This window comes from Sphingobacterium corticis (assembly GCF_042684745.1).
GTDB lineage: Bacteria > Bacteroidota > Bacteroidia > Sphingobacteriales > Sphingobacteriaceae > Sphingobacterium > Sphingobacterium corticis.
Genome location: NZ_JBHUMA010000006.1, coordinates 288,358 through 403,700 on the forward strand (window position 1 = coordinate 288,358; position 115,343 = coordinate 403,700).

The 115,343-nt window shown below is 40.9% G+C and carries 102 protein-coding genes (2 of these 102 only partly in view); 59 read left to right on the forward strand and 43 right to left on the reverse strand.

Translation table 11 applies throughout. From position 1 onward, the window contains the following. On the forward strand, positions 1 to 1,051 hold the 3' portion of the coding sequence (locus ACFSQ3_RS07320; protein WP_380868883.1) for a phytoene desaturase family protein. 374 nt of this gene lie to the left of the window's left edge; the window shows 1,051 of its 1,425 coding nt (coding positions 375-1,425); the start codon falls outside the window, past its left edge; its stop codon occupies positions 1,049 to 1,051. Between the two features lie 86 nt (positions 1,052 to 1,137). Here the strand turns inward: ACFSQ3_RS07320 and ACFSQ3_RS07325 are convergent, their stop codons facing one another. The 3 genes from ACFSQ3_RS07325 to ACFSQ3_RS07335 form a co-directional block, all read right to left on the reverse strand. Next, positions 1,138 to 2,004: a mechanosensitive ion channel family protein gene (locus ACFSQ3_RS07325; RefSeq protein WP_380868884.1), complete on the reverse strand. Its 867-nt coding sequence runs from the start codon at positions 2,002 to 2,004 to the stop codon at positions 1,138 to 1,140. A gap of 114 nt (positions 2,005 to 2,118) precedes the next feature. Further along, positions 2,119 to 3,351 carry a Na+/H+ antiporter NhaA gene (gene nhaA / locus ACFSQ3_RS07330; RefSeq protein WP_380868885.1) on the reverse strand — a complete coding sequence of 411 codons (1,233 nt, stop codon included), beginning with the start codon at positions 3,349 to 3,351 and terminating at the stop codon, positions 2,119 to 2,121. Positions 3,352 to 3,484: 133 nt separating this feature from the next. Beyond that, entirely contained in the window at positions 3,485 to 3,850 is a 366-nt protein-coding gene (locus tag ACFSQ3_RS07335) for a bleomycin resistance protein (protein WP_380868886.1), read from the reverse strand. Between the two features lie 186 nt (positions 3,851 to 4,036). On the opposite strand from ACFSQ3_RS07335, the gene ACFSQ3_RS07340 reads away from it, so the two are divergent. From ACFSQ3_RS07340 to ACFSQ3_RS07350, 3 genes are all read left to right on the forward strand, one after another. Further along, positions 4,037 to 5,098 carry a hypothetical protein gene (locus ACFSQ3_RS07340; protein WP_380868887.1) on the forward strand — a complete coding sequence of 354 codons (1,062 nt, stop codon included), beginning with the start codon at positions 4,037 to 4,039 and terminating at the stop codon, positions 5,096 to 5,098. 9 nt (positions 5,099 to 5,107) lie between these two features. Then, positions 5,108 to 5,668, forward strand: a complete 561-nt coding sequence (locus ACFSQ3_RS07345) for a LemA family protein (protein ID WP_380868888.1) — start codon at positions 5,108 to 5,110, stop codon at positions 5,666 to 5,668. A gap of 65 nt (positions 5,669 to 5,733) precedes the next feature. Continuing rightward, entirely contained in the window at positions 5,734 to 6,042 is a 309-nt protein-coding gene (locus tag ACFSQ3_RS07350) for a hypothetical protein (RefSeq protein ID WP_380868889.1), read from the forward strand. 153 nt (positions 6,043 to 6,195) lie between these two features. Here ACFSQ3_RS07350 and ACFSQ3_RS07355 read toward each other — a convergent pair whose 3' ends face one another. From ACFSQ3_RS07355 to ACFSQ3_RS07390, 8 genes are all read right to left on the reverse strand, one after another. Further along, positions 6,196 to 6,963 carry a DUF3050 domain-containing protein gene (locus tag ACFSQ3_RS07355; protein ID WP_380868890.1) on the reverse strand — a complete coding sequence of 256 codons (768 nt, stop codon included), beginning with the start codon at positions 6,961 to 6,963 and terminating at the stop codon, positions 6,196 to 6,198. A gap of 160 nt (positions 6,964 to 7,123) precedes the next feature. Then, entirely contained in the window at positions 7,124 to 7,939 is an 816-nt protein-coding gene (locus tag ACFSQ3_RS07360) for a DUF4394 domain-containing protein (RefSeq protein WP_380868891.1), read from the reverse strand. 93 nt (positions 7,940 to 8,032) lie between these two features. Continuing rightward, the gene (locus ACFSQ3_RS07365) at positions 8,033 to 8,419 is read right to left on the reverse strand and encodes a response regulator (RefSeq protein ID WP_380868892.1); all 387 of its coding nucleotides are present in this window, start codon (positions 8,417 to 8,419) and stop codon (positions 8,033 to 8,035) included. Next, a complete protein-coding gene (locus ACFSQ3_RS07370) occupies positions 8,409 to 9,971 on the reverse strand; it encodes a PAS domain-containing protein (RefSeq protein ID WP_380868893.1) in 1,563 nt (520 codons plus the stop codon). Before ACFSQ3_RS07370 ends, ACFSQ3_RS07365 begins: the two co-directional genes overlap by 11 nt. A 24-nt stretch (positions 9,972 to 9,995) precedes the next feature. Next, positions 9,996 to 10,211: a DUF1896 family protein gene (locus tag ACFSQ3_RS07375; RefSeq protein WP_380868894.1), complete on the reverse strand. Its 216-nt coding sequence runs from the start codon at positions 10,209 to 10,211 to the stop codon at positions 9,996 to 9,998. A gap of 115 nt (positions 10,212 to 10,326) precedes the next feature. Next, complete coding sequence (locus tag ACFSQ3_RS07380) at positions 10,327 to 11,070, reverse strand: metallophosphoesterase family protein (protein WP_380868895.1); 744 nt, start codon at positions 11,068 to 11,070, stop codon at positions 10,327 to 10,329. A gap of 11 nt (positions 11,071 to 11,081) precedes the next feature. Next, complete coding sequence (locus ACFSQ3_RS07385) at positions 11,082 to 11,825, reverse strand: nucleotidyltransferase (RefSeq protein WP_380868896.1); 744 nt, start codon at positions 11,823 to 11,825, stop codon at positions 11,082 to 11,084. A 27-nt stretch (positions 11,826 to 11,852) separates the two neighbouring features. Then, positions 11,853 to 12,017 (reverse strand): hypothetical protein, encoded by a 165-nt coding sequence (locus tag ACFSQ3_RS07390; RefSeq protein ID WP_380868897.1) that lies wholly within the window; start codon positions 12,015 to 12,017, stop codon positions 11,853 to 11,855. 155 nt (positions 12,018 to 12,172) lie between these two features. Between ACFSQ3_RS07390 and ACFSQ3_RS07395 the strand changes: the two genes are divergently transcribed. From ACFSQ3_RS07395 to ACFSQ3_RS07405, 3 genes are all read left to right on the forward strand, one after another. Then, positions 12,173 to 14,431: a mechanosensitive ion channel domain-containing protein gene (locus ACFSQ3_RS07395; protein WP_380868898.1), complete on the forward strand. Its 2,259-nt coding sequence runs from the start codon at positions 12,173 to 12,175 to the stop codon at positions 14,429 to 14,431. Between the two features lie 18 nt (positions 14,432 to 14,449). Beyond that, the gene (locus ACFSQ3_RS07400) at positions 14,450 to 15,454 is read left to right on the forward strand and encodes a histidine kinase dimerization/phospho-acceptor domain-containing protein (RefSeq protein ID WP_380868899.1); all 1,005 of its coding nucleotides are present in this window, start codon (positions 14,450 to 14,452) and stop codon (positions 15,452 to 15,454) included. Between the two features lie 129 nt (positions 15,455 to 15,583). Beyond that, a complete protein-coding gene (locus ACFSQ3_RS07405) occupies positions 15,584 to 15,955 on the forward strand; it encodes a response regulator (protein WP_380868900.1) in 372 nt (123 codons plus the stop codon). Between the two features lie 80 nt (positions 15,956 to 16,035). Here ACFSQ3_RS07405 and ACFSQ3_RS07410 read toward each other — a convergent pair whose 3' ends face one another. Further along, positions 16,036 to 16,863 carry an alpha/beta fold hydrolase gene (locus ACFSQ3_RS07410; protein ID WP_380868901.1) on the reverse strand — a complete coding sequence of 276 codons (828 nt, stop codon included), beginning with the start codon at positions 16,861 to 16,863 and terminating at the stop codon, positions 16,036 to 16,038. Positions 16,864 to 16,907: 44 nt separating this feature from the next. Beyond that, entirely contained in the window at positions 16,908 to 17,285 is a 378-nt protein-coding gene (locus ACFSQ3_RS07415) for a DoxX family protein (protein WP_380868902.1), read from the reverse strand. 389 nt (positions 17,286 to 17,674) lie between these two features. Between ACFSQ3_RS07415 and ACFSQ3_RS07420 the strand changes: the two genes are divergently transcribed. After that, complete coding sequence (locus tag ACFSQ3_RS07420) at positions 17,675 to 18,574, forward strand: SDR family oxidoreductase (protein ID WP_380868903.1); 900 nt, start codon at positions 17,675 to 17,677, stop codon at positions 18,572 to 18,574. Between the two features lie 96 nt (positions 18,575 to 18,670). Then, positions 18,671 to 18,952 carry a hypothetical protein gene (locus tag ACFSQ3_RS07425; protein ID WP_380868904.1) on the forward strand — a complete coding sequence of 94 codons (282 nt, stop codon included), beginning with the start codon at positions 18,671 to 18,673 and terminating at the stop codon, positions 18,950 to 18,952. Positions 18,953 to 19,138: 186 nt separating this feature from the next. On the opposite strand, the gene treY is transcribed toward ACFSQ3_RS07425, so the two are convergent. Genes treY through glgX form a run of 3 tightly spaced genes read right to left on the reverse strand, consistent with a single transcriptional unit; the run spans position 19,139 to position 27,300 of the window. After that, entirely contained in the window at positions 19,139 to 23,326 is a 4,188-nt protein-coding gene (gene treY / locus ACFSQ3_RS07430; protein WP_380868905.1) for a malto-oligosyltrehalose synthase, read from the reverse strand. A 15-nt stretch (positions 23,327 to 23,341) separates the two neighbouring features. Then, positions 23,342 to 25,162 carry a malto-oligosyltrehalose trehalohydrolase gene (gene treZ / locus ACFSQ3_RS07435; RefSeq protein ID WP_380868906.1) on the reverse strand — a complete coding sequence of 607 codons (1,821 nt, stop codon included), beginning with the start codon at positions 25,160 to 25,162 and terminating at the stop codon, positions 23,342 to 23,344. A gap of 11 nt (positions 25,163 to 25,173) precedes the next feature. After that, positions 25,174 to 27,300 (reverse strand): glycogen debranching protein GlgX, encoded by a 2,127-nt coding sequence (gene glgX, locus ACFSQ3_RS07440; protein ID WP_380868907.1) that lies wholly within the window; start codon positions 27,298 to 27,300, stop codon positions 25,174 to 25,176. A gap of 494 nt (positions 27,301 to 27,794) precedes the next feature. Here glgX and ACFSQ3_RS07445 point away from each other — a divergent pair, with 494 nt between their 5' ends. The 3 genes from ACFSQ3_RS07445 (at position 27,795) to ACFSQ3_RS07455 (ending at position 31,731) form a co-directional block, all read left to right on the forward strand. Continuing rightward, positions 27,795 to 28,283, forward strand: a complete 489-nt coding sequence (locus tag ACFSQ3_RS07445) for an adenylyltransferase/cytidyltransferase family protein (RefSeq protein ID WP_380868908.1) — start codon at positions 27,795 to 27,797, stop codon at positions 28,281 to 28,283. A gap of 18 nt (positions 28,284 to 28,301) precedes the next feature. Then, positions 28,302 to 28,730, forward strand: coding sequence for an adenylyltransferase/cytidyltransferase family protein (locus ACFSQ3_RS07450; RefSeq protein ID WP_380868909.1), 429 nt, complete (start codon positions 28,302 to 28,304; stop codon positions 28,728 to 28,730). A gap of 139 nt (positions 28,731 to 28,869) precedes the next feature. Beyond that, a complete protein-coding gene (locus ACFSQ3_RS07455; protein ID WP_380868910.1) occupies positions 28,870 to 31,731 on the forward strand; it encodes a M16 family metallopeptidase in 2,862 nt (953 codons plus the stop codon). Between the two features lie 61 nt (positions 31,732 to 31,792). Here the strand turns inward: ACFSQ3_RS07455 and ACFSQ3_RS07460 are convergent, their stop codons facing one another. Both ACFSQ3_RS07460 and ACFSQ3_RS07465 read right to left on the reverse strand, forming a co-directional pair. Further along, positions 31,793 to 31,972, reverse strand: a complete 180-nt coding sequence (locus tag ACFSQ3_RS07460) for a hypothetical protein (RefSeq protein ID WP_380868911.1) — start codon at positions 31,970 to 31,972, stop codon at positions 31,793 to 31,795. A 68-nt stretch (positions 31,973 to 32,040) separates the two neighbouring features. Next, positions 32,041 to 33,747, reverse strand: coding sequence for a M3 family oligoendopeptidase (locus ACFSQ3_RS07465; RefSeq protein WP_380868912.1), 1,707 nt, complete (start codon positions 33,745 to 33,747; stop codon positions 32,041 to 32,043). A 127-nt stretch (positions 33,748 to 33,874) separates the two neighbouring features. Between ACFSQ3_RS07465 and lepA the strand changes: the two genes are divergently transcribed. From lepA to ACFSQ3_RS07505, 8 genes are all read left to right on the forward strand, one after another. After that, entirely contained in the window at positions 33,875 to 35,665 is a 1,791-nt protein-coding gene (lepA, locus tag ACFSQ3_RS07470) for a translation elongation factor 4 (RefSeq protein ID WP_380868913.1), read from the forward strand. Positions 35,666 to 35,696: 31 nt separating this feature from the next. Continuing rightward, positions 35,697 to 36,581 (forward strand): bifunctional 5,10-methylenetetrahydrofolate dehydrogenase/5,10-methenyltetrahydrofolate cyclohydrolase, encoded by an 885-nt coding sequence (locus tag ACFSQ3_RS07475; RefSeq protein ID WP_380868914.1) that lies wholly within the window; start codon positions 35,697 to 35,699, stop codon positions 36,579 to 36,581. Positions 36,582 to 36,632: 51 nt separating this feature from the next. After that, a complete protein-coding gene (locus tag ACFSQ3_RS07480; protein ID WP_380868915.1) occupies positions 36,633 to 37,133 on the forward strand; it encodes a hypothetical protein in 501 nt (166 codons plus the stop codon). Positions 37,134 to 37,149: 16 nt separating this feature from the next. Continuing rightward, positions 37,150 to 37,569 (forward strand): SH3 domain-containing protein, encoded by a 420-nt coding sequence (locus ACFSQ3_RS07485; RefSeq protein WP_380868916.1) that lies wholly within the window; start codon positions 37,150 to 37,152, stop codon positions 37,567 to 37,569. A gap of 81 nt (positions 37,570 to 37,650) precedes the next feature. Next, the gene (locus ACFSQ3_RS07490; protein ID WP_380868917.1) at positions 37,651 to 38,010 is read left to right on the forward strand and encodes a hypothetical protein; all 360 of its coding nucleotides are present in this window, start codon (positions 37,651 to 37,653) and stop codon (positions 38,008 to 38,010) included. Positions 38,011 to 38,182: 172 nt separating this feature from the next. After that, complete coding sequence (locus tag ACFSQ3_RS07495) at positions 38,183 to 38,710, forward strand: ferritin (protein ID WP_380868918.1); 528 nt, start codon at positions 38,183 to 38,185, stop codon at positions 38,708 to 38,710. Between the two features lie 152 nt (positions 38,711 to 38,862). Beyond that, positions 38,863 to 41,601 carry a TonB-dependent receptor gene (locus tag ACFSQ3_RS07500; protein WP_380868919.1) on the forward strand — a complete coding sequence of 913 codons (2,739 nt, stop codon included), beginning with the start codon at positions 38,863 to 38,865 and terminating at the stop codon, positions 41,599 to 41,601. Between the two features lie 133 nt (positions 41,602 to 41,734). Further along, positions 41,735 to 43,312, forward strand: a complete 1,578-nt coding sequence (locus tag ACFSQ3_RS07505) for a calcineurin-like phosphoesterase C-terminal domain-containing protein (RefSeq protein ID WP_380868920.1) — start codon at positions 41,735 to 41,737, stop codon at positions 43,310 to 43,312. A gap of 37 nt (positions 43,313 to 43,349) precedes the next feature. On the opposite strand, the gene ACFSQ3_RS07510 is transcribed toward ACFSQ3_RS07505, so the two are convergent. Beyond that, complete coding sequence (locus ACFSQ3_RS07510) at positions 43,350 to 43,667, reverse strand: hypothetical protein (protein WP_380868921.1); 318 nt, start codon at positions 43,665 to 43,667, stop codon at positions 43,350 to 43,352. A 121-nt stretch (positions 43,668 to 43,788) separates the two neighbouring features. Between ACFSQ3_RS07510 and ACFSQ3_RS07515 the strand changes: the two genes are divergently transcribed. The 5 genes from ACFSQ3_RS07515 (at position 43,789) to ACFSQ3_RS07535 (ending at position 51,998) form a co-directional block, all read left to right on the forward strand. Continuing rightward, positions 43,789 to 44,562 carry an XRE family transcriptional regulator gene (locus ACFSQ3_RS07515; protein WP_380868922.1) on the forward strand — a complete coding sequence of 258 codons (774 nt, stop codon included), beginning with the start codon at positions 43,789 to 43,791 and terminating at the stop codon, positions 44,560 to 44,562. 295 nt (positions 44,563 to 44,857) lie between these two features. Further along, on the forward strand, positions 44,858 to 47,293 hold the full coding sequence (locus tag ACFSQ3_RS07520; RefSeq protein ID WP_380868923.1) for a glycoside hydrolase family 31 protein: 2,436 nt from the start codon (positions 44,858 to 44,860) through the stop codon (positions 47,291 to 47,293). A 98-nt stretch (positions 47,294 to 47,391) separates the two neighbouring features. Further along, on the forward strand, positions 47,392 to 49,311 hold the full coding sequence (gene glgB, locus ACFSQ3_RS07525) for a 1,4-alpha-glucan branching protein GlgB (protein WP_380868924.1): 1,920 nt from the start codon (positions 47,392 to 47,394) through the stop codon (positions 49,309 to 49,311). Between the two features lies 1 nt (position 49,312). After that, positions 49,313 to 50,740, forward strand: coding sequence for a glycogen synthase (locus ACFSQ3_RS07530; RefSeq protein WP_380868925.1), 1,428 nt, complete (start codon positions 49,313 to 49,315; stop codon positions 50,738 to 50,740). Continuing rightward, complete coding sequence (locus ACFSQ3_RS07535; RefSeq protein WP_380868926.1) at positions 50,730 to 51,998, forward strand: glucose-1-phosphate adenylyltransferase; 1,269 nt, start codon at positions 50,730 to 50,732, stop codon at positions 51,996 to 51,998. The genes ACFSQ3_RS07530 and ACFSQ3_RS07535 overlap by 11 nt, the downstream gene beginning before the upstream one ends. Here ACFSQ3_RS07535 and ACFSQ3_RS07540 read toward each other — a convergent pair. Next, a complete protein-coding gene (locus tag ACFSQ3_RS07540) occupies positions 51,985 to 52,785 on the reverse strand; it encodes a Cof-type HAD-IIB family hydrolase (protein ID WP_380868927.1) in 801 nt (266 codons plus the stop codon). The two genes, ACFSQ3_RS07535 and ACFSQ3_RS07540, sit on opposite strands and share 14 nt — an antisense overlap. Positions 52,786 to 52,865: 80 nt before the next feature. Between ACFSQ3_RS07540 and ACFSQ3_RS07545 the strand changes: the two genes are divergently transcribed. Continuing rightward, positions 52,866 to 54,074, forward strand: a complete 1,209-nt coding sequence (locus tag ACFSQ3_RS07545) for a class I SAM-dependent methyltransferase (RefSeq protein WP_380868928.1) — start codon at positions 52,866 to 52,868, stop codon at positions 54,072 to 54,074. Here the strand turns inward: ACFSQ3_RS07545 and ACFSQ3_RS07550 are convergent. The 3 genes from ACFSQ3_RS07550 to ACFSQ3_RS07560 all read right to left on the reverse strand — a co-directional run bounded on the left by ACFSQ3_RS07550 (position 54,071) and on the right by ACFSQ3_RS07560 (position 58,407). Further along, entirely contained in the window at positions 54,071 to 56,167 is a 2,097-nt protein-coding gene (locus tag ACFSQ3_RS07550) for a TonB-dependent receptor (RefSeq protein WP_380868929.1), read from the reverse strand. The genes ACFSQ3_RS07545 and ACFSQ3_RS07550 overlap by 4 nt on opposite strands. A 38-nt stretch (positions 56,168 to 56,205) precedes the next feature. Next, the gene (locus ACFSQ3_RS07555; RefSeq protein WP_380868930.1) at positions 56,206 to 57,453 is read right to left on the reverse strand and encodes a BamA/TamA family outer membrane protein; all 1,248 of its coding nucleotides are present in this window, start codon (positions 57,451 to 57,453) and stop codon (positions 56,206 to 56,208) included. Between the two features lie 69 nt (positions 57,454 to 57,522). Then, positions 57,523 to 58,407 carry a 1-aminocyclopropane-1-carboxylate deaminase/D-cysteine desulfhydrase gene (locus tag ACFSQ3_RS07560; protein WP_380868931.1) on the reverse strand — a complete coding sequence of 295 codons (885 nt, stop codon included), beginning with the start codon at positions 58,405 to 58,407 and terminating at the stop codon, positions 57,523 to 57,525. 63 nt (positions 58,408 to 58,470) lie between these two features. On the opposite strand from ACFSQ3_RS07560, the gene ACFSQ3_RS07565 reads away from it, so the two are divergent. The 5 genes from ACFSQ3_RS07565 to ACFSQ3_RS07585 all read left to right on the forward strand — a co-directional run bounded on the left by ACFSQ3_RS07565 (position 58,471) and on the right by ACFSQ3_RS07585 (position 63,046). Then, entirely contained in the window at positions 58,471 to 59,499 is a 1,029-nt protein-coding gene (locus ACFSQ3_RS07565) for an RluA family pseudouridine synthase (RefSeq protein WP_380868932.1), read from the forward strand. A gap of 21 nt (positions 59,500 to 59,520) precedes the next feature. After that, positions 59,521 to 60,375 carry an aminotransferase class IV gene (locus tag ACFSQ3_RS07570; RefSeq protein WP_380868933.1) on the forward strand — a complete coding sequence of 285 codons (855 nt, stop codon included), beginning with the start codon at positions 59,521 to 59,523 and terminating at the stop codon, positions 60,373 to 60,375. Positions 60,376 to 60,485: 110 nt separating this feature from the next. After that, complete coding sequence (locus tag ACFSQ3_RS07575) at positions 60,486 to 61,472, forward strand: glycosyltransferase family protein (protein ID WP_380868934.1); 987 nt, start codon at positions 60,486 to 60,488, stop codon at positions 61,470 to 61,472. A gap of 3 nt (positions 61,473 to 61,475) precedes the next feature. After that, positions 61,476 to 62,138: an FKBP-type peptidyl-prolyl cis-trans isomerase gene (locus ACFSQ3_RS07580; protein ID WP_380868935.1), complete on the forward strand. Its 663-nt coding sequence runs from the start codon at positions 61,476 to 61,478 to the stop codon at positions 62,136 to 62,138. A 2-nt stretch (positions 62,139 to 62,140) separates the two neighbouring features. Then, positions 62,141 to 63,046, forward strand: coding sequence for an aldo/keto reductase (locus ACFSQ3_RS07585; protein WP_380868936.1), 906 nt, complete (start codon positions 62,141 to 62,143; stop codon positions 63,044 to 63,046). A 28-nt stretch (positions 63,047 to 63,074) separates the two neighbouring features. On the opposite strand, the gene ACFSQ3_RS07590 is transcribed toward ACFSQ3_RS07585, so the two are convergent. The 7 genes from ACFSQ3_RS07590 to ACFSQ3_RS07620 form a co-directional block, all read right to left on the reverse strand. Beyond that, a complete protein-coding gene (locus ACFSQ3_RS07590) occupies positions 63,075 to 63,689 on the reverse strand; it encodes a deoxynucleoside kinase (protein WP_380868937.1) in 615 nt (204 codons plus the stop codon). A gap of 2 nt (positions 63,690 to 63,691) precedes the next feature. Then, a complete protein-coding gene (gene trpS, locus ACFSQ3_RS07595) occupies positions 63,692 to 64,687 on the reverse strand; it encodes a tryptophan--tRNA ligase (RefSeq protein WP_380868938.1) in 996 nt (331 codons plus the stop codon). Positions 64,688 to 64,727: 40 nt separating this feature from the next. Continuing rightward, positions 64,728 to 67,295: a DUF5686 family protein gene (locus ACFSQ3_RS07600; RefSeq protein ID WP_380868939.1), complete on the reverse strand. Its 2,568-nt coding sequence runs from the start codon at positions 67,293 to 67,295 to the stop codon at positions 64,728 to 64,730. Between the two features lie 373 nt (positions 67,296 to 67,668). Beyond that, positions 67,669 to 68,352, reverse strand: a complete 684-nt coding sequence (locus ACFSQ3_RS07605; RefSeq protein WP_380868940.1) for a hypothetical protein — start codon at positions 68,350 to 68,352, stop codon at positions 67,669 to 67,671. A gap of 124 nt (positions 68,353 to 68,476) precedes the next feature. Then, on the reverse strand, positions 68,477 to 68,803 hold the full coding sequence (locus tag ACFSQ3_RS07610) for a hypothetical protein (RefSeq protein ID WP_380868941.1): 327 nt from the start codon (positions 68,801 to 68,803) through the stop codon (positions 68,477 to 68,479). A gap of 291 nt (positions 68,804 to 69,094) precedes the next feature. Then, positions 69,095 to 69,571: a DUF6438 domain-containing protein gene (locus tag ACFSQ3_RS07615; RefSeq protein ID WP_380868942.1), complete on the reverse strand. Its 477-nt coding sequence runs from the start codon at positions 69,569 to 69,571 to the stop codon at positions 69,095 to 69,097. 185 nt (positions 69,572 to 69,756) lie between these two features. Then, complete coding sequence (locus ACFSQ3_RS07620) at positions 69,757 to 70,233, reverse strand: DUF6438 domain-containing protein (RefSeq protein ID WP_380868943.1); 477 nt, start codon at positions 70,231 to 70,233, stop codon at positions 69,757 to 69,759. A gap of 239 nt (positions 70,234 to 70,472) precedes the next feature. Between ACFSQ3_RS07620 and ACFSQ3_RS07625 the strand changes: the two genes are divergently transcribed. The 9 genes from ACFSQ3_RS07625 (at position 70,473) to ACFSQ3_RS07665 (ending at position 80,460) form a co-directional block, all read left to right on the forward strand. Beyond that, on the forward strand, positions 70,473 to 71,651 hold the full coding sequence (locus tag ACFSQ3_RS07625) for a porin (RefSeq protein WP_380868944.1): 1,179 nt from the start codon (positions 70,473 to 70,475) through the stop codon (positions 71,649 to 71,651). A gap of 89 nt (positions 71,652 to 71,740) precedes the next feature. Further along, on the forward strand, positions 71,741 to 72,172 hold the full coding sequence (locus tag ACFSQ3_RS07630; protein ID WP_380868945.1) for a hypothetical protein: 432 nt from the start codon (positions 71,741 to 71,743) through the stop codon (positions 72,170 to 72,172). A 289-nt stretch (positions 72,173 to 72,461) separates the two neighbouring features. Next, a complete protein-coding gene (locus tag ACFSQ3_RS07635; protein WP_380868946.1) occupies positions 72,462 to 73,943 on the forward strand; it encodes an ATP-binding response regulator in 1,482 nt (493 codons plus the stop codon). After that, positions 73,936 to 77,538 carry a response regulator gene (locus ACFSQ3_RS07640; protein ID WP_380868947.1) on the forward strand — a complete coding sequence of 1,201 codons (3,603 nt, stop codon included), beginning with the start codon at positions 73,936 to 73,938 and terminating at the stop codon, positions 77,536 to 77,538. Before ACFSQ3_RS07635 ends, ACFSQ3_RS07640 begins: the two co-directional genes overlap by 8 nt. Before the next feature lie 22 nt (positions 77,539 to 77,560). After that, the gene (locus ACFSQ3_RS07645) at positions 77,561 to 77,932 is read left to right on the forward strand and encodes a response regulator (protein WP_380868948.1); all 372 of its coding nucleotides are present in this window, start codon (positions 77,561 to 77,563) and stop codon (positions 77,930 to 77,932) included. After that, positions 77,933 to 78,757 (forward strand): CheR family methyltransferase, encoded by an 825-nt coding sequence (locus ACFSQ3_RS07650; protein WP_380868949.1) that lies wholly within the window; start codon positions 77,933 to 77,935, stop codon positions 78,755 to 78,757. Positions 78,758 to 78,772: 15 nt separating this feature from the next. After that, positions 78,773 to 79,366 (forward strand): chemotaxis protein CheB, encoded by a 594-nt coding sequence (locus ACFSQ3_RS07655; RefSeq protein ID WP_380868950.1) that lies wholly within the window; start codon positions 78,773 to 78,775, stop codon positions 79,364 to 79,366. 9 nt (positions 79,367 to 79,375) lie between these two features. Continuing rightward, positions 79,376 to 79,744, forward strand: a complete 369-nt coding sequence (locus ACFSQ3_RS07660; RefSeq protein ID WP_380868951.1) for a response regulator — start codon at positions 79,376 to 79,378, stop codon at positions 79,742 to 79,744. 65 nt (positions 79,745 to 79,809) lie between these two features. Beyond that, the gene (locus tag ACFSQ3_RS07665; RefSeq protein WP_380868952.1) at positions 79,810 to 80,460 is read left to right on the forward strand and encodes a response regulator; all 651 of its coding nucleotides are present in this window, start codon (positions 79,810 to 79,812) and stop codon (positions 80,458 to 80,460) included. A gap of 14 nt (positions 80,461 to 80,474) precedes the next feature. Here ACFSQ3_RS07665 and ACFSQ3_RS07670 read toward each other — a convergent pair whose 3' ends face one another. Beyond that, entirely contained in the window at positions 80,475 to 80,876 is a 402-nt protein-coding gene (locus ACFSQ3_RS07670; RefSeq protein ID WP_380868953.1) for a hypothetical protein, read from the reverse strand. A gap of 404 nt (positions 80,877 to 81,280) precedes the next feature. Between ACFSQ3_RS07670 and prpB the strand changes: the two genes are divergently transcribed. The 3 genes from prpB to ACFSQ3_RS07685 are packed head-to-tail and all read left to right on the forward strand — an operon-like array spanning position 81,281 to position 84,791. After that, a complete protein-coding gene (prpB, locus tag ACFSQ3_RS07675) occupies positions 81,281 to 82,165 on the forward strand; it encodes a methylisocitrate lyase (protein WP_380868954.1) in 885 nt (294 codons plus the stop codon). Continuing rightward, positions 82,152 to 83,303: a bifunctional 2-methylcitrate synthase/citrate synthase gene (gene prpC, locus ACFSQ3_RS07680; RefSeq protein ID WP_380868955.1), complete on the forward strand. Its 1,152-nt coding sequence runs from the start codon at positions 82,152 to 82,154 to the stop codon at positions 83,301 to 83,303. The genes prpB and prpC overlap by 14 nt, the downstream gene beginning before the upstream one ends. A gap of 24 nt (positions 83,304 to 83,327) precedes the next feature. Further along, positions 83,328 to 84,791: a bifunctional 2-methylcitrate dehydratase/aconitate hydratase gene (locus tag ACFSQ3_RS07685; protein ID WP_380868956.1), complete on the forward strand. Its 1,464-nt coding sequence runs from the start codon at positions 83,328 to 83,330 to the stop codon at positions 84,789 to 84,791. A gap of 7 nt (positions 84,792 to 84,798) precedes the next feature. On the opposite strand, the gene ACFSQ3_RS07690 is transcribed toward ACFSQ3_RS07685, so the two are convergent. Both ACFSQ3_RS07690 and ACFSQ3_RS07695 read right to left on the reverse strand, forming a co-directional pair. After that, a complete protein-coding gene (locus ACFSQ3_RS07690) occupies positions 84,799 to 86,925 on the reverse strand; it encodes a 3-hydroxyacyl-CoA dehydrogenase NAD-binding domain-containing protein (protein WP_380868957.1) in 2,127 nt (708 codons plus the stop codon). A gap of 15 nt (positions 86,926 to 86,940) precedes the next feature. After that, complete coding sequence (locus tag ACFSQ3_RS07695) at positions 86,941 to 88,116, reverse strand: acyl-CoA dehydrogenase family protein (protein WP_380868958.1); 1,176 nt, start codon at positions 88,114 to 88,116, stop codon at positions 86,941 to 86,943. A gap of 242 nt (positions 88,117 to 88,358) precedes the next feature. Here ACFSQ3_RS07695 and ACFSQ3_RS07700 point away from each other — a divergent pair, with 242 nt between their 5' ends. Further along, positions 88,359 to 89,807, forward strand: a complete 1,449-nt coding sequence (locus ACFSQ3_RS07700; RefSeq protein ID WP_380868959.1) for an exonuclease domain-containing protein — start codon at positions 88,359 to 88,361, stop codon at positions 89,805 to 89,807. 192 nt (positions 89,808 to 89,999) lie between these two features. Continuing rightward, the gene (locus ACFSQ3_RS07705) at positions 90,000 to 92,477 is read left to right on the forward strand and encodes a S9 family peptidase (RefSeq protein WP_380868960.1); all 2,478 of its coding nucleotides are present in this window, start codon (positions 90,000 to 90,002) and stop codon (positions 92,475 to 92,477) included. Between the two features lie 99 nt (positions 92,478 to 92,576). On the opposite strand, the gene ACFSQ3_RS07710 is transcribed toward ACFSQ3_RS07705, so the two are convergent. Beyond that, positions 92,577 to 92,975, reverse strand: a complete 399-nt coding sequence (locus ACFSQ3_RS07710) for a Fur family transcriptional regulator (RefSeq protein ID WP_380868961.1) — start codon at positions 92,973 to 92,975, stop codon at positions 92,577 to 92,579. A 146-nt stretch (positions 92,976 to 93,121) separates the two neighbouring features. On the opposite strand from ACFSQ3_RS07710, the gene ACFSQ3_RS07715 reads away from it, so the two are divergent. From ACFSQ3_RS07715 to ACFSQ3_RS07725, 3 genes are all read left to right on the forward strand, one after another. Then, on the forward strand, positions 93,122 to 93,601 hold the full coding sequence (locus tag ACFSQ3_RS07715) for a RidA family protein (protein ID WP_380868962.1): 480 nt from the start codon (positions 93,122 to 93,124) through the stop codon (positions 93,599 to 93,601). A gap of 160 nt (positions 93,602 to 93,761) precedes the next feature. Further along, positions 93,762 to 94,676, forward strand: a complete 915-nt coding sequence (locus ACFSQ3_RS07720; protein ID WP_380868963.1) for an NAD(P)/FAD-dependent oxidoreductase — start codon at positions 93,762 to 93,764, stop codon at positions 94,674 to 94,676. 133 nt (positions 94,677 to 94,809) lie between these two features. Next, entirely contained in the window at positions 94,810 to 95,448 is a 639-nt protein-coding gene (locus tag ACFSQ3_RS07725; protein WP_380868964.1) for a hypothetical protein, read from the forward strand. Between the two features lie 55 nt (positions 95,449 to 95,503). Here the strand turns inward: ACFSQ3_RS07725 and ACFSQ3_RS07730 are convergent, their stop codons facing one another. Then, complete coding sequence (locus tag ACFSQ3_RS07730) at positions 95,504 to 96,127, reverse strand: hypothetical protein (RefSeq protein ID WP_380868965.1); 624 nt, start codon at positions 96,125 to 96,127, stop codon at positions 95,504 to 95,506. Positions 96,128 to 96,282: 155 nt separating this feature from the next. Between ACFSQ3_RS07730 and ACFSQ3_RS07735 the strand changes: the two genes are divergently transcribed. Both ACFSQ3_RS07735 and ACFSQ3_RS07740 read left to right on the forward strand, forming a co-directional pair. Then, the gene (locus tag ACFSQ3_RS07735) at positions 96,283 to 96,927 is read left to right on the forward strand and encodes a hypothetical protein (RefSeq protein ID WP_380868966.1); all 645 of its coding nucleotides are present in this window, start codon (positions 96,283 to 96,285) and stop codon (positions 96,925 to 96,927) included. After that, a complete protein-coding gene (locus ACFSQ3_RS07740) occupies positions 96,924 to 97,472 on the forward strand; it encodes a DUF1697 domain-containing protein (protein ID WP_380868967.1) in 549 nt (182 codons plus the stop codon). The genes ACFSQ3_RS07735 and ACFSQ3_RS07740 overlap by 4 nt, the downstream gene beginning before the upstream one ends. A 205-nt stretch (positions 97,473 to 97,677) precedes the next feature. Here ACFSQ3_RS07740 and ACFSQ3_RS07745 read toward each other — a convergent pair whose 3' ends face one another. Continuing rightward, positions 97,678 to 97,884 carry a hypothetical protein gene (locus ACFSQ3_RS07745; protein WP_380868968.1) on the reverse strand — a complete coding sequence of 69 codons (207 nt, stop codon included), beginning with the start codon at positions 97,882 to 97,884 and terminating at the stop codon, positions 97,678 to 97,680. A gap of 162 nt (positions 97,885 to 98,046) precedes the next feature. Between ACFSQ3_RS07745 and ACFSQ3_RS07750 the strand changes: the two genes are divergently transcribed. Then, entirely contained in the window at positions 98,047 to 98,808 is a 762-nt protein-coding gene (locus ACFSQ3_RS07750) for a copper homeostasis protein CutC (protein WP_380868969.1), read from the forward strand. 13 nt (positions 98,809 to 98,821) lie between these two features. Here ACFSQ3_RS07750 and ACFSQ3_RS07755 read toward each other — a convergent pair whose 3' ends face one another. From ACFSQ3_RS07755 to rpsF, 4 genes are all read right to left on the reverse strand, one after another. Then, complete coding sequence (locus ACFSQ3_RS07755) at positions 98,822 to 99,124, reverse strand: LPXTG cell wall anchor domain-containing protein (protein WP_380868970.1); 303 nt, start codon at positions 99,122 to 99,124, stop codon at positions 98,822 to 98,824. Positions 99,125 to 99,212: 88 nt separating this feature from the next. Continuing rightward, positions 99,213 to 99,656: a 50S ribosomal protein L9 gene (gene rplI / locus ACFSQ3_RS07760; protein ID WP_380868971.1), complete on the reverse strand. Its 444-nt coding sequence runs from the start codon at positions 99,654 to 99,656 to the stop codon at positions 99,213 to 99,215. A 14-nt stretch (positions 99,657 to 99,670) separates the two neighbouring features. Further along, positions 99,671 to 99,934 (reverse strand): 30S ribosomal protein S18, encoded by a 264-nt coding sequence (rpsR, locus tag ACFSQ3_RS07765; protein WP_380868972.1) that lies wholly within the window; start codon positions 99,932 to 99,934, stop codon positions 99,671 to 99,673. Continuing rightward, the gene (rpsF, locus tag ACFSQ3_RS07770) at positions 99,934 to 100,302 is read right to left on the reverse strand and encodes a 30S ribosomal protein S6 (protein WP_380868973.1); all 369 of its coding nucleotides are present in this window, start codon (positions 100,300 to 100,302) and stop codon (positions 99,934 to 99,936) included. Before rpsF ends, rpsR begins: the two co-directional genes overlap by 1 nt. Positions 100,303 to 100,517: 215 nt before the next feature. Here rpsF and ACFSQ3_RS07775 point away from each other — a divergent pair, with 215 nt between their 5' ends. Both ACFSQ3_RS07775 and ACFSQ3_RS07780 read left to right on the forward strand, forming a co-directional pair. Continuing rightward, a complete protein-coding gene (locus tag ACFSQ3_RS07775) occupies positions 100,518 to 102,674 on the forward strand; it encodes a glycoside hydrolase family 97 protein (protein ID WP_380868974.1) in 2,157 nt (718 codons plus the stop codon). 90 nt (positions 102,675 to 102,764) lie between these two features. After that, on the forward strand, positions 102,765 to 103,235 hold the full coding sequence (locus ACFSQ3_RS07780; protein ID WP_380868975.1) for a hypothetical protein: 471 nt from the start codon (positions 102,765 to 102,767) through the stop codon (positions 103,233 to 103,235). A 2-nt stretch (positions 103,236 to 103,237) separates the two neighbouring features. On the opposite strand, the gene ACFSQ3_RS07785 is transcribed toward ACFSQ3_RS07780, so the two are convergent. After that, positions 103,238 to 103,666, reverse strand: a complete 429-nt coding sequence (locus ACFSQ3_RS07785; protein ID WP_380868976.1) for an EamA family transporter — start codon at positions 103,664 to 103,666, stop codon at positions 103,238 to 103,240. Between the two features lie 53 nt (positions 103,667 to 103,719). Beyond that, entirely contained in the window at positions 103,720 to 105,138 is a 1,419-nt protein-coding gene (locus ACFSQ3_RS07790; RefSeq protein WP_380868977.1) for an SDR family oxidoreductase, read from the reverse strand. 393 nt (positions 105,139 to 105,531) lie between these two features. Between ACFSQ3_RS07790 and ACFSQ3_RS07795 the strand changes: the two genes are divergently transcribed. Further along, positions 105,532 to 106,269, forward strand: coding sequence for a porin family protein (locus ACFSQ3_RS07795; RefSeq protein WP_380868978.1), 738 nt, complete (start codon positions 105,532 to 105,534; stop codon positions 106,267 to 106,269). Between the two features lie 46 nt (positions 106,270 to 106,315). After that, positions 106,316 to 107,503, forward strand: a complete 1,188-nt coding sequence (locus ACFSQ3_RS07800) for a S41 family peptidase (RefSeq protein ID WP_380868979.1) — start codon at positions 106,316 to 106,318, stop codon at positions 107,501 to 107,503. Between the two features lie 84 nt (positions 107,504 to 107,587). Here the strand turns inward: ACFSQ3_RS07800 and clpB are convergent, their stop codons facing one another. After that, on the reverse strand, positions 107,588 to 110,197 hold the full coding sequence (gene clpB, locus ACFSQ3_RS07805) for an ATP-dependent chaperone ClpB (protein WP_380868980.1): 2,610 nt from the start codon (positions 110,195 to 110,197) through the stop codon (positions 107,588 to 107,590). 246 nt (positions 110,198 to 110,443) lie between these two features. Here clpB and ACFSQ3_RS07810 point away from each other — a divergent pair, with 246 nt between their 5' ends. The 4 genes in view from ACFSQ3_RS07810 to ACFSQ3_RS07825 are tightly spaced (at most 24 nt apart) and all read left to right on the forward strand, a layout consistent with a single transcriptional unit that may run on beyond the window. Next, positions 110,444 to 111,082 (forward strand): TetR/AcrR family transcriptional regulator, encoded by a 639-nt coding sequence (locus ACFSQ3_RS07810; RefSeq protein WP_380868981.1) that lies wholly within the window; start codon positions 110,444 to 110,446, stop codon positions 111,080 to 111,082. A gap of 12 nt (positions 111,083 to 111,094) precedes the next feature. Then, positions 111,095 to 112,444 (forward strand): TolC family protein, encoded by a 1,350-nt coding sequence (locus ACFSQ3_RS07815; RefSeq protein WP_380868982.1) that lies wholly within the window; start codon positions 111,095 to 111,097, stop codon positions 112,442 to 112,444. 9 nt (positions 112,445 to 112,453) lie between these two features. Further along, positions 112,454 to 113,515 (forward strand): efflux RND transporter periplasmic adaptor subunit, encoded by a 1,062-nt coding sequence (locus tag ACFSQ3_RS07820; protein WP_380868983.1) that lies wholly within the window; start codon positions 112,454 to 112,456, stop codon positions 113,513 to 113,515. Positions 113,516 to 113,539: 24 nt separating this feature from the next. Further along, positions 113,540 to 115,343, forward strand: the 5' portion of a protein-coding gene (locus ACFSQ3_RS07825; protein WP_380868984.1) for an efflux RND transporter permease subunit. Its footprint extends 1,247 nt past the window's final position; only the first 1,804 of its 3,051 coding nucleotides appear in the window; the start codon lies at positions 113,540 to 113,542; its stop codon lies beyond the right edge, outside the window.

Here is a 115,343-nt window from a genome sequence, read left to right on the forward strand (position 1 = left end):
GGTTTTGAAAGATTGGGATGCGTTGGCAGATGCGATTATGGGACCATTGCGATTTCCAAAGAAACCAATTGATTTGGCTGCTTTCGGTTTGCGTGCATTACAACCGGCGACATGGATCGCAGAACGATTTCAAACACCGCAAGCGGCAGCGCTATGGGCTGGTATGGCTGCCCACGGCATTCAACCGCTGAGCAACTGGAGCACTTCGGCAATCGCATTAGTGCTTTCCGCGGTAGGAAATTCCTTTGGTTGGCCGGTGCCAGTAGGCGGATCTCAATCCATTGCGAATGGCCTATCAAGTTATTACCAATCGATAGGAGGAAAGATACAAGTAAGTACTTGGGTAGAAGACATAGCCAGTTTGCCTCATCACAAAGTTTTGATCTTGGATTTAACGCCCAAGCAGTTGCTCGCTTTAAAAGGTTTGCAATTTGCAGAAGGATATAAGCGCCAGCTCCAAAATTTTAGACAAGGCATGGGGGTGTTTAAAATTGACTGGGCATTATCGGAGAAAACCCCCTTTCTCGATCTTCGATGTCAGGAAGCTTCCACCGTTCACTTGGGAAACACATACGCCGAGATCGCTGCGGCGGAGAAGGCAAGTCACCTACGCAAAAAAGTAGAGAAGCCGTTTGTTCTTTTTGCTCAACAGAGCGCTTTTGACGAAAGTCGAGCGCCAGCTGGGCAGCATACTGGTTGGGCGTATTGTCATGTTCCAAATGGCTCAATAGATGATTATACGGAACAAATAGAAAATCAGGTGGAACGTTTTGCACCCGGATTTCGAGATACCATATTGGCCAAACATACATACAACACCGCGGAATTGGAGCATTATAACCCGAACTACGTTGGAGGCGATATAAATGGTGGTATTATGGATATATGGCAGCTTTACACGCGACCAGTTCGTTCACTTACTCCTTACAGAACATCCATAAAGGATGTTTACATTTGTTCATCCTCGACACCACCGGGTGGAGGTGTGCACGGTATGTCTGGATATCACGCAGCAAAAACTGTTTTAGCCGATCATTTTGGGTTTAAATAGAAAATATCAGCAAGGAGAGCCAAGCATGTAGGTGCGGCTCTCCGTGTTATGCAACGATTTAAATCGTTACTTTTCCCACCTCTTATCTAAGAAGAAATATTTCCGTTTCGAACGCGGATCTCGCTTTGCGGAAATGGAATCTCTATACCATTTTTCTCCAGCGCCACTTTACATTCGATAATCAATTCTTCTTGCATCGCCCAAAAATCCTTGTTGTTTGTAGTTACGCGAACAGAAAGATTTACCGCGCTATCGCCTAATTCGGTAACGACGACTTGTGGAGCTGGCTCGCTAAAAGCATGTTGATTTTTGGAAATAACATCCATCAAAACATGTTTTGCCAAGCGCAAATCGGTATCGTAACTAACGCCAATATCGAACCAAGTGCGGCGTGTACCCGTAACAGTAAAATTGGTGATCTGCGAGTTCGATAATGTTCCGTTAGGAACCACAACTAGCTGATTTTGCGGGCTCAATAGTTTTGTGTTGAAAATATCTATAAGTTGAACGGTCCCCGAAATGCCTGCACTCGACGAAATATAGTCGCCTACGCGAAATGGTTTTAAAACCAAAATCAATATACCGCCAGCAAAATTGGATAATGATCCTTGAAGTGCTAAACCGATGGCTAAACCTGCCGCACCAATCATCGCAACGAAAGCTGATGTCTGAACGCCCAACTGCGTAATAACGATGATGAAAAGTAGAATATTAAGCGACCAAGAAATCAAATTAATCAGGAAATTTTGCAAAGAAATTTCCATTCGCCGTTTGATAAATGCTTTTGATGCGATACGTTTAATTAGTCGAATAAGCCAAATACCAACTAGATAAATCAATATAGCAGAAATGATTGCTGTGAAGATCCTTGGAGCCATAGCTACCGCGGCATCCATCAATTTATCCACGTATTTCTCGAGTTGTGAAATGTTTTCTATTTCGATATTGTCCATAGATGCTAAAATAAATATTTTGCGCAAAAAAAAATCTCTCTAAAATTGGAACCGGGACTGTTCTTACGGCATCACGAAGATCGATACGTAATTTGATTGAAACTAAACCACAAATTACTTCTCATTTTGCAGTGACTCGCCGATGGTTATTGTATCCTCATTTAGGTTCCGGCTTTCATGGGTGTCTTTATATTTCGTGTTTCTTAACAATAGATAGCCAAGAATTCCTGCCAAAACAGAGGTGGATAGGATGGATAGTTTAGCTTCTGCTATATGTAATGGATCGGAAAAGGAAAGCAGGGCAATGAAAATCGACATAGTAAAGCCTATACCTGCAAGTAATCCTACGCCAATCATGTGTATCCAACTACTTTGCGCAGGCAAGAGTCCGATCTTGATTTTTACACAAAGAAATGTTGTTAGAAATATGCCAATCGGCTTTCCAAATAACAAACCGAAGGTAATGCCCAACCCTAATGGCGCAGTTAGGCCATGCACCATTTCCGATTGCCAAGTGATGTTTGTGTTGGCGAAAGCAAATAGCGGAATAATGAGAAAATTAACGGGTCGTACAAGTGCGTGTTCCAATTTTTCCAATGGAGATTCTACGTCGGTATTATTCGTTGGAATGGTCATAGCAACCAGCACACCGGCTATTGTTGCATGAATACCAGAATGATGCACAAAATACCAAATAAACACACCAGGAATTAGGTACAAATAAGGATTTAAGATATTTATTCTATTCATGCCGATAAGCACTAATAATCCAATTCCGGCATACATCAGATACGTAACCTCAATACCCGACGAATAGAAGAATGCGATGACTAAAATAGCGATGAGATCGTCGACGATTGCCAAAGCAGCTAAGAAAATTTTTAAGCTGGCGGGGATACGATTTCCTAGTAAATTGATAACGGCAAGTGCAAAGGCAATATCGGTTGCCATCGGAATTCCCCAGCCTTCAGAAGAGGGTAATCCGCTGTTAAAGGACAAATAGATTATCGCAGGAACCACTGCACCACCGACGGCGCATAGTATTGGAAGTGATGCTTTTTGGGGCGATGAAAGTTCTCCTTCTACGATTTCACGTTTTATTTCGAGCCCAACCAATAGAAAGAAGACGGCCATTAAACCATCATTTATCCAAAGTAATAATGGATATTTAAGATGTATGGTTTCATTCTGCAATCCAAACGAGAAATCTAAAGCATTTTGCAAGCTGTCTTTCCACGGACTATTTGCGATTACAAGTGACACAATCACACATAATAACAACAAAATACCACCGGCGTTGGCGGATTTGAAAAAATTCTTAAATACAGTTAGGTTTATTTTTTGCATTTTTTTGAAATGAATCGACGGCAAGTTTGTATTCTGGAAAATAGATCCATTCTGATCTATTTTCTACTTCAGTAAAATACAAAATTACAGTTTTTTGAAGCAAAATGTAGGTTGATACGTAATATGTGAACGATTACTCCATCTTCGAATCTTGTCCGAATGTCAACAAATTATGATCGGGATCCAATAGCGAAAATTCGCTTTGTCCCCAAGGTTTGTGCTGTAGCGGTGCATTTGGATGGATGGCAATTCCCCGTTTTTCAAGCGAACGGTACCATTCCTCAATATTCTCAACACGAATATACACTTGCCCATCATTTTCCAAAGGATTCAGTTCTCGGAAAAGGAAAAAATGAATTTCAATTTGGTCTTTTTTTAGCATCAAATAATCGTGAAAATCGGTATTCCCCAATTCTGTAAATCCTAAACCATCGACGTAGTAGTTACGCGTTATCGATTTATCCCGCATAGGTAACTTTGGGTGAATGTGTGTCAACATATCGTGTTGTTAGCTATTTTGATCTTGATGAATCTACAAATAATAATAACGTTTGCGAACTAATATTTTTATATTGAATTGTTTTTACTCTGAAGGCGAACCGAAAATTATATCTCAACATTCAAAAAATTAATGCAGGAATTTCTTAACCATATAAGAGAATCTAATTTGCCCCCCATTTCGATTGTGGTATTCTTAGTAGTTTCATTATTGCTTGGATTCGGACATCGGATGTTATTGGAAAGTATTTTTGCCAAGTTCCAATTTCGTAGGCTATCATTGATTTATTTTGCTTTGGTACTTGGTGGATACGTGATCGAACAGCATTACGCTTTGTTGATAACCATTCTTCTTTTTCTTTCTACGTTTCTGCTCGCCATTATTGCTATAGTCATTACACCTTTTGTTAGGCGTGCGCAAAGAAATCGTTTCAGAGAAGAGATGGATAAAAAGCGTCCAAAGCAATCTTTGGATGACAAACCGAAGAAGCCTTTCTTGCATCGGTTCGTAAATTACGCTTTTCACGTTGTGCTATTCTTGTTTCTTTTTGCTCATCTGCATATTATTGGTGTAATAATATATTTTGTCGGTCGCGGCATTTTTGCGAAATGGAAAAATGGACCAAGCTTATTCAAATTACAAAGATCTTTACCGACGTCGAAAATTCGTTCGGTAGCAAGTGGATTAGTGGAAATAGAAGGAAAAGTTGTGATTGATAACTTCATCGCAAGTAGGATTGATGATCTACCTTGTGCAGGTTACAGTTATTTTGTCGAAGAGATTTCGAGAGATTACGATGGGAGGGAAAGTTTCCATACCGTTTACAGCGATTCCCAGTTTTTACCTTTTTATTTGGAGGATGAAACAGGGCGGATAAAAGTCATTCCTGATCAGCTGGAATTGCTCCAATTTAGAGAGCGTTCTTATCGCTCCGCCGGCAAGCGATATGTCGAATATATCATTGAAGAAAACCCGATGAGAACGTATTTGATGATTGGGCAAGCGGCGCGAAAAGACAACGAAATGGTTATCCGATACGACGAATCTCATCGGATTTTATCTATGACGCCAAGCGAAGAAGTGGAAAATCATGAGGAAACGATGAAGTTTCTGAATCATCTAAAACCATACTTTATTGTATTCCTGCTTTGGATGTCGTTAGTGCTTTCTTCGGATATCAAAGTTACGAATGACGGAATTTCGATTACATTTCACCAATATATCAATCAAGTACTTACTGTTTTTTAAACTGAATTTATGGGAAATGCTTTAGCTCTGCTTATTATTGTCGCTTTGTTGGTTGGATTGGTTAGCGCCGCAATCCGCATCTATAACCGACTTGTTTTCTTGAATAACAATGTGGATAAGGCTTTTGCAAATATCGATGTTTCTTTGAAGCAACGTGCGGAAGAAATTCCCAACTTAATCGCGATAGTAAAGGAATACATGGCATATGAGGATAGTATGTTGGAGAAATTAACCAAGTTGCGTACGCAATTTTTAGCTGCTCCGACGGTCGACGAAAAAGTAACGGTTTGTAATGAAATTACACAATCGTTGCGTTCCATTTTTGCTGTTTCAGAGAATTATCCGGTGCTCAAAGCCAACGATTCATTTATCAGTTTGCAGAATAGAGTTTCCGGATTGGAAGATAATATTGCAGATCGTCGGGAATACTACAACGAATCGGTAACATTATACAATACAGGCATACAAGAATTTCCCGTTTTGCTATTTGCAGGCGTACTCCGTTTTTCTAAACGCCATTTGTTGCAAATTCCGGATACCGAAAAAGCGTTCGGCGGTATTAAATTTTAGGATATGATACTGGACTTTCTTTCGTATATCGACAAAAATGGAGGTGCTGTTTTCGCAATGATCGCATGAGTATTATTCCAATTGGAATAATACTGATGCTATTCGATTGGATTTTAAAACAAATAGGAGCAATAGATTTTTCAAAGTTACTGATCAACCTTTTTAGTGTACCTCTTGCAATAACGTGGCTTCTAGGTTTCATGCTATCCGGACTACTCACGTTTAGCGAAGTTAGCGGGTTGAAAATTTTATTGATCGTGGTAGGGATATTTTTTATAGCAACAGCTTACTCCGCTTTGAATTATGCTAAAATGAAAGCATTTGTCGAATCGGAAGACGGTGTTAGAAAGTTTAAAAAAAGATTCTCGAAATAAGGCTTTTCGTCGCGTCTGATTAATAATTCTAAAATGATCTATTATCGGAAAAATTCCCAAAATCCGAACACATTATTTAGTAAGTCTAATTTTCGTCGCGCACGATCTATGAAAAGAACTCTATTTCAACTTGAACCAAGGAAGCAGTATCTCCTAAGCGATATGATCAGAAATAGCATCCCAAAGTGCAGCACGTTTTACCAATGCTTCGCGCGCTACGTCCTGCATCTCCATCCATTTGACTTCGTCGTCACCAGCAAGCTCTTCAATCATTTGCATCGCTAATGGGCCATGCTCATCACCATCTAGCTCGATATGGCGTTCGAAATAGTAGATAAACTTCGACATGTCAACCGCTGGAGATTTAGTTTGTAATGCTCTCAATATCGAAGTGAACATATCTGGAATGAGATCTTCTCGTCCGAAAGTAAATGCAGAAGCGATTTGATGTGATTTTTCACTTGCGATTACCGTAAAGGTAAAGATTAAGAAATCTTTGATTCGTTGATCTAAATCGAAGTTGTTGATTACATCGATGATATCCGAAGAACATTTTGCTACATCGATAAAATTAGCAATCTTCTGCGTATTGGCGCCCATACTTTGCATGGCGTCCAAATACATTTCAAAATGGCTTAAGCGAGTTCCGTCAATGTATTCATCAGATTCTTCTGCCAAAACAATTTCATTGATAAGATATCGGGTATTGGGCATCGAACTAGCAAACCAAGGCGTACTGGTGCATGTCAATTGAATCTGCAATGCTTTGAGCAATGACATGAAATCCCAAACAGCGTACACATGGCCTTCCGTAAAAGCGCGCAAATCTTGAACAGTTTGTATCCGCGCATAAAGTGGGTGGTTTAGTAAAAGAGCGCGTTCTTCCGCGATAGCATTTTGTAGTTCTTCAATTTTAGACATGGCCACAAAGATAGGACAAAGTTTATTTGTTGGTAGTGTACGGTAGTAATTTTGGGTGTTTATCACATTGAAATGACAGCAGCCAACGTATGAATAATAAAAACAAAAAACCACACCTTATATAGCGTGGTTTTCTGTTTCGATAATTTATAATTGCAAACTATCTTGTTGGTATAGCCATACCAAAAATTGGCTTGCTAAAATTGTTTGTAGTCTTTGTAGCACGACCTGTTTCCAAGTTGATGCTATAAACAGCATGTTTTCCGTCAACTTCCAATGTCGCTAAGATATGCGTTCCATCAGCACTGATATCAAATCCGCCTGCAGCGGTAATATCCAATCCCAAGTCGCCAACTAAAGCTAAGACACCATCGTTTGGCGGGTCTTGTTTGTATAGCCTGTTGGTTGTAACATCAATAACGTATAATGTCGTTGTCGTTGCATCAGCTGTATTGTTTGTATAGGCTGCTGCGGTAACCTTAGCGTCTGCTACGCCATTCAGTTCACCATCTGTAAATGCAACTGTTCCTAAATCTGGGTGAATACGTAAATTTTGTCCTTGAGCGGTAACAACTCGAATTCTGTCCACGGTTGGATTAAAGTCGAAACCAACCATATCAGCGTTCAAACCTGGCGTAAAAGCGGTAGCTCCAACTGCGGTAGCTGCACCAGTTTGGGTATTCAATACATAGATTCTATTGCTACTTCCTATTGCATACAATTCTCCATTCTCTGGACGGAAATCAATACCTAAGATTTTTTCATTGCTCTCTGTACCTGTAATAGTATGCTCAGCCACTGCCTTGTTTACGTTTTGCGCATTGTATCGAAGTAAGTGGTTCTCGCCATCGATGGCATAAAATTCAACGTTTGGACCAACAATGTCGTTACCCATATCATCATCGGAGCAAGAGCTTGAACCAAAGGAAACTGCAAGCGCAGCTAACGCAACAAATAGTGTAGATTTCTTTTTCATAGTAGTGTTTTAGTGTTTTGTTTAATAGTAAAAATGAATGTTGTCACAATCATATACGAGACAAATGACTTTATGGATTGTTTGCCTTCGAAATTAAATTTGTTGATCTTCTTCATGGAGGTAGTGATCGAGTTTAGCCAGTATCTCATCCATATCAAATGGTTTAGCTAAAAACAAATCGGCGCCCGCATCGAGTGCTATTTGTTCACCATCGGGACTTGCTGAAATGGCTATAATTGGCAAATAAGCCAACTCGCGGGTTTCGCGAACCCGCTTAATAACCTGATCACCAGAAACTACCGGCATCCATAAATCTACCAGCAGCAAATCGGGTTTCTCCGTGAGTAATTTTTCGTGTATATGTAGGCTATCGGTATCGCTTTCTACGGAGTAATCTCCGGCAAATTCCAATAGCATTTCCAACATGTTGACTATTCCGGCGTCGTCATCGCAAATCATAATTTTTTTCTTAAATGCCATGATTTTCGTGCTCTGTACCTAATGGTAATGTAAAACTAAATGTGGAACCCACGTCTTCTTCACTGTCCACCCAAAGTGTTCCTTCGTGTTGCTTAATGATTTGTTCGCAGATAAATAATCCAATTCCCATGCCCGGAAATTGTTGCTGTATGTTACGGACGCGATAAAAGCGTTCAAAAATCTTTTTCTGATCGTTTATGCTGATCCCCATGCCAAAATCTTTTACCGAAAACTTGACATAATTACTTACCGTAGAAATGTCAACCTTTATTTTATTTGCTTTCGGAGAATATTTTATGGCGTTGGCAATGAGGTTGTTTACAACTTGTGCCAACTGTGCCTCGTCTCCAAAAAGCTTAGTTTCGATCTTTCCTGAAACCTCTATTTCGTGACTTTCGGTTGCTTGTCTCAGCTCGTCAACGGCTTGGTGAACCATCTTGTTAAAATCAAATTCATCACGATGCAATTCAAATTTTCCGGATTGAATCTTTGAGACATCCAACAATTCAGCAATAAGCCGACCTAGACGATCCAATTGGATGTTAGCCTTATCCATGATGTCGATCAACTTATCTTCAGAATCTTTTGGTAACAAACGTTGCGCAAATTGAACGTAACCTTTAATAGTAGTTAATGGTGTTTTCAGTTCGTGACTTGCCACGGCTAAAAAATCATCCTTCCGAACCTCAATAGCTCGATGATCCGTAATATCTTCAATGGCTAAAAGAATACGATCTTTATACGAGCCTTCTAACTCAATGCGGTGTGCATTTAAAAGCATTAACTTTTGGCCAATATGCGGGAAGTTATGTTCCACCTCGAAGTCTAAAACCGGATTGTTTGTTGGTAGAATCTTTTCTAGTAAATCGCTTAATTGCGGAATGTCCCATTGTCGATTTCCTAATTCATAAAGCTTTTGGCCTATGGTCTCAGAACGATTTACTTTGAAAGTCCGCATAAACTCTTCGTTAGCGGTAAGCACCTTTAGATCCGGATCTAAAACCAATAAACTTTCACGAACGGTTTCGATAATGCTTTCTAAATATTCTTGACTTAAGCGAAGGCTTTCTGTGCGTTCGATGACTTTTTCTTCCATCTTTTCGCGTTCAAACCGAAGCTCTTGCTCTATTTTCTTACGATCGGAAACGTCATTTTGCACACCGATGAAGTGCGTTACCTTTCCGTCGTTATCCTTGATAGGCGAGATAAATAGTTCATTCCAAAACAATGTACCTTCTTTGGTATAGTTGCGAACCTCCACGTTAACGCTTTCTCCATTCTTCACCGCTTCGCGCAACTGCTCACGAGCTTCTTGACCTCGATCTTCTCGTTGTAAGAATCGGCAGTTATGGCCAATGATCTCTTCGCGGTTATAACCACTTATCCGTTCAAATGATTTGTTGCAATAAATAATCGGATTATCAGGTAAACTATTGTCCGTAATGATTATACCAGATACACTAGCATTCAACGCTGCTTGAAAAAGCGGACTTATATTTTCCGTGTTCATAGCAGGCACGTTCTGTTTCGTAGTATCTTTATCTTCTTTCATATGTTTGATTATGGTAGCTAAATGCTATAACCCATCTAGCAATATATTGGTCGCAATTTGCTCGCAATAGTTTTCTGGATTTCCAGCAGTGCGTGCGCCCAGGTATGCATTAGTGGCCCATCTAGACCGCTTTATAATTACTTCGTTGTTGATAAGTTTTTTTAGCACTTTCTCTTTTAACGTCCCTCTCAATTTCGCTTCATATCGCGAAACATGCTCGTCGAAAACGGTATCTTCCATTTATTTTTTATGTGTTCAACGCATCCTTTACAACTTTAAGGCCAATACTACTTGGTAAATGTCTATGCTTTGTATTTAGGTATTTTGCACGAAACTGCGTGTAATACGCAATGCCTTAAACATCCATTAAATAGTAACAGCAGTCGATTTTCGATTTCTTTAAAACCGGTAACGCCACGTTGAACACTGGAATTCCTTCGGTAGTAGCACCTTCCAACGTTCCGGCATGTGCGTGACCATGAAATGCAGCGACGACTTTCCCCCGGTTTAGCGGTTCTGCCAGTCGCGACGATCCTAAAAATGGGAAAAGCACTTCTGGCTCGCCGGCAACAGTTTCTTTGATAGGAGCATAGTGGAGCAAGGCTATTTTAGGAATTTCGGGATGTTCTTGATCTAGGCGCGTTAATGCGCGTTCCAATTGCAATGATTCGTTGACGACTTCGTGTACAAAGGATTTCATCATGTCTTCTCCAAACACAGACAACATGTATTGGTCGAACCCGCCACCAAATCCTTTCACACCTGCAAAGCCAATGTCGGCAACTACTTTTGCCTCGCCATCCAAAATGGTCATGTTATTCTCTGTGAGGATTTGCTTAATCATCTTTTGGCGACCTTTCTCGTAATCGTGATTTCCCAGCACGCCCAGGACCGGAATCTGCAAATAGCGCAGATCATCCGCCAATATCTTCGCTTCGTCTTCATCGCCAGTGTCAGTCAAGTCGCCGCAGATCACCAACACATCCGCATGATCAGAAACCTCTTCAAAGATTTCCCTCATCTTGCCACGGTCGCCCATTTTGATGTGAATGTCGGCCATGGCCGCTACTACTTTCTTCTTGCTACGTTTTGCGTTCATACTTTATCGTTCTATATCGTCGTAATCGTATAACTCTTATAATTCCATTCTTTAATATCGACTTGATATTGCGTTTGATCAATCATTGGGCCTCGACAAACTTTTTCCACCGGCGCAGGAAGATCATATTGTTCATGCGCTCTGTTCATTAAGTCGTCGAATAACCATTGTGGTAGTATCTCGCGATAATCAGCAGGGTAGACGAACTGAAAAATCAACAATTGCGCCAGCAAGATGTGCCAATGTGGATCCATTCGGTATAGTAAATGCTTCCAATCTACATCCTTGCCATAGCGAAGAATAATGTGGTTCACGTCCGCACTATCATTTCGCTCGCGATTTTGTACATACAGTTTGCACCATATTAGTTCTTCCACAGGGATAAACTTGACATCGATACCCGCAAACTTGCCGATAGTCGCTCGCTCATACCAATAATCGTCGACTGTACAGATGTTATTTACCGTGTCGAAAATGATATCGATAAAATATTCTCCATGGAAAACTTTGGCTAACCAACGTACATCCGTAAGTTCGGTACGATAACCTTTTTCGGCGAACGCCTTTAATATTTTAGGGTATTCGCTGCTTTTACAAAAGATATCTAAATCTTTGGTATCCCTAAAAATGCCCGTGTACTGAAACATGGCAAAGGCTCCGCCCAGCATGTAATGGCAACCACTTTCGTTTAACAACTCTAGTGCTTGCTTATAGAATGCTTCCGATTCTAATTTCTGTTGCGCTGTTTCAATCATATTAATCTAATAGTTCTGTTTAATTATTTAATCGCCAATCTCTTCTCCGGGAAATCCGCGATCCGGTATCGGTGGCAATATGGTTGGCTCGCCGTTTTCTTCTAAAGGAGTTGGATGGTCGCGTTCTTCTGGATCAGGCACATCCTCGTGATCTGGAATTGATGAGTTGGATAAGTATGTGGTGTTAATCATGTTTGTTTTTTTAATCCGTTGATAGTACATTTCTTATTGATAACAGCATTCTACTAAAATGGTTCTCTGCCGAAATACGCGATTGGATACGCATAAATACGATCTGCCCGAATTATTGAAAACATGTTTTAGTAGGAATTGTTATATGGGGAGTTATGACAAAAAAACTCCAAATAGCCGTACAAATGTGGTTTGTGGGCATTTTTATCTCGTTAGCAATACCGACTTTCGGACAGCAGGACAGTAGCCTTTCCGATAATGACGTTGATAGCGTAATTTCTACTAACAATAATTTACAGCAACAAGATAGTGGTTCCGATCAATCATCTAGGACAAAACCTGTCGACACTAAACTTACCAACCTTCAGTTACGAGTTGGCAATCTAACCCAGCAAATTGATAGCTTGCAGGGAGACCGTAACGGCATTAAACAGGTGGGAAACTCCGATACACTTACGCCGATTCCTGAGGAGGTTCTTAATCGCCGTGTGCAAGATATTACGCTATTAAAGCGAGATATCCGACAATACAGACAAGAAATTGATCGTCAAAAGAAGGAAAATAATTTGCCGGATTCCGATTCGTCTGAAGGTGGGCAAATTATGCAAGAAGTGAGGGCATTACAGGCAGGTGTCGAAGATTCTTTGTTGCAACTAGATAAACGTTTAGATAATTTACTGGATCGCGTAGTAAGTAATGGAACCTTGTCAGATGATTCTCTAACCAATGATAGTTTAAGAAACGCAAATGCTTCGGAAGACTTGATGCAGCCGCCCACTACTAAACGTGTCATCACGTCCATTCGCCGAAATTTGGATAGTGATAAACCTATAAACGAATTTTTCGACTATCCAGCATGGAGCGGTAGAATATTATTGATTTTATTGACAATAGGCTATTTGTACTGGATGTTTTTATTGGGGAGAAAAGAAGATAACAGTCGCCATCGATGGGTTTTATTTAAGCATTTTCCAATTTGGATTCCAATACTCAAATCATTTGTTTTCTTTTTGATCTTGCTGCCACTCACGTCGTATATCATTCCAATAGTTGTAATTCAGCTGAGTTACTTGGTTATATTTATTTTCTTATATATTCTGCTGTACACGCAATTTTCGGTGGAACAAAAGCGCATATTTCAAGTGCTCTTTATTCTCTATTTATTGCTAATTGCGGGCAATCTGATCATTTCGGAAGCGATTTGGAGTAGAGCTATAGTTGGGCTATTGAATGTTGCTGCATTGTGGTTAACTTGGCGATTAGGTAAGCAAAACTTAGAACGAGAACCCGTTAGCTATATCCGTCCATTTGCCAAATGGATTATCTTATTGGGTTTCGCACTTGCTATTATAAATAATGCACTTGGATACATGCACGCTGCTCGGGTATGTAGCATAGCGGCTAGCGTCGGATTAATTCAGGCATTGGCGTTGCGTGCATTTTGCGAGATGATCTTACGCGATGTCGAGCAACAGTATCAATCCGTTACACCAGACAATCTCCTCCGTAGGTTCGATTTACTGCGTATGTTGGGAAGTTTTAGAAGGTTACTATCCTTTCTGACGACCATCATAGCAGCTATAGTGTTAATTAATAATTTAGCCATCACCGAACAAACTTCTACATTCATCAAAAGCGTCATGCTGAAAGATCGCCCGCTAGGTGGAATAACATTTAACTATGCGAATTTATTGATCGCAATTTTTGTTATTTGGGGCGCAAACTGGATTCAAAAGAATTTGAAACATTTACTCAATGATCCCTCTTCTGATGAGTTACAAGTGAAAAGGATGTCATTATTTCCGCTTTTTCGCCTTATACTTGTAATTGTAAGTTTTTTCATCGCGATAAGTATATTGGGCCTCGGTCTCGATAAATTAACGGTTATCGTGGGAGCATTAACGGTGGGGATAGGTTTCGGGTTGCAAAATATCATCAATAATTTGGTGTCGGGTGTCATTTTGATTTTCGAAAAACCTTTCAAAATTGGCGACTACATTGAGTTGGCAGATAAAAAAGGACAAGTTTTGGAGATTGGGATACGGTCAAGTGTTTTGCAAACGGATCAGGGTGCCAAAGTCATCATTCCAAATGCGGACCTGTTTTCTGGAAGGTTGGTAAATTGGACTTTTTCAAATACAGACATTCGCGTGAATATGGACTTGTCTATTACCGGGTCGTCAGACATCGAAAATGTGAAAGATCGTTTGAAAACGCGTTTGAAAAACGATCGATATGTAGATAAAACGATACCTATGAAGGTATATACCAAGGACATTCAAGCTGATGCTTATAAGGTATCTATCCAAGTTGGTGTTAAAAATGTGAGACAAATCGAAAGATTTAGAAGTCAGTTTTTAGAAGGCATAAAGCAAGAACTGAGTTCTGTTGACGTCGGTGTGTCATCTGTGTAAATGAATCTAAAAAATAGCATGAGTAATAATGAGTTAGTGCTTTTAAACATATTGCATCGTTCTAATCATCCGGCGATGCTATATATATCTAGAGATTTGGAGGTCGGATTTGCCAATGAGGGGATGGCAGAAATTTTGGGAAACCAGACCATATTAGTGGGGAAGCGATTCGTAGACATCGTTACAGATACGCTTAATGTAGGGCTAAATACGTTGTTACAAGAAGTCTGGGATCGCAAACGAAACTACCGCGTAAATGCTTACCCTATTTATCTAGAACTCGATGGAGATGTGGTCACGAAATACCTCGATTGGTATTTGCAGCCTGTCTTAAACGATGCAGGCGACACAGAAGCCATGTTTCACTACGTTGAAGAGGTGGTGGAAAGCAAAAGCAGTACTTCCTTGGATCAGAAAATGAGATCGCAAAATCGAGCGTTATCACACGATTTACGAAATCCACTTTCAGTGATAAAGCTCGGCATGCAGTATATACAATCTAGACCCAACATGACGGCTGACGATCAAAAAAAATGGGTAAGCATGGTTGCAGATGCCGTACAAAGTATGGAAAAGCTCATTGCCGATAAGCTAGGTAACAATAGTACTGTCAACAAGGGCAATTCATCTGCAGAAGCGAGCAAGCAGCAAAGTGCGATTCAGAAGATTTACGAATATAATACGTCTTGCAAGGAAATCAAACCAAGCCAACTTCGTGTCGGAAAGATTGCGCCATTGAAGATCTCGGAAGCATTTTTCAAAAAAATATTTTCACTCTCCATACAATCTGCGTTAAACATTGGTACGTTATACGCTACGAATGATACGGAGATCGTTGTCAATAGCTCAACAAAGAACGACTTTATCGTTTACGATATTATGACGAATGCGAGAATACCTGGGGACGATCAGCCTATCGCACTTAAAACGTTGAATAGGTTGATGCAAGAATACGGTGGAGAAGCCAAATTTTTGAACACTTCAAGCAACACTTCCAGTATCTTCCTTTTGTTTAAAAATTAATTGGGAAAATTTTTAAAAATCTTTTCTGGTATGACAATTGGTACATACATTTGTATACCTAAATCATCGTTAGCGTATGAAGCTGAGTAGATATTTAGATGTGTAAACAAATATATCGGTTAGGAAAATATGGCAAAGAAGAGAGTTTTTATTTGTGACGACGACAAAGGAATCACAGATATGCTGGAGATGGTTTTGGAGCTGGAAGATGTAGATACTTTTACGGAAACGGACAGTGTTCACGCATACGACCGCCTATTGCAGTTTAAACCCGACATTTTGATTGTCGATCTTTGGATGCCAATCGTAACTGGTGATCAGCTAATCAAACGAATCCGAGCAAATCAGGAACTTAAAAACCTGTATATCATTTGTATTTCCGCCAGTAGGGATGGATTACAAGTAGCCGATGAAGCGGGCGCCGATCAATTTATGGCGAAGCCATTTGATGTAGAAGAATTTTTGAATATGATTGAGCAGGCTATTGGAAGTGCTGCATAAAGACGTTAGCATATGTTGCGAAAAATAATAGCCGAGCAATTCTTCATTTGCTCGGCTATTATTTTATTCACCTATTTTATTTATTTACCTAAAAATGCAATCAAATCGCTGTTCAATTTTTCTGCATGGGTGACATTCAATCCGTGGGGAGCATCTTCGTAAACCTTTAGCTCACTATTGGAAATTAGTTTGGCAGCCTGTTCAGCGGATGTAGTGATCGGTACAGTTTGATCTGCTTTTCCATGAACAATTAATGTAGGCAATGTGATGGCTTCTGATTCTGCTCGAAAATCAGTATCCATCCAAGCTTTCGCAGCTTCAACAGTAGCCGTAGCATCGGCGGCGGATGATACGGCTAGATCCGTGCTAAGTTGCGCTTCCGAAACTGCATCAGGATTTTTATCAGCGTTGTAGAACTGTTTGTGAAAATCTTTTAAGAACGCAATACGATCTGATTTCACCGCTTCTAGAATTTCATCCAAATCTTCTTGAGGTACGCCATCGGGATTATCAGATTTTTGTTTCACTAAAGGGACGATGGATGCTACCAATGCAAGTTTTGAAACGCGATCTGTTCCGTGATTGGTCACATAGCGAATGACTTCACCACCTCCCATCGAGAATCCCACTAAAGTAACATCGTGCAGATCCAACTCGCTCAACAAAGCGTCTAAATCTGAAGCTAACGTATCATAGTCATAACTATCTCCAGTTGTAGAATCGCCAAAACCGCGACGATCATAAGCAACTACGCGGTATCCAGCGTCCACCAGCGCTGGAATTTGATTTTCCCACGAGGTATGACTCAATGGCCATCCGTGAATCAATACAACTGGTTTTCCAGATCCCTGATCAGAATAATGTATATCTGTTGTTTTTCCTGCCCTGTTTAAACTTAATTGTGCCATATTATTTTTTTTGATTTATGTGAATTTGAATTAATATTATATTTTTAAACTAGTTCCTTATGCTTAGTTGCATGCATACTCCAAAGTGATAACGCAATCAAAATAGGCTGGAAAAATAAACGAGCAAATCTTGCTTGATCAGAATTTAATCCAAATGCGTCGCGACGATAAATATATTGCGCTATGTTTCCTGGAAAAACAGCAACGAAAAATGCTGCTAATGCTTTCCCGACTCGCGGGTCGCGATGACCTCTGAATAAAACGAGTAAACCCAATAATATTTCTACGTAACCTGACCAGACAACCACACGATCTGTGGAGATCGGTAGGTTAGGAGGAACTTGTGCACGAAAGGATTTTCTTTTAAAAGTTAAATGCGCTATGCCTGCGTACAACATAAATGCCCCAAGTTTTATTCTCATAAGATGTTTTACCCAGTTCGACCGTTTTTTTCCTACCACCATTTTTCCTGTTTTTTATGTTCCTAAACACATGTCATCTCACGATCCGCCACTTATTTCGTCCCATAGTATATCGAGACTACAAAGCGTACTGTTTGATAACCCGTAATTGAATAACAATTGATCAGGTGCTTGGTTTACTTACAAAAAGAATGCTTTGTAAAACCAGATTATTCACGTTAAAAGAAAAGTATTTGGCTATAGTACGAACGTACAAACCGCAATAGATATGTTGAGGATTCGTGTTGTCACATTCTTTTAAACATATCTGTTCGTAATTCGTATTAGATATATCAACGCGAATGTTGGTATTCGACAAATACACAACTAAAGAACAAAACACACATAATATGGCAAATGACAATCAAAAAACACTAGAAAATCCACTTACTCGATTTCCTCAACCTCCTTATGAGAAACAGCAGCAACCATTTCCTGGTTTAGCCTCCAAAATGAATCCTATTCCAGATCATGGAGAGACATCGTATGTGGGATCAGGTAAACTAAAAGGAAGAAAAGCACTCATCACAGGTGGAGATTCGGGAATAGGACGAGCTGCCGCTATTGCATATGCGAGGGAAGGCGCGGATGTAGTTATCAATTATCTGCCACATGAAGAGGAAGATGCGCAAGAAGTGATTCGCCACATCGCGGAGTCTGGGCAGAAAGGTTATGCAATTCCCGGGGATATCACTGATGAAAATTTTTGTATCGAATTGGTGGAGAGCGCTGTAAAGAAACTGGGTGGTTTAGATATTTTGGTAAACAACGCAGCGAAGCAAAAAAGCCATGAGTCGATCGCCGACATTAGTTCGGAGGATTTTGATCTAACTATGAAAACAAATATCTACGCACCATATTGGATTACCAAAGCCGCTTTGGAGCATCTACAACCAGGCTCGGCCATCATTGCCACGTCATCCGTTCAAGCGTATGACCCAAGCGCTAATCTATTTGATTATGCACAAACTAAAGCTGCAAATGTAGCTTATGTAAAATCGTTATCTAAACAGCTTGGCCCTAAAGGGATTCGCGTAAATGGCGTGTCGCCTGGTCCGATTTGGACGCCATTGCAAGTTTGTGGTGGACAGCCCGCAGACGCTATCCCAGAATTTGGAAAAACAGCGCCTTTAGAAAGAGCGGGACAACCAGTTGAATTGGCCGCAGTTTTTGTATTGTTGGCGGACACAACATCTAGTTACTCACATGGTCAAATCGTTGGCGTAGCTGGCGGATATGGTCATCCATAAATTCGTTCGGAAATAAACGAAAACGTATTCAAGTAGTCGAAAGGATGTGAGTCATGCTATCGACTACTTTTTTGTACCATCCAAGCCATTTTTTCTATGAACACCAAACAAACAATTTTAGATAAGGCCATAGCAAAAGCGCGTCAATTTGTCGAAGAAAAAGAAGGGGAAAACACCTTGCAAAGCGACTGCGTTCGCGTAAGCATTTATGTCCATCGACCACAACCACCTAAAGCGCCGCTAGGAATTAACTACATCATCACTTTTCAGAAAGATGACGATGGGACATGGCAATATAAAAACCATGATAGCCATATTCCTTCCATCGATTATGCGAAGCTAGTTAACGTCGATCCTATATTGCACTATTGCAAATAATGATCGGGAGAACATCGGATAACTAATAGGAGTAGACGAAGGAACAACTTTATGCCCTCTAAAATCAACTTACCCAACGGATCGTATTAGCGCTTTACACCTTTACAAATTCACAGATTGGCTTCATTTCCGTCTATTCGATCGCAATTATCAACGTTATCAACTTTATAAATCAAATCAACTACATTAATCTCGACCGAAAACATCGGTCAACATCCTTAAAAATTGGATTCTTTCATCTGTAAAGGCATCCGACTTCATCATCCAAAGCCAATTTCCTTCTGTTGTGGCCGGTTTATTCATGCGTGAAGAGCTTTTGAGATTTAGTACATCTTGCATTGGAATAATGACCATTTTTCCTTTCGATCCGTATGCCAACTTGATAAGTGAATCGCTGATCGCATGTTCATCCAATGTTGTGTAGGTTGATAATCGGTCTCTACTTGCTTTATCTAACTCGTTTTTGAACCAGCCACGCGTCGTGTCGTTATCGTGCGTGCCTGTATACACGATAAAGTTTTCTGTATGCTGATGTGGGATATGAGGTGAGGTCGCAATATCCTCTCCAAAAGCAAATTGCAAAACCTTCATTCCCGCCATGTTGTAACTATCACGCAAAGCGTAAACTTGATCATCGATATCACCTAGATCTTCCGCTATGAACGGCAATTCTCCGAGTATTTTTTTTGCGCGACGAAACAGCAATTTGCCGGGCGCAGGTTGCCACTTTCCATCTCGCGCTGTTTTAGCTTTAGCGGGCACTTCCCAATACGAACTAAAGGCACGAAAATGATCTAAGCGAACGCTATCGAACCAAGCTATATTTTTTTGCAAACGAGCAATCCACCAGTTAAAACCGCTTTTTATGTGCGTTTCCCAACGAAAAACAGGCATGCCCCAAAGCTGTCCATCTTCATTGAAATAATCTGGCGGAACGCCGGCAATATATTGCATAGATCCATCTGTATTTAGGGCAAATAGTTTTTGGTTTGCCCATACATCCGCTGAATCATAACTCACGTAGATCGGCACATCTCCTAAAAAATAAATGCCATGAGCGTGTGCATAATTTCTTAATTTTTGCCACTGCTGGTTAAAGATATATTGTAACCATCGCTGGTAATCAATATCTTCAGCATACTTGACGGTTATCTCCGAGAGTGCTTCCATATCGCGCTCCCTGTATTTCGATTCCCATTTGTACCATGGTCGATTTTTTTGCTTTTCCCGAATGACTACAAAAAGAGCGTAATCATCCAACCAGTGTTGCTCTTTTTTGCAGAATTTTTGGAAAGATCGATCCAATTTCACGTTGAAGTCTTTATAAGCGCGACGAAGAATTGGTTCTTTCAATTGGTGAGCAAAATCGAAGTTTGCCTTTTTGAATTTTCGAGTTTGTTCGTTAATGACTTGTTCGCTTCCAGTGAACTGATCAGTATCAATAAGCAACGGATTTCCTGCGAATGCACTCCATGTGCTGTAGGGCGAATAATGCTGATCTTTAACTGTTGGACCTAAAGGTAAGATTTGCCACCAACGTTGTCCAGCTTTGGACAACTGCTGAACAAATTGGTAAGCGGAAAATCCTAAGTCGCCGCAACCTTTTTCGGAAGGAAGTGACGTAATATGCATGACGATACCGGCGCTGCGTTCGTTGTGCTCGCTTTCTGCGGTTAGGATAGCGAATGGCGCTTCGGCGAAGATATCGCTAACAAGCAATGTTGATCCAACACCTTTTTCTGCTGATATCGAGTTTTTCCAATGTAATTGCTTCGCGTCCGGGAAATGAATTTTAGTGTCCTGCCAATCAAAAGCTTGAGAGGTAGGCTCAGCAGACGCTGAAAAGCCAGCGGTGTGCAACGGTACGGCGACAATTAACCAATCATCTTTATAGCGCCGTGCAAATGCGAAAATGCGATCTGCAAGAACTCCAGTCACTCGCAAGGGTACATAGCTGCCAGATTGAAAGAGTTCCGTTCGCTCGTTTCTAAGCTGCAATAAACGATGTGTAAGCGCTAATTTTATTTTGCCAGAGTAGCGATTCTCCCAAAGATCCGACCATTGATTTTCGAAAGAATTTGACGTGATGTCTCGCATGTATTTTTTTCTCAAATCGTAATCGACGGGCCTTCGGTTGTCTGGATCGACAAAGCCCAATTCCCATAGTTCGGTGCCCTGATAGGTATCTGGAATTCCAGGACATGTGAACTTTAATATTAATTGCGATAACCCGTTTATAATTCCCGAATCCGCATAGTTGGCTATAAAATCTTTTAGGCTATTTAGAAATGCCGGAGCATTTTTAAGTAAATCGGAGGCAAAGGAACAAAATGCTTCCTCATACTCTTCATTCGGAGTGGCCCAGTCAGATCTTTCCTTTCCTTCACGAAGATATTTTTCCAAATAGGCGCGCAGACGATCTTCGTATGTGTCATCCGTATTTCCAGGCATTTGGTAGGATCCAAATAAGGTTTGATACAGAAAATAACGATCGTTGGGATGCGGAAGTGACTTTTTGAACTCTCGCTCGACGATTTGTTCCCAGGACTTTACTTGTTCTATCCAAATTTCCGGAATAGCTGCGATTACTTGCAAGCGGGCACGCTGATCTTCGCCACGTTTCGTATCGTGCGTTGCGCTTCCATTCATAGCGTTTGGCCATTTTTCTGCACGCTCCTTCATAGCGATATGGAATGCATCTGCCGACAATCCAAAGTTTTCCGGGTGATCGCCTACTTCATGTCTGCCGATTAAGCGGTGGTAGGTGTACATCAACGTATCTTCCACACCTTTCGCCATAACAGGACCCGTAAATTGCATACAGCGTGTGAAAAATTTAGTAGCCCGCTCGCGAAATAATTCGTCGCTATCCTTTTGTGCTTTCTTCACGATGTCCCATAAAGCTTTTACCGCCTTTTTCGGAGCATATTTATCAATAAGTATTTTATCAAATACTTCCTTTACGGTTCGATAGGAAGATTTTTTCCGCGGAAAACTTTCGTCGTATTGTCGGTAAGTCGGAAAATATACCAATAACGCAGCAATAGCTGCTTTCAGATTAGTGCTTTCGACGTCAACATCGTTTGGTAACAATTCTAAACGGATCAGATAACGATAGAGATTATCCAGTTCGCCTTGCATGTGATTGGTAAGAATATCTGATTTTTTCTGCAGTACCAAATTTGATGCATCAGTGATATTGCCCGTAAATTCATTGTAAAAATCCGTTAAAGCACATTCACTGTTTTGGTTGGTAAATAGGTTATTGCACCATGCTAAAAAGTCATAACCCGTTGTGCCATCGATCGGCCAATCGGTAGGTAGATCTTCTCTGGTTTCTAAAATTTTTTCGGCGACGATGTAGGTTTGTTCGCCAGATAATTTCCTGAGATCACGTAGGTATTTCGAAGGATTATACAACCCATCAATATGATCAATTCGTAAACCGTCAAAAATGCGTTTATCCACCAATTCTTTAATCAATTGGTGTGCATCTGCAAAAACCTCCGGCCGATCAATCTGCATACAGATCAAACCGTTTACGGTAAAAAAGCGGCGATAATTCATTTGCTTATCGGTTTCCTGCCAATGGCAAAGGCGATAACTCTGCCGTTCAAGAAAGCTTTCTAACGCGGTTTGATCATTATTAATGGAATTCAAATGCCGGAGCAATATGCTATTCAAAGGCGCTAATCGAATCGTAGCATGAATGTGATTTTGAATCGCCTTCCAGTCATCTACCTTTACATAATGATCATTTGCGGAGTCGATTAAAGGCACGATATCTTGGATCAATTTCTGTATAGTTGCTTTGTTTTCAGAATCATCGAGCAATGGGTACAGCAGTTCGGCGTATGCGTTTATAGAAACCGGGAACTGTTGATCGAAATAGATGACAAAGAATCTTCCTTTTGCATAACCAATTTGTACTTCTTTGGCTTCACAAACCTGACGTAAGGACTGGCCAAGTATCGGAACCATTAACTTATCGCTCATGAAATCGCTTCCAAATGAGGTGTCGAAATGCTTCGCGTAGACGGATGAATTTCCTTTCTCCAAAACATCCATCAACCAGCTGTTTTTCGGATGAAATGCCATGTGATTCGGCACAATATCTTGTAACCATCCCATTCCGAGTTGGTCCAATTTTCGCTTCAGCTTAATGAGTTGAGCCTTACTTCCAATTTCCGGATTGATTCGTTGCGTATCAATTCCATCGTAGCCATGCGTGCTGCCCGGCGTTGCAGCTAATAACGGTGAAGCATAAATAGTTTGAACACCCAATTGGTTTAAATATTCTACAATTTCTTCTAAAGCATCTAAATTGAAATCCTTATGAAATTGCAAGCGGTATGTGCTGGTTGGTTTGGCCATAAATCAAGAACGTAACTATTGTAACTGTTGGTAAAATGCTCCAGATTCCGCTGGAAGTTTCAGCGTTTTGGTAAATAAATCGGGTAGGAGTGTGCTGCCACCCCAAGTTGGTGAGCAGGTTTCCCAAATCTTTTCCCAACTATGCTCACTATACAAATCAATATTTTGCGAATGTTTTGAAAAGTTCATAACGCCAATCATTGTAACTTCTTCAAAGCTATAATATAGGATAATGAGTTTCTTTTGCTCATCGTGCTCAACACGCAGAGCGGATCGATCTACTTGGCGCAAAATGCTATTGGATTTCCGGAAGGCAATGAGCGATTCGTAGTAATTAAGCATGTTTTCGTGCTTTGTTTCCTTTTGCTCTTCCCATTTCAAAACACAATCTGCGAAAGTATCTACAGCTTGTGGATCCGGCGCTTCTTCGTCACTCTGAAATGACTTAAATTCTTCCTTTCTACCGCGGCGAACTGCATCAATCAACTCCTCATCGCTGTGATCGATAAAATATTGAAATGGGGTAGAAGCTGCCCATTCTTCGCCCATAAAAAGCATCGGAACGAATGGTGATGCCATTACCGCGAGCGCCATCAAGCGTTGCATATCTTCACTAAATAACATGCTGCTCCGTTCACCCAGCATACGATTCCCCGTCTGATCATGGTTTTGAGAAAATACCACGAAGTGCTTACCGGATAGATCAGTGCTGTCGCTACCGAAAAACTTTTCACGATGTTTGGAATACTGCCCGGTATACACGTATGCGTCTTGAAAGGATTTCGCCAAATCTTTCACCCCGTGAAAATCTGCGTAATAACCTTGTGGTTTTTCACCAGCCGCTATACGCAGTGCGTGATGAAATTCATCCACCCATTGAGCATCCATGCCGAAGCCGTGCTTTTCCGTTGAATCCAAATAACGTCGATCGTTTAGGTCGCACTCGATAATGAGATAATGCTTTTTGTTTTGTTGTTTGATCCAGGTGTCCGTTTCTTCTCGAATTTCCTGCAAGATGTGAGTACTACCTAAATCTTTTAACGCATGTGCAGCATCAATGCGTAACGCATCGACATGATAATCTTCGAACCACATGCGTACATTGGCCAACACGAAATCTCGAACGCCGTTACAATGAGCATCGTCGAAATTCACTGCAGATCCCCAAGGTGTACCGTATTTGTCGGTAAGATAAGGTCCAAATTGTTGTGCATAATTTCCCTCGGGTCCGAAATGGTTGTAAACTACATCTACGATTACTGCAATGCCATGTTGATGTGCTGCATCTACCAGCTGTTGAAATCCTTTCGGACCGCCATAAGATGATTGCACCGCGAAAGGAAAAACACCATCGTACCCCCAATTCCTTTCTCCAGGAAACTGCCCCAACGGCATGATTTCTATTGCGTTAACTCCGAGTTTTTTGAGATAAGGAAATTTCGCGATAACACCGTTAAAATCATAGGAATGAGAGAAGGTACCTACATGTAGTTCGTAAATGATAAAGTCTTTTAACGATGGCGATACGTATTGCTCATCGCTCCAGGCGAAATCAAGATCGACCAACTCCGATGCTTCATGCACCCCGTTCGGTTGTGAATAGGAAACAGGGTCGGGGTAGCTTTTGCCATCCAAAACAATCATGTACCTTTCGCCCGCTTTGATGTCTGTCGAGTGGGCTTCCCAATACCCGTAATCCGAAGGCGCAAGTGGCAATTGCTTGTTTGATTCGATTGTTTGCAAAACCACTGATTTTGCTTGCGGTGCCCAAACAGTGGAATGTAATCCATCTTTTGACAATCTAGCGCCGAGGTACTTTCTCTTTGGTGTGTTCACAATTGAATTTTTTAGTGTGTGTTGGAAGCCTTCAACACGATAATTGACCGGCCTTGAACCGCAATTTCTTCCTCCGGTTGAAACGTGTCATGCTCTTCGATGGTTTCAAACTCCGTATTGATGACTTTAGTCCAACTACTTCCGTAAGAGGCAGCTGGGATTTTATAATGAATGGTTTCGAAGTGAGCATTGAATAAAATGTAGAAATGATCGTCTATAATTTTTTCTCCTTCATCATTCAAAGATCGAATACCATTGCCATTTAGGAAGACCGCCAATGAGCGAGCGAAATCATTTTGCCAATGTTCGTCCGACATTTCGCTACCGTCTGGCAAAAACCAAGCGATATCCTCTAGTCCAATACCTTTGATTGGCATTCCTTGAAACCATTTGCGACGACAAAAAGATGGATGCGATTTGCGGAATTCAATCAACTGTTTGGTGAAATTTTGTAATCCCTCGTCCATGTTCTCCCAGTCTAACCAAGAAATTTCATTGTCTTGGCAGTATGCGTTATTATTTCCTTGTTGCGTACGCGCGAATTCATCTCCAGCTACGATCATTGGAACGCCCTGCGAAAGCAACATGGTAGTTAACATATTACGCATTTGTTTACGACGTAGGTCAATGATGTTCTGATCATCCGTCGGACCTTCTGCGCCACAATTCCAGGAGCGATTGTGGCTTTCTCCGTCTTGATTATTTTCGCCGTTTGCATCGTTGTGTTTCTCGTTGTACGAAACCAAGTCATGCAAGGTAAATCCATCATGCGCTGTAATAAAATTTATACTAGCTGTAGGCTTGCGATAATCATCTTGATATAAATCCGAAGATCCCATAAATCGTTCGGCAAACTCCCCTAACATACTTTCTGCTCCAATCCAGTAATCGCGCATACAATCGCGGTATTTGCCGTTCCATTCTGCCCATCCCGGAGGGAATTTTCCTACCTGATATCCACCTTCGCCGATATCCCATGGTTCGGCGATTAGTTTTACCTGAGAAATAATCGGATCCTGATGGATAACATCAAAAAATGAACTCAATTTATTCACTTCGTGTAATTCACGCGCTAAGGTGGAAGCTAAGTCGAATCGGAAACCATCCACATGCATTTCTTGAATCCAGTAACGTAAACTATCCATAATCAGTCGAAGCACGCTAGGCATCATCGCATTTAACGTATTACCGGTTCCCGTATAATCCATATAGAAGCGCGCATCTTCTGTCAGTCGATAATAGCCCGCGTTGTCAATTCCTCGGAATGAAAGCGTTGGTCCCATTTGGTTACCTTCGCCCGTATGGTTATAAACGACATCCAAAATCACCTCGATGCCGGCTTGGTGCAACGCTTTGACCATTTCTTTAAACTCGCGTACCTGTTCACCTTGCATACCTTTGGCTGCATAGCGCACATCAGGAGCGAAAAAACCGACGGTGTTGTATCCCCAATAATTGGTTAAATCTTGATCCTTCAAATGCCTATCGGTGATGAAATGATGCAACGGCATAAACTCTACAGCGGTAACTCCCAAATTCTTCAGATAATCGATGGTCACAGGATGTGCCATCGCCAAATAAGTGCCCCGAATATCTTCTGGAATCCCGGGATGAAGTTGCGTAAAACCTTTTACATGCGTTTCGTAAATGATGCTTTTATGTAAAGGAATCTTCAACGCTTTATCGCCTTCCCAATCAAAAGATTCGTCCACAACGACGCATTTCGGGATGTGCGGCGCACTATCGATTGTACTAAAACTTAAATCTTGATCTTCGTGCCCTACTTCGTATCCGAATAAAGAATCATCCCATTGCAAAGTTCCTGCAATTGCTTTGGCATAAGGATCAATCAATAATTTATGGGGATTAAAACGATGACCATTCTGCGGCTCATAAGGTCCGTGTACGCGATAACCATACAGTTGTCCGGGGTGTAAATCCGGTACATACGCATGCCATACCTGATGGGTTCTTTCTTTAATTCGAATTTTTACGGATTCCGTCGGATCATTCGTGCTGTTGAATAAGCATAAATCTATGCCTTCTGCGTTTTCAGCATAAATTGAAAAGTTTACGCCCTTTCCATCGTAAGTTGCTCCCAGTGGATACGGCGAGCCCGTGAGTATTTTTGTCTCCATGTAGTGTTATTTATTAGTGGTTGAATGACAAATTTCGCACGCGCTTTATCGGTTTGGTTTGTCGGATATAAAACAGCGTTTACCTGCAATTGTTCGTAAATCGAATATTTATTTTTAGCATATTTTACTCAAATAAATCGGCTATAATCGTCGCGTAAATGCGTTATGGGATGCGTGTAATACGTTAAATACGTGGGTTTATACCTGATTGATAATGGGCCAATAGCTAAATTCTAACAACTCCATAAGCTTGCATTTGCAATCAATCCCGCTCGATAGCCTTTTAAGGCGTTAAATTGTCTTTTTGTAGACAGAAATTTGGCCGTCGATTCCATTTTTCTTGATAATGTCAAGTAAACTTTGTGGCCTACATATTGTTTACTAATTGCGACGGTCGCGATTACTTATGATTGATTTGTTTGGCAACTAGCATCAACGGTGATTCACACCGACGAATTACACACTGATACATGAATTTATAACTTAGTTTTATTATGCGAATTGGAATTACATTCTCTGCTTTCGACTTACTGCATGCTGGTCACGTCAAGATGCTTGAAGATGCTAAAGATCAATGTGATTATTTAATATGCGGTCTTCAAACAGATCCGACATTAGATCGTGCTGAAAAGAACAAACCCACTCAAACTGTAGTTGAACGCTACATCCAACTGAAAGGATGTAAACATGTCGACAAAGTCATCCCGTACGCGACCGAGCAGGATCTGCTGGATATTCTTCAATCCTTTAAAATAGATGTACGCATTTTAGGAGATGAATATGCTCACAAGAATTTTACAGGTAGAGCATATTGTGAGCAAAAAGGGATCGAATTGTATTTTAACAGAAGAGAAAATCGCTTTTCAAGCTCTGCTTTGCGTCAAGTGGTCTTCGAGAAACAACGTGATGAAGAAGCGACGATTGTTCCTATTAAAGAACCTCTGATGATTTCTTCTCCCGCTAAACAAAAGTTGGTATTGTAATTATTGTAAAGGATAAAGATGAGAATAGGAATTACTTTTGGCGCATTTGATATGCTCCACGCCGGACAAATTACTTTTTTAGCACAAGCTAAACGAGATTGCGATTATTTGATTGTGGGGCTATGTACCAATGGACAAACGGAGCAGCATAGATCCAATAAGCCAGTTCAGTCGCTGGTAGAGCGCTATATACAGCTTGAAGGAAATCCACATGTAGACGAAATAATCCCTTACGAAAATGACGAAGATCTTGTAGATATATTACAGACTATAGGAGCGGATGTTCGATTTTTGGGATCTGAATACGAAGAACAAACTTTTCCCGGAAAGACAGTTTGTACAGAATTAGATATTGAAATGAAATTTATACCTCGATCGCATAGATTTTCAGCTACATCTTTGAGAAAAATTGTTGCAGAAAAGCAAGCTGCCAAATTATTTTGCTAACTGGATTTAGCTAGCGGTAAAATTTCTTTATAAGGTTAAAAATGGGATGTTCAAAAATGGATATCCCATTTTCTTTTATTGCAACTTTATTGTTTTTTTGATAATTTGCAGTGATTAACGAATTCCATACCAAACTGACATGACAATTTTCAAACCTTTAGTATTGGCCTTTCTACTGCCAACACTTGGAGTTCAAGCAGAGCATACCAAACAATCCGTAACCGGACTTACTCCCCAAGCGAAAACGATCTTAACGCAAGATACCACGTCTTGGAAAATGCCTTTACCTTTTGATCAAGGTGTAAAGCTGGGTAAGCTGGAAAACGGTTTTCAATATTACATCAGAAAAAATACTGAGCCAGAGAATCGTGTAACCATGTATTTAGCGGTCAAAGTCGGTTCTATTCTAGAAACGGATGAGGAGCAAGGGTTAGCGCATTTTTTGGAGCACATGAATTTCAATGGATTAAAGCATTTCCCAAAAAATGAATTAGTGGATTATTTGCAAAAAGCGGGTGTTCGTTTTGGTAGTGATTTGAATGCGTATACAAGTTTCGACGAAACCGTTTATCAATTGCCTATCGCGTCCGACGATCCTCAATTGTTAAAAAATGGCTTGCAAGTAATGCGCGATTGGGCGCAGGATGCTATGCTGGATACCGAAGAAATTGATAAGGAACGTGGCGTAATCATGGAAGAATTGCGTGGTTCGCGCGGAGCGCAACAGCGGATGCGTGACCAATATTTTCCAGTCTTATTAAATGGTTCGCGCTATGCTAATCGTTTGCCAATCGGTTTGGAAGAGGTAATTACTAAGTTCGACCCGGAGGTCATTCGCAATTTTCACAAGAAATGGTATCGTCCAGATTTGCAAAGTTTAATAGTTGTCGGTGATATCGATCCGGAAGCGATTGAAAGTGAAATCAAGCGTCTTTTCAGCGATATGCGTGTGGAAAAGAATCCGGTTGATCGCAAAAAATATGCTGTTGAGCTGCTTAATAAAAATCAATTTATTGCGGTAACCGATCCGGAGATGCAATACACGGTAGGTCAAATTCTCATTAAACATCCGGAAGAAAAGGTAAAAAACGTGGGTGATTACCGCCGTAGCTTATTGAAAGATCTGTACAACGGCATGCTCAATGCCCGTTTAGGTGAATTGTCTCAATCTGCGAACCCACCATTCTTGCAAGCTGGAATTGGTATAAGTGGATTCATTGGAGGATTAGATAATCTTTCCGCGTTTTTTGTAGCTAAGCCTGGTGCGCTGGACGAAAGTATGAAGGCGGTGGTTCGAGAATTGGAGCGCGTTCGTGAGTTTGGCTTTACAGATACTGAATTCTCGCGGACGATTATTTCCATGCAGAAGGACTTGGAACGTGGCTACGCTGAACGCGACAAGCGGAAATCAGATGGATTCGTGTCGGCATATCTAGAACATTTTCTTAAAGAAAGTCCCGTTTTGAGTTCAGAAGACCATTATCGGATTACCAAGGAATTACTTGGCACGCTAACCCTGAACGAAGTTGAGGCGATTGGCAAAGAGTATTATGTCGACAAAAATCGCGATGTATTGATTATGGCACCGGAGAAGGAAAAAGCAAACTTACCGGATGAAACAAAAGTGACAGCGTGGTTAGCGGAAGTAAGCAAAGAAAAACTTGTCGCTTATGAAGATAAGGTTTCTGATTTGCCGATGCTTGCCGCGGAACCGGCAAAGGGTTCTATCACAGGTCGTACAGAATTGCAAGATATTGAAGGAAAGCAGATAGTATTGAGTAATGGGGTAAAGGTAGTACTGAAACCCACCAACTTTAAGAATGATGAGATCATCATTCAAGCATTTGGACCGGGAGGGACTTCTCTGTACAGCGATTCGGATTATTATAGCGCATCGAATGCAGCATCTTTGGTCAATAGCAGTGGCTTAGGACAATTAAATACCATAGAACTGCAGAAATATCTATCGGATAAGAAAGCGAATATCAGTCCGTATATCAGCGAACGAACGCAAGGTTTGAGCGGCAATTCGGATAAGGAAGGATTGAAAACAGCTTTCGAAATGATTTACGGGTATTTTACTGAACCACGTATCGAAGATGATATTTTCCAAAGTACGATTAGCCGTTCGTTGTCTTCATTGGAAAATAGAGAGAATAATCCTTCTTTCGTATTCAGCGAAGCGGTACAAAAAAGTTTGTACGGAGATAATATCCGCAGAAATCCGCCTACAGCTGAAGGTATTAAATCCATTGATAAAGATCGCGCTTTAGCAATTTACAAAGAGCGCTTTGCCGATGCGTCCGATTTTACATTCACTATAGTGGGCTCTTTCACTAATGAAGAGATCGAACCCTTGCTGGAACAGTATGTTGCTTCCTTGCCGACGATAGATCGCGATAATGCTGCGAAAGATTTAAAAATTTTAGAACCGAAAAAAGGTTTTGAGAAAATCGTACACAAAGGGCAGGAGCAAAAAGCGCAAGTACGCCTATCTTTTTTTGGCGATTATGATTTCGATGAGGTAGAAAACCTCAATATGCAAGCTTTAGAATCGGCGCTATCCAATAAGTTGCTAGAACGTCTTCGCGAAGAGGAAAGTGGTGTTTATGGTACGGGAGCAAGTGTCCAATATAGCAAGAAGCCAACAGGACGTTATTCTTTACATATTGGGTTTGGAACGAGCGTCGATAAATACCAAAGTTTGATTAGTTCTGCCTTAGACGAAATCCGTAAGATCAAAGAAAGCGGACCTACGCAAAGCGATTTGGATAAATTTTTCATCGAACAAAAACGTCAACATGAAGTGAATCTGAGAGAAAACGGTTTTTGGTTACGTTCTATCAATAGCACGTTGAACAACGAAGAGGAGCTAGCATCTATCAAACGTTTGCCAAGCGATTTGGAGAAGGTAAATGTCGAATCGGTAAAAGCTGTTGCAAATAAATATTTGAAGGAGCAGGAATTGTTCAAATTTATTCTTTTGCCGGATCAAAAGTAAGCAGCCGGAAAAGTCTATTACGAGAAAACGGTCTTCAACTGAAGACCGTTTTCTCATTTATTTAATCATTAAACTTTCTTTTCTGTCGGCGGTAAAGCATAATAATAACTACCACTAATATGCCTATGCCAATTAATACATAGCTGGTCGGGGAGTGTTCCGCTTCATTCTCATTCATCGTTTGTGCCACCGAACCGAAAACTGACCCGAATAGGATCAATCCACACAACCATTTTCTCATAATTTATTTGATTTGATAACTAACTTGAAATTAACTAAATTAAGCTAGAAAAGCAATAGGTATGCCAATTAAAATTTATTTGCTTCTTCTTTCGTAAATTGAGCTAAACCTGCTACATAATCTGCCGAAAAATCAAATGAAATACCTGCTGCTTTATATATTTCCCCAATTGTCTTTGTGTACCCAAGCTTAAGTGCAGATAAATAGGCTGAAAGTGCTCGATCTGGAGATTTTTTAAAGTTTTTCCAAACAGAAATGGCTCCCAATTGAGCAAATCCGTATTCTATATAATAAAATGGAACCTCATAGATGTGAATTTGCTTGTGCCAGATGTATTTTTCAGCTTCTGTATGATCTGACCAATCAGCGAATCCACTGCCAAACTCACGGAAAATTGCTACCCAAGCTTCTGATCTTTCTTCGATACTATGCATTGGATTTGTATAAAGCCAATGTTGAAACTTGTCGATGGTAGCAATCCAAGGCAATGCGCCGAGCGCCTGTTCCAATTGTTCTTTTTTTGCTCGCGCTAAATCTTTCGGATCACTTAGAAAATGATGCCATTGATCCATCGAAATCAATTCCATAGACATAGAGGCTAATTCAGCTACTTCGGAAGGTACATCCTTGAATTCATTTAACATCAAATCCGAACTCAAAAAGGTATGCACCGCATGCCCTGCTTCGTGCACCATCGTCGTTACATCGCGCATCGTTCCTGTAGCGTTCATGAAAATAAATGGCGCTCCGCTTTCATAAAGCGGATAATTGTATCCACCAGGTGCTTTTCCTTTTCTACTCCCCACATCGAAAAGATTGTTTTTCCTCATAGTGCTGATGCAATGTCCCAAATACGGGTTCAGATTGCTTAGTGCCATTTCGGTGCTATCTATAAGTTGGTTGTCGTTTTCGAAAGGTTTCAACGGAGGCAAGCCCTTTGGGTTAACCTGCATGTCCCAAGGCTGTAGCTTTCGGATATTCAAGTCGGCCCTTCGCTCGTTCGTCCATTCTTTCAGGATTGGAACGACATGTTCTGCGACGGCCTGATGAAATGCTTCGCAGTCCGAAACGTTATAGTCAAATCGTCCCATTGCAGCAAACATATAATCACGGAAGTTGTCAAAACCAGCATTCAATGCTACTTGATGGCGCAACGGTAAAAGTTCACTGAAAATTTGTTCAAAAATATCCTTTTGTTCCAAACGTGCTGACGCTATCGCATGCCAAGCTGTTTCCCGCACCGATCTATCCGGCTCTAACAGACGTGCCGTGGCTTGTTGTACAGTATATTCCTTCCCGTTTATGTGAACCATTAGATTCCCAATAGCCGTTTGATAAGCTTGTTGTTTGAGTTCAATTTCCGTGAACAGCGGAATATTTTCTTCACGGAAAAGCGTCAACGCGTTGCGCACTTTCCGCAAATAGATAAAGTACGTTTCCTCATCCAGCTGTTTGGTAAGCTCGTGTTCAATCAACTTTTTGTCCAATTCATTATTGATAGGTGCTATTTTAGGATCAATCTCGGTGGCGAAATATTGAAAGGACGAAACGTATTCTTCATTGTTTGTGTGACACGTCATATGGATGTATCGCCAAGCTTTGTCTTCTTGAAGTACCGCTTCCAGCTCGTTTCGATCTTTCATCCACTTTTCAAGCGCGCTGATATTCTTTATTTCACGCTCCAAAAGTTCCTTGAATAGGGGTTTCAAATTATCCCAGGAAATGACCATGTTTTCTGGTACGTATGTTCTTGGTTTCGCTAAAGCGGTCTTCATATATGGGTATGTCTATAATTTAAAATGAGTTCGATAACTTGTTGTCCTAATTACTATGCCAAGAATACGAAAACCTCATTGAAATGAACTATATTTGCCGATTATATTTGAGACGGTAGAACCTTTTATGGAGCATATACGTAATTTTTGCATCATCGCGCACATTGACCATGGTAAAAGTACTTTGGCGGATAGATTGTTGGAGTTTACCAATACCATTACGCAGCGTGAAGCGCAAGCGCAGTTATTGGATAACATGGATTTGGAACGAGAACGCGGAATCACGATCAAAAGCCATGCAATCCAAATGGATTTCATTCGCGACGGGCAAAAATATACGCTAAACCTGATCGATACGCCGGGGCACGTCGATTTCTCGTACGAAGTTTCGCGTTCTATCGCAGCTTGTGAAGGTGCATTATTAATCGTCGATGCATCGCAAGGGATTCAAGCGCAAACCATTTCCAACTTGTATTTGGCTTTGGAGCATGATTTGGAAATCATTCCGATTCTGAATAAAATGGATTTGCCAGGCGCGATGCCGGAAGAAGTGAAGGATCAAATTGTTGATTTAATTGGCGGTAAGCGCGAAGACATCATTCCTGCTTCTGGAAAAACAGGTATGGGTGTTCCTGATATTTTGAACGCTATTATCGATCGAATTCCTGCACCGGTGGGAGATCCGAAAGGAGAGCTACAAGCGTTGATTTTTGACTCCGTATTTAATTCCTTCCGAGGAATCATGGCCTATTTTAAAGTAGAAAACGGAGAAATTCGTAAAGGCGACAAAGTGAAGTTCGTCGCAACGGGTCGTGAATATTTTGCAGACGAAATAGGTACGCTGAAGCTGAATCAGGTTGCCAAAGATGTCATCAAAACCGGTGACGTAGGTTATATCATTTCCGGAATTAAGGAAGCACGTGAAGTGAAGGTAGGAGACACCATTACGCACAAAGATCGGCCGTGCGCTTCAGCGATTCAAGGATTTGAAGAGGTAAAACCAATGGTTTTCGCCGGTATTTATCCGGTAGATACAGAAGATTACGAAGAATTGCGCGAATCGATGCACCGCTTGCAGCTAAATGATGCTTCTTTGGTGTTTGAGCCGGAATCATCGGCAGCTTTAGGCTTCGGATTTCGTTGTGGTTTTTTGGGAATGCTTCACATGGAGATTATCCAAGAACGTTTGGAACGTGAATTCAACATGACGGTAATCACAACCGTACCCAACGTATCTTACAAAGCTTATTTAACAAAAGATAAAGAAGAAATTGTGGTTCATAATCCATCCGATTTGCCGGATCCGAGCAAGTTGGATATTATCGAAGAACCTTATATTAAAGCAAACATCATTACCAAATCCGATTTTGTCGGTCCGGTGATGTCCTTATGTATTCAAAAACGCGGAACCATTATCAATCAGTCGTATTTGACTTCTGATCGTGTGGAATTGGTATTCGAGATGCCGATGGGCGAGATTGTATTCGATTTTTACGATAAATTGAAGACAATATCTAAAGGTTATGCATCGTTTGATTATCACCAGATTGGATATCGCGCTTCTGATTTAGTGAAGTTGGATATTCGATTGAACGATGAGCCTGTGGATGCTTTATCATCTTTGATTCACCGCAGTAATGCTTACGATTTCGGAAAGAAAATTTGTGAAAAGTTGAAAGAACTTCTTCCGCGTCAGCAGTTCGAAATTCGTATTCAAGCTTCGATCGGTGCAAAAATCATCGCTCGGGAAACCATTTCTGCTTTGCGTAAAGACGTAACTGCAAAATGTTATGGTGGTGATATTTCGCGTAAGCGTAAGTTGTTGGAAAAACAAAAGAAAGGGAAAAAACGTATGCGTCAGGTAGGTAATGTGGAAATTCCACAATCTGCGTTCATGGCCGTTTTGAAACTGGATTAATCTATATTCTATACCTCGAAAAACAGATATTATGCAAATACTAGACGGCAAGATTGTATCGGCCAAAATAAAAGAAGATATTAAACTGGAAGCTGCAGAATTTTTGAAAACTGCTGGTCGCAAACCCCATTTAGTAGCTATTTTAGTTGGTAACGATGGTGGTAGCGAAACCTATGTAGCTAGTAAAATGCGCAATTGTGAAATGGTGGGTTTTGATTCGACGAACCTGCGTTATGATACAACGATTACCGAGGAAGAGTTGATCAAAAAGATTGAAGAAATTAATCTAGATGCCAGCATTGATGGATTAATTGTACAGTTGCCATTACCACCGCATATTGATCCAGATAAAATCACCGAAGCGATCGATTATCGCAAAGATGTGGATGGTTTCCATCCTATAAACTTGGGCCGTATGCAACGCAACTTGCCATGTTTTATTCCTGCAACACCTTATGGTATTATGCTCATGTTGGATCATTATAATATAGAAACGGCTGGAAAAAAAGCGGTAATTGTAGGGCGTAGTAATATTGTAGGTTCTCCAATGAGCATTTTGTTAGCTCGGAACACCAAACCTGGGAATTGTACGGTAACGGTAACACACAGCCGCACGCAAAATTTGAAGGAAGAGGTTTTGCAAGGTGACATTGTGGTTGCGGCTATTGGTAAGAAAAACTTTGTGACTGCAGAGATGGTAAAAGAAGGTGCTATCGTTATTGACGTGGGTATCAACAGAGAACTTTCTAATGAAACGAAATCAGGATTTAAACTTTTTGGAGATGTAGATTTTGACGCAGTTTCTCAAAAAGCTTCTTGGATTACACCAGTTCCCGGAGGTGTCGGATTGATGACTATCGTTGGTTTATTGAAAAATACATTAGAAGCAGCTAAAGGTACGATCTATTCCAACTAGTTTTTGGTATAAATATTGCCATCAAATTTTGTAAACCAATACATAAATTCGATGGGCAAGTCTATAATTTTAGCAGCCGCATTAAGTTCGGCTGTTTTTGTTTCCTGTAATCAGGGTAACAACGATGCTAATTCATCCGGTTCATCAATCGACACGGTGGATATGACAACAGTACACGAGCCAACTCCGGGGCAGCGTTTGGACTCTGCAATCGCCAGAGTAGAAAATGGGGCAGATAAAACGGAAGCTCAATTGCGTGCGGAGGCTGAAAAAGCAGAAGCAGCAATGGAAGAAGCTAAGAAGGATTTAGCGCGAGCGAAAGAACGCGGTGATAGAAAAGCAGAGAAGGAAGCTCAATCGGCTTTAGATAAAGCATCCGATGTATGGAAGAAAACGCGCGATGCGGTAGGGAGAGCAGCAAAAGCTACTGGGAACGCAGCCGATAAGGCGGTGGACGCAACTGGAAAAGCAGCTAAAAGAACCGGTGATGCGTTAGATACGTCTTACCACCGTGTAAGCGACAAGGTCAAGGACGTTTTTAATAAAGATTAAATCCTACAATTTTAAGATGGCATTAACTGACAAGTACGCGGATCTGATCGCATTAGCTCAATCATTGAAGGTGGAGAACTTAGCTGTAGAGGAAAAAGACCATTCATTATTTGTTTCTGGCCTAGCTCTATCGGCAGATGCACTATTTAAAATGTGGGATCTCTACAACCGTATTGATCCCAATCATATTTCGGAAGATCTGCGGTTGCATCTGAAGGTGAAGGATGTGGAAGATCTCAAGTTGGCAACGGTTCGAAGCGCAGATGAAGAGAAAGTAGCAATAAGGCTAGGTCCGAGTGTCAATCAGCCGATTTTAGATGAGTTAGATCAGGAAGAACAGGTTAGCGTTTTAGGTATTACCAATCAAAATTGGGCGTTTGTTAAAACCTCAAAAAATATAGAAGGTTTTTGTTACATAGACTATCTCTCTATTTAAGATCTCGACTGGGACAAAAAGTTATTTATATATTTGGATTTGTTCCAGATAGTATTTAGATTTGTTCCAGTTAAAAGAATTATGGTCTGTCCGTTAGCAAATGTGGAGAAGGTGTTCGATACCGAACACGGTGTGGTTTACCAATGTAGTCGCCAAAACTGCTATTGGTTAGAATTTCAAGGTAGCACGACGGCTTTCAAAATATCCGATTTATTTCTTTTCAAAAAGCGTATTGACTCCGTCGATATAGAATTGATGCTTTCGGATTCATCAAGAGCAAATGATTTTGAAATTATCATGCCATTTAGGACGGAAAGATGCTTTCTTCTAACTGTTTCAGACATCCTCAATCTTCGTGAAATTCTTTCAGGAACTAAGTTTATGATTCAGCTGAATAGCGAAGTTAAGCGTTGCTTACGCCGCGGTTGTTTGATAGCTTAATTCGATTTGTAATTATACTGATTCCAAACAGTTTACGTTTCTATTGTGTAATTTAGACTGAATTCGTATTGCACATTTTTTAGCCAAATCCTTTCGCCTCATTGTATCTTTGTATCAAACAAAACGAGCCAGCACTTGGTTATATATTTGTTCGAAATAAAATAAGGATATTATGAAAGATCTATTAAAATTGAAATCTTCTTTAGCAGAAGAGATTGAAAACATACTAAACGCACAAATTAAAGTAGAAGCACACGCTTCGGCATTATACCTAGCAATGTCAAGCTGGTGTGATGATCAAGGTTTTGATAATGCGGCAGCATTTTTTGCTCGCCAATCAAACGAAGAGCGTGAGCACATGTTGAAATTATTCAAATACGTTGGCGATCGTGGTGGTCGTGCTTTGTCTCCAGAAATTACGAACGTACCAAACGATTTCGAATCGTTCCGCGGTGTTTTCGAACAAACATTGGAGCAAGAAATGTTCGTAACAGAGCAATTCAACAACATTGCAGATGTTTGTATGAAAGCGAAAGATTATGTAACCTTCAATTTCGTGCAGTGGTTCTTGGCTGAGCAAGTCGAGGAAGAATACGTAGCTCGTCGCATCATCGAATTGTTCGACGTAATTGGTGAAGAAGGTACAGGTCGTTTCGAAATCGACAAACACCTAATAAAAGTTACATTTGATGAGGGATAATGTAAACTAAGCGTCATAGCTTAGTTGAATAAGGGGTTTAATTTTATATTAAACCCTTTTTTTGTACAATAATTTCAAGTTATAACGTTATAATGTTAACTTGGGATGAGTTGCTTAACTAAAATTTGATACCGCCATTTGATTCGTTACGTGTGCCTGTTAGACGAGTAAACTACTGGATATTTTCAATGCTTCTTGCCGTGCTTTTTACGCATCAAGCAAATGCTCAGGTGCGCGGTAAAGTAGTTACAGGTACGGTTACGGATTCGTTAAAAAATGGTTTGAAAGGTGCTAATGTTTTTTTACAATCGGAAAAAGATACACTTTACACCATTACCAATGCCCAAGGGGTTTATCGGTTCAAGGGCGTCGTAGGTGCCGATTTACGGCTGACGTATTTTATGTTAGGCAGAGAACGTCAATTAGCTAACATCAATGTGGCTGATCAAGAAAGCAATACCATTGTTTTATCAACCGTAAAATTACTTCCAGGTTTCTCGAATATTGATCCAGTACACATTTTGCGTAATAAGCCTATTCTACAAAAGGGAGATACTACCGTTTTTACGATGTCGGGTTTTACATATTTACAACATTCGCTTTTAGAAGATGTTTTACGCAGTTCCTTGCCCGGCTTCAATGTGCTGCGGGATGGTACGACCTTCTATAACGGAAAGGTAATTTCTTCCGTACAGGTCGATGGACGAAGATTTTTTGGTGGCGATGTTTTGACGGCAACTCGGAATCTACCAGCGGATTATATCAAGCAGATCGAGGTCATTGACCATTATGGCGACATGGCTGAAGTAAAGGGAATTAAAAATACAGAGCCCGAAAAGGTTATCAATATCATTCTGCACGATGATCGTAAGGAAATATTTTTTGGTCAGGCAACGGCTGGTGGAGGAACAAACGAACGTTATCTCGGAAGTGTTGGTTTGAATAAATTCGATCGAGGGCGAGAGGTTTCCATCTTAGCATCTACCAATAATACGAATACCAGCTTATTTGCTTTTGGATCTCCAGATGGAGCGGGCGGACGTTCTCCTAATCTATCGGATATTGGAGATTATGCAGATCAGGCGGATGGTTTGAATAAAATCAATTCGTTTGGTGTAAATTTCTCCGACGATATCGGGCAACGTACGCGCTTATCAGGAAGTTATGCGTTCAGCAAACGAAGCAATGAGACAACAGGTAATTCCATGCTGCGATCGACGTATAGCGGTTATCAGATTACCAAAGCTGACGATTTTACGTCGATAACAGAAGATAAAACACATAAGATCAATTTCGAAATTAATTCCAAGTTTCGAAATAACGATATTTTGAAAGTGACACCGACTGTAAGTCTCAATCGATATGTGCTGGACAATCAGCGTAGCACTCTTTTGCGAAATTTCAGACTAAGAAACGATGGTATTTATAAGGATTCATCAACTATAGAGCGGCCTAGCTATCAATTAAATGCACTGTATTCAAAAAACTTTGAACATCCCAAACGCAAACTAGTTGGTGATGTGAAAATGGGATATGATCGATTAGATAAGCTTGAAGATGTTTCAGAATCCTATGTTATTTTTGATACTACGGGTGGAGCGCCATCGATCAGTCGGTTTAATCAAGATCAAATTGTGAACCAATATGATGGAACTCGGTCAGTTAAGGCTGCCGTTTCGTATGTCGAGCCTTTTTTCGACCATAGCTTACTGGAAATATCGTACGAATACGATCTTACCGATATCGAGATGTCGCGGCGCGTGCGTGTTCCCGGCGATCGAGATCCCATACAAATAGATTCGTTGGGATTAAGATATGACTACTCATTTAGTAGTAATCGGACTGGATTGTTGTATCAGTATGAACCAAACAAACGCTTTAGAGCGAACGTAGGTTTTGCTGTGCAACCATTGCGATTAACTGGACAGGTAGCTAACGATACATTGCAGCATCGCTATCATAACATCAATTTGGTGCCTTCGGCAATAATCAGATATCGTTTTAACGACGAATTGGATTGGCAATTAACGTATAATGGACGGAATAGCCAGCCCAATTTTCTGCATATTGCACCCATCCGAGATAACACCAACTCCAGACATATCGTGATCGGAAATCCATTATTGCGAGCTGAATTTGTTAATAGACTTTCTACGGTGTTTCGAAAATCGATTATCAATAAAAGCCAGTATTTGGAATTGAATTTAGCTTACAATTTCACGAGCAATAAGATTGTATCTTCTAAAACTGCGACCTCCGGAGAAACCATTCAAGAAACGACATTTACCAATACAGATGGTTATTACGAATTGAAAAGTTATTATACCTTCAACAGTCCGCTTTTTACAGATCGTCTTAATATGGATGTATCTGGCAACTTGGATTACTTCAATAACATCGTTTTTGTGAACAGTCAACGCAGTTTGACGCGTCAGTATTTATTTGCGCAAAATTTGCAACTACGCTATAATTGGGACGAGTATTTCGAATCTGTGTTTAACACAAACTATTTCCTAAATCAAGCGAATTTTGAAGTGCCGAGACGTCAGCGTGTGGCCGCGCATTCCGTATTATTTAGTTTGGGTGGGAGAGGATATGTTAACGACCGCTTCATGTGTGGAGCAGAGATGTCTCAGAAGTTTTTACGCGGTTATGCACAGGATATCACAGATGTGAGTCCGAGCATAATTAATGCGTACGTAGAATATTCATTTTGGAAAAACAAGATGGCTTTGCTCCGGCTCGAATGTTTCGATTTGCTAGATCAAAATAAAAACGTAGGTGTTGTTACGGAATATGTAGGGAACGATATCTTTGAATCCAGAAACAATCGGTTAGGAAGATATTTCATGTTGACACTAAACATGCGTTTACAACATCTTCCTAAGTAAATCGTCGATTCCAAACAGCCAATATTGATATGTGAAAAGTTTATTCACATTTTCATAATAATATCTTAATAGCTCATCATCAGGTAGCCGTCTTCTAAAAATTACCTTTGCGAAATAACAATTTTGCAAGAGAATGAAGTTTACTTTCATATTTTTCGGACTCGGCTTATGTCTAGCTTTTTCCGCTTTCGCACAGGATCGGGTGTCGGGTACGATTTATAATGACCAAAATGGCAATAGCCAAATGGATGAGAACGAATTGGCGTTAGAAGGCGTAGCAGTAAGCAATGGCCGAGACGTAGTACTAACCGATAAAAACGGAAAATATCAATTACCGATCGGCGACGATAATATTGTTTTCGTTGTAAAACCAAGTGGATACACTTTTCGAAGGAATTCGGACAACTTACATCAATTTTACTACATTCATAAACCTAAAGGTTCTCCCGTGGACATGAAATACGCAGGTTCTAACCCAACTGGAGGTATTCCAAAATCGGTCGACTTTGGTTTGTTGAAACAGGACGAAAGCGATCAATTCGACGTATTGGTTTTCGGAGATCCGCAAACGTATGATGAACGCGATATGACGTTTTTTCAGAAAGGTATTATCGATGAGGTTGGTGATACGGAGCGATTTTCTTTCGGATTGAGTTTGGGAGATTTAGTTGGCGACAACTTGAATTTGCATCCATTGTATAAATCTACCATTTCGACATTGAAATTGCCATGGTTTAATGTTATGGGGAATCACGATATGAACTATGATGCGACCGTCGATTCGCTCTCGGATGAAACATTTGAAAAGAATTTCGGTCCAGCAAATTATGCGTTCAATTATGGCAATGCGCATTTCATAGTGCTAGATAATATCATTTATCCCAATCCAGCTACAGGAAAAGGCTACGTTGGTGGGTTCCGCGAAGAGCAATTACAGTTTCTAAAGAATGATTTAAAACTTGTACCGAAGGAAAAATTGGTGGTTGTTGCTTATCATATTCCGATGTTGCTGAATGATAGAAATTCGGAACATTTTCGCTCAAAGGACAGACAACGATTTATGGATATCTTATCCGAGTTTCCGAATACCTTGTCATTATCCGCACATACGCATTTTCAGACGCAGATTTTTTTTGATCAGGCTGATGGGTGGAAACGAGAGAAGCCGCATCATGAATACAATGTCGGAACAACATCCGGCGACTGGTATTCGGGTGAATTAAATGACGAGGGGGTTCCGATATCTACTATGCGAGATGGAACACCCAAAGGATATATGTTTTTACATATCGACGGGCACGATTACCAGTTTGATTATAAGGTTGCTGGCAAAGATATAGATTACCAAATCGCCCTAACCGGAGCTGAGATTGTGTCTGAAGAATTTGTTCGAAGCCAAGCATTGTACGCTAATTTTTTCATTGGTTCAGAGCGTGATAAAGTACAATATCGCTTAAATGACGGCGAGTGGAAAGATATGATTTATACCAGAGAAATTGACCCAGACTACGCTTTTCACACGTTGGGGTACGACCAAATGGTGGCTAACATTAAGTCGGGTAAAAGACCTTCCAATGCAGAGAATTCAACTCACTTGTGGAAGGTGCGATATCCAAAAATGCCGGTTGGGGAGCACCGTTTGGATGTGCGTGCTGTGGATATGTTTGGTAAAGAGCATCAAGCTTCGAAGGTTGTGCGCGTAGTAAAATAAGCCTGAAAACCGAAAATATATTGTGTCGTTCTGTTTGTTAGCTAGCTTGGCACGCAGAACGATACAATGATAGCAAAGGTTTACTTGGGTAGAGATTCAGCCAGTTTGGGTTTTGTTTACGGATTAACCGTTCTCTTTGCATTCTGGTGAACGTTTTTAACTCCAACAACTTTTTATTAGCCATAGATTCTGTGGCAAAAGTTTCTTCGTATACAACACGAGTTAGCATAGGTTTGCCAATCAGTTGATTCTCCCTAACTTCCGCTAACTCTTGCAACAAAAGCGATATATCTTGTGTTAGTATTCCTTCCAAAAACTGTCTATTGTTATCTGTTACTAAAACTACCCTATACATAATCAAACTTTTTATCGTCCAACCAAATTGCTAAGCAATTTGGTTGCATGTGTTTTTTTTACTAATTTTATTGGCACAATATTACTAATAAATTTAGTTTTACAAAAATATAAGCGAGAAAATGTCAAATATATCGGCCAACCTAAAATATCTACGTAAGAAAAAGGGACTTACACAACAGCAGTTTGCAGATGCAATAGAAATAAAAAGAGCGTCTGTCGGCGCTTACGAGGAAGATAGGGCAGAGCCGAAATACGATTTGCTAAAAAAGATAGCTGATTTTTTTGATTTAACCATGGATGAGCTGGTGGATCAAGTTATTGACGACAAGTGGAAGCCTGTCGCCAAGTCTCAAGCTTCCAATTTGCGCGTAATTAGTATTACGGTAGATGATCAAGATCGAGAAAACATCGAATTGGTTCCAGTAAAAGCAAGTGCTGGATACATGAATGGATACGGAGATCCAGAATATGTTCGCGAATTGCCACGTTTTTCCTTGCCTATGTTTAATCAAGGAACATACCGCGCTTTCGAGATCAAAGGCGACTCTATGCTTCCGTTACCTTCCGGTAGCATTATAATTGCAGAATATCTAGAAAATTGGACGGAAGTTAAAACTGGACAAACTTACGTTGTGGTTTCAAAATCGGATGGTATTGTTTACAAAAGAATCGGCCAAAAATACAAGGAAGATAAAGGCTTGAAGCTTGTTTCTGACAACAAAACATACGAACCATATTGGGTTGATCCGTCCGATGTGTTGGAAGTTTGGAAAGCGAAAGCATCCATAAGTATGGAACTGCCGGAACCAAATCCGGAACCGTCGTTAGAAGCTATTAGTTCCATGATGGCGCAGATGCAAAAAACGATCAACGCGGTTGCTGATAAAAAATAATTGTACGAAATAATTTATCCGAAAAAGTAATCGGTAAGGGCAGTAGCGCAGGCTGCCGCCCATTCTACTATTTTATGTATCAATACATTCATATTATCCTTTTTGGTAAACAATGATTTAGTTATAGAGCGGAAATTAGTCAATAATTCAATTGAGCTTAATACACTTTAGGCCAATCTGGTCCGTCCTTCGGCGAATGCTATAAAAAAATCGGCCAATTCATTATTTCATGCTCGCTTATTGATGAAAAAGTCCTATTTTCAAGCAACATTGTTTACTCGAAAGGCGATTTTTTATGAAAGATACTCAAGCTGCTGAAACTCCATCTTCCTTGCAAGACGAAATTCACCACGTTAATAACCCGGTATTAGATCTACCCCAGATTGAAAAAAAATATCTAACGCAGGTAACAGGATATACACGAGAGGGACATGCTTTTTATTTCACAGATGGTCGTGCGCGCGTTGAGGTCAAAATTTTTTCTGATGAAATCATTCGTGTTCGTCTAGCTCCAGAAGGGGTCTTTTTAGCAGATTTCTCCTATGCCATTGCAGAAATGGCTAGTGCTCCGACATCATATAAAATAGAGGAAACCGAAGAAGCTTACCGGATCTCCACAGCGCGGACTACGTGTTTTGTGCGTAAATCTGACTTTCATATTTCTTTCGGAGATGCGCTTGGTCAGGTTATAAATCAAGATTGCAAACCGATGCACTGGGAGGAAAATGCGGATTTTGGTGGATACTATATTTATTGCACGAAATCTGCTCCTCAGGATGAAGTTTTCTTCGGTTTGGGAGATAAGGCGTCAAACTTAAACTTACGCGGTCATCGCGTTAAGAATTGGAACTCCGACACATATTCTTTTGCTTTCAATCAGGACCCGCTATATAAGACTATTCCTTTCTATTTGGGTGTTACGGAAGGTAATGCGTACGGAATTTTCTTCGATAATACATTTAAAACATACTTCGATTTTGCTGCCGAACAGACCGATCAAACAAGCTTTTGGTCGGAAGGCGGTGAATTGCAATATTACTACATTCAAGGTCCGCAACTTATCGACGTTGTTCGCCGCTATCACCAATTAACTGGCACTCATTATTTGCCGCCTTTGTGGGCAATAGGATACCATCAATGCCGTTGGAGTTATTACCCTGAAAAGATGGTGCGCGATGTGACAACCGAGTTTCGTAAACGTCAAATTCCATGTGATGCCATTTATCTAGACATCGACTACATGGACGGTTACCGATGTTTCACTTGGAATACTAAATATTTTCCGGACCCGAGAAAGATGATTGCTGATCTGGCGGCCGATGGCTTCAAGACCGTTGTCATGATCGACCCGGGAATCAAAGTGGACGAGAACTACTGGGTGTTTCAGGAGGGTCAAGCCAAAAACTACTTCTGCCGTCGCGGCGACGATTATTTCATGGAGGGATTTGTGTGGCCTGGGCGCTGCCAATTCCCAGATTATACCAACCCGGAAGTGCGTACATGGTGGGGTGGATTGTACAAAGGATTGGTAGAAGACGGTGTTGCTGGGTTTTGGAACGATATGAATGAGCCAGCAGTTTTTGGAAGAGGCACTTTTCCAGATGATGTTCGCCATCAATTCGATGGTCACCGCGGATCGCACCGCAAGGCGCATAATATTTATGGAATGCAGATGGTACGCGCAACATACGATGGGCTAAAGAAGTTGTATCGCAATAAACGCCCATTTACCATTACAAGAGCCGCCTATTCCGGTGTACAGCGCTATTCATCAGTTTGGACAGGAGATAATGTGGCCACTTGGGAGCATTTGCGTATCGGCTTGTTGCAGTTGCAACGCTTGTCGGTTTCCGGATTATCCTTCTGTGGAACAGACATTGGTGGATTTACCGGCAATCCGGATGGAGAACTTTATACACGATGGATGCAGTTTGGAGTCTTTTCGCCATTTATGCGTGTGCATTCTGCAGGTGATACGCGCGATCGCGAACCTTGGAGCTTCGGTCCGGAATGGGAAGCTATTTGTAAGAAATTCATCGAATTACGGTATCAACTGCTTCCGTACATTTATACGGCATTTTGGCAACAACACAAGTTTGGCGATCCTATCTTACGTCCGATCGCCATGTTAGAGCAGCATATTCCCAAAAATCTACGACGCGAAGAAGAATTTGCATTTGGTGATCATATTTTGATATCGCCCGTACTTAATCCCGGTCAAACCAACAAGGTGGTGTATTTACCGAAAGGTACTTGGTACTATTACTTTAACCATCAAACATTTACAGGTGAAACGGAACATCAAATCGATACGCCAGCAGATGAGATGCCGATCTTTGTCCGGGGTGGTAGCATTATTCCAGAGTATCCTATTATGCAATATACATCAGAAACTAAAATCGAGGAATTGACATTGCGTTTCTTCTTTGCAGAAGGCCGGTTTGACTCGTTTGTGTATGATGATCAAGGAGAAACCTTCGATTACGAGGATAAGCAATATGCTTGGCACCACTTCATTACTGAATCTGATACAAACTCATTCAAAGTTTCCCAACTAGAAGAAGGACATTACATCCCGTACTATAAAACATATAAGTTTTATTTAGTTGGTCTGGCTTTTAATCCACAATCTATTAAGGTAGATGGGGTGGTAGTAGCAATCCAAAGAGACGAGGCGGGCGATTATATCATTGTTGATCGCGCATTTAAGAAAATAATTGGCCAATTGTAGAACAAACCGCCGGTAAGGCTGTTATGAAAGTGATGTCTACATGCTTAGGAAAGCGGTGAAAACACGACATATATCATCCAAATTTATACACCATCCATATGAGTGAGCCTGTAACGGCCTTTAGCATGTTTAGCGAATTTGATATTGCACTATTTCGATCGGGAAAGCATTATAAGCTATACGAAAAATTAGGGTCTCGCACGGTAGAGGTAGATGGTGAGCATGGTGTTTACTTTGCCGTATGGGCGCCGAATGCGAACTATGTTTCGGTAATTGGTGATTTTAACGGATGGAATAGCGCGGAGCATCCACTGATGGTTCGTTGGGATGAAAGTGGAATTTGGGAAGGTTTTATTCCCAACTTATCAAACGGAACACATTATAAATACCATATCGGAACTGCAACAGGTGAGAAATTAGAAAAGGCGGATCCATTTGCTATCCGTACCGAATTGCCGCCTCGTACCGCTTCGATCGTCGATACCACTTGGTACATGTGGGAAGATCAAGACTGGATGGATCGTCGATACGACAAAAACGCGCTAGATAAACCTTTTTCTGTTTATGAAATGCATATTGGCTCGTGGATGCGTGATCCAGCAGACCCGGAACGTTTTCTGAATTATCGAGAAGTTGCCGAACGCTTGGTTCCTTATTTACAGGAGATGAATTTTACGCATGTAGAATTTATGCCTATTATGGAACACCCATATTACCCGTCTTGGGGTTACCAAATTACCGGCTATTTTGCATGCTCATCCAGATACGGATCTCCGCAAGATTTTATGTACCTTATAGAAGCGTTACATCAGGCTGAAATTGGTGTCATTTTGGATTGGGTACCTTCTCATTTTCCCGGAGATGCACACGGATTGTATCGATTTGATGGCTCGCATCTGTTTGAACATGAAGATCCGCGAAAAGGTTATCACCCCGATTGGAAATCATACATTTTTAATTATGGGAGAAACGAAGTTCGTTCATTTCTAATCAGCAATGCACTATTTTGGTTGGATCGTTATCATGTTGATGGGTTGCGGGTAGACGCAGTTGCGTCTATGTTGTATTTGGATTATTCGAGAAATCATGGTGAGTGGGAGCCAAATGTATTTGGCGGAAATGAAAACTTGGATGCTGTACAGTTTTTGAAAGAATTCAATGAAGCCGTTTACACAAACTTCCCATCTGTGCAGACGATTGCGGAAGAATCGACATCGTGGCCAGGCGTGAGCAGACCGACTTATCAGGGCGGTCTTGGGTTTGGCATGAAGTGGATGATGGGATGGATGCACGATACCTTAGCATACTTTAAAGAAGATCCTATAAATCGTAAGTATGCACATGATAACATGACTTTTGGAACGGTTTATGGCTTCCATGAAAACTTTATGTTGCCGTTCTCGCATGACGAGGTTGTTTATGGGAAACACTCTATGCACTACAAAATGCCTGGCGATGACTGGCAACGAATTGCTAATCTACGTGCACTTTATGCATATATGTTTACATTTTTGGGAACCAAGCTTTTATTCATGGGAAGTGAGTTTGGGCAAACGGCAGAATGGAATGTAGATCAATCCTTAGATTGGCATTTGTTAGATTATGAGCCACATCAAGGAATTAAGAAATTAGTTAGCGATTTGAATCGTCTATATCGGAATGAACCTGCGCTCTATGAGAAGGCATTTAGTCCGGAAGGTTTCCAATGGATAGAAATGGGTGCTCGCGAAGAAGGTGTATTCGCTTTTCTACGGAAAGGTCACGATGCAGCAAACGATCTGATGGTCGTACTAAATTTAACACCGGTGGTGCGTCGCAATTTTAGAGTCGGTGTTCCATTTTTGGGTGAGTGGGAATCCATTTTCAATTCGGATGATCCAATATATCATGGTAGTGGGATCAGTCAGTCAATAGTAAACGCAGAGCCAACATATTGGATGCACTGCGATCAATCGATTAGTATAGATCTACCACCATTGGCAGGTTTAGTTTGGAAGCGTAAATCAAAAGTTAAATAGGATGAAAGTTGTTCATTTAAGTGTAGAATGTTTTCCGGTCGCTAAGGTTGGTGGTTTAGCAGACGTAGTTGGGGCACTTCCAAAATATCAACGTACGCTAGGGATTGATGCGTCTGTGGTGATGCCATGGTTCGATCGACCTTTTCTCGCACAGCATAGTACTGAGTTGGTGGCTAATGGAACAATTAAGCAGGGAGGTGATTATCTCGATTACGAAGTGCTGAAAGAGCAGGAAGATACACTTGGATTCCCTTTATATTTTATCCGCATCCAGGAAAAATTGGACCGACCCGAGGTATATTGCTATCCCGATGAAGCCGAACAATGGATTGCATTTCAACATGCTTTTCTACATTATCTACATCAACAAGAGGAACTTCCCGATGTTATTCATTGCCACGATCATCATGTAGGCTTAATTCCATTTTTGCTGAAACATGCATTGGATTATCGTGATCGATTTGAATCTATCAAAAGCGTATTTACCGTCCATAACGGACAATATCAAGGCTGGATGGATTGGGAGAAAGCGACGCTATTACCGATTTATGACACATGGAAATGGGGATTGTTGGATTGGGACGGCGTAATTAATCCTTTAGCGACCGCGATAAAATGTTGTTCTGCCTTTACAACCGTTTCTGAAGGATATATGCAAGAATTATATCAAGATGCAAACGGATTGCAAGATCTTTTTAAAATTGAATCGTATAAAGCCGAAGGTATTGTCAATGGTATTGATGAAGCTTTTTGGAATCCAGAAACAGATACCAGCTTAGAAAAGAATTATAGCAAAACAAGTTTCCGTTCCGGAAAATCCGCCAATAAAAAATGGCTTGCTAAAAATTATGGTTTTTCATCCACTGTGCCGCTGGTTGTTTTTGTAGGTCGTTTCGCCTTCGAAAAAGGAGCAGATTTGCTTCCAAAAATTATTGATGAATTGTTAGAAAAAAGCGAAGTAGCGGTTTTCGTTTTGGGTTCGGGCGATGAAACCATTAGTGAGCAATTGGCAGAACGTGTTAAAAAATACGAAGGCCGTTTGGCAACGTTTTTCGGTTACAACGAAAGCTTGGCGCACAAAGTGTATGCTGCAGGCGATCTTTTACTAATGCCGTCCCGTGTAGAACCCTGTGGTTTGAATCAGCTTTATGCTATGAAGTACGGAACAATTCCTGTTGTTCGTGGCATTGGAGGATTACGAGATACGGTCGTAGACGTCAGCGAAAAAGACGGTTACGGATTTGTCTTTCCTGATCCAGACGCGGAGCAAGCGTCAGCGTGCGTAATTCGCGCTGTAAACACGATAAGCGAAAAGAAACAATTCGATCAAATCCGTAAATTTATCATGCAGCTCGATTATTCTTGGGAAAATTCTGCAAAGAAATACGTCAAATTATATCACCGTTTAGTAGAAAGTTATGATGCATAAAGTAGTTTCCATAGTATTAGGTGGGGGTAGAGGTACAAGGTTGTATCCACTTACAGATCAGCGGTCTAAACCGGCTGTTCCAATCGCTGGTAAATATCGTTTAGTGGATATTCCCATTTCGAATTGCTTGAATTCGGGATTCAATAAAATTTTCGTTCTTACTCAATATAATTCTGCATCCCTGAATAAACATATTAAGAATACGTTTAATTTCAGCGTGTTCAGTAAGGGTTTTGTAGATATTCTAGCGGCTGAACAGACGAACGAGGGCGACCGCTGGTTTGAGGGAACAGCAGATGCTGTCCGTCGTACGCAAAAGAACTTAATCGGCGTCGATTATGACTACATCCTTGTGCTATCCGGGGATCAGCTTTATCAAATGGATTACTCAAAGCTGATCGACTTTCATGTGGACTCGAAAGCGGAGATTACTTTGGCAACTATTCCGGTAAATGCACAAGATGCGACGGGTTTTGGTATTCTGAAAGCGAATGAGAAAAATGAGATAGAATCCTTCATCGAAAAGCCATCCACGGATTTACTAGTGGATTGGGCATCAGAAGTGCCTGATCATTTGGAAGCGGAAGGAAGAAAGTACTTAGCATCTATGGGAATCTATGTATTCTCCAAAGGTATATTGAAGCAGCTTTTAGAAGAAAACCCAGGAATGGATTTCGGTAAGCACATTATTCCGGATGCTATCGGTGTGAATCGTGTAATGAGTTACCAATTCGAGGATTATTGGACGGATATTGGTACTATTAGTTCATTCTTTGATGCGAACATTGGCCTTACGGATGATATTCCAAAGTTCAACTTATTTGATAATCCGGTGTTTACCAGAGCGCGTATGTTGCCGCCTTCGAAATTTGGAGGAACCACTGTTGATAACAGCATCGTTGCGGATGGTTGTATCATTCACGCGGATAAGATCAGTCGATCGGTAATCGGAATTCGCTCTCGAATAGGTATAGGAACGGTTATTCGTACGACCTATATGATGGGCGCCGATCTTTATGAGAATTTAGATGAATTAGTGGATATGTATCAGACGCAAGAACCACCTCCAATAGGCGTTGGAGAGCGTTGCTATATCGAAAATGCCATTCTAGATAAAAATTGCCGAATAGGCAACGATGTTCGCATAAAAGGTGGAGGCAAACTTAAAGACGGTGATTTCGATAAATATTCCATCGTCGATGGCATTGTCATCATCAAGAAAGGTGTTACCATAGAAAATGGTTTTACGATTGGCTAATTACGCCAAAATGTACTAACGCATTCCAAACGCCGTCTTCGTCCACGTGATCTGTGACGTAGTCGGCGTTTTCCTTTACCTGCGGATTTGCGTTACCCATAGCGATGCCAATTCCAGCATGTTTAAGCATTTCGATATCATTTCCCCCGTCACCGAATGCCATCGTTTCCGATATATCAAACCCAAAGTGCTCGCAGAAGACATCCAAACCTACGCGTTTACTTTGCCCCATTGGGTTGACGTCCGCAAAGGTTTCAATCCAACGCGTTGCAATAGAATTTGGCATAATGGTGCGCATGAAGTTCTCCTCTAGATCGGGATGGATAAATACGTTGGTTTGCAAGATGCTGGAGGTGTCTAAGGTTTCAAAATCAACTAATGGCGGGGTAGGTAGATTCACGGTTTCGTACATCATGTCGATTTCCGGCGTAACGTGGTAGATAGTTACTTCTTTCTCCGACATGAAAGAATAGCTAATAGGTGTTCCCTTGCTGTATTCAATCAATCGTTCGATATCTTTAGGATCCATGGTCGCCTTATGCAGTACATTGCCATTTGAAGCATCAACACAGTATCCGCCATTAAACGTGCTGTAACCATCAAAATTAAAGTGCTTAACGTGATCTAGGCTGTTTATTGATCTTCCTGTGGATAGGATCACTTTAATCCCTTGTTTCTGCAATAGTCGGATGGCATCTTGCGTTGAAAGTGGCACCTCGTGCGTATTAAAACTTATCAGGGTGCCATCGATGTCGAAAAATACGGCTTTTATTGTGGAAGACTGCATATACAAACATATCATTATTTCGCCGTATATCCTACCTGCAGATGCGGTAAGCAGTTCGAATTATCGTTAACTTTGCACTTATGAAATACGTCGACAAATCTATTGTTTTAGAAGCGATCCGCAACAGTCTTTCCTCCGAACTATTTGTTAAAGCGACTTTTGGAAGCTATCACGGGAGCGATGCCGAATTAAAGAACATTTATCTAAAGCCCATATTGATCAAAAATCAATATCATTTGTCGTTTACTTATCGCTACGCTCGACGCGATATCGTCAAAAATTTTTCTGTCGAAGCAGCTATTGATGAGATATTAAACTGTATTGAACAAACCGATTTTCATTCGGTAAGCTTGTTCGGACAAACGTCGAACAACTTTTTTCAGTTTCAAAAAAATAAAGGTTGGACTTTTCGCACAGAAGAGGTTTCCAATGTGTGCGCACCTAGTTTATCGCACAATAAAGTGAAAGATCGGAAAATTAGTGATTCAAAACGTCCGTACCTACATGCGCTCCGATTAACAGATGAGGAAGGGAATGTATTTAAAAAGTCCCAAGATAAATGGAAACAAATTAATCATTATATCGAGCTGTTGAGTAGTGAATTAACTAATTTATCAGAAACTAAAACTTTACATATTGCTGATATGGGTGCGGGGAAGGGTTACCTCACTTTTGCCTTGCACGATTATCTCCTACAAACGAAGAACCAACAGATTATCACAACAGGAGTTGAATACCGAAAGGATCTTGTTGACTTATGCAACACCATCTCTGCAGATTCCAAAATGGATGGATTGCAATTCGTCGAAGGGACAATTGATGGCTATCAACCAATCGCGGATATCGATGTACTTATAGCATTGCACGCCTGCGATACCGCTACGGACGACGCGATTTTCAAAGGAATTCAGCATAATGCGCAGATGATCGTCGTTGCGCCTTGTTGCCACAAGCAAGTGCGTCGCGAATTGGAGAAATCGAAAGTGAAGAATAATTTGGCTTTCATGACACGTCATGGGATTTTTCTAGAGCGACATGCGGAAATGCTTACCGATAGCATTCGCGCATTGCTGTTGGAGTATCACGGTTATCAAACCAAAGTGATGGAATTCATTTCCGACGCGCACACGCCGAAAAATGTCTTGATCATTGCCACAAAGAAAACATCCATAAGCGAAGCTAAAAAGCAGCAAATCAAAAAGGAGCTTGCGGAACTAAAAAGCTATTTCGGGCTTGATGTGCATCACCTAGAATTATTACTCAACAGTACAGGAGATTGGACAAATTAACGTTGTACGCGTAATCCACCATAATAATTTCTACTGGGCGCGGCATTGAAAAACCTTCCACCGAAAGCGTTGATGTCGTTACCTAAACTATACTTTTCGTTGAGTAAATTATCAATGCCTGCAAACAATTCTACTCGATATTTTGCACCTGTCGGAATAATCCAAAACACCTTCGCCTGAATCAGGTTATAACCTTTGGCGGAAACGGTATTTGCGTCATTCAGTGGAATGGATGAGGTGTGGTTGTGCATAATATTGATCCCCGTATTTTTAGGTAGTTCGGTATGCAAGGTGTTTACAGAAATCCATCTTGGGATCGATGTCACGGCATTTCCGCTGTAATCTGTATTGGTGTTGCCTGTGACGGTTGCATATTCTCTAAATCGATAATCTTGATAGGTAATCGCGTTGGATAGTTGCATTGATCGAATGAACCCGCTTTGTTTGGTCGGTACGATCTGTCCCATCAGCTGTAGCTCCAGTCCGCGTTGTCGAATAGCACCCGCATTAACAAAGAACTCGGCACCAGCTTCATTTAGCTGGCGAACAATACCCTCCTTTAAATCATATTGATATGCACTAAAGTCCGCCATCCAACGACGGTCTTTCGTTTCAGTCCGCAAACCTAGTTCATAGTTGTAGCCATTCTCCGGACGTAGGTTCACATTGATGACATTGTTTGATGAACGTACTTCTGCTAACGTTGGCGGCGAGTATCCTTTGGATAAAGAACCTCGAATAGCAAATTGCGGATGCGGTAGGTAAGATAGCGCAAATCGAGGCATCCAAGTTGGATCAAAATTTATGTCTCCCTGCGCATTTGCTGCTTCGGGATATAGCTGTCGGAATTGTGTGTTATTGAAGTTCCATCCGATGGAAGCTTCTGCATTCAGCTTGTCGAAAAATAGGGCAGATGCACGATAAAAATAGAAATGTTGGCCATTTTCTAAACGATCGAATTGTTGAGGATCACCTTTCACGCCTAAATTATTGTCGTAATTTTTTACATCATACCAACCACGTTGCGCTTCCAATCCCACCTGCATTTGCCAGTCCACCATGTCGCTTCCCGTTGGTGTGTAAGATAAAAAGGTTCTAACGCCTGCATTCTTTTCATATCGAAATTCGTAATTACTGATAAACGGATTTCGAAAATCGGTATAGCTGCCAAATAGCGTAGCGCTGTGCGTCCAATGCTCGTTAAATTGGTATTCGTGTGTTAAGCCACCAATCAATGTTTTATTATAGATTGCTGCTTTTTGTTCACGTGAACCTGGGATAGCCGCTGTAGCCGGACGCGCTTGTCGGGGATTTTCGTCAAACTGTGCTTGAGTTAGTCCGCCTGGCGTTTGGTAATCCAAATCAGAAAACAATGCCAGCAACTTTAATCTTCCCTTATCAGTATAGTCCCATTGATGTGCAGTTTGTAAGTACAGTCTTTTGGATGCGGTGTGATCACGGTATCCATCGGATCTCATAAATGACTGATCAAAAGAAAATTGATACTTATCGCCTAAACGTTGACTGTGGGTAAGTTGTTGGTGAAACAACCCGAATGATCCCGCTGCAATTTGCGCTGACGTGGTTGGCTGATATGTATCAAAACCATTCGGCGTGATACGAACTACTCCACCAGAATTTGGCCCGAACAGAGATCCATCTGGACCTTTGATAATCGTAATTTGTTGAATCCCGACCGGATCAATGCTGTTTAAATATGTGTTGCCACCGGCATCTGTCAGTGGTACTTCGTCCATATAAATCTTAGTATTGCGGACGCCGAAAGGCGATCGAAGCATGGAACCACGAAGTGCTAGGCGGTAGCTGCCCGGCGAGCGTTCTTCCATCCGGACACCAGCAGTCGTATTTATGGCAGGCAACATGCTGCCGGGTGCTTGCGATCGAAGTAACTCGGAAGTAAGCACTTTCGCGGATGAAGTATGTTGTAAAAACGGTTGACTTGAAAAGTAGGAGCGAATACTAACCGGAGCGATACGTTGAATCGTACTGTCGGATGTCGATTGTGCATAGGAACTTGGTAAAGCGCCGAGCATAAAAACAGATACAGCTAAAATAGAGATGGTGCAACGCATAGCGATGATTATATAATTAATTTGGTTAATTGATAATATTAGAAAGCTTCATTCAAACCTAGAAAGAAACCGCGTTGTCCGAAACGTCCGAATGCATAGTCAATACACAAGTTCGTTCTAGTGGTTTTATTAAATAGCACACGCAGGCCTGTTCCTCCGGCGGGTTGCCAATAGCGAAACAAGTTGGTGCCCATTTGGTCATTAGCCGTTTGTACATTGGCGAAAACCACTCCGCTCAAGAAACGGTTAGATAAGATCGGGAATCGGTATTCCAACTCAGAATAGTAGAAGGATAAACCTTTGAAATATCCCAACGTATATCCGCGTCCACTTCGTGCGTATGCATCTTTTCCGGTTCCGGGAAGATCTAAATACGGTAAATATTCTTTGCCTAATTTGAATGAACCTAGACTCCAAAAAGCCAAAACGTGGTTGCTTTCATCCTTTGATAAATTCCAATATTTTCGAAAATCGGTTACCATTTGATAAGCACTCTTTGTACTACCCATCCAAGTCTGATTAGCACGTAACACCACGTCTGCGTAGATCCCTTTATAAGCGTTATTTGGGTTATCACGCGTCATATATTGTACGTTCAACATGATCCCGTTGTTGTTGTTTTGCGTTTCATCGAAACCATTCCATTCGCTATAGGTCCTATTTGGCGACACACCGGAATCATTATTAACAGAAATTCCTCGCTTTAATTCAAAGAAAACACCTGCACCGACAAACATACCGGGAAAGAGCTTCTTGTATAAGCGCTCATTGAAATTGTAGACGTTGTAATTGTAGGTGAAACGATTGCGATCCGGGTTATTCAAAAGCAGTTCGTCTTCTGTTGGATTTGCAAGGGGACGTCCAATGCCCAGTCCGTAATCCAAACCGACCATGCGCGCTAACATGATGTTACCTTTTAGATTCCATTTGTTTTCTCGTGTGTATATGTCGTGATTAAAGTACCCGACAATAATTCCACGTGTTGTATAGGATAACGCGGTTGCGAAGGTCGACATAGTGGTATTTTTTCGATCGCCGAAAACATGACCACCTACTACTTTCAAACCGATTTGTGCTCCTATACTAGGGTTGTAATTGATATTCGGTAAGTAAGCTATTCCAGATCTACGTTGCGGTTTACCTATCGTATCACGTTTAGGAAAAATCGTGCGAAAGCCGTCCACAATATCAAAAGCATCTTGATCGCCACGTATGGTGTCAGTTTGGCTAATCGTGTATACAGTATCTTTTTCATTGTTCGTGCTCTCAGTCTGCGAATATGCCATAGATAGGCCACTGACAACAAGTAGAAAACACGATAAAAGGATTCGATGAATCATTATAAAAAGTACTTATTAAAATTGTTCGTACATGCCTAAAAATCCGGTCAGGCCGCCAGTATGTATCAATAATATTTCTGTGCCAGCATTGAAGTAACCGCGCTTCACTAAATCCGTCAATGCATAAAAAGCTTTTCCGGTGTAGGTTGGCTCAATCATCATACCAGTATCACGCACAAAATCGCGAATGAAACAAATTAATTCCGCATTGTGTTTGGCGTATCCACCGAAATGATATTCCAAATGGAAAACGATGTCGTCGGGAGTGATTGCTAATGCTCGAATATCGTCTTTTAGAAAGGAGCCACCTTTCAAAACAGGGACAGCATGAATTTGCGTTGGCCATTGTTTCGCCAATACGGCTGACGCTAATCCAGCAGCGGTGGTTCCCGTTCCGCTGGCCACAAAGATATGGTCGTAAACTTGCGGTAATTCCTCGATTATTTCCGCACATCCGCTCGCTGCCAATTTTCCGTAACCACCTTCATGAATATAAACGGCGTCGTCCAACGAAAAATGCGCATCGAACAACCGTTGCTTATCCCGATAGGCACTGCGATCTACAAAATGCAGTTCCATGCCGTAAAGCCGACAGAGTGAAAGCACTGGATTTTGGACGGATTCACCACGCACAAATCCATGTGTTTGAAAACCAAATTTTGCGCCAGCACAAGCTGTAGCTAATAAATGATTTGACCAAGCACCCCCGAATGTAACTAGCGTTTTTTTGTTTTCGGCTTCCGCTAGATTCAAAATAGGTTTCAACTTTCTCCATTTGTTGCCGGAAATAAAGGGATGAATCAAATCATCTCGTTTAACGAAAACCTTTACTTGATGTGCTGCAAATAGCGGTAGTGTAATTGCCTCTACAGGACTGCTGAAATCGAAATCCAAAGCCATTGTACAAAGTTACTATTTCTTTCTACATCCTTTTAATAATCCAAAAACATGTACTTTTGCAGGATGGTTGATCATTTAGACGAAGAACAAGACGAGCAGGAACTTTTTGAACATATTCGGATCGTTGCCGACAAGAAACAGGCGCTATTACGAGTTGATAAGTTTTTGATGAATCGGGTAGAAAACACATCAAGGAATCGTATTCAAAACGCAATTGATGCTGGTTCAGTACGCGTTAATGACAACCTTGTTAAAGCGAGTTACAAGGTAAAACCCCTGGATTTGGTAACGGTAGTTTTTCCAGATCCACCTAGAGACACGGAAGTATATCCGGAGGATATACCGTTGGACATTGTTTTCGAAGATGATGATGTGCTGCTGGTCAATAAAAAGCCGGGCATGGTTGTTCATCCCGGATTCAATAACTACACGGGTACGCTGGTGAATGCGTTGACTTTCCACTTAAATCAACTACCGACCATGCCGGGGAATACCGGTCGTCCAGGTTTGGTGCATCGTATTGACAAAGATACATCCGGATTATTGGTAATAGCGAAAAATGAATGGTCGATGACTTTCCTTGCTAAGCAATTTTTCGAACATAGCATCGATCGCAAATACGTAGCATTAGTTTGGGGCGATATAGAAAACGACGGAACAATCGAAGGATACATTGGGCGTGAGTTGAAAGATCGCCGCATTATGACGATGTACGATGATCCGGAAAAAGGAAAATGGTCGGTAACACATTACAAAGTGCTAGAACGCTTAGGATATGTCACGCTAATCGAATGCACGTTAGAAACTGGGCGGACACACCAAATCCGCACGCATTTAAAATCGATCGGTCATCCTCTGTTTAATGACGCCGCTTATGGCGGTGCGAGTATTCGGAAAGGAACGGTTTTTGCGAAGTACAGGCAATTCGTAGATAACTGCTTTGCTTTACTGCCACGGCAGGCGTTGCACGCGCGTAACTTGGGTTTCGAGCATCCAACGACCAAACAACGCATGTCTTTCGAAGTTCCGTTGCCAGACGATTTTCAGTCTGCATTGGATAAATGGCGCGCGTATGCTGCGCAGAAAGACTAAATATTCAGTTTAAAAAAATTTATGCCCCAACATTATATTAATGCCAATGGAACGTTGGTGTCGCAAGACAGTACCATCATTTCTATAGATAATCGTGGTTTTCGGTATGGCGACGGTGTTTTTGAAACCATGCTTTGGCAGGCTGGCGACATCCGATTTTTAGCTCAACATGTGCAGCGATTACAAAAGTCGCTTGATATGTTGCATATAGAAGATTACGTGCTGTACGACAGCTATTTTATCCGTTCGAAAACCGAAGAGCTGATCCGCAAAAATAATCTAGTCGGAAAAGACGTGCGCGTCCGATTAATAGTATATCGATCAGGAGATGGATTGTATAGCCCTGTGACTAATAAATCGAGCTATACCTTGCAAGTAGATTTATTACAGCCAGCGACGAAAGATAAAAAGGTTGGTTTGATTATCGGGTTGTATGAAGAATATAGAAAAGCGTACAGCGGACTTTCTATGTTGAAATCGCTAAATGCGTTGGTTTACGTAACAGCAGGATTGTTTAAAACTAAATTCGGATATGACGACGTGTTGCTGTTAAACCAAGAAGGTTACCTTTGTGAATCGTTAACCTCAAACGTGTTTGTCTATTATAACAAAACCCTTTACACGCCCGCAATTAGTGAAGGTTGTGTTCGTGGTGTTATGCGCCAAGTTGTGATGGATATGGCTAAAGAAGAAGGAATAGCCGTAGTAGAAGCTCAGATTAGTCCAGAGATTATGAAAGAAGCGGATGAAATCTTCTGTACCAATGCTGTGCAAGGTATTCAGTGGGTAATGGGGTATAAGCAGAAGCGGTATTTTAATATGATCGCTCGCGTACTTCAAGAAAAACTGCGCACGTTTAAATATGAGGATAATTAGCTCGTTGAATGTTACCCTCATGTTATCGAAATATTATTGCTAATATAAAATAGGTTTTTGAGGCTCAGGCTGTTGACGAAATTGCTTAGATTGCTTATAAAAATTGAGTGATGAGAATACTCTACGCAGTACAAGGAACGGGAAACGGACATTTGTGCCGTGCAATGGATATTATCCCGTGTTTACAAGAACATGGAGAAGTGGATGTTTTAGTAAGTGGTATACAAGCGGATATACCACTTCCTTTTGACGTAAAATATAAGTTGCACGGTTTGAGTTTTATTTTTGGTAAACATGGTGGTGTCGATTTGTGGCGTACCTTCATAAGTTCTACTGTTCGGAAATTTTCGAAGGAAATTAATAGTCTGCCGGTAGAACAATACGATATGGTAATTAACGATTTCGAGCCGATTTCTGCTTGGGCTTGCCATTTAAAGGATAAGCCTTGTATTGGATTGAGTCATCAAATCGGCGCGCTAGATCCGTTAAGTCCAAAACCAAATGAGTCGGACACGCTGGGGAAGTTTATTATGAAAAACTATGCGCCGTCCACCTTTGCGTATGGCTTCCACTTTAAATCGTACTCAGAGAATATGTACACGCCGGTAATTCGGCAGGCGGTGCGCGATTTGGAAATAGAAGACAAGGGGCATTACACCGTTTATTTGCCTTCTTATGACGACGGTCATTTGCTAAAACATTTGTCTAGGTTTGATGACGTCAAGTGGCAGGTCTTTTCCAAACATAATAAGAAGGCATTTTCTTTGAAAAATGTACAAATCAATCCTATAAATAGTGATGCGTTTATTAATAGCATGGCTCAATCGTCCGGTGTGCTTTGCGGAGCAGGTTTCGAAACTCCTGCGGAAGCGCTATATTTGGGAAAGAAATTGTTGGTCATTCCTATGAAAAACCAATATGAGCAACATTTGAATGCTGCTTCGTTGAAAGAAATGGGTGTGCCGGTTATCAAAAGTTTAAAAAAGAAATACGAGTACGATATGGAATCTTGGTTGTATAGTAAATCGCGTGTTGCGGTCGACTACCCCAATAAAACTGCCGAGATCATCCACAATATCGTGCAGAAACACAAATAATTTATGAAGAAAATAGTTGCTTTAGGTTTGTTTGGCGGGCTTGCATTATCCACGCAAGCGCAGGAATTGAAATCGTCAACAGATTCTTTGTCGTATGCTTTGGGGCAAGACATAGCACAATCTATGAAGGCATTTGGTGTGGAATTAGACGCCAAGATCATGAGCGAATCCCTTACCAAAGCTTTAGCGGGAGAAGTAAGTGTATTTACGAAAGAAGAATCGCAACGTATTATTCGTGAGCACATCATGGCGGCACAAGAAGCGAAAACCTCTGTTTTTAAAGAACAGAGCCAACGGTTCTTCAAGCAAAATGGTGAGAAGCCGGATGTGCATACCGATTTATCTGGCTTGCAGTACACCGTGCTGAAACCTGGTTCCGGTGCGAATCCGACTATTGAAGACGAGGTTACTGTCCACTATATCGGTAAGTTGGAAGATGGCACAACATTCGATAACTCCTACGATCGAGGCGAGCCCATTACATTTAATACGGGATCGATGATCAAAGGTTGGCAAATTGCTATCCCGATGATGCAAAAAGGCGCAAAGTATCGCTTTTTTATTCCTTATAACTTAGGTTATGGCGAGCGTGGCGCTGGAAAAATTCCTCCTTACGCTACGTTGATTTTTGATGTTGAATTGCTAGATATCAAAAAGGGAGGATAGGCGTGCTATATAACTCCATAGGAGCTACCGATATGCAGGCATCGCAAATTGGATTGGGATGCATGTCGATCAGTGGAGGACCTACGAAAGTAAACTTAGATATCGTTCGACGAGCTTTCGATGGCGGAATTACCTATTATGATACAGCAGATATCTATGATAAAGGTTTGAATGAAAATCTATTAGGGCAAGCAGTTCAAGGATTTCGTCAACAAGTTATTTTAGCGACAAAAGTCGGCAATAAATGGAAATCGAATGACGAAGGATTAGATTGGTGCGCTTCCGCGGAACATATTTTAAAGGAAGTGGATGCATCGTTGACGCGATTGAAAACGGATTACATTGATTTATATCAATTGCACGGCGGCACGATTGAAGACCCATTCGACGAGGTGGTTGAGGCCTTCGAATTGTTAGTTAAAGCAGGAAAGATTCGAGCGTACGGAATTTCGTCCATTCGCCCAAACGTGTTTTTAAACTACGCAGAAAAATCGGGTATATCCAGTAATATGATGCCATACAATATTTTGGATCGGCGTCCGGAAGAATATTTCAATGCTGTGGAAAATGCGCAAGTTGATATTGTTGCACGCGGTGTGTTAGCACAAGGTTTGTTGATTAACAAGCCGACAAAAGCGTATTTGCATCACACAGAAGCCGAAGTCGCTTTAGCGCAGCGCCATATTCAGCGTGTCGCAGATGAAACGGGATCAACGGCAACCTCCATCGCATTACGTTACGCTATTTCACCACCTTCGGTTAAACGATTGGTGGTAGGAATTCGATCTATGAAACAATTAGATGATGTTTTGAAGGCGGCGAGCATGTTGACACCGCTTGATATGGAAATGAAGGAAGATTTGGAAAGCGGTTTACGCTGGGAGGGATATACATCACATCTGCGCTAACCGCAGATGTGATGACTAAAACTTTATGTTAGAATAAACCGAAAAGTTCGGTTTCTATCTTTTGGATCACCTGTCCTAAATCTTCCGGATTATTTGCAAAATCCAAGTTGTCCTTATCCAAGATCAGCAATTTACCTTCTTTATAATTTCCGATCCACTTTTCGTATTTATCGTTCAATTTAGATAAATAATCCAAACGAATGCCCGATTCGTAATCGCGTCCACGCTTTTGAATATTGTTTACCAAAGTCGGTACGGAAGCGCGTAAATAAATTAGTAAATCCGGTGGTTGGATATAGTGTACAATGCTTTGAAATATATTACTGTAATTTTCGAAATCGCGCGCCGACATTAAACCCATATCGAAGAGGTTCTCTGCAAAGATGTAGGCATCTTCATAAATTGTACGATCCTGAATCATATCGATTTTGCTGCTTTGTAATTCTACGATATGACGGAAACGACTATTCAAGAAGAAAATTTGCAAGTTGAAAGCCCAACGTTTCATGTCGCTATAGAAATCTTCTAGATATGGATTGTTTTCTACAGCTTCAAATTGAGGCTCGTACTTTAGATGGCGAGCTAACTTTTCCGTTAAGGTTGTTTTTCCAGCTCCAATATTTCCAACAACAGCTATATGCATGTTTATATTTTTTTCAATCCAATAATTTCTCGAACTTCTTTAATCGTGCGATCCGCACTTGCAGCCGCTTTTTCAGCGCCCAATTTGATCACTTTGCTTAGGTAAGCATCATCTGCAGAAATCGCTTCGATGCGCGAGCGCACTGGTTCAGTCGCTAATACCATATCTTCCGCTAACTGTTTTTTAAAGTCGCCGTAACGGATTGCGCAGTTGTTGTATAGATCGTCGAAGTGACTGTATGTATCTTCCGAAGAAACCACTTTCATTAAATCGAACAGATTTTGAATGGATTCCGGTTTTGCTTGATTTGGTTCGGTCGGTCCTGAATCGGAAACAGCGCGCATCACTTTTTTACGAATCACTTCCGGAGAATCTGATAAGTAAATACAGCTGGCATCACCATTCGATTTGCCCATTTTACCTTGTCCATCCAAACCAGGGATTTTTACCAATTTGTCGGAATAGCTGAAAGCAAATGATTCTTTGAAATAATCCACTTGGTACAATCGATTGAAGCGATTACCAAAGGTCCGTGTCATTTCTAGATGCTGTTCTTGATCTTTTCCTACCGGAACCTTAGTTGCATGATGAATTAATATATCGCAAGCCATCAAAACTGGATAGGTTAGCAAACCAGCATTCACATTGTCTGGATTGGCGCGCACTTTATCCTTGAAGGCCGTGGCACGTTCCAATTCGCCCAAATAGGCATTCATATTCATGTACAAATACAATTCCGCTACTTGCGGAACATCCGATTGTACGTAAATAGTAGATTTTTCCGGATCAATACCCGCCGCCAAATATTCTACAACAACTTGACGAACGGTACGGCTCAAATCGCCAGGCGTAGGATGCGTGGTTAGGGAGTGCAAGTCTGCAATAAAGAAGAAACAATTGTATTCTTCCTGCATCTTTACAAAATTGCTTAACGCACCATAATAATTCCCAAGATGTAACTTCCCGGTACTCCTAATTCCACTAACAACGGTTTCCATAATACGGCGAAATTAAGAAAAAAACGGGGCTTCTGAAAGCTTAAAAATCAAACTTGATGCGCGCACGAACGCCCCAAGTTGGTGCATTCGGATGATCTAGATAAGTCAAACGTCTCACAGCGTCCACGCGTAGAATTTTGAAAATATTTGCTACACCAACACTGGCTTCCATGTATGGTGTATCTTCCGAAAATGTATAGGAAGAAATAGCACCATCTGTATTTCTCTGCCAATCATAAACGCCATTAGAAAGATTCGGATTGTTTGCATCACGCAAGCCACCATAGATGCCTTTAAAACTAAATACTTCACGTAATTTTAGCTTTTTCAGTAAAGGAACTTTATTGAAGATAAATCCGTTCATGTAATATTGAACTTGCAACGAAGCGTGATGATCGGACACAAACTCCATAAAGTTCATCAAGTTATACGAAGCTAGTTGATAAGCATATGTTTGGTTAGCACGATGGATGGTCAACAATGGATAGGGTACATTATTGCCTAATATGTACGTTCCATCTAAGTTAACATCGGCATAACCCAATTGCGATAGGTAAAAGCGCTTGAATGCACCAGCGGAAAAATTGTGGTAGTTGTATTCGCCGTTAAAAATGCCCTTCAAGCCAGCTGTATATTGGAGATTGAAAATTGGAAATTCATTAACAATCGGCGTACGGTAGTTTTTTCCTTGATAAAATTGTTCTTTTGGTGCCCAGCGCAAGCCAAGGCTTAATTCAGTGGTGTTTAAGGATTCGATCAATTGCGTACTTCCGTCGGGTTGCAATTGTCGATACGCTAATACACCTGCAGGCGTTTGTTTCCAAATTTTTAAGCCGGAAGTGATCGCAAAGTTTCCTTCAAATTCAGCTTTGTAATCTAATTTATATTCGTTGTTATATAAGTATGTTTGGTTTTCACCGCGTTTGAATGATAACAGGATATTGTCTTCTTGAATGAATTCTAGGTTTTGACCTGGAATTTTAGTGTCGTAGGAAGCAGAAACGCGTAAGTAATGTTGTGGGAATTTGTAGGGCGATTTTTTGTTCAACGCATACGTTCCGCTCACGAAATACTTCCATCGCTGGTCATTAGTTCCGTACGCGCCATAAGCTTCCGCGTAGAAGCGTTCGCTCAATTGTTCCGTGGTTCTACCGCCTACGCGCAATCGTAAGCCTTCCACCGGATTGTAGGAATAAAACGTATTTACCGGACCAACTTCGACCGGACCTAATTGTTTATATCCAGCCAATAGCAAAGCGGAAATGTCCATCACCCGTTTGAACGATGACATGTTTTGCAGGCCTTCTATGTTTTGGTAAACGACCGATTCACCTTCGGAAAGTGGTTCTGGACGCAATGTGTTCCAATCCACTTCTTTAGCAGTGGTAGCAATCACTTGATTGCTACTTACGGGTAGCGTTTTCATGCTATAAACGCTATCCGGTCGTTCCGTTCCGCTGTTGTAATCATTCAGCATAATCACCCGCTTTCCGCGAATACCTTTGCCTTTGCCAGTTAGCGCAAAATCGATTTCCAAACTGCTTTTATTCAGGTAATATTTGTTTTTATTGTCTTTCCCGAAAGCCAATTCAATATCCAATCCGCGTACGAAGTTCAGGTTGATTTCTTTGTTCGTACTCATGTACGCATGTTTTACAGCATATTGACCGTCTAAAGTAATGAGCAGTTTGCCTTTAAATAGTAAATCGTTTTTATTCCTAGGAAAGAAGCTTAGTTCCACCAACTTTTCATTGTCCACTTCCAATGTGTCGGTAATATAAAATCGATAGAAAGTAGGAGCGGAGTTTGCAATCGGACTTAAAAATTGGTTGGTAAGGATAGTTACGTTATTGTCGTAGATTTCTACCTCGTCATACAGGCGTTTAAAATAATTGCTCATGCCCGCATTATCCACAAACTTGGGATCAAAATCCGCTTGTTTCTGCGCAATCACAATCTGATTGCTGGTTTTTGGATTTTTACGGTAGTAATTTTTTGAATATTTCTCTTCCATAAAAGCTGGAATCATGTACGATGGTACATCGGTATTCGCCGTATCTTGCTGGAAAAGAAATTGGTAATTTTTGAAGATTTTGCGATTCTTGAATTTTTCGCTCAAATTACTCAGACCCAGAATGATTTTTTCATATTGGTTGTACTCCACATATTCTTGTCCGCTTAATCGATTTTCGTCGCGGTGAGCAATTACCTGACGAATCAGTTCTACGGCAGGGTTATTTTTATTCGAATATTTTAGTTTCGGAGGTTTAACGGTTACCGTTTCGATAGCGTTCTGCGCGTATAGGAAAACTTGTTCGTATTGCTCTTCATCTGTGCTCAATTCAACTTCGCGCGCTTCGTAACCAACAGAAGTAACACGAATCTTTCGCTTGCCACCTGTTAATGTTAAAGTAAATTCGCCTCGCTCGTTGCTGGAAGTTCCGGAGCTGGCGGTTTCTAAAATTTGAATGCTTGCATAAGGGATTGCCTCTAAAGTGTTGCCGTCCTTAATTTTTCCGGTCAATTTAATGTTTTGAGCGAAGCTAAAAGTGGCAAATGTGAAAGTCGCCAAAACTAAAAATATATATCTGAAATATGAGTTTTTCATTTCTATTGCGGTACTAACTGACTATTATAGTATAATGTTCAGTATAAATCATAGTGCAAAGGAAATGCAATTTTCGAATATAAAAAAGCGCTTTTTACAGTTTGACTATTTTATGATAATTGTCAAATGGTTAGCTGCATATCGTTTCTTAGTATTAAGATAAGATTAATGAGGTTGTGAAAATTTCATTTATTTGCAGCGACCTTATTATTATGCTTTTAAAATGGAATAAATTTGTTTTCGCTGCGCAAATATTGTTGTATTGATAGCTGTTAGATAGCTAGTAAATCAGGAGCGCGCGAAGGTCGATTGGCCATCGCCTGCGATGATAGGAATCCCCAATCTACTTCATTTCCGTGATGCAATAACTTTATCAAGAGCTTGCTCTTCCACTGCCAGGTCGATTTCTTCTTTGAGGTGTATTAGTATTTGGTGTTCTTGTTGGTCTTGGTGACATTGGTCTTCTAATTGTTGCCGTCGAACTATCGTTTCTAGGGATATAAGTCGTATGCTTCAGAACCTTCCTTATCTCGATAAATGTGGGAGCTCCAATGTAGTTCTCCGTATACTTCACTGTAAAAATGTCTACAAGTTTATCCAATGAAGTTGCCCAATATGTTTCGTTTGTATTGGTGGAATTTTTCGCTTTGCCACTAATCATTAACGTGACCGATGATTTAGATAATATATCAACAGTTTTTCTATCAACTTTAGCTCCTGCATCGATTTTCCACATATTAAACGTGCCTTCAATAGCATTTTTGACTTCAAAGAAGGAATATTCGCTCTCAACTGCTAAATAGGCATAGTTGCCGTAGGACATACTTCTAATATAGAGTGGTTCTCCGCTCTGAAAATATTTCGATGTGTTTTTAACGGTACTTGCACCACGATTTGGGTTGTTCAAGGGAAATGTGGCACCACTTAAATCGCTGTTTATATCATCATCTAAAAAGAAATCGCGATAATCAGGTTCGAATAGAACATCAAAGATTGCGTTTTCTAATCGAGCGAAATATATGCTTTTGTATTTAGTGCTTTTGTTGTTTTGAGTCATCTTCGAAGTGAATATTTTTCCAAATGACGCATTCGCCGAAAAATTTTTTTCAATATCGGAATAGGTGTAGACTTCAGTGGAACTGAACTCAACTTTACGAGATTCAGTTGCTTTTATGTAATCTTTAAAATTTTTGGGAGTTTAGTGCATTTTCTTCGGCAATAAAGTATTGTCTCAAACCTCGGCCATATGTATGAAAAATATCTTGAGCTATAAACTTTCTCGTGAATCCGAAATAGTAGTCGAACGGCGTTTTTTCGAAAGGATATTCATTGTTAAAGGTGAAATTGTCAACACTTTCTTTGAGATATACGGCTCCAGGATACAAGTTAGAGTTATTGCCTATAAATACGGAGTTTGAAGATGCTTTAGTTTTGAACTTCGCGGATGTGTTGTTTATATTATCATCTAAATCGCCGATGAAAATTTTAGTACTATTAGGATCCGACATGAAATTCCAAAAAAAGGCGTATTATCAAATCATCCTGATCTCTGTTCTGCGAAAACCTCAGCATCAATTTCGATATCCTTACTACAAGCTGTTCGTCCAAATAAACAGCTTAACACCATATAAATTGAATTACTTTTCATAATACAAAGATTTCGGTAATACGTTATGGCTAACAGGTGTTAAAATTAGGAAATTCATATTCTTTTAAAGAAATATATTTTCATAAAAAAAATTTGAAGATAAAAAAGCCGCTAAATAGCGGCTCGCAGTATTTAAGCATTGTTGCAAAAGCTACTCGACAAACCTCCAGTCAACCCTATTTACCAAATCATCTATATTGGTGTATAAACTGCGAAGATCCTTCGTTCCATTTGCTCCATAATCCCTTACTTCTTTAACATATCCATCTTTGAAAGTGATAGCGCTGTTAGCAGATGGCGAATCAGCCAACGTGCGATCACCATAATCGCCTTTCAAATGTCTGAACTTCATTTTTATAATCATGGAAGATAGTTTCAGCCATTCATCCTCGGTAATTGTTGTTTTGTACTGTCCGGGCTCTTTGCCGTCAACAAAATTCGTTACCACAAGTGTGGCCTCAAGATTTTTATTTAACTGAATATCGAATATTGGGCATGTGCCAAAACAGGAGGTTTTCGATAATTTAATTTCGCTTAAACTGTCTGTTTGCACATCTAAATCATCCGTGGAGCAAGAAGAAATGAAAACGGCCAAAACGAGCAATAGGAGATTTATAAAAATTTTCATAATTAGATTATTAGTTAGTATCTGTATTTCAGTAAGTTGAAGTAGGTTTGAAGTACAGCGACTAATATCTAAAAATAACTTCGAGTATGCAACAAATTCAAATTTTAGATACTGTTTATTTCCAAAACTTACAAAAAAGGCCGCACTATGGCGGCCTCTTATATAAAATTATGATTGTGAAAAATTTACTTCGTGAGTTCCCAATCTAAATGATTAACTAGACTATCCATATGTAGATAAAACGCGCTAAGTGCTTCTGTCCCTCTTGCGCCATAATCCTTAACTTCTTTTGTTCCGCCATTTTTGTAGGCTATTGCCGTATTAGCTGTAGGCAAATCCGATATTTGATGGTTGCCGTAATTGCTATCCAACTCCTCGAAGTTCATTTTCTCCAACTTGGACGATAACTTTAACCATTCTTTTTCCGGTAGGTTTGTGTGATAACGTCCAGCGTTTTTATTAGTAACATGATTTTCTACCTGTAATGTCGCCTCGCAATTCTTATCGATCTGTATTGTGTAAACCGGGCAAGTTCCGAAACACGGCGTTCGTTCAAACGAAATGCTTGTGATATTACTTTTGCGGTCGCTGAGTTTTCGCGTAGTGCCGCAAGATGTGAATAGCAAACCAATCAATAGTAGCCCTAGTAAAAAGTTTTTCATAGTTATCGTGTAATTTTCTGATGTACTTCCAATAATGTTGCCAAATTACGTTTAGGCAAGTTCATAACCCCAATAGAATATTCATTAAATAGCTAATGTTAACTCAATATTAATTTCCAATTATCAAAAGATGAAGGGAAGGTTATCAATTGGTTAAATCTGAAACCGCGCTATGTTAATTAAATGTTAGGTAATTATTTTCGCCTCAGTTTTTAACATTAAATTCATTTTAACTACATATGAATCGCGCTAAGTTGCTGTTATTTATCTTGCTCATTCCATCCTGTATTTGCTTTGCTCAAGAGAAAAAGCCATGGTACCAAGTCATTCAACTTGGGGGCTACGTACAGGCGAGGTATAATCGCTTATTAGAAACGAATCCCAATTTAGGTTGTGAGCAATGTGATGCCAGCTGGGGCGAAGGCGGCGGATTTTTTCTTCGTCGTGTTCGTTTAAAGTTTTCCGCACAGTTGAACGAGCGTGTCTATTTTTATTTTCAGCCGGATTTTGCAAGTTCGGCTTCTGGAGGTTTACATTACGGACAGGTTCGAGATGTATATTTTGATTTAGGTCTAGATCGTAAAAATGAATTCCGTTTGCGCGTTGGTCAAAGTAAAGTTCCATTCGGCTTTGAGAATATGCAGTCCAGTCAGAATCGTCTACCACTGGATCGTGCGGACGGAACGAATAGTGCGTTGCGCAACGAACGGGATCTAGGGATGTTTTTCTATTGGGCACCAGAGGAAAAGCGAAAGCTATTCGCTGCGTTGGTAGATAAAGGTCTGAAAGGATCTGGAGATTACGGAGTTTTTGCACTCGGCGTATATAATGGGCAAACCGCAAACAATCCGGGGAGCAATAAAGGTATGCATATCGTTTCTCGATTAAGTTATCCGTTTGAAATCGGAAATCAAATTATTGAACCCGGTATTCAAGGTTATACGGGTAAATACATCATTTCGAATGATCGGACTAGTGAAGGTGTTGCTGTAAATGACAATCGCGAATACGTTGACGAGCGTGTAGGTGCAAGTTTTGTTTTGTATCCGCAACCGTTCGGGATCCAAGCGGAGTACAATATTGGACGCGGACCAGAATATGATAAAATGCAACAGGCGATTGGGACGAAGTCTTTGGCTGGAGGTTATGTCACGTTATCTTACATGACCAGGATCAAGGATCATGTGCTCATTCCTTTCTCTCGTATTCAGCAATACGAAGGTGGTAAGAAACACGAGCAGGATGCGAGAAGTTATGATGTAAAAGAACTGGAACTAGGCGTAGAATGGCAACCATCAAAATATTTCGAATTGGTAGCTATGTACACGATGTCTTCCCGCCGTTACGAAGATCATGCTTTGCCCGATAATTTTCAACGAGGCAACTTGCTCCGCCTGCAAGCGCAATTAAATTTTTAACTCGAAATAACGAAATAATTGCAAACGCATTTCCGAATCCTTTGTTGTAATATCAGAACGTAATTTATCAGTTAAACAAGGAGGATATCATGTCTGAAAAAGATAAAGAAAACAAAGAGATCAATAGTTTACCTTTCGATCAAGAGGAATCACAAGGAGAAATTGAAGCAACTGGCGAAACATTAAAATTTAACGAAGAACAAGATAGTTTTGAATTGGATGTAGATGTCGAAGATACCGATTACGATCATCCATTGCCATACGAAACTGCTACTACTGAAGCGCAGGAAGATGGACAAATCTATGATGAGGCTAATCCATATGCTCAAAATGAATATCAACAAAAGGGGCAAGAGTTGGATGGAGAATTACAGGAGTTAGATGACGTAGTTACTAGCGATGATGTTCAACTTGACCCTGTAGACGAAGCGCTCAGTCAACAACCCGAGGATCTTGATGACAATTTGGATGAAGAAGGATACCCCAAAAAAGATGCGGATCTAGATTCAGATTTGATTTAGGTGTCCTAACTTAAATTAATTCAACGAACGGTTATTGAACCGAGCTACAATTATTTTTAGCTCGGTTTTGCTTTTCTCTTGTATTACAACAGGTTAGCGCAACTCGGTGCCATCGTGTTTTTATTATGTTTATTTTTTTTTAACATTCTCATTATTCTGTATTCGAATGGAGCGGTTTTTGTAGATGAGTGCGCATTGTAGCATCCATAGCATATTTATGCTATTGCGTGTATATGAAGTTGGAATTATGTAGCTCGCGCAGCGAACATGTTTTGTTTTAAAATCTACCATGATACTGATTGTTGACGATACTATTGAGAATATCTACTCATTAGAGCGCTTGCTTAAAAGCAAAGGTTTTGAGGTCGATTCGGCAAGCTCTGGTGAGGAAGCCTTAAAAAAGGTTTTGAAGAATGATTATGCTTTAATTATTCTCGACGTGCAAATGCCCGGTATGGATGGATTTGAAGTGGCCGAATCCTTATCCGGATTTAACAAGACAAAGGAAATCCCAATCATTTTTCTATCTGCTGTAAATACAGACAAAAAATTTATAACGAAAGGATATGCTTCTGGCGGAATAGATTATGTTACCAAACCGGTGGATCCGGATATATTAATCTTAAAAGTCAAAACATTTTACCGATTGTATGAGCAAACGCTTGCATTAAGTCGCACAGAGCAAGCACTCCGATCAGAAATTGAAGAACGCAAACGTACGCAATACATGTTACGTGAACGTGTCGACCATTTACGTTCTATCTTGGAGTCGTTGCCTCAAATTGCCTTCATGGCGGATGCTAGTGGGGAAGTGGAGTTCGTTAATAACAAATGGTTCCGCTACTCCGTAACATCCAAACTATTTCCAGAAACGCATCCAGACGATCCATTGTTGTGGGATTCATGGTCGCCACATTTACTAAATGGCGATCCGTTCGAACTAGAAACTAGAATCCGCGAATTAGGTTCGAACACGTACAGATATCACTTGCTTCGAATTATTCCGATCAAAGAAGGTGATACGATTATCAAATGGGTGGGAACATTTACGGATATTGATGACAGGAAGCAGGTCGAGCAGAAGAAAGATGAGTTTTTAAGTATCGCAAGCCACGAGTTGAAAACTCCGCTAACAAGTATTAAAGCTTACATCCAACTGCTAGATAGGATGCTAGATCCGGAAAGTCAGAAGCATACGTATTTACAACGCGTCCAAAGTCAGTTGGATAAGCTGAATGGATTGATTGCTGATCTTCTGGATATCTCTAAAATAGATAACGGAAAATTGAAGATTAATAAAACCACATTTAGTTTGGAGAGAATGATCGCCAATGTGGTAGATACCATGTACAAAACATTTGGACAAACTGAGGTGCAATTGGAACGGCAGGGTGATTTGATTGACGACGATTTGGTCGGCGATGAAATTCGTATTGAACAAGTGCTCACCAATTATCTTACCAACGCCATCAAATATTCTCCTAACTCCGGCCGAGTTCTTATTAAAACAGAAAAATGGGATACGGAAATAAAAGTGAGCGTTACAGATTATGGTATTGGTATACCAAAGCACAAACACAAAAATATTTTTGATAAATTCTATCGTGTGGAGGAATCCTCTGAGCGCTTCCAAGGGCTTGGCATTGGACTATATATATGCGCTGAGATTATTAACCAACACCAAGGAACCTATGGCTTAGATAGCGAAATCGGACAAGGTTCCACTTTCTATTTTACCCTGCCATATCAACAAACCAACACCTATGCCTAAACAAATTGTCCGAAACCTACAGATCGGTTTCGGTATATCTTTTGTCATTTTAATTGCCAGTTCTGTAGCTTCTTATGTCAGTATATCTAAACTGATAGATAATAAGTCGATGGTGGAACATACTTATCAGGTCATCAATGCGACGAACGGAGTTTGGACTGATTTGCAGGATGCCGAAACCGGGCAACGCGGATTTATTCTCACAGGCGACGAGGAGTACCTTAAGCCGTACTCTGCCAGCTTGGTACGTCTTCCTAATTCTCTGAAAGATTTGCGTTCGCTTATTATTGACAACAATGAGCAGACAGCGCGTGTAGATTCATTATTTAGACTGATAGATACGCGACTAAGTATTTTAAGACGCTTGGTTCGGAATAAGCGAAATAATCAATCAATTTCGTTAGCAGAACTAGAAGAAGGTCGCCGTTTCATGGACAACTGCCGTTTGTTAATCGATCGGATTGTAGAGACGGAAAACTATTTGCTGGAGATACGTTCTGAGAAATTGTATGCTTCATCCAATACAACCACATGGTGGATTATAGGCGCTGGTATTGCGTCACTATTAATTACGTTCTACTTCTACACGCGCATACAAGATGAGCTAAAAAGCAGAGAAAAGCTTCAGGCAGAATTATCTAAAATTCATGCAGAATTGCAACAGAGATTAGCGAAGGTGCAAAACATGGCGGATAAAATTGCTCACGGAGATTATAGCGTGCAAATTGATGAGCAGCGTGACGATTTATTGGGCAACCTGACACAGTCGCTCAACGAAATGGGCACTTCCTTACAAAATTCGTTTGAAACACTAAACAATAATGAGTGGGAACAAACGGGAATGGCGCAACTGCACGAAGAACTCACGGGTAATAAAAATGAGAGTGAGCTCGCATCGGCTTGTTTGAATCATTTAGTTCAGTATAGTGGTTTAGCCAACGGAGCATGCTATCTGTTAGAAGGAGAAGAGCTTGTTTTAAAGGGATCACACGGATTGGAGGAGCATATGAAGCAAGCTATCCAGCCCGGCGAGGGAATGGTTGGACAAGTTTTTCTCGACAAAAAATACAAGGTGATCGATGATCTGCCGAATGAGGAATACCTCATTAGCTTTGCAAACGGAAAAATAAAGCTCCACGCGCTATTGTGGATGCCGATTGTCAGCGAAGGACGATGTTTAGGTGTAATTGAATTGGGCGCTCTACAACCATTCGATAAGACGAGATTAGATTTCTTTGCTGAGGCTGGCTTTACCCTTGCAAATGCCTTAATTGCGGCAAAAAGTCGGAAGCAGGTGCAAACCTTGCTAGAAGAAAGCCAAGCGCAGGCCGAAGAGCTGCATGTTCAACATGCGGAGCTACAGAATCTAAATGTAGAACTAGAAGCACAAACCTTGAAGCTACAGGCTTCCGAAGAAGAATTGAAAGTACAACAAGAAGAACTGCTGCAGTCCAATCAAGAGATGGAAGAGCGCTCCAAATTGTTGGAGGAGAAAAACATTCTTATCGCTGAACGGAATATTGAGATCCAGCAAAAAGCAGAAGAACTTGCTTTGAGTACTAAATACAAAACGGAGTTTTTAGCAAATATGTCGCACGAACTGCGCACGCCATTGAACTCCATTCTCTTGTTATCTCGTTTGCTATCTGAAAATGAGCAAGGACTGCTAGATGAGGAACATGTAGAATCCGCGCGCGTTATTTTTAGTTCGGGTTCTAGTTTGCTTACGTTGATCGATGAAATTTTAGATTTGTCTAAAATTGAGGCGGGTAAAATGGAGCTGGATTATGAGACGATCGCCATTAAAGACGTAACGCATGATTTAAGAAGTATGTTTTCGCCGATTGTTACCGAAAAATCTCTCCATTTTGATATAGTCGTTGGAGAAGATGTGCCGGAAGTTATTGAAACAGATAGACAGCGGTTGGATCAGGTGTTGCGTAATTTGTTATCAAACGCCATTAAGTTTACAACGGTCGGTAGCGTAACATTAAGCCTTCATCTAAAGCACGATGACCCGAACCAACTCGTGTTTGCGGTAAAAGATACGGGTATTGGTATTGCTCCAAATAAACAAAAGTTAATTTTTGAGGCTTTCCAGCAAGCAGATGGATCCACACAACGTAAGTTCGGTGGAACAGGTTTGGGACTTTCCATTAGTCGCGAAATCGCACGCTTACTTGGCGGAGAAGTATTATTGGATAGCGTAGAAAATGAAGGTAGTACATTTACACTGATTATTCCGATTCGTCGTACAAATCAAGAAACTCCAGTCTCTACCACGGAAGATCTGCTACAGAGTCTTACTGATGATGTAGAGGAACTGACACACATCGTTGGCGAAGATTTCAACAATTCCCTCATTTTGGATGATGTGCCGGCGGAGATCGCAGACGATCGCGAAGAAATTGGTGCCGAAGATCGTGTAATTTTGATTGTGGAGGATGATGTTAACTTTGCTAAAGCATTACTGACTTATACACGCCAACAAGGCTATAAAGCGGTAATCGCTGTTCGTGGTGACGTTGCATTAGATTATGCTCGAAAATATCAACCTAAGGCTATTCTGCTGGATATTCAATTACCGAAGAAAGACGGCTGGCAAGTAATGGGCGAATTGAAAGCGCACAAGGATACTAAGCACATCCCAGTGCATATTATGTCTTCTTTGGAAGTTAAGAAGGAGAGTTTGCTGAAAGGAGCGATCGACTTTATTCGCAAACCCATGCTTTCGGAACAAATAGGAGGTATGTTCAGAAAGATTGAGCAAGCATTGGAGAGACATCCAAAGAAAGTCTTAATTGTCGAAGAAAACGCAAAACATGCACAAGCTTTGGCATACTATCTAAGCCAGTTTGATGTCGCATCTGAAATCAAAACATCGGTGCAGGAAAGTGCTAGCGCGCTCGTTTCTTCGGATGTAAATTGCGTTATTTTAGATATGGGCGTACCTGACCGCGGCGGATATGAAACCTTAGAAGCTATTAAAAGTCAAGCAGGCCTGGAAGATTTGCCGATCATCATTTTTACGGGTAAAAACTTATCACACGCCGAAGAACTTAAGATAAAACAATACGCTGATTCTATTGTACTAAAGACAGCACATTCTTATCAACGCATTTTAGATGAGGTAGGATTGTTCTTACATCTCATCGGTGATCAGACCCAAAAAAGCAAATCAAAAAGCAGTAATGGTTTGGGCGCCTTACAAGAAATATTAGCGGGTAAGAAAGTGTTGATTGCTGACGACGATGTGCGCAACATTTTTTCGCTTACCAAGTCATTGGAAAAATACCAAATGCAAGTTTTTTCAGCGATTGATGGTAAAGAAGCGATTACACAGTTGGAAGAAAATCCTGACATCTCCATCATCCTTATGGATATGATGATGCCGGAAATGGATGGTTATGACAGTATTCGTGAGATTCGATCAATACCGAAATACGCTAGGCTACCTATTATTGCAGTGACTGCGAAAGCGATGACTGGAGATCGGGAGCGTTGCATTCAGGCGGGCGCGTCGGATTATATTTCGAAACCGGTAGATGCCGATCAGTTATTGTCGCTTCTGCGAGTTTGGTTGTACGAAGGGTAGTTATCGTTTATAAGCATCAAACATGGAGATCAAAAAAAAGATTTTAATCGTAGATGATGATCCAAGGAACATTTTCGCGCTGGAACTATCACTTCGCGTGAAAGGATTTCGCTCGGTGACGGCTCAATCTGCGAAAGAAGGTTTGGATATATTAGCACATGACTCGGAAGTAGCGCTAATATTAATGGATATGATGATGCCGGATATGGATGGGTATCAAGCTATTCAACAAATTAGAACTACGGAAAGCCGGAAACACATTCCGATTGTAGCTGTCACTGCGCAAGCAATGACCGGAGATCGAGAGAAATGCCTTGCAGCAGGCGCAAATAGTTACGTTTCTAAACCGATTGATATAGATAAACTACTAAGTACGATAAGAGAACTATTATAGATGATCGAGCCAGCAATTGTGAAAGATGAGGAGTTGGATGTTTTGCTGAAAGATATCGCTGTCCGCTATGGATATGATTTTACATTATATAGTAAGGCTTCGCTAAAAAGGAGAATAAACCGTATTTGCGTGATGGATAACTTTTACAGTTTTGCGGAGTTGCGTTACCAGTTAATGAATCATCCAGAATATTTGCAAAGATTTGTGGAAGAAATTACGGTGAACGTAACCGAGATGTATCGCGATCCACTTTTTTATAAGAACTTGCGTGAAGAAGTTATTCCGCAACTCGCAACAAATCCTTTCATTCGAATTTGGGTGGCTGGTTGTGCAACGGGCGAGGAGGTATACTCATTGGCGATCTTATTGCAAGAAGCAAACTTATATCATCGATCATTGATTTATGCGACTGACATCAACCCGACCGTACTAGAAAAAGCAAAGCAAGGCGTATTTTCTATCCGGCATATGAAACAATATTCTGAAAATTATAATCTTTCAGGTGGTGCTCGTGAACTTTCATCGTATTATAGAGCAAATTACGATGTGGTGAAATTTGACGATAAGTTGAAGCAACGGGTCGTATTTTCCACACATAATTTGGTTTCCGATGCTTCATTTAATGAGTTTCAACTTATATTGTGTAGAAATGTGCTTATCTATTTCGAGAAGGAATTGCAAAATCGGGTATTTAATCTGTTTGACAACAGTTTAGATAAATTAGGCTACCTGGCTTTGGGATCGAAAGAGAGCATCCGATTTTCGAACTTGGAGAGTACATATAAGCGATTGGGTACAGAAAAGATCTGGCGGAAAATGAATTAAGCAAACCAAAAATTTATGAGTGAAGCGATTCGAAATATCGACATTTTACTAATTGGAGGTTCAGCAGGTAGTTTGCAGGTAATATTCAACTTGCTTCCTCAATTAAATGAAAACATAGGTTTTCCGATCATCGTTGTCATCCATCGAAAAGCTGCGCCTGGATCGCATTTAGAAGCTGTATTTAAAAAATATACGAATATGCCTGTTTATGAAATCGAAGATAAGATGCCGCTCCGAGCGAACACGGTTTACTTGGCGCCTGCTGATTATCACGTATTAATAGAGAGCAGAACGGAATTGGCTTTAGATTATTCAGAGAAAATGAATTATTCGCGTCCGTCTATAGATGTCACATTTCAGTCGGCTTCCGAAGTTTTTGGCTCGAACGTTGCCGCATTGTTATTATCTGGGGCGAACCACGATGGGGTACGCGGATTGAAATTTATAAAAAGAAATGGTGGTCTGGCCTTAGTGCAAGATCCGAAAACGGCTGAGGTAAACGCCATGCCAACTGGAGCGGTCGATAAAGTAGAAATTGATCAGCTGCTAAAACCACAAGACATGCCGATTTATATCAATCGGTTTGCAAAAACGAATAATAGTGCTTAATAAATAGATATGAACGATAAAACGATATTAATTTTTGATGACGATAAACATATTTTAGATGTTTGTTCCATTATTCTCACAGACGCGGGGTATAATGTAGCCGTTTCAGAGACTTCGCACGATATTATTGAACGCGTAGAGCAAGTTAAGCCGGATGCTATTTTAATGGATAACTGGATTCCGGATATTGGTGGAATGAAAGCTACTCAATTATTAAAGCAGCATCCGGACTATAAGCATATTCCCGTGATCTATTGCTCCGCCAATAACGAAGTGCATCTGCTGGCAGACAAAGCCGGCGCTGAAGCTTACCTCTCAAAGCCGTTTAACATATTCGATTTAGAAGAGATGGTAAAACAAATCTTAGAAAAAAAATAATTGAAGATACATGATAGCTATCGTGCATTTACTATTTTACCAAACTTTCATTAGCCAATAACAATATGCGTATTATATTAGCAGACGACCACCGTGTCGTCAGAAACGGCCTCAAACTTCTTCTAGAAACACAGCCGAATGTTCAAATTATTGGTGAAGCCACTAATGGCGAAGAAGTACTCGCTATATTGGAAGATAACGCTAATGTTGATGTTCTATTAACCGATATGAATATGCATGGAGTTGGTGGAAAAGAACTTATGAGTACCATGGCTGAACGCTATCCGAATGTAAAAGTGGCATTCTTGAGTATGGTGGATAGCGAAATTGAAATCAAGGCCGTTTTCGATCTTGGAGCGAAAGCATATCTATTAAAAAATGCTGATTATGATGAGTTGTTATTTGCGCTGGGACATATTATGAAAGGGCACACGTACCTTTCCTCTGAACTCAGCTTCCGATTATTAATGTCAAATCGACCCACTGTTAGCAAAATAGATGCTAAGCAAGTACTACAAGAATTGGATTTATCAGGAAGGGAGTTTGATGTACTTCAGTTATTGGTGGACGGACATACAACTAAAGAAATTGCCGATAAATTGTTTATTAGCAAAAGGACGGTTGAAGGGCACCGTCAAAAATTATTAGAAAAAACCAATTCTAAGAATTATGTGGAGTTGATTCGTTTTTCTATTGATAAGCAGCTTATTGCATAAAGCTGCTTAATAATTTAATTTACGGCAGCCTTTGAGTTAATTTTTAACGCATTTCTCGATTCCGCGATCTGCAATATTACTTCGCTTTCCGTTTGTTCCAGATAAGACGCAATTTCGCTCGTACGGTAACCTTCCAAATGCATCATAAACGTAGCATAAGCTTTCGCATCCAACTGATCCAGCGTGTTCTGAAAGTCAGATGACTCCTCGTCACGATGATTGCTGGGTTGCAAATCTTCAAATTGCGCGTTGTATTCGTTGCTTCCTCCCAACGGCAGTTGAATGCTAAGATCACCATTTAATCCTGCGATTTGATTTCCTGCCATTTTGTAAAAGCGCTTATGCAAAATATCCATTCCGCTTTCAATCGCTTTTTTGAAAACATTTTGTACGTTATTGAAGTTTAGATAATACATAAGATACCGATTTACAATTCAACTAATTTATATCGACGAGCTTCCACTAAACGCTCTTTCTATATATGTTACAAATACTATGCTATTTTCGAAGAATTTATAATAAGCGATAAGCTTCATATTTGTTGCGGTTTTTACGTGGTTCTCTGCCGTACACTGTTTTTTATTTGTATAATTATTTGTAAATCAGAAGTTTACTTTTTTTTAGTGACCGATCGTTGTTATGTGCGCTTCAAAAATATCCCCGTTAATTAGGTGGTTTTAATCGAATATCGCGTATTAAGTGCAATGGCAAAAATAGGAAGCTTTATAAACTCATCTTATTTTGCTAGCTTTAGAAAGCTCAAGTAGCAAATTCTTCCGCTTCGTAAGAACCAAATTATAAACATTGCAATAATATCATTATGGTAAATCTTTCGGCAGGCGCTCGATTTCGATATTTACTTACTGCAAATGAACCTCTACAATTGGTCGGTGCAATCAATGCAAACCACGCCTTATTAGCCAAGGAAGCTGGGTTTAAAGCGATTTATCTTTCTGGAGGAGGCGTAGCAGCAGGCTCATTGGGTATTCCGGATTTAGGAATAACGACTTTAGATGATGTACTTACGGATATCAATCGAATTACAAATGTTTGCGATTTGCCATTGATTGTCGACATCGACACGGGATTCGGTGCAAGTACCTTTAATATCGCTCGCACCATTAAAAATGTGTGGAAAGCGGGCGCCGCAGGAGTACATATCGAAGATCAAGTGGTAGCGAAGCGATGTGGCCATCGGCCAAACAAACAAATCGTGTCTACCGAAGAAATGGTTGATCGTATTCGAGCAGCTGTGTCCGCAAAAGAAGACTCAAGTTTTGTTATTGGCGCGCGTACGGATGCAATCGCCAACGAAGGAATCGAATCAGCAATTCAGCGTTGCAAAGCTTATCAGTCTGCCGGCGCAGACTTTATTTTCGCGGAAGCAGTTAACAATTTAGAAGATTATGCACGTTTCGCAGAAGCGTTGGATGTCCCAATTTTGGCCAACATTACGGAATTTGGACAAACGCCATTATTCACCGTCGACGAATTGAAAGCCAACGGCGTTTCGATCGTTCTTTATCCACTTTCCGCTTTCCGCGCAGCCAATAAAGCAGCAGCGAACGTTTACAAAACGATTTTTGAAGAAGGTTCTCAAAAAAGTGTTTTGCCAAACATGCAAACGCGTGAAGAATTGTACAAAAGCATCAATTACTACTATTACGAAGATTACTTAAACCAACAACAGAATGAAGGAAAGTAATAATACGACATTCAAACCTAAGAAAAGCGTTGCGCTTTCCGGGGTAACTGCAGGAAACACCGCACTTTCAACGGTTGGAAAAAACGGTAATGATTTGCACTACCGAGGTTATGATATTTTAGACTTGGCTGAACAAGCTTGTTTTGAGGAAGTAGCCTATTTGCTCATTTATGGTGAATTACCGACTAAAAATGAGCTGGAAAGCTACCGAAAAAAGTTGATCGGTCTTCGCGATCTTCCTGATCCACTCAAGTTGGTTTTGGAGCAATTGCCAAAAACTTCACATCCTATGGATGTGATGCGTACCGCCGTATCGGTCTTAGGAAGTTTGGAGCCGGAATCGCAGCATCCGACGAAGGAGGAAACACAGCATATTATCGATCGCCTAATTGCTTGCTTGGGTTCAGCCTTACTGTATTGGTACCATTATGCGCATCATGGAAAGCGAGTAGATGTGGTTACCGATAATGAAACCATTGGGGGACATTTTTTACGTGTTTTGCATCATCAAGCGCCACCGAGCGATTGGGTGCATGCAATGGAGGTTTCCTTAAATCTTTATGCAGAACACGAATTTAATGCGTCGACCTTTACGTCACGGGTGATCGCTGGAACCGGATCCGATATCTATTCTGCAATCACTGGTGCGATCGGCGCATTGCGCGGACCGAAGCATGGCGGCGCAAATGAAGTTGCTTATGAAATTCAATCTAGATACCAATCGGCAGACGAAGCGGAGGTGGATATTCTTAAGCGCTTAGAACAGAAGGAAGTGATTATCGGATTTGGGCATCCTGTTTACGTGATTTCCGATCCGCGAAACCAAGTAATAAAAGGCATTGCCAAATCGCTTAGCGAAAATGCTGGGGAGATGCCTTTGTATGAAATTGCTGAACGGCTGGAAAGTGTAATGTGGGAACAAAAGAAAATGTTTCCGAATTTGGATTGGTTTTCTGCTGTTTCGTATCATCGCATGGGCATTCCCACGGATATGTTTACGCCCTTATTTGTGCTCGCTCGATTGACTGGATGGGGCGCGCATATCATAGAACAGCGCGAAGATGGAAAGATTATTCGTCCAAGCGCGAATTACATCGGTCCTGAGAATCGACCTTTCGTTTCTTTAGACGCACGTTAATTTTTATCAACCTAATAGATAAATATGTCATTTATTTCGAATCAAAGGCCGGAACCCGATCAGGTGTTGGTCGATATTGCAAATTATGTTTTTGATTATACCATAACGAGTGATTTAGCACTGAAAACGGCGCATCAGTGTTTTCTAGATACGATTGGTTGTGGTTTTGAAGCACTGAGTTACCCCTCTTGTACAAAATTGCTTGGACCTATCGTTCCTGGCACGCAGGTGCGGAACGGTGCGAAGGTTCCAGGAACGTCCTTTCAGCTTGATCCCGTTCAGGCAGCCTTTAATATCGGCACGTTGGTGAGGTGGTTAGATTTCAACGATACGTGGTTGGCGGCGGAGTGGGGACATCCTTCCGATAATTTAGGCGGTATCTTAGCGGTCGCCGATTGGTTGAGTCGTACAGCAATAGAAAATGGTAAGCCACCGATTAAAATGAGTACCATTTTGGAAGCCATGGTCATGGCACATGAAGTTCAAGGCGTTTTGGCATTAGAGAATTCCTTCAATAAAGTAGGATTGGATCATGTATTATTGGTAAAAGTGGCATCTACGGCAGTTTGTGGGAAGTTGATTGGTTTGAACAAAGACGAACTAATTAACGCGCTTTCGCTGGCATTTGTGGACGGACAATCCTTGCGTACGTATCGCCATGCACCGAATACAGGAAGTCGGAAATCTTGGGCGGCTGGGGACGCTACATCGCGTGCGGTGCGCTTGGCGTTGATCGCAAAAACGGGAGAAATGGGTTATCCATCTGTTTTGTCTGCGCCAACTTGGGGCTTTTACGATGTTTCGTTTGGAAGCAAAGCGTTCAAATTTCAACGGGAATACGGCTCGTATGTGATGGAAAATGTACTGTTTAAAATCTCGTTCCCGGCAGAATTTCATGCACAAACGGCCGTCGAAGCAGCCATCATCATTCATCGGCAATTAATACAAAAAGGAAAAACTGCGGATGATATTGCATTGATCACAATTCGAACGCACGAAGCAGCTATATGCATTATCGATAAAAAAGGGCCATTGCATAATCCTGCCGATCGCGATCACGCTTTGCAATATATGGTTGCTGTACCGTTGTTATTTGGAAGGTTGACGGCAGCAGACTATGAAGATGCCATCGCGAGTGATCCGCGCATTGATCTATTGCGAGAAAAGATTTCTTGCATAGAGGACAAACAATTTACGGCTGATTATCATAACCCGGAAAAACGCGCGATTTCAAATGCGCTGACTGTAACCTTATCTGATGGGACAGCGTTACCTGAAGTCGTCGTTGAATATCCAATAGGACATCGTCGCCGACGCGACGAAGGCATTCCGAAACTGATTGAAAAATATAAGATCAATCTTAATCGTGTTTTCGCGGAGAAACAACAACGTGCGATTTTGGATCGTACGTTAGATTACGAAACGTTTATCAAGCAAAATGTAAATGAGCTTATTGATCAAATGACTATTCCAAACAGTGCGCTTTAACGTATTATTATTCTACATCGGTTTTCCAGTTCGATTGAAAATCGGTGTAGAATTTGAAATTTTGATCAGCTAATTCAACCAATCTTCGCGGAACATTCCATTGCTCGCCATGCTTCAAGAAACGCTGACAATCTGATAAAAAATTGCGTAATCCGAACTGATCAATATGACTAAATACCCCGCCAGTATGAGGTGCGTAGCCAATTCCTAAAATAGAGCCAATATCGCCATCTAACGTATTCAGTAAAACTCCTTCATCCAAACAACGAAAGCTATCTAATGCCACGATATGTAGCAATCGTGCTTGCAGATCGGCTTCGTCGTGGACTGATTCGCTTGGTGTTAAACGGACATCTTTCCACAAAGCGATGCGCTTTCCTTGTTCATCATAATCGTAAAGTCCGGCATTCGCCTTGCGCCCCAAACGCCCTTGTTCGATTACCGAACGCAGGTATTGATATGCTTTTCTTTGTGCATCATGAAGTTGCGGCAATTGATCGTAAACATGTATCATGAGCGGGAGGGAAATTTCGTCCAAAACAAGCAACGGTCCAACCGGAAAACCAGCATTTTTCGCAGCGCTTTCTACCATGTCCGGCGAAATGCCTTCGAGCAACATCGTTATTCCTTCCAGTAAATAATGAAAGAAAATTCGGGACGTAAAGAAAGCCGGACCATCATTCACGATAATCGGAATCTTTCCAAGTTTATGCGCGATTTGCAAGGCAAAGACTTTCGTTTTTTCGCTCGTTTCTGCTCCTGCGATAATTTCTAGTAGCGGCATCCGCTCCACGGGAGAAAAGAAATGCATGCCCACAAAGTTTTCTGGGCGTTGGGTTGCAGAAGCTAAACTTTCAATCGGAAGTGATGTGGTGTTAGTAGCTAAGACGGCATTTTTGTGCAATTTTACAGAAACCTTTGATAGCACCTTAGATTTCAATTCGGTGTCTTCAAAAACGGCTTCCACAATTAAATCTGCGTCGAATAAATCTTCGTAACTCTTCGTACATTGAATGCGGTCCAATAGTGCGTGTTGTTGGTTTGCTGTGATTTCCGATTTTGCGAGTTGCTTATCCGTAATGCGTTGGCTGTATTGCTTGCCTTTTTCAGCTTGCGCTAAATCTACATCGAGCAGAACAACATTCATCTTCGCACGAGCCGCCTCATAAGCAATGCCGGAGCCCATCATTCCTGCTCCAACAACCCCAATTTTGCGAATCGAATTCGATTGCTCTTTGTTCAATCCCGCTAATTTGCTTTGAATATTTCGAATGCCGTAGTAATTTGTTCGCAGCAAAGCAAAAGTTGTTTCGGAGCGCAAGACGTGTAAATATTGATCGCTTTCGAAGCTTAGCCGTTCATTTAGTGGTTTGTCGATGTGTTTGGAAATAGATTTGGTTGCAGATACGTTCGGGAAGTTAGTATTTACGTGATAGGAGGAAAGCGCATTCCTGTTGTCCGCTTTAGTTTTGTAATCAATTTCTACCTCATCCTGTTTCCATTTTTTTGCGAGTGCATAAGCTTCGTTCAAGTTGCTAACTTGATTATCAATCAAGCCAAGATTTTCCGCTTCGGCAAGCGAATAGTTTTTGGGAAGATTAGCCATTCGTAATGCGAAATCAATACCCCACAAATCGACCATTCTATTAAATGCGCCATATCCAGGAAATATGCCATACGCCGATTCCGGAAATCCAACGGTTGTCGTTTTTCCAAATCCGATGCGGTAATCGGCCATTAATGCCCAGCCGAACAATGTACCTTTAAAATCGCCTTCGACAATACTAATAAGAGGCTTTCTGAGACGACGAATTTTAACTTGCATCGTATTCAAACTTGTTAGGAATGCTCGAAATTCATCTACGGATTTTGCCTCCGACAACACCGTTTTGTAGTCCAATTCGCCATTTGCTTCGGTATTGCCCAATCTATAAATTAATCCGGTAACATCGGTGTGCACTAAATTTTTTACAGCTAGCTCCAAAAATTCGAACAAATCGTTTATCGTAAATCGATGTTTTTCGCTTGGAAGATTTTCATCTGCCGATGGTGAAAACACGATTTCTATCCATCCATTTTCAAGATGTTGCAGGTGGAAACGCTTAAACGATTCGAAATTTTCTGTTGTTGACATCGTCTTTTGGTTTATTTAGGATTGTTTGACTTTGGAACGATAATCCACTTCGTCGATTGTCATTTTGGCTATGATTTCCAGCATGATTTCGGACGTTCCACCGATAATGGTGCCAACGCGAACATCTCGGTACAATCGTGCAATTTTATAATCTTCGGTAAAGCCATATCCGCCAAAAAGTTGCAAACATTCGCCAACTACATTTATCGCTAATTCACTGGTTTGCAATTTAGCAATCGAACATTCTTTTACCGCGTAAATAGCTTGGTTTTGCAAATCACAGCAATGTTTCACAAAGGCTTTTTGAACGGCAATGTCGGCCTCCATTCGTGCTATTCGATGCCGAAGAACTTGAAAATCTTTCAACTTCTTATCGAAAGCCGACCTGTTCCGAACATATTCTAGTGCATATTCTAGCGCGGATTCTGCTGTAGTAATACTGTGAATGGCAGCCGTTAATCGTTCCAATTGCAAGCCGGCCATCAAATAGCTGAAACCTTTCCCTTCTTCGCCCACCAAATTGTTAGCAGGAACACGTACGTTATCAAAATACAATTCGGCAGTATCCGAAGCATGCCAGCCCATTTTGTCGATTTTTCGCGCGGTGACTCCCTGCGCGTTCCTATCAACTACAAGCAAGCTGATTCCCCGGCTGCCCGCTTTCGGATCCGTTTTTACGGCAGTAATAAAAAAATCGCCATAATAGCCATTCGTAATGAATGTTTTCGCTCCATTCACGATAAAAAAATCGCCATCACGCACCGCAGTAGTTTGCATATTTTTCACATCCGAACCTGCGCCAGGTTCGGTAATGGCTACCGCACTTACCAATTCGCCAGCTATAACGCCACGCAAATAACGATTTTGGATCTCCAGCGATCCAAACTTGTAGAGATACGGCGCCGACATGTATTGGATCACAAGGGCCGAAATAGCGAAACCACCCGAAAAGCAACGAGATAATTCTTCACAAAAAATCATGGAATAGTAGAAATCCAGATTTAATCCGCCGAATTGTTCCGGAAAGTTAAGACCGAGATATCCCATTTCGCCCATCTGTTTCCAAATTTCGCGATCTATACATTGCGTTTTTTCCCAAACGTCGATATGAGGAAGTACAGATTTTGTAATGAAAGCGCGTAAGCTATCTCGAAAAGCGAGGTGCTCCGCAGTGAGTTGGTTTTCGCACATAAATACAGGTTTATATCGCTCAATATAAATATTTTACGAGAAATGATTTGACGACGAAGATGAAAAAATGATATAACGTTTCGGGGAACGTTATCAATTCTCAACCCGTCGAATGGATCATATCAGAATTTAGCATATTTATCCAGGTTTTTGTGTAAAAACAATAATTGTGTAGAATCACCATTCAAGCTGTTATGATTTACTAAATATATTAGTATATTTGAATCTCAACCGAGGAAAACATGTCGAAGCAGGCGAGGGAATATGCAATTGTGGATATTGAAACCACAGGTGGAAGTGCAGATAGAAGCAGAATTACGGAAGTTGCCATTATTATTCACGATGGTCAGCAAGTGATTGACCGTTGGGAAACCTTGGTTAATCCGCAACAATATATTCCGCTTTCGATTCAAGGTTTGACTGGAATTACCGACGAAATGGTGGCTGATGCGCCGATTTTTCAAGATGTAGCTAGTACGATTTACGACTATTTACATGGGCGAATTTTCGTAGCACACCATGTTAATTTTGATTATTCTTTCTTAAAGCACCAGCTTGGCGAATCAGGTTTAACCTGGCAAAGTCCAAAATTATGCACAGTTCGTTTAGCTCGGAAAATAAAACCCGGTTTTGCGTCATATAGTTTAGGTCGGTTGTGCGATGCTTTAGGTATTCGATTGAATGATCGTCACCGCGCAGGCGGTGATGTTTCCGCTACCGCCGAATTATTCGAATTGCTTGTTGCTTCGGATAGTGAGTCAGTCCTAGAGCAAATGCTTAAACGAAATTCTTCGGTACAAAGATTGCCGGCCAATCTTTCACAAGATATCTTCGATAATTTACCGATGGTAGCTGGTGTTTATTACTTCCACGATCGTAGTGGAAAAGTAATCTACGTTGGAAAAGCAATTAATATTAAAAAGCGCGTTTCCGGACATTTCACCGGACACAACATCCAAGCTAAACGTCAGGATTTTCTGAAGGAAATTCATAACATTTCATTCCAGCTATGTGGTACGGAATTAATGGCATTGCTTTTAGAATGCCAAGAAATAAACCGATTGTGGCCCAAGTACAACCGTGCATTGAAACGAGCAGAAGCTAAATATGGTTTAGTGAATTACACGGGAATGGATGGTTATATGCATGTTAGCTTAATCAAGTTGGCCAAGCATCAGCGCTGCATACGTCCGTTTTATAGTTTACGCGAGGGCGTCAGTAGTTTACGAAATCTAATAGAACATTTTAGTTTGGATAAACGATTTTGTCATTTCCCTTCGGAAGTCAGTTTACCTACGACCTTAGAGATAAGAGCGAGGCGATCCATCGATTTACCGGAATTGGATGGTTACAATGAGCGAGTAGAAAAGGCAATGGAAGCTGTCCAAACCAAATCCTCGAGTTATATTATTGTAGATCAAGGAAGAAATTTGGAAGAGAAAAGTTGCATATGGATCGAGAACGGGAAATTCTATGGAATGGGATACATTTCCAAGGAAAACCAATCGACTACATGGGCAGATTATAAGGATGATTTACAACGTTACCATGGAAATGAGTATATGATGCAGCTTATTGAGTCATTTTTACAGCAATCTAAAGCTATGCACGAAATTATTCCGATTGAGGAAGAGCACATTGAAAACCGAGTGAATACCCAGTTTGTCGCGTTGAAGATGAAGTTGATGTAGTGAGAAGAAAAATGGTTTAATAAGTAATTTTGTATTTCCAATCTATTATATACTGAACAAAAGAAATTTTCGCTCAAAGCTTCTACTAGTATTTCTGAACAACACTAAAATATTACAGTCTGAAATATAAAAAACTGCCAAAAATCTTCTAATTTCGGCCTCATCAATTTATAACTAACAGCAAGTTACCCAATGAGACAACTTTTTCTCGCATCATTTGTCTGTTTGGCGATGTTTTCCAACGCACAAGAGAAGGAAAAACCGACAGAGAAGGCAAACTACGCTTTAGCCGCTAAATTCTCGCCAGAGAAACTTAAAAGCTTAATTCATTCCACACATGTTTCTCCGAATTGGATCAATCATACAGATCGATTTTGGTACGAATACAGTACACCGTCTGGAAAAAACTGGTATTTGGTGGATCCGGCATCAAAAAGCAAAACGCAGTTGTTCGACCACAATGAGATGGCAGCAAAAATTACGCGAATCGTGCAGAATCCTTTCGATGGTCAGCATTTGGATCTAAAAGATTTGCGTTTTACGGATGATGAAAAACGCATCCGCTTCGAAGTTCAAAGCACCAAGGATACGATTAAAAGCAAGGAAGAAATTGCGAAGCTGAAAAACAAATCGGATACGATTAAGAAGAAGCTTTACCATTTGGAATACGATTTAGCTTCCAAAACCTTGACCGAAATCGGCGATCAAACCAAAGAGAAAAGAAACCTTCCTTGGGCAAGCTTCAATCCAGATACTACGCGTGTTTATTTCGCGAAAAGTTATAACCTGTATTGGATGAGTAAAGCAGATTATGACAAGGCGGTTAAAGATGACAAAGATAGCACGATCGTAGAACATCAATTCACAACCGATGGCGTTTCCAATTATGCTTGGGGCGGTGACGAATACAGCATTACCACCGGCGGCGAAAAGGAAGAAGAAAAGCGAAAAGGTGTTTATTTAAGTTGGTCGCCGAATGGCCAATATTTTGTGCTTACGCGTAAAGATAGTCGTCATTTGAGTCCGCTTTGGGTAATCAATAATGTTGGTGGAAAACGCCCTACGTTGGAAACTTACAAATACCAAATGCCGGGTGAGGTAGATTCAACAGAAACGGATCTGTACATTTTTAACGCACAAACTTTGTCGCCGAAACGTGTTCAGGTTGCAGCCTACAAAAACCAAACAATCGGAGTTTGGCGTAAAGACTACAATAAAAGTAGCATGATCGGCAAACGTTATATTGGTTATTGGCATGGTAATGATCAAGAATTTTACGTTTCGCGATCTAGCCGCGATCTAAAACGCATTGACGTTTTAGCGGTCGGCGTAGATGGTAGCGTGCGCACTTTGGTGCAGGAGCGTTCGAATGTATATCAAGATATTCAAAAGCCGTATTTAGTAAACGACGGAAAGCAATTTGTACACTGGTCGCAACGCGATGGTTGGGGACATTTGTATTTGTATGATATTCAAGGAAATTTGGTGCGCCAATTAACTTCCGGAGCGTACAACGTGGATGGAGTACAAGCGTTTCAATCGTCTAATAACACGATTTACTTCACGGCGAACGGGAAAGAAGAAGGAGAAGATCCATATTATTTGCATTATTACAGCTTAAGCTTGAATGGTGGATCAGCTAAATTGTTGAATTCGGGCGATTTTGATCATCAAGTTTCTGCAAGTGAAAGCGGCAATGTATTCGTCAACAATTCTTCGCGCGTAAACACAGCTCCGGAGTCGAATTTGTATTCGGCAAGCGGTAAACTTCTTATGAAGTTGGAGAAAGCGGATTTGTCGCGTTTGTTTGATGCTGGATACAAATTTCCAGAACCATTCACGGTGAAAGCGGGTGATGGAATCACGGATTTATACGGCGTTATGTACAAGCCGTTTGATTTCGATTCAACGAGAACTTATCCGTTGGTAGAATATGTTTATCCAGGCCCACAAACGGAAGCGGTTAATAAAGCGTTTGGGCGAAGCATGGATCGTATCGATCGTTTGGCGCAAATGGGTTTTATCGTTATTACAATCGGAAACCGTGGTGGTCATCCTGCGCGTTCGCAATGGTATCACACTTACGGATACGGAAATTTGCGTGATTACGGATTGGAAGATAAGAAAGTAGCTGCGGAGCAATTGGCAGATCGCTATTCATTTATCGATGTGAATCGTGTCGGAATTACGGGACATTCCGGTGGTGGATTTATGTCGACCGCGGCAATGTTGGTATATCCTGATTTCTTTAAGGTGGCCGTTTCTGGCGCTGGAAATCATGAAAATAATATTTATAATCGTTGGTGGAGCGAGCGTCACCACGGCGTAGGCGAGAAAGTAAGCGCGAAAGGCGATACGACATTTACGTATGATATTGACCGAAATTCTGCATTAGCGAAAAACCTAAAAGGTAAATTGTTGATTGCGACTGGCGATATCGATAACAATGTGCATCCTGCCAACTCAATCCGTATGGCGGAGGCGCTAATTAAGGCAAACAAGCGTTTTGACTTCCTTTTGTTGCCTGGACAACGACATGGATTTGGCGATATGACTGAATATTTCTTCTGGAAAATGGCTGATTATTTTTCACAGCATCTGATTGGAGATTCTAAGATGGATGAGGTCGATATGGTTGAAATCAATCGTGAAAAACCGCTGCGCCGGTAAGAACGTACTTCGTGTGTTTCCAAAGCATTCGGTTTCCAAAACAAGAAAATCCCGCTCTAGCAAAAGCGGGATTTTTTGTTTTAGCAATCGCTAAACCTGCTATTTCTTTTCCTCCGCTTGTTTCGCGGCGCAATCTTTACAAATTCCTACAAGCACACAATTCACATTTTCTACCTGATAACCATTTGGTAAGCTAAAGTGTACTTCCTGTGGCAAGCATTCAATGGTTTCACATTGTGTACATCGGAAGTGAAAATGGTTATTTGTGAAGCTATGCTCATCGCAACGCATACATACAGCGAAGTACTGTTTGCCATCCTCCGCCACGATTCGATGTATTATACCATCATCGCAAAACCGATTTAAAACACGATAGATTGTCGCTCTATCCATAGCAACATCAATCTTTTCCTCGATGGCGTCCCGGCTCATTGCTTTTCCGGATTTCACTAAAAGCTGTAAGATGGCTTCCTTAGTTGGTGTATTTCTGCGCTTCATATTCGATTCTACATAACAAAGGTAGCGGAAAAATAGTATTTTTTTTATTGCAAACTATTTGCAATAAAGGATCCAACCAACTATTTTTGTCTAAAATGGACTTTATGAAAAAGGAAAATTTATTCGCAAAAGCTTTGATATTTGTTATGATAGCATGTATACCATCATTTCTAGCAAGCTGCGATCAAAAAACGGACGATACTGGCAACCATACAGCGGTAACTACTAAAGCCGATTCCGCGGAATATTTTTTACTAAGGCCGAAATTGGAAAAAATGTATGGTTATACGCAAGCAGTTAAGGTGGGGAACTTGGTAAAAGTTGGCGGCGTAATCAGTATCGACGATGAAGGCAAACCGCTTGCTGCAGGAGACTATGCGCAGCAGATGAAAAATTGTTACGCCAGTTTAGAGAAAGTCTTGAAGCATTACGGGTTGACATTCGATGACGTTATTCTGGAAAATATTTACACCACTAGTATGGAAGAACTTCAGAAAAATGCAGCTTATCGTCATGAAATTTATCCGAACCATTTTCCGACTGGAAGTTGGATTGGTATTAAGGAATTGGGTATGCCTGGCATGATGATCGAGATTGAATTGGAAGCGCTCGTTCCAAAGAAATAAGGATTTATATAGTTTTTTGAAGATTCGGGTTCGAATTACTGTTTCGCAAAAGCGTTTGTTTTTTAACTGCGGTTTTGGTAGCATGTCTCGGAGAACTTTTTAAACGGCCTTTTGTAGCGATTGGAAGTCAGTTTCATCGTTTAACAAAAAATCTATAACAATGAGAACGATAAAAAAATACGATGTTATAATCATTGGCGGAAGCTATGCTGGTCTTTCGGCCGCCATGTCGCTCGGAAGATCAAGAAGAAACGTATTGATTTTGGATAGCGGTTTGCCGTGTAATCGACAAACGCCGCATTCCCACAACTTCATTACGCAGGATGGTGTAAGTCCTGGTGAGATTGCTGCTAAAGCTAAGGAACAGGTACTGCGATATGACACGGTGCAATTCAAAAATGCGCTTGCGGTTGACGCGGTGAAAATGGAAGAAAGTTTTGAAGTGATAACAGCCGATAAAGAAACGTTTTCTGCGAAAAAGCTAATTTTTGCGACGGGAGTTGCAGATCAAATGCAAAATATAAAAGGATTCTCCGAATGTTGGGGTATTTCCGTTATTCACTGTCCTTATTGCCATGGCTATGAATTCCGGGATGAAAAAACTGCAATTTTGGCTAGCGATGAAACGATCGTTCATATGAGTCCGTTAATTGCTAACCTTTCCAAAGATTTCACCGTATTGACTAACGGGCCGGCAACCCTTAGCGAAGAACAAAAACAGTTGCTGACTAAAAATAAAGTTTACATCGTGGAAGCTGAAATCACTGAAATCGTTCACGAAAATGGCTATGTAAAACGAGTGGTTTTTAAAGATAGTTCGTCGCAGGAGGTACGTGCTATTTATGCGCCGCTACCATTTAAGCAACATTCAGATATTCCAGAAAAGCTGGGCTGCGAATTAAATGAAAGTGGATATGTTAAAATAGACGATTTTTTCAGCACGACGGTTCCGGGTGTTTTGGCTTGTGGTGATAACACCGGAAAAGGGCGATCTGTTGCTTTCGCCGTTCATAGCGGAGGAATGGCGGGCGCGGTAGCAAATAAATTGCTGGCTGACGAAGCATTTGCTTCTTGACGAAAACGGGCGATCTCATCCAAATTGGATTCAACCAAAATTCCAGGTTTCTGTCCAAAACTCTTCACAACTAAAGAAAAACTTGGCTTGGTAATTGATTGGTACATAGCGACTAATGAAATAAATATCTACTATGAAACCAATTTTATTATTTTGTGCCCTTATATTAGGTGCTCAATTTGCGGAAGCACGCCTTAAAGTTCCTGTCGGAAAAGTTGAAAAAATAAATATTGTTCACGACCTACCCGATACCGACGATTTTCGGGTTTCTGATGGAGGTAAATTGCTTGATTTGGCAACGATCCATGAAGAATTCAATATTGCTTGGGTTCTCCCACTTTGGGTAACAAAAGAGCCGCGGTTAATATTATCAGACGCTGAAAAAGATATCTATTACGATCTTACAAATGAGCAGTTGGATGAAATTGTGCGAACCAATAATTTAGACAAAGATGATTTGCTTGGGCTACCGTTTTACACGCGCTACGGTGGGAAAGTGGTAGGTGCAATTCTACTCGGATTTATTGTTTATGGATTGGTCGGCGGTGGCAAAAATGAAGATACGCAAGATGAAGGTGAAGTGCCAGATCATCATGTCGAGAATCAGCAGGCAGATCGCGTGGCCGACGGGCATACTGTGGCTGCCACAAATACACATGTAGCGTCAGCGGATGAGCCGATTTCCGAAATTCCGCCAGCATCTGAGGATTCCAGCAATGAAGATACATTTGGATCCGATAGCGGAAAGCAAACTCCAGATCGAAATTTTTAACGTTAAACAAGATAGCATCTAATGAATCCCGCACGAATGGTGCGGGATTTTCTATTTATAAATCTTGTAGTTGCCTCAAAAAGTAGGTAACCGCAGTCGCTTCATCTATAGCAGGTAAAGCTTCATCTTCGTTTCCATTAAATCCCATTCTAATAGAATGCAATAATAAAATCTGTATGCTATTATGAGATTCTTTCAAATCGATATGAGCAATATATGTCTGTGTTTTTTCGTCGTTATGTGGTGCCCTTGCTACACTTACGTTGCGATAACGGGATTCATTTAACCGCTCATCATCGAACGCGACATAACCCTTGTTCGCACCGTTAGTAATATGATCTTCAAAAGTTGCATAGCTTACGGCGGTACGCCCCATAATTTGTCGGCTGTATTCAAATCCGGCCACATTGCGAGTAAAAGGAATATTGTAATACATACCTTCGATGTCCGCAGGGTAATTGTCATTGAAGTAAAAAATTGGGTCATTTAAGCCTCCAACGGAAAAACCATCTACGAAACCGGAAGCCGCGCCGACAAGTTCCTGTTGTGATGCATATTCTTTGATGATAGCACCAACTGCGATTTTGTCTGTTTCTTCTTTACTGCACCCATTAGAAAGCATTATTATCAATAGATAGCTCAGAGCATGCAATACTGGATTTAATTTTTGCTTTTTCATTCTGGAAAAGGTTTACCTTAAAAACGCTAAACGTTGACTAATAGTGTACAGCATATAAACTACTATAATGTCTGTCGATAAAAAAACTTCATTATCTTTAGGTAATAAATCGATTAACGCCATGTAATCACTATTTTATGGAAACGCTTTGGACTATGTTACTTGGACTATTTACATCGTTTCTTGGCTTTTTACAGCCTTCAATACGAGATTGTTCATGCCCTGAAAATCAATTTACATCGACGGGGTCCATATATCAATATGATTTCTCCAATGGAAAATCGATCGTTGCTTGTGGATATTTGATTGAGGATATTGCCGATTCCACGCTATCTGAATTCGTTTTGGCAGAATGTGGCAATGATGAAATAATCGGATTTTGGGATGCCATGACGACCTGTGAAATTACTTTCTCACACGACACACTTACGTTAAAAGAGTTGTACCAATTACCTTTGAGCAATAACTTTATAGATCAGGAAGTTGTCTGGACGATTGAGAAGTTATATTATAACGAAAATGACGTTCTCCAACGCTCCAAGCATATCAACCAAAATCTGATGTTATTTTCTGATTCGCAGATTAAACAAATCCTATCTGATTATGAAAGCTCTTCTAAGGAATTGAACGAGCAGGAGATGTGTTTGCTAGATCGCTTGTTTGTCGCTACATTGTCCGGCGATGAGCAATCAAAAGCGTTTTTCCTTGCATTTGGAGAAGCACATCCGGAGCTAGATGGTGCTTTCCTTCATCAATATCGCATACTTCAAGATATGCTACAAGCTTGGGAAGAGCGATGATGACCTACATCGGGCTTTTGCGTGGCGTGAACGTAAGCGGAAAAAATAGGATCAAAATGCAGGAGCTTAGAAATGTTTTATCATCCATCGGGTTGCATGGTATCAAAACCTATCTTCAAAGCGGAAACTTGATTTTTTCCAACGATGACGAACGAGCGGATGATGTGGCGTTTCGTATTTCTGCTGAAATCAAAAAGTCATTTGATCTTCAAATCGAGGTGTTGATTCTTTCTCTTCCTCAATTTAAAACCGTTGTCGAAGGAAATCCTTTTGTAGAAAATCGTGATGACGATCTTTCCCATTTTCATGTTACGTTGTTTCAAAAAAAGCTTGGAAAATTTTCCGCTGAGCAAAAAATAGAAGCTAAACGTGCCGATAGCGAAAAAATCCAATACACAGAAAATGGCATTTATCTGTATTGTCCTCATGGATACGGAAAAACGAAGTTGACGAACAATTTCATAGAACGACAGTTATCTGTCGTTGCTACTACCCGAAATTGGAAAACAATATTGGCTTTGCTGGATTTGGCAGAATCTGACTGAGTTCAACGAGATGATCTTGTTGTAGATGAAAATCTTCTTATATTAAGGAAGGGTTGGGCAATGCGTATTTTAGTTTCCTTATTCGGGACAACTCTTCGGACGATATACAAAATGATCTTGCTCGTTTTGGCTTGTGCTTGGTTTCGAGAAAAGAATCTGTTAAGGTGTATACGTATTATTAGGATTTATAGAAAGCAATTAAAATCTAACTTCCAGCAAGTGGCGATCCGAATATTCCAACGGCCATTTCTACCCAGATTATTGCAATAGATAACACGAAACCTGCCGAAGCTACTAATCGATATTTACGATTGATCTTCTTGGCGATAAATACTAAACCCACCGTCAAAAGGATTAGGATACAGCCAGCGACAACGAAATCCATAGCTGACCAATTAAATTCATTACCCATAATTTCATATTTTATGTAAATGTAGTTGAACTGCTGGTTACTAGATTGTTAAAAATAGTGAAAATGATTTTTGTTTCAGTACGCAAATGCTTTTAACGTAAATTAAATTGCTGATCTGCTAACACGTCGTGAACCTTTTTGTTTTCCTTATCTTTGCTTCGCATGGAATCAGAAAAAAAAGCAGGAAATTATATCTTGGAAATTTGCAGCAGCTCGCCAACGTCAGCGATTGCTGCGCAGGCGGGCGGAGCTAGTCGAATAGAATTCTGTCAAAACCTAGAAAGTGGTGGATTAACACCAACGCACGCGCAAATAAAAATTGTTCGAGAGCAATTGGATATTGGCATTTTCGTATTGATTCGACCGCGATCAGGTAATTTTATCTATTCTGATTTAGAAGTGGAGGAGATGATCCATGATATTCAATATTGTGCGGATTCGGGATGCGATGGTGTTGTAATTGGCGCTTTGAATGAACATGGTGATGTGCATAAATTGCACATGCAACGATTGATTAAAGCTGCTGGTTCCATGCAGGTCGTTTTTCATCGGGCATTTGATTTATGCAGAAATCCATTAGAAGCATTGGAAACGATCATTGAGTTGGGCTGTGTACGAATTCTAACGTCAGGGCAGAAGCAAACTGCGTGGGAGGGGAGAATGCTCATTCAGGAATTAATTCGTCAAGCTGGTGATCGGATAGAAATTATGCCTGGATCAGGCGTCGATGAGAGTAACATCGAAGAACTCATTCATGTTACGAAAGCTAAAAGTATTCATACTTCCGCCAAAACCGTACAAAAATCTTCCGCGATATTTAAAAATTTAGATATTAATGGGATGGACGAACCACAAACCTTTACTTCGAAAGATCGCGTCCGCGAATTAGTCCAAATACTAAAAAGAATTTCTATAGATAAATAGGGTGTAAGATCTTTTAATCTCTGCGCAGATAATCGCGATCGGCGTCGGATAGGTTCGATTGGGATTCGATGGATGCATCTTCTGCATTATATCCACTCACAACGTTTGGGTTACTAACGTTGTACTCTTTCCTTTTACGGCGTCTGAACAAGAATCCGCCTGCTATTACTCCGAGCAAAAAGAAAACACCTAAGATGATTAATTTCGACGTGCGGATTTCCCCGAATAACCAAAATGTCGCTTCTTCTCTGTTGAAAAACAAAACAATAATCACGGTGGCAAGAATGACGGCGGAGATAATGTTTTTTGCGTTCATAACGAATATCCTATATTTAAGATAAATGTAACGAAAAAAGGGAATATCTTGCGATATTCCCTTTTAATATTTATACGTGGTATAAAGCTTATTCAGCTACTACTTCGAAAGGAACTTGTACTTTAACCTCTTTGTGAAGGTTCAAGTTAGCCACATATTCACCTAAAGATTTAGGCTCTTCTTCGAATGTAATACGGCGACGATCTACATCATAACCCTGAGCTTTCAATGCTTCAGCAATTTGCAAAGCATTTACTTTACCGAAGATTTTACCGCTTTCGCCAGCTTTAGCTCCGATAGTCAATTTAACAGCTTCCAATTTAGTTGCCAATTCAGCAGCGTCTTTTTGGATTTTCTCTTGTTTAAATTGCGCTTGTTTGATGTTCTCAGCCAATACTTTTTTAGCCGATACTGTAGCCAATGTAGCGAATCCTTGAGGAATCAAATAGTTACGGCCATAACCTGGCTTTACTACTACGACATCGTCTTTCTCTCCAAGGTGTTTAACGTCTTGTTTTAATATAACTTCCATGATCGTAGTCCTCCTTATTTTAATGAATCAGTTACGTAAGGCAATAGGCCAACAATACGCGCACGTTTTACGGCTTGAGCTACTTTACGTTGAAATTTCAATGATGTTCCAGTTAAACGACGAGGTAAAATTTTACCTTGATCATTCACAAACTTCAAAAGGAAGTTAGCATCCTTGTAATCGATATATTTAATGCCGTTCTTTTTGAAACGACAGTATTTTTTACGATTGTCCTCTACTTTAGGGGCAGTTACGTATTGAATGTTCTCGTTTGCCATTAGTTTGCTACCTCCTCAGTTTTGGTTTCAGGTTTTTTGTTGAATGCACCGCTACGTTTTTTCTCGCTGTAAGCAATTGCATGCTTGTCCAAAGAGATAGTAAGGAAACGCATAACGCGCTCATCACGTTTGTATTCAACCTCTAGTTTTTTGATTAATTCACCCGGAGCCTTGAATTCAGTTAAGTGATAAAATCCAGTAGTTTTTTTCTGGATTGGATACGCTAATTTTTTCAAACCCCAATTGTCTTCAGCGACAATTTCGGCTCCGCCTTCTACAAGAATGTTTTTGAACTTAGCAATTGCTTCGTTCGCAGCTTCTTCAGAAAGCAACGGGGTAAGAATGATGACAGATTCGTACTGTTGCATTTGTTTAATAAGTTTTGTTAATTAAATCCTATCCGCATACACGGAAGTGCAAAGGTAGAAATAAATATCGGATTACAAATATGTTAGTATTAAATATTGTGAAGCAGAGCGCTTGTCGATCCAAATATAGCCAAAACATCACGGAAAATCACTTTTTCAACTTTTCGGGAACGTTCCCGAAAAATAGTTTAGCTTTGTGATCTAAATTTAAATCTATGAGGATAAACCTATTTCTTTTCGCTTGCCTTTTTTGGTTTTCAAGCGTGCATGCACAGGAACTTCAGTCGCCTAATGGACAGCTAAAAATGACTTTTAAACTTGCTGATGGTGGTATTCCGACGTATAAATTGGATTACAAAAATCAACAAGTTATCAAATCCAGCGCATTGGGTTTGGAGCTGAAAGGAGATAACAAGGGTAAGGATTTCGCGAATTATACAGCGAACGACGGCGCTTCGAGTAGTTCCTTATTCGATCATTTTACCATTTCAAATACAGAAACATCTACATTCGACGAAACATGGAAGCCGGTTTGGGGCGAAGTGAATCAAATTCGTAATCATTATAACGAGTTGGCGGTTACCCTACAGCAGGAGCAAACAAATCGTCAGTTGACCATTCGGTTTCGTTTGTTTGATGATGGCTTAGGTTTTAGGTATGAGTTTCCTGCGCAAAGGGATTTAGCTTATTTCGTTATCAAGGAAGAGCGTACGCAATTTGCGATGAGCGGCGATCACACCGCGTGGTGGATTCCGGGCGATTACGATACGCAAGAGTACGATTATACCGAATCCAAATTATCGGATATTCGCGAAGTTATGACTAAAGCCGTAACAGCCAATATTTCGCAAAAATCTTTTTCGCCAACAGCTGTACAAACAGCGTTGATGATGAAAACGGATGAAGGCTTATATATCAATCTGCACGAAGCAGCGCTCATCAATTATGCGTGTATGCATTTGGATTTGGACGATAAGAATTTTGTGTTCAATTCTTGGTTGACGCCCGATGCAGTAGGAGATAAGGGACATATGCAGTCGCCGGGAAAATCACCTTGGAGAACCATTATGGTATCCGATGATGCGCGTGAAATCTTAGCTTCGAAAATGACATTGAATCTTAATGATCCTTCGAAAATCGAAGATACATCCTGGATTAAGCCAACCAAATATGTAGGTGTTTGGTGGGAAATGATTACCGGAAAAAGCACTTGGGCATACACTGACGCGGTAAGCAGTGTGCAGTTAGGTCAAACGGATTATACCAAATTGCAACCAAACGGAAAACACGGTGCGAATACAGCGAATGTGAAACGCTATATCGATTTCGCTGCAAAGCATGGTTTTGATGCCGTGTTGGTGGAAGGTTGGAACGTAGGATGGGAAGATTGGTTTGGCAATTCGAAAGATTACGTATTTGATTTCGTGACGCCATATCCGGATTTCGATGTGAAAGGTATTCAAGCGTACGCCAAATCAAAAAATGTCAAGATGATGATGCATCACGAAACATCCTCATCCGTTCGTAATTATGAGCGTCATTTGGATACTGCGTATCGTTTCATGAAAGAACATGGTTACGACGCGGTGAAAAGTGGTTACGTGGGGGATATTCTTCCGCGCGGCGAAAATCATTACAGTCAATGGATCGTGAATCATTTTCAATATGCCTTAGAAAAAGCGGCGGAATACAAAATTATGTTGAATGCTCACGAATCTGTGCGTCCGACAGGAATTACGCGAACTTACCCCAACTTGATCGGAAATGAATCCGCTCGTGGTACGGAATACCAAGCTTTTGGTGGAAACAAGCCTAATCATGTAACCGTTCTTCCTTTTACGCGTTTGGTTGGAGGACCGATGGATTACACGCCGGGTATTTTCGAAATGGATGTTTCTAAAATCAATCCGGAAAATACTTCACATGTTAACAGCACGCTAGCAAATCAATTGGCATTATATGTAACCATGTACAGTCCGTTGCAGATGGCGGCAGATTTGCCTGAGCACTACGAAAAGTTCTCGGACGCGTTTCAGTTTATCAAAGACGTGGCGATCGATTGGGACGAAAGTCATTATCTGGAAGCGGAACCTGGAGCTTACGTGACGGTTGCACGCAAAGCGAAAGGTAAGAATGAGTGGTTTATAGGAAGTGTTGCCGGAGAAAATGGTCATACGTCCGAGTTGAAATTAGATTTTTTAGAAAAAGGTAAAAAATACATAGCTAAGATCTATGCGGACTTAGCGGACGCGCATTACAAAACGAATCCGCAAGCATACACGATAAAAGAAGTAGAAGTGAAGCTAAATAGCAAACTGAAATTGAAAAGTGCACCAGCTGGTGGATATGCGATTCAAATTCGCGAAAAATAATCGACGTTTAAGTTGAACTAAAATCTTTCGGAGTGGGCGGGATGTAATATCTTTGCCCACTTTGTTTTTATTATTTATCGGATCATTTTTATGGACGCAAACTTTCGAGAAAAACTAATAGCGCATTGCAGTAAATTGATTCAGGAAAAGCTGGATCAAATTCAACTTTCTATGGATTTGGCTCAAGATTCTTTGGTGAATGACACAAAAAGTAGTGCGGGCGATAAATACGAAACTTCCCGAGAAATGATTCAGCAAGATTTGGATCGCCTGCAGAAGCAGTTGAGCGAAGCGAAACGTGATCAACAAACTTTACAATCCATCATTGATCTTCCAGCATATTCAGACAAGGAAGCAAAGCATGCCCGGTTGGGAAGCTTAGTAACTACGGAAGTAGGCGTTTACTTTTTAGGAGTTGGCTTGGGAAAAGTAGTTTGCGAAGGACAAACGATTTTTGCCATCTCACTACAATCTCCGATTGGTAAATTGATTTTGGGTAAACAACAAGGCGAATCATTTTCGTTCCAGCAAGGTACGCAAACGATAAAAGCTTTGGTGTAGGATTATTCTGAATTTTCTGATAGCGCAATGAGTACCGCGCCAGCAACCATCGCGCCCGCGCCAACGATCAACTGCCAAGTGATTTTTTCTTTAAGAAAAAGAACCGATAACGTGATAGCAATAACCAAGGAAGTCCGCTCAATGGTGACCACATAAGATGCTTTTCCTATAGAGAGCGCTTTGTAGGAAAAGAGTGTAGATAGAGCGGTACATACGCCAGCACTTAGTAGGAAAATCCACGAATTTTTATCAATATTTTTCCATGCGAACGCGTTGCCTTGGTAGGTTACGACCGACCAAGTAATGATAAGGATTAAAATGGCTTGTATCGCAAATGCCAAACTGGAATCGACATTCTTTAATCCGGCTTTCGTTAAAACAATCACCAGCGCGGCAGAAACGGCGGCAAGCAATGCCCAAATGATCCACATAATTATCTAATTTAATTCCTGATTTCTTCTGAAATATAGCGGCCTTTGCTCCATCATTTCGCGATGTTTTTAATCATACCGTTAAAAATGAAATGATGGAAGGGTAGCATTGCAAACCAGTACAACCTTCCGGCTAATCCGTGCGGACGAAATGTTGCTGTTTGTTCCAATTCATTCTTCTCATTAATCTTAAATTCCAACCAAGCTTCGCCCGGCAAACGCATTTCCGCATACAACAACAAGCGCTTTTCAGCTTTGCTCGAAAATAGCACGCGCCAAAAATCCAGCACATCGCCGGCGGAAGTTTCCGCAGCATTTCTTCGACCTCGACGCAAACCCACGCCGCCGAATAATCGATCTAAAAATCCACGAAATTGCCAAAGCCATGTGCCGTAATACCAACCATTTCTACCTCCAATAGCAAAAATGCGCCCTAATGTTTGATCGGGATTTTGAAGCGACAAAACCTTTTTGTCGGTCAATACACCATAGGTAGGTACTTCCAAATAGCTCGATAATCGCTTGATCGCTCGCCGCGTTCCAGCATCTTTCCATGTTGACAAAACTAAGTTTTGTTCCATCTTGCCAAAGGCTAATTTTATGGCTTCTGGATAAGAAATAAGTTCAATGTCTAGCCGATTTGCCCAATTGTTTTCCTTTGGAATAACATCAACACGCATACTATCTACTAGATGTCTGGCCAAGTGGTATGAGGTTGACGTAATCAGGTATAGCCAATACGAAGATAGCTTCGGCGTAAGCACAGGGACAACGATGATTTTTCTGGAAAGATTTCGTGCTTTTGCAAAGCCTTCGAGCATCTGTTTATACGTCAGGAGATTTGGTCCGTAAATGTCAATATGTTGATCATATAAATCTTCTTGTTGCAAAACACCCACTAAGAACTGGATAACATTGCGAATCGCAATTGGTTGGCACCTAGTCTTTAGCCACTTCGGTGCAACCATAACAGGTAGTTTTTCTACTAGATCACGAATAATTTCGAATGAAGCACTGCCGGATCCAATAATGATTCCGGCACGTAGCGCAGTCACCGGAACCGTGCCTCCACGGAGCACATCTTCCACCATTTTGCGACTCGCCAAGTGATTGCTGAGCTCTTTGCTATTCACAATGCCTCCCAAATAAATGATTTGCTTTGCAGAGGTACGCCCTATAGCGGCTGCAAAGTTTTCTGCCGAATAACGTTCGGTTTCGCTAAAACTTTGCCCCGAAGTTACCATCGAATGTACCAGGTAATAAGCCACATCGATGTCGGTTGGTAGGTCTTGCAAGGTAGAAGCATCAGTTAAGTCGCCTTCGTAGATTGACAGATTTGCATTGTCGGAAACACTAAGTTGCAAACGATCTGGATCGCGCACCAAGCAAACGACATGATGTCCTGCTTCTAAAAGCGGCGGAAGTAATCGCTTACCAATGTAACCGCTGGCACCGGATAATAGTATTTTCATCTTATGATAACACACGGAATTTCATTTTGTTAAGGAAGAAATACCAGAGATTGAGAAACACATTATTGCTTTCTATGTTGAATAAGAAAAAAGTATTATGAAAAAGAAAGATCAAAAAGACCCGTGCTGGTCGGGTTACGAAAAGGATGGGACGAAGAAAAAGAATGGAAAGACTGTTCCGAATTGTGTTAAAAAAAGTAGTAAAAGCAGTAATTAACCAAAATTTATGCTTTGAATTTATGATTCTGCCAAATTTAAGGAGGAAATGTTGCTATTTTCTCCTTTTTTATTTTAAATTTGCTCCCGAAGTGAAATTTGTGAGCGCTCAATTAACCAAATTTTCTTTCAACTAACATTATCTATTAATCTTTTCTTTAATTTATCTAATGTACTATGTACAAAAAACTTTTGCTTTTAATATGCGGTGCATCCTTGGTCGGATCGTTAGAATCGCAGGCTCAACAACGCTTGGAAATTGGTCTTTCAGGAGGCTACACGCATAACACCTTATCTGCGGACGTTGGCTACCGAAGTTTTACCAAATACCAACCTTCCGCTGGTTTTCAGGTGTCGGTACCAGTGCAGTATCACTTGAACGATTGGTTTGGTATACAACTCGACCTGTCTTATATCCAAAAAAATTATGCATTGAAAAGAACTGGCTTTTTTGAAGGCGTAAATAGTGAAATCACCAATAACTTTATCCAAGCGCCATTGATGGCTCATTTTTCGTTCGGTACCGAAAAAATTCGTGGATTCCTGAATCTCGGAGGATACGTTGGGTATTGGACAAGTAGTCGGTTCCAATCGACAGTGCCAAACCCTTTTTCACCTGACAAAGAGTTGGACGATAACGACCAAATTTACAACTACAATGATCTAGTTGATTATTATTCGCATAGCGGGAAAGTAGAATTTGATAGCCGTCGCGACCGGAGAGTAGAGCTAGGTTTAGTTTCTGGAGTGGGGGCTGAGTACCGTATCGACGAACGATTCAAGGTGTTTGCGGAGGCACGTTACTATTACAGTGCCACTGATTTGCAGAAAGATTACATGATTAATCAAACACCGCGATACAACAATACTATAGGTTTGCAGGCAGGCGTTTTTTACGCTTTATGGAGTAAATAAGCTGCGAACAATCGACTATACTATTTACCAATTTTTACATACAACAATGAAGAAAAATATATTTCACTTTTTATCCGTAGGTGCTTTATTTGTTTTGATCACATCTACATTGGGGGCTTGCCGCAAAGAAGCACCAGATTTAGAACGCCCTGAAGATTATTTAGGAGGTAACTTTGAGGAAGTGTTTGAGTCATTTTGGAATGGGATGAATAATAATTACGTATTCTGGGATCAAGACACCACGGATTGGGATCGTGTGTATAGACACTACAAGCCGTTATTTGCAGAGATGAACTTAAACGACACAGCAGATATTCGGAAAAGTTATACCTATTTCAAAGAGATGACGCAGGGTCTTTCTGATGGCCATTATACGTTGCAATTCAATTCGGCACTTTTGGCAGATTCTGGAGCGATACAGCCATCAGCTGCAAGGAACTCTAAACGCGAAAATGCAAGACAGCATATTCCTTTAGAATATTTTTATAGCGGTATTCCGACTCTATATTTAGATTCTGGTTACAAAAAAACAGGTATTCTCGACCCTGGATTTCGCACTATCACGGCAGTTACTGGAACGATTGAGCAAGATATTGCTTACCTCAGTTTCAATTCATTTAACCTAAAATCAAGCTATACAAATGAAGCTTTTAAGTCTGTTTTGGATGATTTCTTTAATCGCGTAAAAGCAGATGTTCCACCTCGTGGCGTTATCATTGACCTTCGAGGCAATGGTGGAGGTGCATTGGCCGATTTGGATTTTCTGTTAGGAGGGTTTATTACCGAACCTTTGCATTTTGGCTACACCAAATCAAAAATGGATAACAACCGATTGGATTATTCGCAATGGATACCAGCTAAAATTAATCCCACAAAAGACAGTAAAAAAGTGGATATCCCATTTGTGGTTATTGTCGATCAACATTCGGTAAGTATGTCCGAAATCACTGCAACAGCCGTTCAAGCTTTTCCAAAAGGTGGTGTGGTTGGTGAGCGTACATGGGGAGGTCAAGGACCTTTAATTGCGAATTTTGTTTACAATGGAGGGCAATATCGTACTAGTTTTATGAATCTTGTCTATACTTCATCTATGCAGTTTGTTCCCTTAGATAAGGTAAGTCGTGAAGGTTTTGGATTTACTCCGAACCGTGAGGTAAATGTCACTTTCGAAGAGTTAGCGAGTAGAAATGATACGCAACTTGCTGCCGCTGTAGAGATGGTTAAGAGTAAGTAAGGTTTTTTTTGTGTACCTGTTGAAATGAAAGAAGGGATTGAATCGGCTGATTCAATCCCTTCTTTCATTTTGTGGCTGTATTTATCAAACGACATCAGCGGCGTCCTTCTCTACAAAAACAAATTGACCCTCAAATGTATCTATTTTTATGATCGAATCTTTTTTGATTTTATCCGCTAAGATTTCCTTCGATAATTCGTTTAAAATGCGTTTTTGAATAACGCGTTTCAACGGCCTTGCTCCATATACCGGATCGTAGCCTAATTGCGCTAACCAATCCATGGCTTCTTCCGTTGCCTCAATGAAGATATTTTGCTCGGCTAATTGTTTTTGCACATGTGCAAATTGCATGCGAACGATATCGCCAATTTCATCGCGACTAAGCGGTGTAAACATGATGATCTCATCGATACGATTCAAAAATTCCGGACGGATCGTTTGTTGCAATAACGCGAAAACCTCATCTTTCGTTTTTGCTACCACGTTTTCCTTGTTCTCATCGGTCAGCGTTGAAAAATTTTGCTGAATAATATGTGAACCCGTATTGGATGTCATGATGATGATCGTATTCTTAAAATTTACCACACGTCCTTTGTTGTCTGTCAAATGTCCATCGTCTAGCACCTGCAACAGGATGTTGAAGGTGTCTGGATGCGCTTTTTCGATCTCATCCAATAGCACGACCGAATACGGACGACGACGTACTGCTTCCGTTAATTGTCCGCCTTCGTCATAACCCACGTATCCCGGAGGGGCTCCAATTAAACGCGATACAGAATGACGTTCTTGGTATTCCGACATGTCAATACGGATCATAGCTTGTTCATCATCGAACAAAAATTCTGCTAAAGATTTTGCCAACTCGGTTTTTCCGACTCCAGTCGTTCCTAAGAAAATAAATGAACCGATCGGGCGTTTTGCATCGCTTAATCCAGCACGAGAACGACGGATCGCATCGGAAATAGCTCCAATCGCTTCTTGCTGTCCGGCGACGCGCTTGTGCAATTCTTCTTCCAAGTTCAACAGCTTTTCGCGTTCGGATTGAATCATGCGGCTGACTGGGATTCCTGTCCAGCGCGACACCACATCGGCAATATCTTCCGAGGTCACTTCTTCTTTCAACATGCGGCTATTTTGCTGCGTTTCTGCCAGCTCCGCTTTCAATTTTTCTGCATTATCCTGTGCTTCTTTAATTTTGCCGTAGCGTAATTCCGCCACACGACCGTAATCTCCAGCACGTTCAGCTTGCTGCGCTTCCAGTTTAAAATCCTCAATATTTTGGATTTCCTGATTGACACGATCGACCAAATCTTTTTCCGATTGCCAAGCTGCTTTTAAAGAATCTCGTTCGCTCGATAAATTCGCGATGGAAGCGGACAGCTCATCCACTTTACGTGTGTCGTTTTCGCGCTTGATTGCTTCGCGCTCAATTTCCAGTTGCATAATCCGACGATTTAATTCGTCCACCACTTCTGGAACGGAATCCATTTCCAATCTTAGTTTTGATGCGGCTTCATCGATCAAATCGATCGCCTTATCAGGTAAAAAACGGTCGGTAATGTAGCGTTGCGAAAGCTCAACAGCCGCAATGATGGATTCGTCCAAAATGCGTACTTTGTGGTGCGTTTCATAACGTTCTTTCAACCCACGTAGGATAGAAATCGCATCTTGCGTATCGGGCTCATCTACCATCACTTTCTGGAAGCGACGTTCGAGCGCTTTGTCTTTTTCGAAATATTTTTGAAACTCGTTCAGCGTTGTTGCGCCGATTGCGCGCAATTCTCCGCGCGCTAGTGCAGGTTTTAGGATGTTGGCCGCATCCATAGCGCCTTCGCCGCCACCAGCGCCTACCAACGTATGAATCTCATCAATGAATAAAATGATTTCGCCATCGCTATCGGAAACTTCCTTGACAACGGCTTTTAAACGCTCCTCAAACTCGCCTTTGTATTTTGCTCCCGCGATTAAAGCTCCCATATCTAAAGAGAAAACCGTTTTCGACTTTAGATTTTCTGGCGTGTCGCCTTTGATGATTCGGTGAGCAATTCCTTCCGCAATCGCAGTTTTACCGACACCGGGTTCACCTACTAAAATTGGATTGTTCTTAGTTCTTCGGGACAAAATCTGCATCACGCGTCGAATTTCTTCATCGCGTCCGATTACGGGATCAAGCTTGCCGGATTCGGCATATTCGTTCAGGTTTCGAGCATATTTCGCTAATGCGTTGAAAGTGGCTTCGGCGTTTTGGTCGGTCACGCGATTACTTCCGCGAAGTTCCTTGATCGCCGTTTTAAGATCTTTCTCCGTAATCCCTTGATCTTTTAATAACGAAGCAGCTTTATCGCCAGCATGTAAAATTGCAAGTAGAAGATGTTCGACGGAAATAAACTCATCGCCGAACTCTTTTAAATAGGATTGTGCTTTTTGCAGTACGCTGTTCGTGCTATTGCTCAAGTACACATTGCTACCCGAAACTTTCGGTAAAGCGGCAATAATCTGATCGATTTCTCCATTAACGTAGTTAATATTTACTTGTAATTTCTTTAGTAAATGGCTCACTACGTGCTCATCGGAACTGATTAATCCTTTTAATATATGTATGGGTTCAATAGCTTGTTGCTGATTTCCAGCAACTATTTCCGAAGCCTTTTGTATGGCTTCTTGCGCTTTAATCGTGTAATTATTGAAGTTCATATTGTATCTGATTATTTTCTATGAGCTCGCAAGCTCGGTTTACTTTTCAAGCAGGTAACAAATGGAATGCCGAGCGGTTTTTTGTTTGATAACCATGACGTTATGTCGTTTATTACGATGTTTGTGTGACAAAAAATCCGGTTTCAATCAAAATTGATCTAGTTTGATCCACTTACATCGTCATGTTTCGGTCATGCTATAAAATGAATTTGTTTACTTAACACTGTTAAGTATATTTGCATCGTTATGAGTAAGCAAGAACAAAAGCGACGATATAAAGAGGATTTTCGGAGTAGAATCTTAAATGCAGCAAAGAAGTTATTTGTGGAAGAAGGGATAGAAGCTACTTCTATTCGGAAAATTGCAAATGCCATCTCTTTCAGTCCGACCACCATTTACCTATACTATAAAGACAAAAGCGATATTGTTTATGCCTTGCATTTGGAAGGCTTTTCGCTGTTGCGCCAGCAGATGCAGGTTTTAATGCATGTTGAACATCCTTTTGAGCGACTTAAAGCTATTGGTAAAGCATATTTATCCTTTGCAGTTAGTGAGCCAGGTTATTATGAATTGCTATTTATGAAAAAAGAGCCGATGCAATTTTTGGATGATAATTGTGTGGAAAGCGAATGGGAAGAAGGTGATCGTGTTTTTGAAATGCTGCAGGAAACAATAAAATCTTGTCAGGAGCAGGGATATTTCAAAAACATGGATACGAGTACACTTTCGCTCCAAGCTTGGAGCACGGCGCATGGCATCGCCTCACTTTTTATATCGGGGCATCTCAAAAAAATGAACAACCTTATTTTTTCTGCAGCAGAAGAATCGGTGTTTTTGGAAAGCACCTTTCAGTTGTACGTGAATATGTTAGAAAGAATTAAATAAACACTGTTAACTATGCGGAACCTATTAAAGACTTTCCTAATTGCATGGTGCGTAATTGCACCGCTTTGGTTGCAAGCGCAAAATGTATTGGATGATTACATCGCATTTGGTCGAAAGCATAATCTCACGATTGTAGAGAAAAGCCTTTCCTTGGAAAAAGCGATGACCAATTTGGAAATGGCGCGAAGCATGTATTTGCCGAGCTTAACTTTCGATGCAACATACACGACTGCAAATGGTGGTCGTATGATTGAATTGCCAGTTGGCAACTTGTTGAATCCGGTTTACCAAACCCTAAATCAGCTCACGCAATCTCAATCATTCCCACAAATAGAAAACGAGCGTATCAACTTTCTACCGCGGAATTACTATGATGCGCGTTTTCGCGCCGGAATGCCGATTCTGAATACGGATATCAAGCACAATAAGCGTGTAAACGAACAAATGGTGCGCATGCGTGAACATGAAGTGGAGATTTATGAGCGGGAGTTGGTGCGCGATATTAAGGTAGCGTATTATAATTATTGTAGTGCAGAAGATGGGGTAAAAGTGTATGAAAACGCGTTGAATCTGGCGCAAGAAGGAAAGCGCGTAAATGAGCGAATGGTCGACGCTGGAAACGGACTTCATGCGTACGTCGTTCGCGCGAACGCGGAAATAGCTCAAGCGGAAGCCAAATTGGTGGAAGCACAGCAGCAAGTTTCTAATGCAAAATACTATTTCAATATGCTGCTGAATCGCGAAGCGGAAGAGATTATTCAGCGACAAACGACAAACGCCAGCGATCTAGGACAGCAATCCTCGGGTTTACAAATCGATAGTAGAGAGGAGTTGGAAGCATTGGGCAATCAGATCAATATGCAGGAAACGTTGGTTAAAATGAATAAGCAGGTTTTTGTTCCAAAATTGAATGCCTTTGTGGATTTAGGTTCTCAAGCGGAAAATATGCGTTTCAATCGTAATTCTCAGTACGTGATGATTGGTGCGCAATTATCGATGCCAATTTTCGAAGGCGGAAGGAATAAGTTGAAGATCAAAGAAAGTCAGCTTGCCGTCGCGGAAGGTAAGCAACAGAAACTGCGCGTTCAACAGCAGTTGGAAACCTCGGCGCGAATAGCAAACAACGATGTGACTTCCTCCATTAAGAATTACCAAAACGCCAAACAACAATTGGAAGCTGCCGCAACTTATCAGCGATTAATCCAACGTGGTTTTAACGAAGGCGTTAATACATATATAGAAACCATCGATGCCCGATCTCAATTAACCAATGCGCAGCTTGCGGAAAATTTGGCTCTTTATAAATGGCTTATCGCATCTGCAAAACTGGAAAGAGAGACAGCAAGTTATATTTTAGACTAATCCATAGCTATGAACATTTTACAGACAACTTTTAGCGTGTTAAGCGCAGCGATATTATTTTCTTGTGGTCACGCGAAGCGCGAATCGGCAATCCCGATGGAAGATACCATACCGGTAACATTATTGTCGTTGGAGCAAAATAGTAGTGAGCAAATGATTGAAGCGACGGGCGTATTTACGACCGACGACGAAACGGTCCTTGGATTTAAAAATGGCGGGGTCATTCAGCAAATTTATGTGAAAGAAGGGGATGCCATTCGTAAAGGTCAGCGGTTGGCTTCTGTTCAAGCGACGGAAATTGACTCTAAAGCCGGACAAGCGAGTGTGGCGTTGGAAAAGGCGGAGCGCGATTTTCGTCGCGCGGAGCGATTATACAAAGATAGCGTAGCCACGTTAGAGCAAATGCAAAACGCCCGTTCGGCTTGGGAGTTGGCGCGTCGCGATGTGGATGCGGTGCGATACAACCAAGATCAATTGCATATTATTTCTCCGGTTTCCGGATTCGTGTTAGCGAAATTAGCGAATCAAGGACAAGTTGTTGGTCCGGGAACGCCGGTATTGCAAGTAAATGGCGCAGGTTCGCATGGCTGGAAACTGAAGGTTGGCGTAAGCGATAGCCAATGGTCGAAGATCAATAAAGGCGATCGTGCGGAGATTGAAACGGATGCGCTTTCGGGACAAACGTTGTCAGCCGTTGTCTCTAAAAAGTCGGAAGCGATGGATCCAAATTCAGGAACATTCACTATTTATTTGGATATCGAAGATGCTAAATCAGCAAAGCTGGCGGCGGGTGTATTTGGTAAGTCTAAAATCATTACGACGAAAACGGAAAAGTCGGGCGCGGAAAGCGGTTGGCAATTGCCGTATGAAGCTTTGGTGAATGCGGATGGGAGCGAAGCGTATGTTTTTGTAACGCGCGATGGAAAAACTGCGACCAAACAAGCTATCAAATTAGGAACGATCGGCCAGCATACTGTACATGTAGAATCCGGTTTAGAGAATATTCAAGGCGTTATAGTAGCTGGTAGTCCGTATTTAACTGAAGGATCAGCCATTCGAGTCGTAAAATAAGAACCATCTCTTACCATTTCAACTATGAGTTTAATTAAATATCCCATAAAAAATTATCAGTTCACGCTGATTATGGTGGTGATGGTGATGGTTGTTGCCATCAGTACACTGCTTACGATGCCGCGCGCCGAAGATCCGGATATGAAAGCGTCAACATTTCCAGTCGTTGTGGTGTACCCCGGAACGAGTCCGAAGGATATGGAGAATTTGGTGGTAAAACCACTAGAATCACGTTTTTACGGGCTGGATGATATCAAGGTCATTAAAACAACGATCAACAATGGATTGGCGTTTATTTTCGTCGAATACGAATTCAAAACCGATTACGATAGCAAATATCAAGAACTCGTTCGTGAGTTAAATGCTGCGCGCTCTGAACTTCCGGAGAATATTTATAGCATGGATGTGCTGAAGGTTGACCCGACAAATGTGAGTGTTATCCAGGCTGCTTTGGTTTCGGAGAATGCTTCCCGAACCACGATGAAGCAGTTGGCGGATGATCTGAAAGGCGAATTGGAAAAAGTAAAAGCGCTGAAAGAAGTGGAGATTTCCGGTATGCCCGTGCAGCAGGTGCGCATCGACCTAAATATGGCTAAAATGCGCGAACAACGCATTCCGATGGATCGCGTAATCCAGATTGTGCAAAGTGAAACGCAAAATATTCCAGGCGGCAGTTTGGATGCGGGTACACGTAACTTCAGTGTAACCACAAGTGGAAGTTACCAAGATATGGAGCAGATTCGGCGTACGGTGGTTTCCAGTTCGGAAGGCCGAAATGTCTTTTTAGAAGATATCGCGGATGTATATCCGAGCTTCGGGCCGAATACGCACATCACGCGTTTGAATGGATACCAATGTGTCTTGGTAAACGCCGCACAAAAGCAGGGTGAAAACATTTCGGAAACGCAGGAAGCTTATTTGAAAGTGCTGGATACGTTTAAAGAAAAGCTACCTAGCAATGTGGATTTGGTGCTTTCGTTCGATCAAGGAGATAATGTCAATCAGCGACTGGGTGGATTGGGAATTGATTTTATTATTGCGATCACGTTGGTGTTAATTACACTTCTTCCTTTAGGAACGCGCGCGTCGTTGGTGGTTATGATTGCCATTCCACTTTCTTTGGGTTTAGGATTGATTACAATGAATATTGCCGGCTATTCGCTCAATCAATTGAGTATTGTAGGTTTCGTGGTTGCGTTGGGTTTAGTGGTGGATGACAGTATCGTTGTGGTAGAAAATATAGAGCGCTGGATGCGCGATGGGTATTCACGTTTGGATGCCGCCATTAAGGGAACAGAGCAAATCGCATTAGCGGTGGTGGGATGTACGGTTACTTTGGTGGTTGCTTTTATGCCGTTGATGTTCATGCCGGAAATGGCTGGAGAATTTATTCGCAGTATGCCGACCGCTGTGATTGCTTCGGTGATTGGTTCGATGTTAATAGCACTTTTGGTGGTGCCATTTTTAGCGAGCAAGTTGTTGAAACCGCATGAGCATGAAGGTGGGAATATCATTTTGCGCACCATGCAAAAAGGTATTCACCAAACCTATGGTAAGCTGTTAGATCACGCCTTGAAACATCCGATCATGACCACATTAGTTGCGTTAGGAATTTTCTTGGGTTCGTTGGCATTGATTCCGGTTGTTGGATTCAGTTTGTTTCCGCCGTCGGAAAAACCACAATTTACAATCAATATCACCGCTTCGCAACAAGCCAGTGTAGCGACGACGGATAGCATTACCAAACAAATTGAGAAAGAACTAAAAGCTATCAACGACGTGAAGTATTTCACGAGCAATGTTGGTAAAGGAAATCCACGCGTATATT

Excerpts from the sequence above, each read along its gene's own strand:
- ACFSQ3_RS07325 (WP_380868884.1), bottom strand. The coding sequence starts at position 2,004 with ATGGACAATATCGAAATAGAAAACATTTCACAACTCGAGAAATACGTG.
- nhaA (WP_380868885.1), bottom strand. The coding sequence starts at position 3,351 with ATGCAAAAAATAAACCTAACTGTATTTAAGAATTTTTTCAAATCCGCC.
- ACFSQ3_RS07335 (WP_380868886.1), bottom strand. The coding sequence starts at position 3,850 with ATGTTGACACACATTCACCCAAAGTTACCTATGCGGGATAAATCGATA.
- ACFSQ3_RS07345 (WP_380868888.1), top strand. The coding sequence starts at position 5,108 with ATGGGAAATGCTTTAGCTCTGCTTATTATTGTCGCTTTGTTGGTTGGA.
- ACFSQ3_RS07350 (WP_380868889.1), top strand. The coding sequence starts at position 5,734 with ATGAGTATTATTCCAATTGGAATAATACTGATGCTATTCGATTGGATT.
- ACFSQ3_RS07355 (WP_380868890.1), bottom strand. The coding sequence starts at position 6,963 with ATGTCTAAAATTGAAGAACTACAAAATGCTATCGCGGAAGAACGCGCT.
- ACFSQ3_RS07360 (WP_380868891.1), bottom strand. The coding sequence starts at position 7,939 with ATGAAAAAGAAATCTACACTATTTGTTGCGTTAGCTGCGCTTGCAGTT.
- ACFSQ3_RS07365 (WP_380868892.1), bottom strand. The coding sequence starts at position 8,419 with ATGGCATTTAAGAAAAAAATTATGATTTGCGATGACGACGCCGGAATA.
- ACFSQ3_RS07370 (WP_380868893.1), bottom strand. The coding sequence starts at position 9,971 with ATGAAAGAAGATAAAGATACTACGAAACAGAACGTGCCTGCTATGAAC.
- ACFSQ3_RS07375 (WP_380868894.1), bottom strand. The coding sequence starts at position 10,211 with ATGGAAGATACCGTTTTCGACGAGCATGTTTCGCGATATGAAGCGAAA.
- ACFSQ3_RS07380 (WP_380868895.1), bottom strand. The coding sequence starts at position 11,070 with ATGAACGCAAAACGTAGCAAGAAGAAAGTAGTAGCGGCCATGGCCGAC.
- ACFSQ3_RS07385 (WP_380868896.1), bottom strand. The coding sequence starts at position 11,825 with ATGATTGAAACAGCGCAACAGAAATTAGAATCGGAAGCATTCTATAAG.
- ACFSQ3_RS07390 (WP_380868897.1), bottom strand. The coding sequence starts at position 12,017 with ATGATTAACACCACATACTTATCCAACTCATCAATTCCAGATCACGAG.
- ACFSQ3_RS07395 (WP_380868898.1), top strand. The coding sequence starts at position 12,173 with ATGACAAAAAAACTCCAAATAGCCGTACAAATGTGGTTTGTGGGCATT.
- ACFSQ3_RS07400 (WP_380868899.1), top strand. The coding sequence starts at position 14,450 with ATGAGTAATAATGAGTTAGTGCTTTTAAACATATTGCATCGTTCTAAT.
- ACFSQ3_RS07405 (WP_380868900.1), top strand. The coding sequence starts at position 15,584 with ATGGCAAAGAAGAGAGTTTTTATTTGTGACGACGACAAAGGAATCACA.
- ACFSQ3_RS07410 (WP_380868901.1), bottom strand. The coding sequence starts at position 16,863 with ATGGCACAATTAAGTTTAAACAGGGCAGGAAAAACAACAGATATACAT.
- ACFSQ3_RS07415 (WP_380868902.1), bottom strand. The coding sequence starts at position 17,285 with ATGAGAATAAAACTTGGGGCATTTATGTTGTACGCAGGCATAGCGCAT.
- ACFSQ3_RS07420 (WP_380868903.1), top strand. The coding sequence starts at position 17,675 with ATGGCAAATGACAATCAAAAAACACTAGAAAATCCACTTACTCGATTT.
- ACFSQ3_RS07425 (WP_380868904.1), top strand. The coding sequence starts at position 18,671 with ATGAACACCAAACAAACAATTTTAGATAAGGCCATAGCAAAAGCGCGT.
- treY (WP_380868905.1), bottom strand. The coding sequence starts at position 23,326 with ATGGCCAAACCAACCAGCACATACCGCTTGCAATTTCATAAGGATTTC.
- glgX (WP_380868907.1), bottom strand. The coding sequence starts at position 27,300 with ATGGAGACAAAAATACTCACGGGCTCGCCGTATCCACTGGGAGCAACT.
- ACFSQ3_RS07445 (WP_380868908.1), top strand. The coding sequence starts at position 27,795 with ATGCGAATTGGAATTACATTCTCTGCTTTCGACTTACTGCATGCTGGT.
- ACFSQ3_RS07450 (WP_380868909.1), top strand. The coding sequence starts at position 28,302 with ATGAGAATAGGAATTACTTTTGGCGCATTTGATATGCTCCACGCCGGA.
- ACFSQ3_RS07455 (WP_380868910.1), top strand. The coding sequence starts at position 28,870 with ATGACAATTTTCAAACCTTTAGTATTGGCCTTTCTACTGCCAACACTT.
- ACFSQ3_RS07460 (WP_380868911.1), bottom strand. The coding sequence starts at position 31,972 with ATGAGAAAATGGTTGTGTGGATTGATCCTATTCGGGTCAGTTTTCGGT.
- ACFSQ3_RS07465 (WP_380868912.1), bottom strand. The coding sequence starts at position 33,747 with ATGAAGACCGCTTTAGCGAAACCAAGAACATACGTACCAGAAAACATG.
- lepA (WP_380868913.1), top strand. The coding sequence starts at position 33,875 with ATGGAGCATATACGTAATTTTTGCATCATCGCGCACATTGACCATGGT.
- ACFSQ3_RS07475 (WP_380868914.1), top strand. The coding sequence starts at position 35,697 with ATGCAAATACTAGACGGCAAGATTGTATCGGCCAAAATAAAAGAAGAT.
- ACFSQ3_RS07480 (WP_380868915.1), top strand. The coding sequence starts at position 36,633 with ATGGGCAAGTCTATAATTTTAGCAGCCGCATTAAGTTCGGCTGTTTTT.
- ACFSQ3_RS07485 (WP_380868916.1), top strand. The coding sequence starts at position 37,150 with ATGGCATTAACTGACAAGTACGCGGATCTGATCGCATTAGCTCAATCA.
- ACFSQ3_RS07490 (WP_380868917.1), top strand. The coding sequence starts at position 37,651 with ATGGTCTGTCCGTTAGCAAATGTGGAGAAGGTGTTCGATACCGAACAC.
- ACFSQ3_RS07495 (WP_380868918.1), top strand. The coding sequence starts at position 38,183 with ATGAAAGATCTATTAAAATTGAAATCTTCTTTAGCAGAAGAGATTGAA.
- ACFSQ3_RS07505 (WP_380868920.1), top strand. The coding sequence starts at position 41,735 with ATGAAGTTTACTTTCATATTTTTCGGACTCGGCTTATGTCTAGCTTTT.
- ACFSQ3_RS07510 (WP_380868921.1), bottom strand. The coding sequence starts at position 43,667 with ATGTATAGGGTAGTTTTAGTAACAGATAACAATAGACAGTTTTTGGAA.
- ACFSQ3_RS07515 (WP_380868922.1), top strand. The coding sequence starts at position 43,789 with ATGTCAAATATATCGGCCAACCTAAAATATCTACGTAAGAAAAAGGGA.
- ACFSQ3_RS07520 (WP_380868923.1), top strand. The coding sequence starts at position 44,858 with ATGAAAGATACTCAAGCTGCTGAAACTCCATCTTCCTTGCAAGACGAA.
- glgB (WP_380868924.1), top strand. The coding sequence starts at position 47,392 with ATGAGTGAGCCTGTAACGGCCTTTAGCATGTTTAGCGAATTTGATATT.
- ACFSQ3_RS07530 (WP_380868925.1), top strand. The coding sequence starts at position 49,313 with ATGAAAGTTGTTCATTTAAGTGTAGAATGTTTTCCGGTCGCTAAGGTT.
- ACFSQ3_RS07535 (WP_380868926.1), top strand. The coding sequence starts at position 50,730 with ATGATGCATAAAGTAGTTTCCATAGTATTAGGTGGGGGTAGAGGTACA.
- ACFSQ3_RS07540 (WP_380868927.1), bottom strand. The coding sequence starts at position 52,785 with ATGCAGTCTTCCACAATAAAAGCCGTATTTTTCGACATCGATGGCACC.
- ACFSQ3_RS07545 (WP_380868928.1), top strand. The coding sequence starts at position 52,866 with ATGAAATACGTCGACAAATCTATTGTTTTAGAAGCGATCCGCAACAGT.
- ACFSQ3_RS07550 (WP_380868929.1), bottom strand. The coding sequence starts at position 56,167 with ATGCGTTGCACCATCTCTATTTTAGCTGTATCTGTTTTTATGCTCGGC.
- ACFSQ3_RS07555 (WP_380868930.1), bottom strand. The coding sequence starts at position 57,453 with ATGGCATATTCGCAGACTGAGAGCACGAACAATGAAAAAGATACTGTA.
- ACFSQ3_RS07560 (WP_380868931.1), bottom strand. The coding sequence starts at position 58,407 with ATGGCTTTGGATTTCGATTTCAGCAGTCCTGTAGAGGCAATTACACTA.
- ACFSQ3_RS07565 (WP_380868932.1), top strand. The coding sequence starts at position 58,471 with ATGGTTGATCATTTAGACGAAGAACAAGACGAGCAGGAACTTTTTGAA.
- ACFSQ3_RS07570 (WP_380868933.1), top strand. The coding sequence starts at position 59,521 with ATGCCCCAACATTATATTAATGCCAATGGAACGTTGGTGTCGCAAGAC.
- ACFSQ3_RS07575 (WP_380868934.1), top strand. The coding sequence starts at position 60,486 with ATGAGAATACTCTACGCAGTACAAGGAACGGGAAACGGACATTTGTGC.
- ACFSQ3_RS07580 (WP_380868935.1), top strand. The coding sequence starts at position 61,476 with ATGAAGAAAATAGTTGCTTTAGGTTTGTTTGGCGGGCTTGCATTATCC.
- ACFSQ3_RS07590 (WP_380868937.1), bottom strand. The coding sequence starts at position 63,689 with ATGCATATAGCTGTTGTTGGAAATATTGGAGCTGGAAAAACAACCTTA.
- trpS (WP_380868938.1), bottom strand. The coding sequence starts at position 64,687 with ATGGAAACCGTTGTTAGTGGAATTAGGAGTACCGGGAAGTTACATCTT.
- ACFSQ3_RS07600 (WP_380868939.1), bottom strand. The coding sequence starts at position 67,295 with ATGAAAAACTCATATTTCAGATATATATTTTTAGTTTTGGCGACTTTC.
- ACFSQ3_RS07605 (WP_380868940.1), bottom strand. The coding sequence starts at position 68,352 with ATGACTCAAAACAACAAAAGCACTAAATACAAAAGCATATATTTCGCT.
- ACFSQ3_RS07610 (WP_380868941.1), bottom strand. The coding sequence starts at position 68,803 with ATGTCGGATCCTAATAGTACTAAAATTTTCATCGGCGATTTAGATGAT.
- ACFSQ3_RS07615 (WP_380868942.1), bottom strand. The coding sequence starts at position 69,571 with ATGAAAATTTTTATAAATCTCCTATTGCTCGTTTTGGCCGTTTTCATT.
- ACFSQ3_RS07620 (WP_380868943.1), bottom strand. The coding sequence starts at position 70,233 with ATGAAAAACTTTTTACTAGGGCTACTATTGATTGGTTTGCTATTCACA.
- ACFSQ3_RS07625 (WP_380868944.1), top strand. The coding sequence starts at position 70,473 with ATGAATCGCGCTAAGTTGCTGTTATTTATCTTGCTCATTCCATCCTGT.
- ACFSQ3_RS07630 (WP_380868945.1), top strand. The coding sequence starts at position 71,741 with ATGTCTGAAAAAGATAAAGAAAACAAAGAGATCAATAGTTTACCTTTC.
- ACFSQ3_RS07635 (WP_380868946.1), top strand. The coding sequence starts at position 72,462 with ATGATACTGATTGTTGACGATACTATTGAGAATATCTACTCATTAGAG.
- ACFSQ3_RS07640 (WP_380868947.1), top strand. The coding sequence starts at position 73,936 with ATGCCTAAACAAATTGTCCGAAACCTACAGATCGGTTTCGGTATATCT.
- ACFSQ3_RS07645 (WP_380868948.1), top strand. The coding sequence starts at position 77,561 with ATGGAGATCAAAAAAAAGATTTTAATCGTAGATGATGATCCAAGGAAC.
- ACFSQ3_RS07650 (WP_380868949.1), top strand. The coding sequence starts at position 77,933 with ATGATCGAGCCAGCAATTGTGAAAGATGAGGAGTTGGATGTTTTGCTG.
- ACFSQ3_RS07655 (WP_380868950.1), top strand. The coding sequence starts at position 78,773 with ATGAGTGAAGCGATTCGAAATATCGACATTTTACTAATTGGAGGTTCA.
- ACFSQ3_RS07660 (WP_380868951.1), top strand. The coding sequence starts at position 79,376 with ATGAACGATAAAACGATATTAATTTTTGATGACGATAAACATATTTTA.
- ACFSQ3_RS07665 (WP_380868952.1), top strand. The coding sequence starts at position 79,810 with ATGCGTATTATATTAGCAGACGACCACCGTGTCGTCAGAAACGGCCTC.
- ACFSQ3_RS07670 (WP_380868953.1), bottom strand. The coding sequence starts at position 80,876 with ATGTATTATCTAAACTTCAATAACGTACAAAATGTTTTCAAAAAAGCG.
- prpB (WP_380868954.1), top strand. The coding sequence starts at position 81,281 with ATGGTAAATCTTTCGGCAGGCGCTCGATTTCGATATTTACTTACTGCA.
- prpC (WP_380868955.1), top strand. The coding sequence starts at position 82,152 with ATGAAGGAAAGTAATAATACGACATTCAAACCTAAGAAAAGCGTTGCG.
- ACFSQ3_RS07685 (WP_380868956.1), top strand. The coding sequence starts at position 83,328 with ATGTCATTTATTTCGAATCAAAGGCCGGAACCCGATCAGGTGTTGGTC.
- ACFSQ3_RS07690 (WP_380868957.1), bottom strand. The coding sequence starts at position 86,925 with ATGTCAACAACAGAAAATTTCGAATCGTTTAAGCGTTTCCACCTGCAA.
- ACFSQ3_RS07695 (WP_380868958.1), bottom strand. The coding sequence starts at position 88,116 with ATGTGCGAAAACCAACTCACTGCGGAGCACCTCGCTTTTCGAGATAGC.
- ACFSQ3_RS07700 (WP_380868959.1), top strand. The coding sequence starts at position 88,359 with ATGTCGAAGCAGGCGAGGGAATATGCAATTGTGGATATTGAAACCACA.
- ACFSQ3_RS07705 (WP_380868960.1), top strand. The coding sequence starts at position 90,000 with ATGAGACAACTTTTTCTCGCATCATTTGTCTGTTTGGCGATGTTTTCC.
- ACFSQ3_RS07710 (WP_380868961.1), bottom strand. The coding sequence starts at position 92,975 with ATGAAGCGCAGAAATACACCAACTAAGGAAGCCATCTTACAGCTTTTA.
- ACFSQ3_RS07715 (WP_380868962.1), top strand. The coding sequence starts at position 93,122 with ATGATAGCATGTATACCATCATTTCTAGCAAGCTGCGATCAAAAAACG.
- ACFSQ3_RS07720 (WP_380868963.1), top strand. The coding sequence starts at position 93,762 with ATGAGAACGATAAAAAAATACGATGTTATAATCATTGGCGGAAGCTAT.
- ACFSQ3_RS07725 (WP_380868964.1), top strand. The coding sequence starts at position 94,810 with ATGAAACCAATTTTATTATTTTGTGCCCTTATATTAGGTGCTCAATTT.
- ACFSQ3_RS07730 (WP_380868965.1), bottom strand. The coding sequence starts at position 96,127 with ATGAAAAAGCAAAAATTAAATCCAGTATTGCATGCTCTGAGCTATCTA.
- ACFSQ3_RS07735 (WP_380868966.1), top strand. The coding sequence starts at position 96,283 with ATGTTACTTGGACTATTTACATCGTTTCTTGGCTTTTTACAGCCTTCA.
- ACFSQ3_RS07740 (WP_380868967.1), top strand. The coding sequence starts at position 96,924 with ATGATGACCTACATCGGGCTTTTGCGTGGCGTGAACGTAAGCGGAAAA.
- ACFSQ3_RS07745 (WP_380868968.1), bottom strand. The coding sequence starts at position 97,884 with ATGGGTAATGAATTTAATTGGTCAGCTATGGATTTCGTTGTCGCTGGC.
- ACFSQ3_RS07750 (WP_380868969.1), top strand. The coding sequence starts at position 98,047 with ATGGAATCAGAAAAAAAAGCAGGAAATTATATCTTGGAAATTTGCAGC.
- ACFSQ3_RS07755 (WP_380868970.1), bottom strand. The coding sequence starts at position 99,124 with ATGAACGCAAAAAACATTATCTCCGCCGTCATTCTTGCCACCGTGATT.
- rplI (WP_380868971.1), bottom strand. The coding sequence starts at position 99,656 with ATGGAAGTTATATTAAAACAAGACGTTAAACACCTTGGAGAGAAAGAC.
- rpsR (WP_380868972.1), bottom strand. The coding sequence starts at position 99,934 with ATGGCAAACGAGAACATTCAATACGTAACTGCCCCTAAAGTAGAGGAC.
- rpsF (WP_380868973.1), bottom strand. The coding sequence starts at position 100,302 with ATGCAACAGTACGAATCTGTCATCATTCTTACCCCGTTGCTTTCTGAA.
- ACFSQ3_RS07775 (WP_380868974.1), top strand. The coding sequence starts at position 100,518 with ATGAGGATAAACCTATTTCTTTTCGCTTGCCTTTTTTGGTTTTCAAGC.
- ACFSQ3_RS07780 (WP_380868975.1), top strand. The coding sequence starts at position 102,765 with ATGGACGCAAACTTTCGAGAAAAACTAATAGCGCATTGCAGTAAATTG.
- ACFSQ3_RS07785 (WP_380868976.1), bottom strand. The coding sequence starts at position 103,666 with ATGTGGATCATTTGGGCATTGCTTGCCGCCGTTTCTGCCGCGCTGGTG.
- ACFSQ3_RS07790 (WP_380868977.1), bottom strand. The coding sequence starts at position 105,138 with ATGAAAATACTATTATCCGGTGCCAGCGGTTACATTGGTAAGCGATTA.
- ACFSQ3_RS07795 (WP_380868978.1), top strand. The coding sequence starts at position 105,532 with ATGTACAAAAAACTTTTGCTTTTAATATGCGGTGCATCCTTGGTCGGA.
- ACFSQ3_RS07800 (WP_380868979.1), top strand. The coding sequence starts at position 106,316 with ATGAAGAAAAATATATTTCACTTTTTATCCGTAGGTGCTTTATTTGTT.
- clpB (WP_380868980.1), bottom strand. The coding sequence starts at position 110,197 with ATGAACTTCAATAATTACACGATTAAAGCGCAAGAAGCCATACAAAAG.
- ACFSQ3_RS07810 (WP_380868981.1), top strand. The coding sequence starts at position 110,444 with ATGAGTAAGCAAGAACAAAAGCGACGATATAAAGAGGATTTTCGGAGT.
- ACFSQ3_RS07815 (WP_380868982.1), top strand. The coding sequence starts at position 111,095 with ATGCGGAACCTATTAAAGACTTTCCTAATTGCATGGTGCGTAATTGCA.
- ACFSQ3_RS07820 (WP_380868983.1), top strand. The coding sequence starts at position 112,454 with ATGAACATTTTACAGACAACTTTTAGCGTGTTAAGCGCAGCGATATTA.